Here is a 115,343-nt window from a genome sequence, read left to right as displayed (position 1 = left end):
CGATAGTAGCTCTCAGCCTTATTTTGTACCCTGCAATAGTTAAAGCAGAACCTGTAAGTAAAAACCTCTTTTTCTCTGATTCTCCTTCGCAAATAGATAAGGGTGTTGAAGAAGAGGCAAGGGAGCAGGTGAGACAGCGCGGTCTTGGGGGTTTCCCCCATGAGCGACTGCGAACCCGAAGGGGAGCAGGGAGCAGGGCAGAGGCTTTAAATTCTCTTCTTTCTATACAAGAGAAGGGCGCTAAAGGGTTAAGTTCCGCTTTGGTTTTTCCAGATGATGTGAAAAGTTCCAAGCAGCTTGCATCTCACAAATTTCTTTCCCCACCAACTACCGATATTTCAATTCCAGATGTTCAGCTAAGTGAAACGCAAATACAACCATTTCAACCAGCAAGTTCCGTAGGCTTACCCAGAGGTTTACGCAAAATAGCAGGAGTAGAGAACGGGCAAGGGGTGAATAAAAACATTCCTTTGTCTCCCAGTCCAGCCATTTCCACAGCAATCAAAATTCTGACTCCGACGGCAGACAGCGTTGTAGATGTACAAGCTACCACGGTCACTGTGCAATTTCCCGTTGGAAGTCAAGTGGAATTGCGGGTGAATGGCGTTTTGGTAGATGCTTCTTTGGTGGGACGGACAGAAAGTGATGCCACCACCAACTTATTAACGCAGACATGGTATGGTGTCTCCTTAAAAGAAGGTAAAAACACCATCTCTGCACAAGTAGTTGGAGGAAAAGAATCCCCTGTAACGGTACAAGTCGCAGTCCGGGGAGCGCCACAGCAACTAACTTTAGAAACTGTTGAGTCTCGTATCCCGGCAGATGGACGTTCCACAGCGACAATTAGGGGTCAACTCATCGATGCAAATGGCAATCGCTCTAATCGTAATGCTGTTGTCACTTTGATACCTACTGCTGGAGAGTTTGTCGAGAAAGACTTTAAACCCGATGAACCCGGATTTCAAGTGGAGGCGAAAGGGGGACAATTTACAGCTAAGTTGCGATCGCAACTCAAGGCCGAAACTGTAAGAATTCGGGCGATCACTAATAATTTAGAAGCCTTTACCCAACTACAATTTGAAACGGCACTGCGTCCAAGTTTGGTGACAGGGGTAGTGGATTTACGTTTGGGTGCTAGAGGTACAAATTATTACGGCAGTTTCCGTGATTTCCTCCCTCCTGACAAAAACAACGGAACGCAATTAGATTTCCACTCAGCAGTATTTGCCACTGGTGCGATCGGGGAGTGGTTATTTACAGGCGCATACAACAGTTCTCGTAGCCTCAATGAAGATTGCGACTGTAATAATCGTCTGTTTAGAACTTACCAATCTAGTGAGCAAAACTATCCTGTCTATGGCGATAGCTCGAAAGTTGATGTCGTTGCTCCTTCCATTGACAGCGTATATCTGCGTTTGGAGCGCTCTACTGGTATCCCTGGATCTTCACCTGATTATGCCATGTGGGGTGACTACAATACAGAAGAATTTGCGCGGCGATCGCAGCAATTTACTTCTATCACCCGTCAACTCCACGGTTTTAAGGCTAACTACAATTTAGGAAACTTACAAATAACAGGTTTGTATGGCAACCATTTAGAAGGGTTTCAACGGGATACCATTGCTCCTGATGGCACTAGTGGTTATTACTTTCTCTCTCGCAGAATACTACAACCAGGTAGTGAAAATGTCTTTATTGAGTTAGAAGAACTTAATCGTCCTGGGACTGTATTAGAACGAAAACAGCTTAACCGAGGCCCAGACTACGAAATAGACTACGATCGCGGTACTTTATTATTCCGCGAACCTATCCTCCGCACCGATATAGATCAAGTCGGACAAGTATTGGTACGTCGGATTGTTGTTACCTATCAATACGACAGCCAAGATTCTGATAGCAATATCTATGCTGGTCGTTTGCAGTATAACCTTTCTCGTCAGCTGAACTCCGAAAGTTGGATTGGAGCAACTTACGTTCAAGAAAATCACGGAGTGCGTGACTTTCAACTCTACGGTGCAGATGCTCTGATTTCTTTGGGTAATCAAGGTAATTTAATCGCAGAATATGCCCATTCCAATAATGATTCTGATGTTGTGGGAAAGGTTAGCGGTGACGCTTATCGGCTAGAAGCTGAGGGACAGATTACTAACGGGATTCAAGGTCGTGCTTATTATCGCTTTGCTGATACAGGTTTTGCCAATAATGCCACCATCAGCTTTGTCCCAGGACAAACCCGTTATGGAGCGCAGGTTACAGCTAAACTGGCCTCAACCACTAACGTTAGAGTGCAATATGACCACGAAGACAATTTTGGTATTGCTCCTCAACCGCTAGATACTTTTGAAGAACTGTTTACACCGCGTTCTGAAGCGATACCTGGGAGCAAAGTTGATAATTCGCTAACGACGATTTCCGCCGGGATTCAACAACGTTTGGGTAAAGCTACTATTGATCTCGATTGGATTCATCGTCATCGAGAAGACCGCATTCCTGACAGCGCCCTAAGTAGTACTTCTGATCAATTGCGATCGCGTTTTTCTGTTCCCATTGCTAAAAACCTGACTTTCCAAGCCCAAAATGAACTCAGCTTATCTTCTCAAAAAGATACTGTTTACCCAGACCGTACCATTTTAGGGCTGAATTGGGCAGCAATTCCTGGTGTGAATATCAGTCTGGCCCAACAGTTTTACAGTGGTGGTCAATATTCGGGTAATTCCATCACCAGTTTGAGTGTCAACGGTGAACACAAACTCGGATCAGATACTACTTTGACCGGTCGTTATTCTATTTTGGGTGGTGCGAATGAAATGACTACTCAAGGAGCAATCGGTCTAAATAATCGTTGGACTATTGCTCATGGATTGCGGCTGAACTTAGCTTACGAACACGTATTTGGCAACTTCTTCGGACGGACTGGAGCAGGCCAACAATATGCCCAACCTTTCGCTTTTGGTCAATCAGCATCTGCGATCGGATTTGATGGTGGGGATAGCTACAGCGTGGGGCTAGAATACTCTGATAATCCACAGTTTCAAGCCAGCGCCCGTTATGAACATCGTTCTTCTTCTAGTGGTAGCAATACAGTAATTAGCGCAGGTGTTACGGGTAAAATTTCTCCGGCTCTGACAGCTTTAGTACGTTATCAACAAGCTGGTTCTTCCAATCAAAAGCTTTCAGGATTGGGAGATACTGCTAACTTAAAGCTGGGTTTAGCTTACCGCGACCCCAATAGCGATAAATTTAATGCCTTATTGCGTTATGAATATCGGCAAAATCCATCAACTATTCCTGACACCATCCTCTTAGGAAGTGGTACAGGTTCCCAAGACCATACTTTTGCTTTAGAAGCTATTTATGCTCCTAACTGGCGATGGGAATTCTATGGTAAGTATGCTTTGCGTAACAGTACTTCTTACATAGCCAGTGATTTAGCTGGTACTAGCACAGTAAATCTGGCCCAATTACGAGCTACCTATCGTTTAGGATATAGCTGGGATTTGGTGGGTGAGGCTCGTGTAATTAGTCAGCCTAGCTACAGCGAAACAGGGTTTGTTGTGGAAACGGGTTATTACCTCACGCCTAACCTGCGCGTTTCGGCTGGATATGTGTTTGGTAAAGTTGACGATCGGGATTTTTCTGGCACACGTTCTGCGGGAGGCGCATATTTGGGTATAACAGTCAAGCTCAATGAATTGTTTGAAGGGTTTGGACAACAAAAGATTCCGCCACGCCAGCCACAGGAATCTGCAATAAAAACTTTAGTGAATAAACTCAAAGCCGCAACAACGGCGATGCAAAAGCGTGAAATATAAAACGGTTATTGGTAGAGACGTAGCATTGCAACGTCTCTACCAATGGTCAATTTATAGCCAGGATTAATTAAATTTAAAATCAAATCTTTATTGAACTATTTAAAAGCGATCGCCACAGTAAATCTGAATATAGATGGTAGATTATCGATAATTTTGGGCAAGCTAAAGACTGAAGATTTATTTGAGGTTAATCAGCCCTCATTGATGATTAAGGTTAAGGTGATCAGCATTTTTTAAAGGCTATTTTATGGTGATTTACTAATGAAGAATTTATGGCAAAATATTAATATTTTTAGCTGGGGACTTCTCGGTGCGACATTAGTACTTCAACCTACGTCAGCGCAAGCTCAATATATCCAGCGATCGTTCTTAAACCCCAGTTTTGAGTCACCTGTTTTTGGTTCTGCGGGTCAACAATGTTACGTTCAAGTGTCGCCAAGTCTTATCCCTGGTTGGGAAACAACTCATGGCTCAGTCAAGGCGGGAACAGGTAACTGTACTGGTTATACATCTCCAGGAACAGTACCACTGATTGAAATTTGGACTTCAGGATTTAGTGGTGCTAGCACAGCAACGACACCAACTAGTGCAGGCAATCAATTTGCTGAGTTAAATGCTGAACAATCTTCTGAGTTGTATCAGAATTTATGCCTAATTAAAAATGAAACGATCACATTCTCTCTTTTACACCGTGGGCGATCAAGTGCAACTGTTGCTGATGTAGCGAATTTTTTAATTGGAGCAAATACTGTTTTTGGCAGGTTCTCAACAACTAGCAATGGAACAGTTACGGCACAACCTGTAGCACAGAATGGTGCAACTATTCCCACTGTCACTAACAATAATGCAGGAAATGGCTGGGTACGATACACTGGCACTGTTCCTTACACTGGTACTAGTGGGAATCAACCTGTAGGATTTGCGGCTGTTTCCACGGCAGGTGGGAACAATACTGTAGGCAACTTCCTTGATGAGGTGCAATTTGCTGGTAAACCGGTGGTGGAATTCACAACAAGTTCGGGTGGTGCAGCAGAATCGGAAACTACCCCTACAAGTAACCCACCTAAACTCAGAATCGTTGGTTTAGTGCCAACTGGAGGGATAAGCGTTCCTATCTCCGTGAGTGGTACAGCAGTTTTAGGTACAGACTACGATACAACATCACACACATCCACCTTTAATATCACTATCCCTGCGGGTAACTACGATGGTAGTGATGCTACTAGTGTCTTTACTATTCCTTTTACTGTCATCAATAATAACGTTCCTCAAGGTGTGAGGACAATCGTATTCACCATACAAACTTCAACTAGTTTTTTCGCTAGTTCAACAACAACTTGTGGTGCTTCCCCTATAAACGCTTCCAGCTATACCATATATGATGATGATTTCCTCAGTGGCAGGGTTTGGAATGATGCCGACAATAGTGCTAACGGGACTTTTACTAATATTAATACTGGTTCAGAAACTGGCACTAATGCAGGTGGGTTGTTAAATGCTATTCTTGTGGATTCTAACAATAAAGTATTAAAAACAACAACTGTTGCAGCAGATGGTACTTATACCTTTCTTGATGTTCCCCTGAATCAAAACAACGTTAAAATTCTCTTAAGTACAACTGCTGGCACAGTAGGTAATACTCCCCCTACAGCATCGCTCCCTGCTAACTGGGTCAATACTAGCCCACTAACGACAGCTGCTTTTGATACTGGCACAAGCATCTCTAGTAAAGACTTTGGGATTGAGCAACTCCCCAATACAACCGATTTAACTGCCGTATCTCAAACGAATCCGGGTGGCACAGCGACAGTTCAAGTAACAACTTTGGCGGGAACTGACCCCGAAGATGGTGCATTAGGCAGTGGTAAGAAATTCAAGATTGTCACCTTACCAACCAATGGCACATTGACTTACAACAATGTAGCCGTGACTGCGGGGCAGATAATTAGTAGCTATAACCCAACGTTATTAAAGCTTGACCCTCAAGATGGAGCGATTACCGTTAGTTTTACCTATGCGGCGATCGATGCTGCAAGTAAAGAAGATCCAACTCCTGCCACAGTGACAATGCCCTTTGTTACTCCTGCCAATGTTTTATTAGTCAAACGGATTACAGCAATTAATGGCGATCGCACCAAAAACCCTAATGACAACACACCGCTAAATGCCTTCGTTGACGATACCACCTCGACTCGTCAAGCCGACGATAACAATGCTAACTGGAAGTCTGGTTATCTCCTGGGGGCAATTGATGGCGGTAAAGTCAAGCCAGGGGACGAGATTGAATATACAATCTATTTCCTGAATGCGGGTAGTAGTAATGCCAACACTGTGAGAGTGTGCGATCGCATTAGTGCTAACCAAAGTTTTAAGGGGAGTGCTTATGGTACTAGCAAAGATATCCAATTGCAGCTAGGAACGAGTACAGTACTTGATTTAACCAGTGCTAACGATACAAGCGATCGCGCTCAATTGATTAGCGCTGGTGGTACTGTTCCCACTAATTGTTATCTCAAGGCAACTAATGATAATGGCACTTTAGTTATTGATGTGACTGGTAATACTGGAGTACCGACTTTAACTACTATGCCAGGGTCAACAGCGCAGGGTTCACCTAATAATTCCTATGGTTTCTTGCGCTTTATCACGAAGGTGAAGCCCTAACTTTTACTAATCCCTAAGACGCGAAATGGGACTGGGCTTTGCCCCGCAACGCTTTCGCATCTCTCCAATCCAGGAAAGAATTTCAATTTTTCCACTATTACAAAACTAAAACCACTTATGTTAAAACATCAATTCATCCAGAAAAAGTCTAATAATCAACGCCAAAAAGACCAAAAGGGTAAATCTTACTCCCCTGTAATTATACTGTTATATCTATTTTTAAACAGTACTTTACTACAAGTCTTACCAGCATTAGCGGCTAGTCCGACACCTGGTACTGTAATTGATAACCAAGCAACTGGTAGTTTTATTGATTCTACGGATAATACTGAAAAGCAGATTGAATCTAATACAGTTAAAGTAACTGTGGCAGAAGTTGCAGGTATTACGATAACATCCGCGAATACACCTAGCGCTTCAACGGGTGGTACTAGTAACTTTGACTTTACAGTAACCAACGTCGGTAATGACCCAACCCAGTTCTTTATTCCCGACACCCCATCGGCGATTAGTGGGGGTACAGCAGGGACACTGAGAATTGTTGCTTATGACCCAGACGGTACTGGCCCAGCAGCACCAGTTGACCTGACCTCCAACAACATTACTGTGCCGAGTGGGGGTCAAAATACGGGGACATTGTTAGGTGCGATCGCTTCTGCTAACAACGGTTCGATTCCCGCCGGTGCGTCGATTGTGGTACGGGTTCCAGTAACGGTGACAGCAGCAGATAGCCAGACTGTGAGTGTGACACTAGGTAATACGACTGGACAGCCTAGCAATAGCAACACTCCATATATTTTGGGTGCGAATGGAACTGGAAGCAAGGATTTATATACTGTTGATAACGCTGATAACATTTCCGGTGAATCAGCAGGGGTACCGATAAATGGCGATACGACAAATCATCGCCAAGAGGCCAGTGCGAGTCAGACGGTGACAGTAGTCAATACTGTTGTCACAGTGACTGGAACTGTGTTTAGGGATGCCAATGGTAACATTACTATCGATGGCAGCGATGCGGGAACCAATGCCGGATCAACTAACCTGACTATTTATGCGATCAATACTGCTGGTAATGTAGTCGATAAAGCCACAGTCGCAGCTAATGGAACTTACAGTCTGACGAATGTTCCAGTAAGTTCCAATGTGACGCTACGGCTGTCTAACAACTCCACTGTGGCAATTGGGGCAACTGCTCCCACAACGCCTAGCTTGCCGAGTAACTGGGTGAATACTGGTGAGAACAAAAATGGTACTACTGAAACCATTACGCCCGGTGATATTGCCATCACTACGGCGAAGGCCAACATCACTAATCAAGATTTTGGGATTGAGCAACTCCCGGATACGACCAACTTAAATCCAGCGCCTCAAACCAATCCGGGCGGAACGGCAACAATTCAAGTGCCAACCTTAGCGGGAACTGATCCCGAAGATGGCGCATTGGGCAGTGGTAGTAAATTCAAAATTGTCACCTTACCAACCAATGGCACGCTAACTTATAATAACGTAGCCGTGACTGCGGGGCAGGTAATTAGTAGCTATAACCCAACGTTATTGAAGCTTGACCCTCAAGATGGAGCGATTACCGTTAGTTTTACCTATGCGGCAATCGATGCTGCAAGCAAAGAAGATGCGACTCCTGCAACAGTGACCATACCCTTTGTCACTCCTGCCAATGTTTTATTAGTCAAACGGATTACGGCAATTAATGGCGATCGCACCAAAAACCCCAATGACAACACAGCGTTAAATACCTTCGTTGACGATACCACCTCGACTCGTCAAGCCGATGATAATAATGCTAACTGGAAGTCTGGTTATCTCCTGGGGGCAATTGATGCTGGCAAAGTTAAGCCAGGGGACGAGATTGAATATACAGTCTATTTCCTCAATGCCGGTAGTAGTAATGCCAATACTGTAAGACTGTGCGATCGCATTAGTGACAACCAAGATTTTAAAGTCGATGCTTATGGTACTAGCAAAGATGTGCAATTGCAGCTAGGAACGAGTACAGTACTTGATTTAACCAGGGCTAATGACGCAGGCGATCGCGCTCAATTAATTAGCGCTGGTGGTACTGTTCCCACTAATTGTTATCTCAAGGCAGCTAATAATAACGGCACTTTAGTTATTGATGTGACTGGTAATACTGGAGTACCGAATTTAACTACTATGCCAGGGTCAACAGGGCAGGGTTCACCTAATGATTCCTATGGTTTCTTGCGCTTTGTCACGAAGGTGAAGCCCTAACTTTAACTAACCCTCACGTTGTAGAGACGTAGCAGTGCTACGTCTTTACAATCTAGGGATAATTTAAATTTTTCAGTATTGAAAAAGCAAAACTACTTATGTTAAGACATCAATTCATCCAGAAAAAGTCTAATTATCAATGCCAAAAAGACCGAAAAGGTAAATTCTACTCCTGCGTAATTATACTGTTATATTTATTTTTAAGCGGTACTTTACTACAAGTCTTACCAACATTGGCTGCTAGTCCCACACCTGGTACTGTAATTGATAACCAAGTAACTGGTAGTTTTACTGATTCTACAGATAATACTGAAAAACAGGTTGAATCAAATATAGTTAAAGTAACTGTGGCAGAAGTTGCAGGGATTACAATTACACCAGCCAATACACCCGGCGCGACAACTGGTACTACTGTCAACTTTGATTTTACAGTGACCAACGTTGGTAATGATCCGACGCAGTTCTTTATTCCCGATGCACCTTCGGCGATTAGCGGGGGTACAGCTGGCACTCTGCAAATTGTTGCCTATGATCCAGATGGTAGTGGGCCAGGAGCAGCAGTTGACCTTACTGCCAATAATATTACTGTTCCGAATGGTGGTCAAAATACGGGGACATTGTTAAGTGCGATCGCTTCTGCTAATAATGGTTCGATTCCCGTAGGTGGTTCGATTGTTGTACGGGTTCCAGTAACAGTGACGGCAGCAGGTGGACAAACTGTAAGTGTGACACTAGGTAATACTAGTGGACAACCCAGCAATAGTAACACTCCATATATTCTGGGTGCAAATGGAACTGGAAGCAAGGATTTATACACTGTTGATAACGCCGATAACATTTCTGGTGAATCGGCAGGCGCACCGATTAATGGAGATGCAACAAATCACCGCCAAGAAGCCAGTGCAATCCAGACTGCAACGGCTTTAAACACTGTCAGTGGGACGATATACCGGGATAGCGATCGCAACAGTACGAATAATGGTGAGCCTGGGATTGCGAATGTGCGTGTGATTCTCTACAAAGATACCGACAACAATCGTGAACTTGCTACTAGTGAAATCATCCAGCAAGTAACAACTCTTGCTGACGGGACTTATCAATTTACCAACGTCGCTGCTGGAACTTACAAAATCAAAGTAGACATTGCTGATACAGATGTACCTGTAGGGTATACGCTGGGTACTCCTGATAATTTGACAGTTACGGTTAGCACTACCAATATTACCGGACAAGACTTTGGCTTCTATCCTGTTTCTAGCTGTGAATGGGACGCTCAAATCTACAGTGGACATTTTCCAATTTCTGGAACGCAGGCGATCGATACTGGAGCGGTTGGCCTCTTCGGTACAACTGGACTACCAACGCTGCGTGGCACTGCGAAATTTGGAGCGGGAAGTTCCGGATTTACTTTTAACGATCAATCTATAGCTGCAAATGCCCATCCATTGAGAACAATTATTAACGGTACGTTTCCTTCTTCAGGTTATGTTCCGATTAACGGAGATTACACTTCACCAGGTAATGGTAGCGATCAACCCAATTGGGCAATCGTGTTTAAGCGGCAGGCACTTGCCAAAGGCAGAGTTACCTTGGGGCAAGCAGGAGCTTACATTGATGATTCAATGGAGATTTATCTTAATGGAGTGCGGGTTGGAAATCCAGTTTTAGCTTTTACTAATAACCTACCAGCAAACAAGGTATCTACAGTTTCTGTCAATGCTGGTGATATCATTGAGATTCGCTTATCGAACTATGACAATATTGGTGGCTTTGTAGTGAGTACTGATTTTGTCTCTGACTTCGGCGATGCACCGAGCAGTTATGGTGAGGCCTCACACGCAATTAGTTGTGGCAATCCCTCCCTCGGCGCAACTGTAACTGGAGAATACAGTCAGTCCTACAGTGCTAATGCGGATGGCGATAGTGGCGATGATGGTGTAACTTTACCTTCAGGACTAATTATAGGAAAGTCTGCATCAATTACCGTTAACGCTTCGACAGCAGGGTTTCTTAATGCTTGGATCGATTTTAATAAAAATGGGGTGTTTGATAGTGGTGAACAGCTGAGTTTGACCAACGTCACTAATGCAACATCTGCAACGGTTAATAATGTTCCACTCAATGCCGGAAACAATACTTTAACCTTTACCGTACCCAGCAATGCAACCGTTGGTAGTAGCTTTGCTCGGTTCCGGTTTACGACTAGTACAGTTGCAACACCTAGCCCAACAGGTTCAGGAGGAGCTGGTGAGGTGGAAGATTATGCAGTGAAATTAACAGGCCAACCTAAGCTAGTTTTAGTTAAACGCATCACCCGTATTAATAACCAAGACTTAACTAATATTGTGGATGGTCGCAGCGATGTTTCTACTGACGCTACCAATTACGTAGCATCTCCTAATGACGTTGATGATGATAGCAGTAACCCATGGCCTAGTGGTTACTTGCGCGGATTGATCAACGGTGGGACAGTCAAGCCAGGAGATGAGCTAGAATACACCATCTATTTCCTTTCTAATGGCCAGGGTGATGTAACTAGTGTGCAAATCTGTGACTTAATACCTACCAATACTACTTTTATTCCCACTGCTTTTAATGGTATGACTCCTAATGATGGTGGCTTACCAGGAGCAGATCAAGGTATTGCCCTTGGGCTTGGTTCTAGTACTCCTACAGCTTATCTTACCAATGCACAAGATGGCGATCGCGGACATTTTTATACAGCCAACGAATCAGGCATACCATCATCGTGTGGTAGTAACACTAATGGGGCTGTGGTGGTGAATATCACGCGGAGTCCAGATTTATCAAATCTACCTCCAGCAAATGGATCTGGGACTCCAATTAATTCTTATGGCTTTGTTCGCTTCCGCGTCAAGGTGAAATAGGGGCAAGGGGCAGGAAGAAATCATATAAAAAATAATTGTTTTGACGTAGCACATACCAGGTCAAGACAAGGGTTTTGGATAACGCAAATTAATAGATTGAATTTGCACTTTTCACCATACTTTATTTAAATTCAATTCAAACCCAGGTAAAACATCTTCACCAAATACAGTTGTAGGAGATTTTAATATTTCTCCCTCTTTCTCTAAACGAAAAATTTCTACTGTTTTATTCTTCGGGTTAAGTAACCAACCTAAACGAACGCCATTGTTAATATACTCTTGCATCTTTTCTCTTAGTTTTTTCAGAGAATCACTACTAGAACGTAATTCGACTACAAAATCAGGTGCGAGAGGAGAAAATTCTTCTTCTTGTTGAGTCTGAGTTAAAGCCTCCCATTTTTCATTACTTACCCAAGAAGCATCGGGTGAGTAAACCGCACCATTAGGTAAAGTAAAACCACTGGAGGAATCAAATACAATACCTAAATTTGTGCGATCGTTCCAGTTCCATAGTTGAGCATTCAAACCAGAGTTTTTCTTACCTGTCGATGGATAGGTTGGAGGCATAATTATAACTTCTCCAGTTGCAGTACGTTCTAACTGCAAATTTTGATTAGCTTGACAAAGTTCATAAAATCCCTCGATACCCAGATTGGGGATATTCAAAGTGATGGCGTTCATAAGCTTTAATAGTGAGGTTTTGTGCTTATACCAATTCTAGAGATATGAGTGAAAAACAATTGTTTTGACGTAGCACTACCACGTCAAAACAAGGGTTATGGATAACGCATATTTAATTTCACTCCTATGTCTATTTTCTCAGACAGATAAAGCTTGCTTAACTTCAACTGGTTCACCTGTCAAGCTAAAAGGGCGAACTTCGGTAATTTTTACCTTTACTAACTGCCCTTTTAATTGTTTGATGTCGCCACTGAAGAATGTCAAACGATTACCATCAGTGCGTCCCATCACCTGGGTTTGATCTTTGGGGTTTTGGTCTTCTACTAAGACTTCTTCGATACGCCCAAAGTAACGTTGCGATCGCTCGGCGACTTTCAAGTTTCCTAAATGATTCAGGCGTTGGAGGCGATCGCTTTTAACTTCTTCACTTAGCTGATTGTCCCATAGCGCAGCTGGTGTCCCTGGACGCGGCGAATATGCTGCTGTATTCAACATATCAAAGCCAATATCTTCCACCAGTTTTAGAGTATTTTCAAACTGTGCTTCTGTCTCTCCGGGAAAACCGACAATCGCATCGGCACTAATGGAAGCATCTGGCATATACCGCCGAATGGTATCGATAATCCGACGATATTTTTCATGAGTATAACCCCGCGACATCGCTTTCAATAGTTCATTATCTCCAGATTGAAAGGGAATGTGAAAGTGTTTGCAGACTTTGGGCAACTCAGCACAAGCCTTAATTAATCTCTCTGTAAAATAACGGGGATGGCTAGTAGCAAATCTTAACCTTTCAATTCCTGGTACATCATGAACGTAATAAAGTAAATCTGTGAAGTTGTGCAGATGCCGTCCTTCTGTTGTTGTTCCTGGTAAATCTCTACCGTAAGCGTCAATATTTTGACCGAGTAGAGTAATTTCCTTGTAACCTTGCCGTCCTAATTCTTCCATTTCAGCCCGGATAGCTGACGGTGTGCGCGATTGTTCAATACCGCGCACGTTGGGAACTACACAATAGGTACAGCGTTCGTTACAGCCGTAAATTACATTTACCCAAGCTGTTACTTTACTATCCCGTCGCGGCTGGGTGATATCTTCAATAATATGAACTGACTCGGTGGCGACAACTTGGTTGCCGTCAAAGACTGACTCCAGCAAATCTTTGAGGCGGTTGGCGTGTTGTGGCCCCATTACCAAGTCTAATTCTGGGACTCGCCGCAATAGTGCTTCACCTTCTTGCTGGGCAACACAACCAGCAACAATGAGCGTTAAATCAGGCTGCTCATGTTTGCGCTTCGCTTGTCTGCCGAGGTAGGAATATACTTTTTGCTCGGCATTATCCCGAATTGTGCAAGTATTGTAGAGAATTACATCTGCATTATTCGGATCTTCTGACCATTCAAAGCCCATGTCTTCCAAAACGCCAGCCATGCGCTCTGAGTCAGCTTTATTCATCTGACAACCGAAGGTAGTGATGTGGTAGTGGCGTTTAGAAGTGGTCATGGGCAATTCTACTTAATCAGGGTAATGTATCTAAGGTTTATTTCTATTCTAACCCGCGTAATGTAGTGACCAGTGCGATATGTTTTTTTAACGCACCAGGTAGCTAAGGGAAACGCAGAGGTAACGCAGAGGGTTTATGAGGCTGGGTTCCAGGTGCCGTGGAAGCTGTGGGGGATGACGCTGGGTAATCCTAGTTTGCAAACGGGTTCGGCATCCAGGCGATCGCTATCAAATATCCAAACTTCACTAGTATGAGAATTAGCATCATAGACAACGCTTAGTACCCAACTTTGTGCAGGGTTTTGGCTGTCTTGGGCGGGGATGGGTTCTGAAGGATAACGGTTTTCTCCTAAGTTTGCTTCGGTGAGGGTTTCGGTTTTGTTGTCGAAGCGGGCGATCGCATTTAATATTTCTTGGCTAATATCTGTTCCTGAACGGAATGTTGACATATATGTGTAGCGTGAAGCTTGTCCTACGTTTTGCTGTGGTACATTGGGAAATTCACAATGTTGGTTTAATAGTTGCTGAATTGACGTAACTTTACCAGTTTGGGGATGTAGATGAACTCGCCTTAGTGTACTTTTCGCTGGGGTGTGAGTCTCACCTGTAGCTACTTCCTTGAGATATTGGTTAGTTTTAAAATCTTCATAACGGGCAATATCCACAATTACTGAGCCGCTAGCATCTACATAACCGTTACCAAAATGCCATTGGAACCAAGGTTCGGTTTCTCCACGACTCACTACAGATAGGGTTTCTCGATCAATAACTAAAATCTGAGTTCCTAATCTAGGTTGCCACTCTAACGAATCACTATAGTTATTTATCCCTATTAGCAGGGGTAAGACATTCAAGCGCACTGGCGGAATGAAAAATATTAGATACTGTCCTGCTAAAACAAAATCATGCACTAATGGTACACCATCTAGCTGATATGCGGCTTTTTGGATAATCCGGCCAGTCGAATCGCTTTTGTAAATATTAAGTGTCGCATTTTGTCCAGGGCTGATGCCAAAGTTAAAAATCTCCCCTGTTTGCTTGTCACGCTTATAGTGTGCGGAATAGTTTAATCCTTTAGTTAATCCCCCTAAATCATCTTCGCCCCAAGTTTCTAAAGTTTGTAAATCGAGGGCGTGGGGTTTACCACCTTCCCACAGTGCCAAAAGTTTATCTGGAAGTGCTAGCACCGAAGTGTTAGCAGCATTCTTTATGGGCTTTTGCCATTGATTCCAAATTGGCCCTGGTGCAGTCATGCCATAATTGCCGTAGAGTAATTTACCTGCTGCGGCTTCTTCTTGATAGCCAGAGGTTTGCACGTAGCGATAAACTCCGGTTGCACCTGCATCGGTAAAATTTACAGCCAGAATTCCTCCATCTCCATCAAACCAGTGTCCCATGTGAATGCCACCGCGTTCTAGCCGTGCGGGGCCATTGCGGTAAAGTGTGCCACGCAAGCCATCTGGAATTTTGCCAGAGATAATTGGCAGTTGGGTAGAGGAAAATTCTATAGCTGGTTTAGCGATCGCACCTGCCCAAGCTTTTGTTATTGACTTTTTCTCGATGGTATGCATGTCAAAGTTTTATTTGATAAATTATCGATGTACATAGTTGCATTCTTACATTTTTATCTTTGGTGCAATTTTTTAACAATGCTTCTGGCTGTAGATGTATAGAAGCTTTGACATGATATTAATCGTTATACCAATTTTAAAAATGATTGCGACAGATAGACAGAGAAAACCCAGATACACTAAGCGGTTTCCAATCCAAAATCTAAAATCCAAAAGCCAAAATGGTATTAACTGAGCTAGCTCATAGTAACTGCTAGGAATAACCACTAAATTGAAGTCAATCAACATTCCCAGTGGTTCAAGATACTATGATTAGCCAACAAACAATAGATATCGTTAAATCTACAGCACCTGTTTTGAAAAAGAATGGTCAGCAAATTACAACTCGGATGTATGAGATTATGTTTCACAACCATCCAGAAATCAGAGAGCAATTTGATATGTCTGCTCAAGCAAATGGTTCTCAGCCTGCGAGGTTAGCTACAGCAGTTTATGGTTATGCTGCTCAGATTGATAATTTGCCTGCTTTAAAATCGATGGTGGAAAAGATTGCTCATCGTCATGTGCAGACCCATGTTACACCAGAGCAATATCCTATTGTTGGAGAAAGTTTACTGCAAGCTATGAAAGATGTTTTGGGAGAAGCAGCTACAGAAGAAGTTATGGCTGCTTGGACTGAAGCTTATGAGGCATTGTCTGAGGTTTTCATTCACAGAGAACATGACATATATGATGAAGAGAGAAAACAACTTGTGCATTCTTAAGGACAGAACTTAGTGTCATAACGACGGCTTAAGTATTTTAAGTAGAGCTTTAATTTTTGTAATAACAGTTTTTCGTGTAGTAGCGACTAAAGATTTTCCAGAAATTCCTCAACAGAGACTCCAGATTGGCTCAAAATACTCTTTAGCGTTCCAGTAGCTATAGTTTTGCGATGCAATGGTACAACACAACCCACCTCATTCACTTTCTGTCCTTCACCTTCCTCCACAAATTGTTTTTTCAAAATCACATGACTGCCACGTTGTCGTACCTGAACAAAACCTAAGCGTTCCAAAACACGTATAACTTCAGAAGCTCGAACTCTTGGTAGCTTAGGCACTAGTTACCTCAAATGTAGTTAGCAACCGACGAGGTGCTGTCTCAGAAAGAGGGAACTCTTCTAAATAAAGTTCCGTTGCTTCCCGCAAATTAGCGATCGCTTCTTCTATCGTCTCTCCTTGGCTGGCGGTTCCCACCTCTGGACATTCAGCTACATAAACATCCTCTTCCCAATGCAAGATTGCTGTAAAGGTTCGAGTTTTTGTATCTTTAGCCTGTTGTAATGAACTCATGGAGCGTTTATCTGGCTATCTTTTCATTTTTCTATTGTTGCTTAACTATCTGGAACCAACAACATCCGCGCCTCAATTGCTTCCCAGGTTTGGGGCGACACCCGCACTGCCGCTTGTTTGCATTGGATGATGAGGTAATTGGCGTAGAGATAATCGCCGAGTGCTTTCGCTTCTTCCTCAGATAAGTTGACCATTTCAGGGGTGAGATGGAAAGCATTGAGTAAGGTTTGTTGGAGTCGCTTAGAAAATACCCAACGCACTTCGTTTGGTTGTTTATTATCAGGAATCAGAGCTTTCAGTGTTTCTAGTTGGGCAATCAGCATTGTAAAGTTGATATTATTGAAGATTTTTAATTGTTCAAATTGACGAGTATAGTCGATAGCTTCGGCGTTGGCGTTGACGATAGCATTGGCATAAGCACCAGCAATTACGTCAGCGCTTACGTAAGTTATAGCGATATCTCTGGTGTTCACGTAGGTATAGGCGTAGGCATCAGCGTAGGCATTGGTGTCGCTGATGCTCATGGCGTAGGCTTGGGCGATGCCGATGGCAATGGTATTAGCGTTGATGAGTGCAACTGCACGTTTACCCACAGGTTTAAAATCCCCTGGCGATCCAGCTGTTACCTGTTCTGCCCAGTTTAATAGAGCTTGTAACTTCGCGGTATTAATATATTTTTGGGCTTCCTTTTCCATCAGCAACAGCAAATCATCTGCACCGCCGCGCATTAACCCAGCTATTAACAAAAACACCTCTTTCCAGCGTTCATCTATTAGGTGTTCAGTAACTAATTTCTCAAATTGGCGATGGTCATCAATATATTGTGCTGTTAAATATTCCTGTAGCGTCAGATGAGAGAAGGAAAAGACATCCTCGGCTCGTTCTACCAAAATTCCTTGTTGAACAGCGATCGCATTCAGCACTGATTCCCCATCTAAATGCTGAGGTGCATTCAAATTACTCGCTAAAAATGTTTTAATTTGCTGAACTATATCGCGCTGTGAAAAGAATAGCCTGTCAGACTTAAAACCTGTATAAGCAATCTCTGATAGTAATATCTCTTCTAATTCTGTATGCAGTCCTTGATAAATCTCATCTCTGAGAATTCGCTTTTCTGATGCCCACTCTTCTAGCAATATCCGCAGTGCCTTCCGGTAAAGAACACTGCGATTATCTGAAAAACTTTGGGAACGGTCATAAAATAAACACAGAAATGTCAACAATAAAGGTGTGTGTGCCAACTCTTTTGCAGCTTCATGTTCTGGTTTTTGCAATAACTCCCAGCATTTCTCGCCTGTCTTCGCCTGCTTGTCTGCTTCACAATGAAACCAGTTATAAATAAATTGCTGAATTTGGGTATTATCAAAGTCTGCCATTGCCACATCGCTAAAGCGACGAAACCTACTGCGATAAGCCGCCGTGCGACAAGAGGCAATAAAACGATTTTTATCATACTTGTCAACAAAATCTTGAATTTCACTAATTGCTTCGGTCAAGTTTTTTGTTGGTACTTCATCCAAACCATCCAGCAAAATTAGTAATTTACCTTCTTCTAAGGCTTTGGCTGTAAATTTCTCTGGTGATGGAAAGCCACAAATACGAAACTCTTCAGCAATAAACGTTTCAATATTGATATTGCTGGATGCAAACCTTTTCAATTCAATAAAAACTGGAATACAGCCGTGTTTGAATTCTCCTTTTTTACCTTTGAGCGCTTCTAGTCCTATCTTCCGCACAAATGTAGACTTTCCTGCACCAGGCCCACCAAGGATCATCAAATATTGTTTATCGTTAGTAACTTTTATTCCTTCTTGTTTGCGATCATCTTGAGATTGAAACCTTCGGACTTTAGCTTGGCGATAGAAATTTTCTAAATTCTCAATAGATTCAAAACTCTTAATAGTATCATCATCTAAAAACTGCACTGCTGTATAGAGCGATTCCAGCTTAACAGGTTCACGCATTCCTAATACCTTGAGAATGCCATGCCGTTCTTCGTAGTTTTGGACATATTGTTTTGATGCGGCAAAAATTATATCCCTAGTTTTTTCGTCCAGAGTTTTACCAAATATTCCTAGAACCTTACCGCCGCTGCCCCAAAGGATTTGGAAAATCGGAACTGCTACACCACTAACGACTGATATTGCCCAAGGTTCCATGCCTGTCATAAGATTATCAGTTAATATACTTAAAAATTAAAGCAAAGTTGTATTATCAACTCTAAGTTATATTATGACAACTACACCAAGCTTCAATTCCTGGGTTATCTGTCCCCAACCAAATCCTCAAGTCAACTTGCGTTTATTCTGCTTTCCCTACGCTGGTGGTAGCGCGGCAATTTTTCGCACTTGGCCTAATAATCTACCTAGTAATGTTGAAGTCTGTGCTGTGGAATATCCGGGACGGGGAAGACAGATTAAATTAGCACCCTTAACGCGATTAGAATCTCTTGTTGAAGCGATCGCTCCATTTTTGTTACCATACTTAGACAAACCATTCGCCTTCTTCGGTCACAGTATGGGCGGATTAGTTAGCTTTGAGTTGACCCATCTACTTCGTTCTCAGTATAGTCTTGCTCCCTTTCACCTCTTCATATCTGCTCGTCGCGCCCCGCAAATCCCGCCCACAAAAGCACCCCTCCACATCCTATCAGACCCTGATTTACTCAACGAGTTACGCAGTCTTAACGGTACACCCAAAGCAGTACTAGAAAGTGCGGAACTGATGCAGATGTTCCTACCCATTTTACGGGCAGATTTTGCCGTTCTGGAAACTTATATTTACACTCAAAAACAGCCTCTGGAATGTCCGATTACTGTTATTGGTGGTTTGCAAGACCAAGAAGTTAATCATGAGCAATTGCAAGCATGGCGAGAGCAGACGATCGCTACTTTCTCATTACATGAGTTAAACAGTGACCACTTTTTTATCCATTCACAGCAAGAATTATTATTAAAATTTATATCTCAAGAATTGCAAATGCGTCAGCGCCTTTAGGGAAGTCAAAAATCAAAAGTCAAAAGTCAAAATTAATAATCCCCATAAATAAATTTACTTGTTCTGTCATCACACAAGAAGGAGTTAGGAGTCAGAATAGAGAATTTTTCTGACTCGCTGAACTTCTTATGTACAATATTTCTACTTATTGTTTTTGGGTAGCGATCGCTAACTTTGCTCCTTCAACTTGACGTACCCGATCCATCACCGCTACTACCCGACCATAATCAACTTTTTCATCAGCATTAATAATTACCAACACTTCTGGGTTTGAACCAACTAGAGTACGTACTTGCGCTGTCAAATCATCAATTGCAACTGGGTTACGGTTCAGGCTTACTTGTTCTTTTTCATCTACCGTAATTGTAATTTTAGTGGGAACTTGCTGTTGCTTCGCTGTGGTTGCCTTTGGTAAATTTACTGGTAAACCTTCTGAACGCGTTAAAAACAGAGTTGACATGATGAAAAATGTCAAAATTGCAAAAATCACGTCAATCATCGGCACGATGTTGATCTGTAATGGAAGTTCTGGCTCATCTGGTAGTCGCATAGGTTTTTTCTCCTCGTTCATAACGACGGCGGTAAAGTAATTCTAGCTGTCCCCCATACTCCTGAATTAGTGCAATTTGCCGTTGATACAGTCCCCGGAAGGTATTGGCAAACATGAGTATGAATATAGCAACGATCAATCCTGATGCTGTTGATACTAGGGCTTCACTAATCCCAGCTGTAACACTTGCCGTTTTGCTACCTCCCACATCACCAAGATTTAGGGAGGCAAAGGAAGCTATCAATCCTAATACAGTGCCGAGAAGACCCAGCAGTGGTGCCAGACTAATAATTGTCTCGAAAAGGTTTTGAAAACGTTTCAACACAGGTATCTCAGCCTGCGATTCGCTTTCTAATGCCAAACGAAATTCCTCTGGATTTGGCTCCTCCAATTCTAAAGCCGCTAGAAAAATCCGGGCGAGTGGCAAATCTGCGTTTTTCTGAAGTTTATCCATTGCACCGACAACATTATCGAGACGGTAGAGATTCAAAACATCTCGCACCACCCGGTTTTGGCGCTGATTGATCCGTACCCAAAATCTGATCCGCTCGATGATCAGTGCCACACCTAATACCGAAAACGCCAACAGGGGCCACATGACGATACCACCTGCTGCAAACAAATTCTGAATTCCCATGTAGTGCCTCTATAACGTCGTCCACAATACAAAATCAGACTACCAGAATCTAGAGAAAAGCTGAAACTTTTTCTCAATAAAATATAGAATATAATGATAAATTTTTCAAATGTAATGCTCATGACTTTTATTTACTTATCCGTTTGTTTTACATAAAATAATTTAATTGGATTGCAACAAAAATTAATTTTGTCCAAAAGCCCTGATATTAGTAGTTTGAAAAGATATTTTTGTTATTGCAGGGTTCCGTAAAGCGATCGCAAGTAATTTTAATTTTTTACTTGATATTTGTAACCTTGCATTCTAAGATAGCTAAGTTAGTGAGAATAGGTAGCAATAGCTATGAGCTTTTCTGGCATTACTGTCGAGCAACGTTCCAAAGAAGTTGAGGCTCTCAAGTCTTTTCTGACTTACAGTCTGATAGGTTCACTGGCGCTGCATATCGGCGTACTGTCCTTAGGCATAGGTAATTATTTGACGAGAGTCCCTACGGGAGAAGAAGAACCGATAGAGGTGGCGATGGTTGATTCTCCCACTGCGGAATCAGAAAAACCAATTGCACAGATTCCAGAAGAAATAAAAAAAGAACCAGAAGTTGTCCAAAAAGAACCAGAAGTTGTCCAAAAACAGCCTATAGAAACTCCACCACTAGAAAAAGTTCAGCAACAATTTGAACAGATTACAGCAGTCGCTCAGAAGCCACAGTTGACAAATACACCGTCAAAAGCAATTGCTACCAAGCCAGAAGTTCCTGTGAAATCTGCACCCATTCCACAATCACCTCTATCTGGAGATTCCAAAGCAAGTTCGGCGGGTGGCGGTGGTGGTGGTGGTGGTGGCGGTGGCGGTGGCGGTGGCGGTGGCGGTTCTGGTGTTGGTTTAGGCTCAGGTAGTGGTATTGCTGTAGGTACAAGTAGCGGTACTGGCACTGGCGGAGGAACTGGCACTGGCACTGGAGGTGGCATTGGTAGTGGAACTGGCACTGGCACTGGTAGCGGCACTGGTAGCGGCATTGGCACTGGCACTGGTAGCGGCATTGGTAGCGGTAATGGTAGTGGTAATGGTAGCGGCACTGGTAGTGGTAATGGTAGCGGCATTGGTAGTGGAACAGGAAACCGTCCCGCAGTAGCAACAGCGCCTACACCTCCAAAAATTAACAGTCCAGGTAATGGTCGTGCAGCCTGCCGCGAATGCAATGCCAAGTATCCAGAGGCAGCAAGACGGCGGGGAGTTGAAGGTAGAGTGGAAGTAGCTGTAGATACTGATGCACAAGGTAATGTTACCAATGTGCGGATTGCTCGCTCCAGTGGAAACCGCGACTTAGATCAAGAAACCATGAGACAAGCGCGTGACTGGAAATTAAAACCCGCAGAAGGTGGTAGACAAGGGGTAGCTATAGCCACTGAATTTGCCATCAAAGGTTCAAGGCGATCGCGCCAAGTTCAAGAACGGCAAGCACAAAGACAAGCAGAAGAAAAAACTCGGCAGACAACGGCTGCTAACTCCACACAGGAAACTCCAAGACGTAGGCGCAGAGAGTTAACACCTTCACCTAATGAAGCTACAGTCAGAAAACCAGCAATATCTGGATTTAGTCGGCGACTAGAACCTCAAAGAGCGGAAAGTTCTCCTACAAATTCATCATCTGGAACTAGGACAACTCGTACTCAAGGAAGTGCAAGAGATTCCTTACGCAGTATCCAACGTGAGCGAACGGCTACCGATTCATCACAAAAGCCACAATCAACCACAAATCGGCGGCGGCGAAGAGATAACACTAGCCAGAACAAGTTGCGGGACTCTTTGCGCCGTTTACGCCAACAACCTCAATCACCTCAATCGCAACCTGCTGCTCCCAGTCAAGAGTAGCTACGCTGTACGCCAACTTACTTATCTATTACCTTGCAAAGCCAGCTTGATCTTCTTCTAAAGAAAGAGGTTAGTCGAACTCACGTTAATCTAAATCCCTAGATGGACGCAGATGGACGCAGATAATTTTGATAATTAATTATCTGTGTTCATATATTTTGATTAGTTATGAATGAAGAAGGTGAGTAATGCAGCCTAAAGTTATTTTTGGGAATGCTGCTAGCGAAGGTGCAAATCGCTGGGGTTGGTTTATGGGTTACTTCATTACCCCAGATGATGATCCTCGTTCAACCACAGCACTAGAAATAAAGTGGGGTGTCCATAAAGCAGGAGACTGTAGAACCGAGTGGGGAGTAAATGACACAGCCGCGACTCTTTCCATCTTGATTAATGGCCAATTTTGCCTTCAGTTTGAAGATCGCGAGATGATTCTATCTCGTGAGGGTGATTATGTGCTGTGGTGTGCGGGTGTGCCACATTGTTGGGTTGCTCAGTCTGACTGTACTATTCTGACGGTGAGATGGCCTTCAACACCAGGCGATAGTGTAGCAGTGCGATCGCCACAATAATAATAATAATTTTCAACCCACATTCGGCACTTCTTGGGAATAAAGCAGTAACTATCTACTTTCATATAAGCAACTGAAAGCGGGAGCATCCCAATTTTTTACAAAGAAGGTGAAAATCAGTCAAAACCTTCTAGTCACTTGAGTATCATTTACTCAAATACCACTGTTCTATTACCATATACCAATACACGATTTTGTAAATGCGATCGCACTGCTCTTGCTAATACAACTCTCTCCAAATCTTTGCCTTTTCTCACCAAATCATCAACTTCATCACGGTGGCTAACTCGCACCACATCTTGTTCAATAATTGGGCCTGCATCTAAATCAGCCGTGGCATAATGAGCAGTTGCACCAATAATTTTTACCCCACGTTCAAAAGCTCTGTGATAAGGGTTTGCTCCGATAAAAGCTGGTAAAAACGAATGATGTATATTAATAATTTGTGGAAATTGACTAATAAAATTTGCACTAACAATCTGCATATATTTCGCCAATACAACTAAATCTATTTTGTACTTGCGTAATAATTCTAATTGTTGAGTTTCTTGTTCTGCTTTATTATCTTTATTGATGGAAATGTGCTGGAAGTCAATATTAAATTGCTCTGCAACTACCTTTAAATTAGAATGGTTACTAATAATTAAAGGAATTTCAGCAATAAATTCTTTAGCGCGTTGTCGCCAAATCAAATCAAATAGACAATGGTCTTGCCGACTTACCCAAATAGCAATGCGTGGTACTGTGTCAGAAAAACGTAATTCCCACTTAGCACCTAAAGGTTGTGCGATCGCATTAAAAGCCGGAGCAATAAACTCTCGCGGCAAATTGAACCCATCTAATTGCCATTCAATTCGGGTAAGAAATAACCCAGCAGCGAAATCTGTATGCTGATCTGCATGGATAATATTACCACCATTAGAATAGATGAAATTGGCAAATTTCGCCACCAATCCCCTTCGATCGGGGCAGGAAATCAGCAATGTTGCTGTCGGATTTGTCATAATAATATCACCAGATTTTAAATTAATTATTTGCTTTTTGTCGGAGTCGGTTTAGGAATCGTGAGCGGAGGAAGTTTCTGGCTATTATCTACAGGTTGTTTCCACTCTGATAATTCCCGATTCACGGCATTTGCAAAATCTGTAGATATCAACAGCACATTTATATTCCCATCGGGTTTAGCAGCAGGGTCAGCTTGAGCATACAAGAAACGACCATTAAAGTTAGATTTACCCAAAATCAACTGATGGCTTTTTCGGTTTTTTAGGATGATATTGATGGTAGCTTGGGGTTGATCTAAGGCAAATTCTTTAAGGTCTTTTGCTGGAGTTGATAAAGTCTGCTCACTATTACCTTTAACTAACAAATCCATTAAATAAGAAACAATAGCATCATTTGCTGGCCCCGATACCGGAGATTTAATTAACCACTTGGGGTTATTAGATTCAGGGTTACGTTCCAGATTCAGGGTGAGCTTTCTTGTCGTAACTGTTAAAGACTGCACCTCATCTTCTCCAAAAGAGAAAATTTGCTGCTTTTGCTCCTTTGTTTCATCTCGTACAATCGCACCCCGAATTTCATGGAAGTAAACAAAACTGCCTAAACCTAGCGTTAGCAGTATCAAAATTAAAGTTGTTTTCGACAATTTCATTTTTTAGTCATTTGTCATTTGTCACTTGTCATTGGTAAAGAGTTAATATTTATAACTCCTAACTTACTTCTTAGCGTCGTTTCCACCAAATAATAACTGCGATCGCAAACCCAATTAAAGGTAAAAGTAACAAAGATGACAATATTAAAAGATTGGCTTGTGTGGTTGTCAGAGTTATTCGACGGTTTTTCGGTTCTTTGGGGCGAATAGAAAGGGATTGCTGATCCTGTTGACTTAGCCAAGTAACTGAGTTGAGAAATACATCTCCATTTAATTGTTGTTGAAACAAACCATCAGTGGCGAAATCAGAATTTCCTAAAACTACTAACCGGGACTCGGTGGCTGTTTGAGATGAAGGAGTGGAGGAAGCAGGGGGAGATGGGGGAGATGAAGGAGTGGGGGAAGCCTTGCTTTGAGTGCTTGGTGATGGTAGGGGTGACGCTTGCGGAGTTTTGGCTGAAGGGGAAGGAGTAGGGCTAGTCTTGCTTTGAGTAGTTGGTGATGGTAAGGGTGAAGGTGTGGGTACAGTTTGGGAAGTTGAAGTAGGTTTAGCTGCTTGTTTTCTTGTTAAGGCAACGCCCAAGGTCAAAGGCCCTTTCATATCTTTACCTTCATTAAACTCCAATTTTTCGCTTTGCAGGTCGCTTTCTGCCCAACTGTTGGGGTAGGGTTTGGTTCGTATCAGTGGAGTAGCCTGAACACCAGGCACAGAGGTAATTTCCAGTGGTCGGGCAATCGGATAAAAAGAATTACCGTTACCGAAATCTTTGGTAATCGGATGTTGTCCGTATTCTGTCACTAAGGGCGTAGCAGGGCCAAGTCCCACGCTTCCGCCAGAGACATCGACTGCTAAACGATTATCCAGACGAACACCCCACTCTTGCAGCAAGCTGTTAAGTTTAGGATCGGTATTAGGATCAATCATCAGCAGTAAGTTACCACCGCGATTAAGATATTCTTGCAAAGCTTTGACTTCACCTTCAAACAGTCCTCGCTTGGGGCCAGCTACTATCACTACAGCCGCATCTTCAGGAACTTTGGAAGTTTCTCCTAAATTCAGGGGTGATGTTGTAAAGTTTTTATCACCTAATGCCTGAACTGCTTGTGATATTGCACCTTTACCAGGTGAAAGTTGGCGTTCGCCATGACCTTGGAGTAAGTAAGCTTTGGCTGTGGTTGAATTTGTTAGTTGTTGTAGGCGACTAGTTAATCTGATTTCTGACAATCGCTCATTTTCATTTATCGTCTGTACTAATTGCCGTTTATCGCCAGATTCTAAATAAACTTCCCCGTAATCTTTGACCCCAAACTTTTCTGCAAGTCCTGGTCTAGTTTGGGGGTCGATGTACTCATATTTAAATTTTGAGCTTTGGCGTTGATAATTTTCTAGCAATTCCCGGTCTTGAGGATTTTGGTTAACATCAAACACCCACACTTTAACTAGTTGTGGTAAAACCCTTACTAGTTCGCGTGACTGGGGTGCAAGGGTAAACAATTGCGTTTCTGTTAAGTCTGCCCGCAAGTGGTAGCGAGTTCCCAAAAAGTTAATCAATCCTAAAATTGCCAACACTGCCAGAGTTGCTACTAAAGCATTAGTGCCAGCTTGGGTAGAACGACGCTTCCACCAGTTAGTTTCGTAGCTTTGCCATATTATCCCTAACGCACTAATAACAATTCCTGTAATCAGAAATACTAATGGAATTAATCCCCACTGTTCAGAGACTAACCCAACTGTTAAGCCGACAGCAATGAGGAACGGGCCCAACCAAAACAGATATTTCCACAGTTTCTTTTTTGCAACTATCTTCATAGAATTTGTCATTTGTCATTTGTCATTGGTCATTGGTTATTGGTCATTTGTCATTTGTCTAAAAATAGTGACAAGTAAAAATATATGAACGAAAATTGAGTGATTAAAAAAACTAAGTAGATAACTGAATAAATGGCAACAAGGCGTTTCCAAGATTTACAGGTTTATCAATTATCAGAACAGTTGGCAGATGACATTTGGAAAATTGTTGAGGGATGGAATTTTTTTGCAAAAGATACGATTGGTAAACAGATTGTACGTTCGGCAGATAGTATCGGTGCCAATATAGCAGAAGGTGTAGGAAGAGGTAGTTTTCAAGAAAATAGACGTTTTATAAGGATAGCGAGAGGTTCTTTGAATGTAGACGCCCGAAGGGCGGCTTCCCGTAGGGTAACTCAACATTGGTTAAGACGAGCTTACACTCGTAACCTTTTAACTAGCGAACAGATAAATGCAATTAAAACAATCATTAACGAACTAGCACCCAAATTAAACTCCTACCTAAACTCAATTGGCAATGTACCAGATGACTAAGGACAAATACTTCGGCTACCCTCAGTACAAGTGACAAATGACCAATGACCAAGGACAAATGACAAGTGACTATTGCCTTTGAAAGCGCAGTGCATCAATTGATTGAGCTGTGAGAAAAATACCAAAAAAAATGTAACTAGCGAATAAAATTAAGGCGCTGGTATCAAAAATTCCTTGAATTAAGGTGTTGTAATGTTTTAGCAATGACAGATAACCTAATGCTTCGCCCACGGGGCCAGGGACAATTTTGGCGATTAAATCAATCAATAACAATAATAAAATTACTGCAAATGTGAAAACAGCAGACAAAATTGTACTATCTGTTAATGAAGAAATAAACATTCCTAAAGATAAAATTGCTGCTGCTAGCAAGATTAATCCAAAATGACCTAGTAAGGGAATTGAGAGTGCCATTGGTGGATTTGAGCCACTGATGGCGATCGCTTCAAACACTAGCATAGGTACGACCATCGTGGTAAAAAATGTTAGCACACCCAATAACTTACCTAAAGCTACTGCCCAATTAGTAATTGGTGATGTGGCTAATAATTCTAAAGTGCCGCGCTTACGTTCTTCGGCATAGAGTCCCATCGACAGAATTGGCAGGATAAACAACAATAGCCACCCCATACGATCCAAGAATGCCCGGATAAATTCATAGGGGACATCTATCGGCGGTACTGGCACTCCGAGTTGTTGCCCTTGTGCATCTATCGCTGCAACTCCTACCAAAATGCCATCTGGCCCTAGCAAAATCATCACGAAGAATAACCCCGCAATGAACCAAAATATGCCTGCGATCGCATAAGCCAAAGGTGATACAAAATAACTCTGTAACTCTCGGCGATAAATGGCAATAATATTACTCAGCACTATACCCATTTACGCTGCTTCTCCTTCGTTGTCTGCTGCTAAGTCTACCTCAGTATCGAAATTTTTCTCTTCTGTGGTCAATTGCAAGAATACGTCTTCTAAGGTGGCGTTAACTCGCTTCAGTTCATGTAAACCGAATCCTGCACGTACTAATGTTGTGGCAATATCGCATCCTGGTTCTTTTCCCGGTTGCGATATTACCCGCAGGTAAGCGCGATTTGCCTGCGTTTGATGGCCTCCAGCTGTCGGAATTGATTCTATCAAACTCACACCCGCGACTTTTTGCAATACCTGTTTCGCTAGGGCAGCTTCTCCTTCTATTTCCAACTCATACCCTGAGCCACCTGTCAACTGAGTCATTAAGTTTTCTGGTGTATTAGTTGCCACAACTTTACCGCGATTGATGATGGCGACGCGGCTACAAGTCATGCTTACTTCTGGCAGAATATGCGTGGAAAGAATAATTGTGTGAGTACCAGCGAGACTTTTAATTAAATTCCGTACCTCAATTATTTGTCTGGGATCGAGTCCAACGGTGGGTTCATCTAAAATGATCGCTGGTGGATCGTGGACGATCGCTTGAGCAATTCCTACCCTTTGGCGATATCCTTTAGAGAGTTTGCGAATAATCACCCGCCGCTTATCTTCTAAGTTGCAGCGTTCGATAGCGGCTGTTACCTTGTTGGGGCGATCGCCTGCTGATACTCCCTTAATTCGGGCGACAAAATGCAAAAATCCCTCCACCGTCATGTCTGGATATAACGGCGGTGTTTCCGGTAAATAACCAATGCGTTGGCGTACAGCTAGGGAATTTTCATGGACATCATAGCCAGCTATTCGGGCATTTCCATTAGTTGCCGGTAAATAACCAGCCAGAATCCTCATAGTTGTGGTTTTACCAGCGCCATTGGGGCCCAACAACCCTAAAATTTCCCCAGGCTCGACGCTAAAAGTGACATCAGTAATCGCTGGGGTAGAACCGTATATTTTACTCAGATGCTCAACTTCGATCATCGGTATAGTGGCGATCGTAATTTATAGAATACCCAATAATCTTAGATCACGATGTTGGGTATGGGGGATTGGCACTAAGATTCGCCGACAATGAGTAAAGTTCCTGAAAAATTAACCACCGAGCAAGCTTCCCTACAAGGGTTGGGGGAAAAATTAAAGCCTTTCTCTTTGTAAAGCTTTGTCAGAGTGAAACTGTTGCACTTACCGACATCCCGCCCAGAACTGAAGTTCAGGGCTGATAGCTCAAGTCCACTCAAGTGGACTGAATTAATTATAGGACTTACGCACACTCTACGAATTCTCGGCGCTCTTGGCGTCTTGGCGGTTCGAGAAATTAAGCTTTTTAGCAATTTTTGCGTAAGTCCTAAATTATTTAAGTAGCTCTGAGACTCGGAATTCATTCCGAGGCGGAATAGAAACGCAGTGTGAGATTTATTTAAGCGAAACAATTGCATTGTTAGTCGAAACAATGCAATTGCAACTCTAAAAGGCTTGTGTGTATCTGACTTTTCACTTTATTGAGTTAGGAAAGCCCACAAAAAACCTAACCCCCTTCCCGACGCGGGAAGGGGGAAAATTCAAAGTCTCTCTCCTTTTAAGAGAGAGATTTAGAGAGGTTTTTCAAATACTGTGAAAAGTCAGCTTAATAATAGCTGCCAGATTTACGATGTTCTAAAGCAGTAACACCTTCATTTTCCAACACTTCACCGTGATCGATGACGGCATAAATTAACCATCGATCGCCACATTCAAGTTGATTTTGCACTGTACATTCTAAATAGGCTAATGCCTCATTCAAAATCAAACAACCGTTAAGAGCAGTTTTTGTGTCAATATTTGCAAAGGGATTATCTCCTAAAGTGCTATGACGAGAAAAATAGCGTCGGACATTTCTTCCTTCTTTAAGGATATTCAACACAAATTTATCACCAGGATGATGCATTAACTCTGCATTTTGCTCGTTAGCGATCGCAATCATAATTCCTGGTGGGTTAAAAGTTGCCTGTGATACCCAAGAAGTTAAAACCCCTTTATGAGTTTCTTCATCACGAGTTGTCACAACACACAGAGAACCAATGATCCGCCCCACAGCTTGTTCGGTACGATCTACATGGGCTTCTGTCACAACTTGGCGGGAAGAACGCAGTTTTTTGGTTTTTTTCAAGTTTTGGGCAAAGGAAGCACCTGCTTCTTGACACTGCTGAAGAATCTCAGGAGTAGGACTGAAACGTACCCGAAGTGTTTCAAACCCTAGTTGATAATTAGCATCTTTAAGCTTGCTTTCGATTAAATCTATTGCCTCGCCACTCCAACCGTAAGAACCAAACACCCCTGCTAACTTAGTTTTAGCCGCGACTGAGAGAACTATTCCTAAAGCAGTTTGAATTTGAGTAGGCGCATGTCCCCCTAAAGTGGGTGAGCCGATAATTAAGCCATCGCAAGTTTCTACAATCCGGTTAATCTCGGCAGAATCGGCTAGTTCACAGTTGATTGATTCTACATTAATTCCATTTTGGATCAAACCTTGAGCGATCGCATTCGCCATAATTGCTGTATTTCCATAAGCAGAAGCATAAAGCAAAGCGACACTCAATTCTTGAGATTTTTGCCCTTGACACCATTGACGGTAATCATAGGTAAAACGGCTAAGACTATAACGCACAACTGGGCCGTGTGCTGAGGCATAACATCTAGCTCCCAAAACCGACAACTTATCTAAGGCTGCTTCAACTTGTTTAGCTTGGGGTGCATGGAGACATTCAAAATAGTAACGACGTTCCGCATCTAACCCCTTCCAATCTTCATCAAACAAAGTATCTTCGCAAATATGAGCGCCAAAAAGTTTGTCTGTGTAGAGAATTTTTGTAGCGGCATCATAAGTACAAAGTCCATCCGCCCACCGGGGAGTTGGTACGGTGACAAATGATAGAAGATGTCCTTGTCCTAAATCTAGAGTATCCCCTGATCGCACCGCTTGGATGCGTGATTCCAATTCGGGAAAGGCGGTTTTGAGAGCATTAGCGGCGGGGCGAGAACAAATGAGTATCGCTTGAGGAACCAGAGAGAGCAATACTTGCAAGGTTGCTCTGCGGTTGGGATTGACATGGCTGAGAACAATGTAATCTAGGGTAATGAAGTCTAGACGTTGTGCAAGTTGCTCAAGGTAAATTTCGGTAAAAGATTCGCCAGGAGGGTCAATTAAAGCCTTTTTATCAGCTTGAATTAGATAAGAATTCGCTGTAGTTCCCCGTTGGCGGGAATACTCCACCTCAAATTTTAATCTGTCCCAAGTCCGCGATCGGAGAATCAGAGTATTTTTACCAATTTCAACAACTTGTACATCTCTGCTATGGTTGGACGTTAATGTGGCAGCAGACATAATAACCTCTGTTAATAATGGGGAATTGGGCATTGGGCATGGGAAAGAGGAATTGGAGACAAGGAGAATTGGGGACAAGGGGAAAGACTTGTTGGAAGTTCTAAACTTTTGTCACCTTGTCACCTTGTCACCTTGTCACCTTGTCCCCTTGTCCTCTCTGCTCCCTACTCCCTATTTTTAATGACCATTGTTTTGTATTAATTCAGACTTGGCTCGATTTCTATAGCGTTTAGATACTTCTTGTTCCGGGTCGATACCTTCAAAAGTAGGTGGTAGCCAAACTCGGAGAAATAATAATACTCCCAACACTAATAAAAAGGCACAAGTTGCTAATACTTGACTCCAACTTGTTTCTAGAACACCTTTAACAATGACTTCTCGCAAAGCAGAAACGATGGAAACTTCAACAGCTACCCCAATAGATACTCGATGTTCTTGTAGGTAAATAATCAGCAGTCTGAATAGCTCAACTAAGATAAGTAAAAAGAGAATATCGGCAGTAACAGCATGAAAATCTAAAGGTGGAAGTAAGGAGAGAAACATATCTCTTACCTGAAGCACCATGAAGCTAAATAAACCGATACACAAAGAAATTACAATTACATCTTGGATAAATTCCAAGCTTCGGACAACGCGCCCACGATTGATTTCGTACATGGTAATCGGGGTATTTTCAGCAGATTTATACATAGTTTTTTGGGAGACGCGATGAATCGCGTCTGTACAAGAGTGGGTAGAGACGCGATTCATCGCGTCTGTAGGAAGCAGGAAGAAACAATGACCAATGACCAATGACCAATGACAAATGACAAATTAGTAATGATTGCCAATTTTGCGGTGATGAGCGGCAGTAAGCGCATGTAGATTGGCAACTCTTCCAGTTTGGACTGTGCTATAAATTACCCAATGATCGCCACAATCCATGCGGCTAGTAATTTCACATTCCATGTAAGCCAAAGCTTCAGCTAAAACGGGCGATTCATTTTTCGCTGGATATGTTTTCACTCCAGCAAAACGGTCTGCACCAGGAGCAAAACGCTTCAGGAAATGTTTCATTAATCCTTGATACTTGCCCTCTTCTAAAACATTTAAAACAAAGCGATCGCCAACGTGCATCAAGGATTCAATTGCCCGATCTTTAGATACTGCGATCGCTACTCCTAAAGGCTCAAGACTCGCTTGTGTTACCCAAGAAGCAAACATGGCGCTCTGAATTTCTCCTTTTTTGGCGGTGATAATATACAATCCTGTGCTAATCCGTCCTAAAGCTTTTTCTAGCTCAGTATTGATAGATTTGATTTGTTTAATGGTGCGATCGCGGGTTAACCATTGACCCATATCTGTCCCCGCTTCATCACAAAGTTGTTCCGTTGCTTGTGTAGGAATTTCTTTAACTAAGATAGGAGGAAAAGCTTCAGTTAATCCCAGTTCTTGAAACTTATTACGTAAAGGATAAACAGGTTCATCTTCTCCCCCTCCTGACTCTAATAAACCAATTGCCTGCTTCTTATGAACAGCAGCCAAAATTGTACTTAAAGCAGCTTGAATCATCACCGAAGATTGCGGTGGCATTGCAATTACTAAACCAGAAGCTTGTGCAACTAATTCTCGAACTTCTTGAGGTTCGGCACTATTGAGGTCTACTAATTCTACTGCCACACCTGTTTTCGCGCATCCATGCGCTATGGAACGGACTAAATGCTCGCTATGCCCGTAATCTTCAACATAAAATAGAGCCACTAATGTCTCTGTTTTTGCTTGTTCTAAACTCCAGTTTTGATAGCGTCCAAGCCATTCAGAGATATAGTGTTGTAATAAAGGGCCGTGTCCCGTGGCAACTGTTCTTATATCTAACTTTTCAATCCGCTTTAAAGCTGCCAAGACAGACCGGGCATTTGGGCCCATGAGACAATCATAGTAATAGTGAAAATCTTCCTCTATTAAAGTAATATTTTCATCATAGGTGTGGTCATCACAATAGTGCATTCCAAACACATCACAAGTGTAAAGAGTGCAAGTTTTGTGATCATAAGTCAATATTGTGTCAGGCCAGTGTAAATTAGGTGCAGAGATAAATTCTAATTCGTGTCCGTTACCTAAATCTAATCGCTCTCCACTTTTCACCTGCATTGATTTAAAAGGCTGGTGAACCATATTTTCTAAAAATTGAATAGCCACCTTTGCACCGACAACAGTAATGGAGGGAGCTAACTGCAAAATATCTTTCACTAAGCCACTGTGGTCTGGTTCCGTGTGGCTAATAATCAAATAGTCTATCTTAGCCGGATCAATTAATCCCGCCACTACCTCAAGATATAATTCCTCAAACTTGCGATGAGATGTGTCAACTAAAGCTACTTTTTCTCCCTGAATTAAGAAAGAATTATAGGTTGTACCATTCCTTAAACCAAACTCGATATCAAAACGTTCTCGATCCCAGTCGAGACAACGTATAGCAGTCGTTTGAGGAGCAATTTCAACAGTTTCAATCGTCAAACGTCCTGGATTGGCAATAACTTGAGTAAGCTGTGTCAGTGCAACCATTTCTTTTCTCCAAAAAGAATATTATCTGGAGCGAGTGTTATGTTCTTATATTTACCTGAAACACTCAATTAGTAAAATGCCAATTTCTAAAGCTAATCATCAGAAAGATTTATTCTTTATTTTGATTGACTTACCATTGAATTTCTCAATGTTTATCATTACTTTTATGTTCAACAATGAACATGAGAGAATGTAAATTCTAAGTTAGAATCTTGACACATGTCGTTAGCCTTTATTGCTCCTCCTCTACAGCAAATCAATAGCGGAATTGCCCGTCATGCTGGTGTTGATCTCTATGTGCTGCGCCTCGATCTTATGCACCCGTGGGTTAACGGCAATAAGTGGTTTAAGCTGAAATACAATCTTTTAGAGGCCAAGGAGAAAAATTTTACAACGCTGCTTACTTTTGGCGGCGCTTATTCCAATCACATCTATGCAACTGCGGCGGCTGGTAATCTTTTCGGTTTTCGTACCATCGGCGTAATTCGTGGCGAGGAGAGGCTACCGTTGAATCCGACGCTGAGTTTTGCTGTACAACAGGGTATGCAGCTTGTGTATCTGAACCGCGAGATGTATCGACAGCGCAACACACCAGAGTTAGAAGAATATCTGCAACAACGTTTCGGCGAGGTGTTTATCATTCCCGAAGGCGGGAGTAATTTAAATGGTGTGCGCGGCTGCACAGAGATAATTACTGATATGATCGCATTTGATCATATATGCGTAGCCTGTGGTACAGCTACCACACTAGCAGGTGTTGTGCTTTCGTTGCATGAAGGACAAAGAGCGATCGCTTTTCCCGTTCTAAAAAATGGGGCATTTCTCGCCCAAGAAATCGAAAATCTATTGACAAATTACCTCACTTCTGGTTTACCCGCACCATATAATTCTCCCGCTTCCTGGGAACTGGTATGTGATTATCACTTCGGCGGCTATGCAAAGGTAAACGATGAGTTACTACTGTTCAGCCAACAGTTCACACAGGAACATGGCGTACCCCTCGATTACGTATATACCGCAAAAATGTTTTACGGAGTGATGGATTTACTAAAGCAGGGATTTTTTTGTAAAGACGTTCCCCAAAGGGGTTGCCGCAGGCATCGTTTGTTGCTGGTACACACAGGCGGCTTACAGGGTAACGTTGGCATGGAAGAAAGATTGCAGAGAGTTTCTAAAATCAGAGTTGCCACTTAATTAAATATCAGTTAGCTATCTATCTCAAATAACTAATTTGAAAATTAGCGATATAAATCCATTAGATTATCTCAAAGAATATGACGAGCCTGGTTTGGAGACAGTGCTACGCTCTCATCTTATACCGACAATTATTCTTGAATGGTCAAGAGCCGATGCACTTCCTGAAAATGCCCTAACAATTTTTATTGAACAAAGGATAAACCTTTTATTATAAGCTTTGAGACTAAAGTTAGAAGGGGTTGAATTTAATGTTTTTGATATGGGCGATCGCACAAATAATATATAATATTTCTAAATAAAAGATAAGATATAGCGTTCCCAGTTGCGGAACGCTATATTTTGATGAATTCTATTACGATAATATGAATTTAAATTGAAAATTGTTAGTTCTTAAAATCAGGCATGGAGATTTGCTTGTTCTTGTAACCAAGGATCTACAGGTTGTCCATCTTTGCGGCGTAATTCAATTTCTACCACCATCACTTCTTTGGAACCAGGAGGCGCGGGTTTTTTATGGAAAAGAATGTCATAATCTTCTGGATTGTGTTTGTGTTCTTTCAACCATTCCTGTACCTTGGTTGTGGCAAAAAATGATTGCCCTTGCTCAAACATTCGAGTAATCTGCAATTGCAGTGTGTAAGGATTTATCCGACCCATTTTCTACCGCCTTTGTTAAGTTAATTGTAGGACAAGTAATCTGCTTACCCTAGATAATCTAATGTTAGTGCGAAGTACGCACATCTGACACTTTGCATACTGCTATCTGTAGAAACAAAGTCCGAACTTCGTTCGATGAATGCTCTCAGAAAGCGCCGAATTTGCTGCAATCTGTCTTCCGTAAGTTGATAAATTATTGTTTGTAGTGCTTAGTTTTCACCTTGTAATGTTATAATGCTATCTCTAAAAAATGTTAAAAACTTGACTGCGCTCCACGACTGAAGTTGTACGTACAGTAAGGGCGAAGGAACAGATTAGTTAAGGATTGTTCAGCATTTTCCACTCCCTCTACAACATTTTACTACTTAATTCTGTTATAGATTGGAGAGAGGCACGCCGCTTCAAAAACTGACCAACAGACTGAGATGGTTGTTATGAAGAGCAAAAATCAAGCTGTTTTCGCTTTAATTGTAAAAAGCACTATTGTCTTTTTACCCTTACTGCTGTCCCCTAGAATTGCCAGTGGACAATCTGCACTATCACCTTCGCCAACACTAACTCCTGCTTTAGTGTTATCGAATCAGGAACGGGAAGAATTAGCGCGACTAAGAGCGGAAAAACGAATTCAACAGCAAGTCCAATCTGATTTTAATAGCGCTTTTAGCCGGACAACTATCTTACTCAATGTCTGGCTAGTTATATTAAGTCTATTTCCAGTCGCAATTATTGCTTTATTTTGGCTCCTACGACGGGTGGTAATCCGTGAAATTGTTGATAGAGCCATGCAACAATTACAAGGAATGGAAAAATTGCAAAATCAGCTAGCCACTGTTAAACAAGAGGCTGAAAATCTTATTCAAGAAGCTAAAAAAATAAATTATGAATTAGAAGAGGAAACTACTAGTTTACAACAGCAGATTAAAAACGAACAAAAAAAATATTTATCTAACCTTACATCTGAACTAGATTTAGCTAAATTACAGGTATTAACTAGATTAGAAACTGAACTGAAAAAGTCTCAAGAAAATATACAAACTTTAGAGTCAGAATTTGCTTCGGAGCTATCTAAGTTAGAGTTAGATGCTCAACAACAAAGAGATATAGCGCTAGATAATCTAGAAAAAGTAGCATCTGTCATTGCAGAAGAACTGTCTAATTTAAAGTTAGGTGTGCAACAACAGCAAGAACTAACCGTTGCTGATTTAGAACTATCAAGGTCTGAGTTGACATCTCAACTTTCTGGATGGCAATTTGATGCTCAAAAGCAAAAGGATATAGCTATTGAAAATTTAACAAAATTGCAGTCAGAATTCGCGGAAGAATTATCTAAATTACAGGGAAATGCTCAACAACAAAAAGATATCACACTTGAAAGTTTAGTAATATTAGATAAAGAATTGAAATTTCAATTATCTGAATTACAGGCAGATGCTCAAGAACAAAAGAACAAAATTATTAATAATTTAGCAGCATTGCAGTCAGAATTTACAGAAGAATTATCTAAATTACAAGTAGATGCTCAAAAACGTAAAGAGTTAATCATTGAAAATTTAGAAAAATCTGGTTCTGAGTTTACTTCGCAATTCTCAGATTTACAATGGAATGCTCAACAACAAAAGATTCTCATTTTGGAGAAGTTAGAAAGATTAGAAACAGAGTTTGTCTCTCAACTCTCTGAGTTACAATTGGATGCCCAAGAAAGAAAGGATCTTATCCTTCAGGAATTAACTGAAATTACACCTGAATCTATTCTAGAGGCGGTGAATTCTGAAGTTGACGTTGAGATTAAAGCTGCATCCATCCCAGAGGTTGTAAATTCTGAAGTTGAGGAAGAAATACAAGAACAGCCACAACAACCAGAATTTACTGCTGATGAGTATGTAAAACAAGGAGATGAGCTATTTTCCCAAAGGCGCTATGAAGATGCGATCGCAGCTTACAACCAAGCGATTAAAATCCAAGCTGATGAACCTGTGGCTTGGTTAAAACGAGGTCTAACTCTAGGGAGATTGAAACGCTACAAAGATGCGATCGCATCTTATGATAGAGCTATTGCCATTCAACCAGATTATCATCAAGCCTGGTGCGATCGCGGCGTTGCTTTTGGGAACTTACAACAGCATCAGCAAGCCTTTGACTCATTTGACAAAGCTACACAAATTAAATCTGATGATGCAATTGCTTGGTTGAATCGCGGTCTTTCCTTAGTAGCATTAGAACAATACGAAGAGGCAATAGTATCTTTTGAAAAAGCCCTGAAATTGCAACCTAATTCTCCCAAAATCTGGGACAAACACGGTTATACCTTGGTAAGATTGGGACGCGATGATGAAGCGATCGCTAGTTTTAACAAAGCCTTAGAAATTAACCCAGATTATGCCAGTGCCTATTACAACAAAGCAGCCTGTTACGCATTACAAAGACAAGTTGAACTATCTCTGTTAACTCTACAACAAGCAATTGAACTTAATCCCAGGTATAAAGAAGATGCAGTAACTGACCTAGATTTTGATGATATTGCCGATGATGAGCGCTTTAAAGAGTTAGTTGAACAATAAAAAGTCATTTGTCATTTGTCATTTGTCATTTGTCATTTGTCATTTGTCATTTGTTATTAATCAATAATTCTTCTTCCCCCACTCCCTACTCCCCACTCCCCCTAATGGGCCGATTCTGTTCCCCAGACATCGCTTTGAGTTTAGATGTAAAAGATTCAGAGCGATCGCTTTTTTCTGGAGTAAATTGCCCAATTGGGGCATGAATGGGAGCAGGTGGGAGCAGTTTTGGCTGTCGTTGATGAGGAATTGGTGATGGTGAAGGCGTTGGACTTTCTTGTGAAGCTTGCCTTTGGCTGATAGCAGACGATAACTGAAACGCTGTTGAAGAAACAGATTTTCCCGAAACGGGAGACTTCAGGACAGTTTTATTGTCCTTAGCTTCCTCCTTCGTTTCTTCCTCATCTACAGATATTTTTTGTTCGGAACTTTTCAGTTGTAGAGTTGCAGTATTGCTGTGTTGATAGCCGTTGCGAATCTTAGCAGGTGGTAATTGAGGACTCGTGACTTTCTCTACAGTGGGGTTTTTCTTCGCTGGCGGTAGGGCTGGCGCAGGCGATGAAGTTAAACTTTGGGGAAATTTGCTACAAATCATCCGTTCAAATTCCATGTTGAAATGATATGTAGCCTGATCCCGGCGCTGCCAAAATACTAAAATTTGCTGCACGGAAACAGCTTTATAACGACCTTGATATAGTGCCTCAATCACTGCCAGGTGTAACCAATTGAGCGGGTATTGCGTTTGCCAACGCTCAACTAGCTCATTGGCAGTATAGCCACTGAGATCGAAACTATAGTTAATTAACAAGGCGATCGCTAAGTTGGCAGAGGTGTCTGGAAGTGTTGTTAACATGGGGCTATTAGCTTTAGGCAATAGGTCTAAGATTTGTCACCCATCGCATATTAACCTAACGTGCTTTTAACTACATGGTTTTTTTCCCAAGAGTACAAGCCGATAAGCAGTGTTTCCTATTTTACTTGTGAACTTCCAGAATGCAACCCTACATAGACTGATTTAATCATAGATTTTTGCCCAATGGCTACTAATGCCTGATAAACCATTGCTGCAACTTCGGCGCGTGTTGCCGAATGTGAAGATGCAAACAGATTGGAATCTGGATAATTGACAAATGTCTCCTATTCTAATTTAGAGGCAACAGCTTTTCCGGCATAGTCGAAAATGCTATGAAAATCGTTATAAACTTCTAAAATATCGCTATAAGCCCAAAAATTCTTGTGTAGGTCTGTAAAATCAGGTACTGAGATTTTGGGAAATAGGTTAAAAGCGAGCAATCGCCACCAGAGTTACATACTAGACGCGAATCAGCTCCTTCTCTGAGAGTCGCTACGCAAGCTGGAAAGTCAAAAACAACACATTCACTAATTCAAAATTAAGAATCCCTTGAAGAAGAATTCAGAAGTCAGAATTCAGCAGTCAGAATTAATCAGTTGGGGATTCAGACCGGCGCAGGAATTGAAGACCTCCAAATCGGAGATTTGGAGGGGGTTTTAGACCTGTTTATTCATCCGCTTTTTCGTTCAGAATTCATACTGAATTCTGGCTCCTGACTTCTGAATTCTGTTCGATAAATTTAGGGCTACTGTATCCCTTTTTAAAATACATGAATGCGTAAATTAGAGCTTCGCGTAGCGTCTCATAGAGAAACAGTGGTCATGGGTTTATCTGGCTGGTAGTGTCATACATTCTCATCCAAGATTGTTCCTTCTATATTGGCTCCATCCAAATTTGCTCCGCTTAAATTTGTCTGGTTCAAATCTGCTTGATTGAGATTTGCCTGGGATAAGTCGGCTACAGTTAAGTCTGCACCACTTAAATCGGCTCCATCTAAATTCGCCGCAATCAAACTTGCTTGCTGTAAATCCGCTTCACTCAAGTTAGTGTCAATCAGTTTAGCAACCGTCAAATCAGCCTGACTCAAATTGGCTCCATCCAAAATAGCTTCATCTAAAATTGCTCCATCCAAAATAGCTCCGCTTAAGTTGCTATTACTGAGGTCAGCATTGCTCAAATTTGCTCCATTTAAGTCTGCCTCAATCAAACTGGCTTGGGCTAAATTAGCGTGACTTAGATTAGCTCCATCTAAAATTGCTTTATCCAAAATTATGCCATTGAGATTGGCTTCCCTTAAGTTTGCCTCGCTCAAGTTGATACCAGTAAAGTCTCTGACACCTGCGGCATAGTTTTTCAGGAGTTGATCTGCTTTCATATCTGTCGCTGTGTTAAGGAACGTTTAATTGAAGCTATCCAGCTTACTCAGAGAGCAGTAAATCCCCAGCACGCGCCACGGAGGATTGGTGTAGTGAATCAAACCGGAGTCAATATCAAATTACCTCTGTCTAGATTAGCCATCCTTAATTACTGGCGCTACTACCTAGAGTTATGATTTTTTTTCATACTTAAGAGGGATGTTGAGGGATTTAAAAACTTAAGCATTAATGTAAAGCGATCGCTATACTCAATTGTGGTGTTCATCTAGCAAAGGTTATGGCAAAACCAATTCGTATTCTTTTGCAGACTACGATTCCTACGACTGAAGATGACTGGAGCATTTTTCGTTTCTCGATGTTACAAGATTACTTAGCATCGATTAAAGACGAAACAGGAAACTCCTTATTTGAAGTTACAGGACGCGATTACGAATCAGATGCAGTAGGCAGTGACCCAGTTTTAAGTAGTCTCGACAAGTCAGATTTTGATGAACTTTGGCTATTTGGATTAGAGGTGGATAAGGGTTTAACCGAAAAAGACATTGCCGGAATTAATGCTTTTCGGCAACGCGGTGGCGGTATTTTGACGACACGCGATCATCAGAATATGGGTTGTTCGATGTGTGGTTTAGTTGACATTGGTGATATCCACTATTTCAACACCAAAAATCCCGATCCCGATGAATCTCGCTGGAGCCGAGATGACTCATACACAACTTATATCTCCTGGCCCAACTATCATTCTGGAGCTAATGGTGATTATCAAAAAATTACCATTGTTGAACCCATTCACGAACTGTTAAAAAACCCTAATTCCCCATCGGGAAGTATCGAATTTTTCCCCGCACATCCCCACGAAGGCGGTATTGGCGCACCTTCCGGCAACGCCAATGCGCGAGTAATTGCTTTGGGTAAAAGTTTAGTTACAGATCGTAAATTCAATTTAGTTGTAGCGATCGAGCATCATCAAGATGAACAGGGTAATATACTAGGACGAGCAGTAGCTAACTCCAGCTTTCATCATTTAGTAGATTACAACTGGGATATTAACAAAGGCTGTCCCACTTTTGTAGATGAGCCACCAGGAAATGGTATGAAAAAAGAGCCACGCGCCTTAGAAGATATAAAAACCTATGTGCGTAACGTCGCTTTCTGGTTAGCAAATTAATTTGAATTGAGCCATTCTCCCCTAAAGATTAATAGGGGAGTATCCATTTGCAACTTAAATTTGGCAATGCCAATGCATCAACTAACAATACCAATGCGCCCCCTTGCATTAAAAACGCTACGAATTAATGCAAAGCTTCATCCTGTATCTAGCTTTTCTGTCCTTTATAAGGCTACCGTGTACATACAAGTCTGAAATAGCTGATTAAACAACAAAGTTTTATCTTACCCTAACCCTCTTTGATCAATTGGCTACGGTGTATACACAAATTCAAGTAAAGTAATAAGGGAAAGAGTTGTACAGCAATGCTTATCTACTCTTGTTGCTACGTTGGAACGCAAAACTCGACTGCAACAAAATGCCTATCCTCCTCAAACCCAAGCTTTGGCTACTTGGATTATGCAAGGGCTTGGTGGTTGGTCTGGTTACAAGTCTCAGAAACCTTTTGGTATTACTACTTTGGTTCGCTGTCTTGAGCAATTTAAGTCTACCTTTTTTGGGTGGAAACTCGCTCTAGGTCTACTTGTGTGTACACCGTAGCTACCATAAAGGAGAACAATAATTTTATGATAGTTAATTAGACACACTGTCAATAAATTGATTTAAAAACAGTGGAAGTGAATAATCCCGCACTTCTCATTCCCAATTTCTTTGATAATGGCAATGAAAATTGCTTGCACCTAAAAAATGGTAGTGGTGTTTGCTCATCACCAATTATATGCTGAGAGGATAGTTAATAGCTAACTATCAAGTTCCTCATCTGCACTTTATGGTAGGTGTCAAATTCAATGAATTGAATAAAACTTCTACATAAACACACACTGATGCAGCTTGATTTGCTTGAATAGCTATATTGATAGGACATTGATACGAGAGCAATTCACAATCCTGATTATGGCAAGTAAATTCATTGATGTTAGAGAATATACTGTCAGGGCGCACAAAAGACAGATTCATACTCGTGTTTTTCAGTTTGTCTGTAAAGAATGTAACGATCTGACAAAGCGCGAGACTTTCGGGCCTCGACCCTTATATTGTGAGAGATGTCGCCCTCCCCAAGCGCCCAAGAAATCCCAACCAGCATCTCACAAAGCAAAACCCAGAGCAATGTCTTACAAAAGTGACATCGATTTAAATTAATTGAAGCCTTATGACTCAAAATGGACAATTAGAACCACCACCAGGTACTTTTCTCTCACCATTGTTAGAATTACGAGACTATTATGCTCGCCTCACAGAAGAGTATGAACGCCTCTTTGTGCAGGCGCGAAAGCAGCTGGATCATGTAGAAGCGTTGTTGTCTAACTGGTCTTTTTCTGATAGCAGCAAGCAGATATCAAGTCTGACGGCGGCTGATGAAACCTCAGATGTTTCCCAAGAAGGCTCTTTGCGGTTTTTATCACCTCTTGACGACATCGACGAAGTTAACTTGGTGGAGTCTGTACAGTCAGAACTTGCAGACAAAGACTTAGTTGAGATCGATAATTCCTTTTCTGCTGTTGATACAAAAGAGAGTCAACCTTCAACGACATCGCCAGATCCAAATATCGCCCTAGAGAACAACGATAGTTCAATGAAGGTGGCTGAAATCCCTATGCTACCCCGGTATAATCACGCTGTTTCCCGAATGGAAGCCATAAAACAGCTATTACAAGAGCAGATAGGTACTGTGTGTCATATCGATTTTATCGTGCGATCGCTTTATGGAGAGTTAGATTCCAATCTATTCAAAGTAGTTAAAGGTAGGGTTCAATCTTCCCTCACTCAAGGCAGAGAAAGGAATTACTGGGTAACTATTCCTGATGAGCCAGGTTGTTATACTCTGGATCTCAGTTTGGTAGCTCCAAGTAAGCGCAATGGTACTTCTAGGAGCATCAAAAGCAAAAACAAGAAGCCTTTTGTACCTCCGACAAAAGCAGTACCGATGCTCACAGCCTTTGAGGGTCAATTCTTAATTGATGCCCTCACCTCTCTGTTTGAAGAAAATCCAGGTAAAGTTTTCAGCGTTGCTGAAGTCATCGCCGGAATTTATGGAGAACTAGATTCTCAGCAACTTCGAGAGGTCAAAAATAAGGTACTGAATGAATTATCTAGAGGCTATCGAACAGGCAGATTCTCTAGGGTTCCTAACCAAATTGGCTTCTATACTTGGGACTCCAATATGATATTGGGGAGTAGGGAGTAGGGAGTAGGGAGTAGGGGATTGTTATTCTTCTCCTACTCTCCCTGCTCCTCCTACTCCCCACCTATCCTAAAAACAGCTTGTATGCCGGATTTTTATTCTCATCCCAATAGCGATAGCCCAGGTTGTCGAGAAAAGCTTGCCACTCTCCCATCTCGTGCGGGGGAACCTGGATACCAACAACGATTCGACCGTAGTCTGACCCGTTGTTGCGGTAGTGAAAAAGACTAATATTCCAGTCGGGACTCATGGAAGTAACAAACTTCATCAATGCGCCAGGACGTTCGGGAAACTCAAAACGGTAGAGCAATTCATTATGAGCTAAGGGAGAATGCCCACCTACCATGTGCCGCAGATGTAATTTAGTTAGTTCGTCGTCTGTTAAATCAAGAGTTTCAAATCCTTGAGCTTCAAAGTTTTCTACCATCTTTGCAGCATCAGCACGATTTTGAATTTGCACACCGACAAAAATATGGGCTGTTTTTTCATCAGCAATCCGATAATTAAACTCGGTAAGATTACGATTGCCAATACATTCACAAAACTGGCGAATACTTCCCCGTTCCTCTGGAATCGTGACTGCAAAGATGGCTTCGCGGCGTTCGCCCAACTCTGCCCGTTCTGCAACAAAGCGGAGGCGATCAAAATTCATATTTGCACCACAGGTTACAGCAATTAAGGTTTGTCCCTCAATTTGCTCTCGTTCTGCGTAGGCTTTAGCAGCTGCGATCGCTAATGCACCGGCTGGTTCTAAAATCGAGCGTGTATCCTCAAACACGTCTTTAATCGCAGCACAAGTATCATCTGTATCCACCAAAATAATTTCATCTACATACTGCTGACACAAACGGAAGGTTTCTTCACCTACTTCTCGCACCGCCACACCATCAGCAAATAAGCCGACTTGAGACAAGCGCACCCGATGTCCGGCTTTTAGTGATTGAGACATCGCATCAGCATCTACTGGCTCAACTCCAATAATCTTGATTTCGGGACGCAAGCGTTTTACATAAGCCCCAATCCCAGAAATTAATCCGCCCCCTCCAATTGCGACAAAAATTGCATGGATGGGTTGCTGATATTGTCGTAAAATTTCCATCCCAATTGTTCCCTGTCCAGCAATGACATGAGGATCATCAAAAGGATGAATAAACGTCAAACCTTTTTCTATTTCTAATTCACGGGCATAGCTATAAGCATCGTCGTAAGTATTTCCATGTAAGACAACTGCTCCGCCCCTCATTCTAACCGCGTCCACCTTGACTTGGGGTGTAGTTACTGGCATAACGATAATCGCTTTGGTTCCTAAGCGACTGGCTGCAAGGGCGACACCCTGAGCATGGTTGCCCGCAGAGGCGGCAATTACACCCTGCGCTAATATATCTGGTGGCAGTTGCACCATTTTGTTATAAGCACCCCGTAGTTTAAAAGAAAATACTGACTGCATATCCTCACGTTTCAACAGCAGTTGATTATTCAGCCGCGCAGACAAGTTTGGGGCATACTCCAATGGTGTTTCCTGGGCAACATCGTACACACGGGCAGTCAGGATTTGGATGAGGTAGTCGCAAAACATGGGCGTCAAGGTGTTAGCAAATGCCGGATGGAAACTAATTTTACGTTACAAGCGATCGCACTGGTTTTATTTAATTGCACTCTCTCAAATTGAGTGAATAAAATTTACAAATTACTACTGTTGCTACGTCCACCGTTAACATTAACAAGTCTTCTCCCAAGGAGAGACGCAATCATGCGATAGCGCAGCGTTAGCGAGTCAGACGCTCCTACGTCGCTAACGCTACGCTATCGAGCGTCACGAGCGTCAGCCTCTTGTAGAGTTTGCATCACAAAATTTTTCGGTCTACTGACTATATGCCTGATAATTAATAAGGCAATCTACAGAGAGCAAAGATGCAGACTCTCCAAATCACACTCCCAAGTATGGGCTGCGGGACTTGGGCCTGGGGCAACCAATTGCTTTGGGGATATGACGAAAGTATGGATGACCAGTTGCAAGCGGTGTTTAACCTTTGTGTAAGCAACGGTGTGACTTTATTTGATACAGGTGATTCTTACGGAACTGGGAGATTGAATGGTCGCAGTGAACTACTTTTAGGACGATTCAGCCAAGAATATGTAGGTTTAGGCAAAGAAAATATTTGTATTGCGACTAAGCTTGCTGCTTACCCGTGGAGATGGACACGTAAATCAATGGTAAGGGCTTGTAAGTCATCTGCCCAACGTCTGGGAAGAAACGTAGATTTGGTACAGATGCATTGGTCTACAGCGAATTATGCTCCTTGGCAAGAGGAAGGGCTGTTAGATGGTCTTGCCGATGTGTATGAGCAAGGACTAGTTAAAGGAGTGGGACTATCCAATTATGGGCCTAAACGGCTTAAGCAAGTGCAGAAAAAGTTTGCTGAACGAGGCGTTTCTATTAGTACTTTGCAAGTTCAATACTCTTTGTTGTCTACATATCCTGTCACCCAACTAAAGCTCAAAGACCTTTGTGATGAGTTGGGAATAAAACTTATTGCCTACAGCCCTCTGGCTTTGGGGCTATTGACTGGGAAATATTCTGAGCAAGGCCCTTTGCCCAAAGGTATCCGAGGTCTGCTATTTAGGCAGATATTACCAGGAATGCGATCGCTTTTGGCATGTTTACAAGAGGTGGCACAGTCGAGAAACAAAACCATGTCTCAGGTAGCAATTAATTGGTGCATCTGTAAAGGAACCATCCCTATCCCTGGAGCAAAGAGCGTGGCACAGGCAAAAGAAAATATTGGTGCATTGGGTTGGCAATTAGACGCCAGTGAGATTGCTGAGTTGGATAGGGCAGCAGCAAATGCAGACAAAAAAATGGTACAAAATATCTTTCAAACTAAGTAAAATTTCAAGGTTGCTAAATTTGAATATGAATCATTATTATCGTTAGTTACTGTCTAGCAAAAGCCAAGTCACTTTCAATTAACTTAGCACCTGTGAGGTTAGCCCCACTCAAATTGCATAAGTGAAAATTTGCGCCTCTGAGGTCAGCTAGCGATAGATTAGCTCCTGTTAAATCTGCATTAGTAAGGTTAACTTCACTTAAGTTAGCACTACTTAAATTAGTCCCTTTGATATCTGCTAATTGCAGGTCTGCCCCTTTTAGGTTTGCCCTCATTAAGTATGCCTTACTCAAGTCGGCTGCACTTAAATTAGCTTCACTTAGGTCTGCTGCTGTTAAATCAGCTTTACTTAGATTGGTTTGACTTAGGTTTGCCCAACTCAACTTTGCATAACTTAGATTAATTTCATTCAGTTTCGCTGATGCAAGTACTGCACACCTCAAATTAGCATTAATAAAATTTCTTTCTCCCATTGCATAACGACGTAAAATTTCATCAGATGCTACTCTATCTAAAACAGCTTTTGATGCGCCTTGATAACACCATGCTGCTTCTAAAAGTTTGGTAACAGTATTAACAGCTACCTCATCACATTTGGCTACTATCACACCATTGCAGCCATCCCACTGACCGTTAAGCATAAAGGCAATTTCACTAGCGGCAGCAATTGAGTCAAACAGTAAAATAGATTCTTTATGCCCTTTTAACCAGCTATTCCAACCAATCGAGATAATACTTTTCATTTATATAAGTTCTGGCGCGTTAATTGACAATTACGGCTTTAACTTCAAGATATTCATAAATGCTTACTCTATCTCTGCCTTAAATTATTTATTCAGAGTTAGTTCTACCAGACACACGTACAAAAAACTGGGCTTCATTTTTTAAGATTTCTCTATAGCAGTCCTAAATCATTCGTGAAAATTATATCTCTCTTTATTTCTTTCCTTCCTTGGCGTCCTTGGCGTCCTTGGCGGTTCGTTTCTTAATCTATATTTTTATTATGCGCTAGCTAGTGACAGAACGCTGTACAAAGACTTACAACACTGATGCAGCCCATCTACAGCGCCCAGTCACTAAGGAGTTACAACCGGATTACGTCTAAACTCTGCAAGAACTAAGTTCTAAGCAGCTGAGTCTGAGCGTTCTATTTGCTGGCGAATGGTTTCAATAGAAGCATTAATGCCAGCCAATCTGGACTCTAAATCATCTCGCATCCAAATCAAGAATTTTAATTTCCGCTCTAAGCCAGCTTTGCGCGAAATGGGTTCGCTTCCATAACAGGCATTACCCCAAAAAGGAAACATAGTTTACCTCTGTATTTAGCTTTTGTAACAGCGCGATGTATTGCACTACTACACTACATTATGACTAATCACAATCAGGCTGGTGTGTGTAGCAACCGACCTAAATTTGACGTGCTTAACGAACTTTGCTAAAAGTTATCTATTCAACTGGCATTTACCATACTGCCATCTATCAAATGTGGTGAGGATGCAATGGCGTAGTCATCACATGCCATCAAATGGGAACCCTATTATATAATTGCGTTCCTCACTGTCATGAAATTATTAAATTTTCTCAAATCCAAACTAGCTATTACAGCCTTAGCGATCGCAGTAAGCATTACTGTGATTGTCATTGATGTACATTCTTCCGATTCAAATACCCCTATTATCAAGAGTAGAATTACTCAGCCTCAAATACATATTCAACTTATTCATACACTAACTGGACATAAAAAAGCGATTTTTGGTGTTCCAGCAATTGCCATTAGCCCCGATGGGCAAACCCTGATTAGTGGAGGTAGAGATGATACAATTAAAACCTGGAATCTACGTACTGGAAAATTGCTGCGTAGTTTAGACGCTCACTCAGATGGTGTTACATCAATTGCTATTAGTCCAGATGGCAAGCTGATTGTAAGTGGTGGGATAACTACCCCAACAATGAAGGTTTGGGATTTACACACTCAATTAATGCTTAACATCGGAAGTGAACATACCCAGCCAGTAGAAACCGTTGCTATTAGTTCAGATGGTAGATTGATTGCTAGTGGCAGTGACGATCGCACAATCAAACTTTGGAATTTACACACGCTTAAGCTGCTTGATACTATTGCTGCACACTCAGGCTTTGTGAGTAAGGTTGCAATTAGTCCTGATATGCGAACCCTTGTAAGTGCTGGGGGTGGCGGCGATGATAATACAATTAGACTTATTAATCTGCAAACTAAAAAAACACGCCATATTCTCAAAGGACACAAAACCGGAATAGATGCTATTGCCATTACTCCAGATAGCAAAAAGCTCGTCACTGGGAGTTTTGGTCAACTAGTTTCTCGAAATCGTGCAATTAGCACTCTGAAGTTATGGAATCTTCAAACTGGAAAATTGCTGCATGAGTTTCCTGACAATTTTAGTTCAGTTGAATCTCTTACCATCAGCCCCGATGGAAAAATTTTGATCTGCGGTAATTTTGATGGCAGTATTAAACTGTGGAGTTTACAGACTTTAAAACTCTTGCACACCTTTCAAGATGGTTCCAGTTCCGTTTTAGGGCTTGCTCTTAGCCCAGATGGTAAAACCCTCGCTAGTAGCAATGAGGATGGCACTATCCATATTTGGCAAATTAACTAACTGCATTAGTTATAATTTACATTAGGCGTAAATGGTATTTAAGGCAGAATAGTATGATGAGATAATTTCTGATTTGCCTTTACAATGTTAGTAAATTTTTGCAAAGTTTTTTGATACTTTTCTTCAGCTATCCAGAATAAATTATTATGATTTGCCTCCTCAACCCATAAAGAAAGTTTTGGAGATATTGCAGCATTGAATAATTTTTCTCCATGAGCAAAAGGAATAATCTCATCTGCTTTTCCATGAATCACCAATATTGGACATTTTACTTTTTTTATCTTCTCCAAGTTGGAAAATTTGTCAAAAGGTAAAATCCGAAAAGGTACTATTACTTGGAAAGCGGAAATAAACGAACTTTCAATAATTAAACCAGCTACTGGTTTCTGCATTGCTAAGTTTACCGCAGAACCACCGCCAACCGAACGCCCCAAAACTATAATTCTTTCAGGTGGTATTTTTAGATTTTGCGTCAAATAATTATAAGCGCTATTGATATCTTCATAAGCGTGACTTTCTGTCGGCTTTCCTTGACTCGTACCATAACCACGGTAATCATAAGCAAAGACACTAAAACCCCAGTCATGTAATTTTTCTAGGATCTGTTTGATATCTCCTAAATCTTCAGAATTACCATGAGAATAAAGAATGGTATAATTAGCTTTATTGTTTAATAAATATGTAGCTGAAATATTCGTATTTTCCCCACTTTTTAACTTAATAATTCTTGGATTATCCTCATAGGTAGAAGGTTGAGACAGAAAAATCATGCTATCTGCCCGAAAATATACATATCCGCTAAAAAAGATATAAATAAATATTAAAGATTTAAGCAATCGTAGCCAAGTCAAATCACCAATTAGCAATTTTATAAGTTGCTGTTTTTCCATTAAATTTTATTTCTTGGGTAAAAATATTTTGCTCTACAGCAAATAAAAAGGTTTTTGTATTTGCTGTAGTTGTGATGCACTGAATATCATACTTGTACCAATTCGCAATTAAGAAACTTAGATGCAGTAAGACTTTTGTGATTTGTATCTGTTGGCTCCTTTTGGAGAATTGGTATTAATACTATTTTGATTTTCGTGCCGATTTGGGCGGTGTTCGGTGTGCGCCAAAATACTTCTCACTGCGATAGCGCAACCAGACCCGCAACACTTGCGGAATCTGCTCTTTTTGTTCTTTGCTCAGTGTATTGTAAAGGAAGATTGCGCGATCGCGCTCACCCCGACAGGCAGCGTTATTGTGAGCATCCCAATAGCTGCGGGCTACCCGAATCCGCCGACAGACTTCCTTAATTAGCGCTTCTCCTGTGAGTGGAGCGTCCTGGTTTGCCATACTCAGATGTGATAAATTTCTAATGCGATCGTAGCGAGTCAGACTCATTCTCGCAATTACAACCTAAACAAGTAAAACTCACAAATCGTCACTATACTTTAGACACAGACTGCAAAAGTAACTCAGCAATTAAATCCTGTAAAGACATATATTTCTTCACTCCTAAGTATGGTGATTATTCATATTGTTTCGTCTTTAAAAGAGATTGATGCTCGGTAGAATGATTTATGCGTATTCATCATCTTAATTGCGGTTGTATGTGCCTGATTGGTGGGGCACTATTCGACGGTTTTAGTCGTGGGCTAACAGCCTGTCTTGTCTGTCACTGTTTGCTTATTGAGACAAATCAGGGACTCGTTCTCATAGATACAGGCTTTGGTCAGCGCGATGTCAAAGCGCCATTATCAAGACTCAGCCCTTTCTTTATGAATTTGAATCGTATCAAGTTTGAAGAAAAATACACGGCGGTTGCAGCTATTGAGCAGCTTGGCTTGAACCCGCGCGATGTCCGCCATATAGTGCTTACTCACCTCGATTTTGATCATGCAGGCGGGTTGGAAGATTTTCCTGAAGCAACCGTGCATGTAATGCTCAGTGAGATTGAAGCAGCCAGAGAACGGCAAGGCTTTGTCTCATCTCGACGTTACCGCCCTGGCCAGTGGGATGAAGTAAAAAATTGGAAGTATTATTCGCCTGGTGGTGAACCTTGGTTCAGCTTTGAGGCAGTACGTAACCTCGAAGGACTACCGCCCGAAATTCTCCTGATACCGCTCGTCGGTCACACACGGGGTCATGCAGGTATCGCTATTGATACATCCGAAGGTTGGCTCTTACATGCAGGCGATGCTTATTTTTACCGACACGAAATCGGCTCTCCTAAACGAGTTTGCACACCTGGTCTACGTGCCTACCAGTCGTTCATGGAGGTAGACCGCAAAGCTCGACTTTCTAATCAAGATAAGTTACGGGCGTTATCGCTCGACCACAGTAGTGATGTGCGCCTCTTTTGTAGCCATGATGCGATCGAGTTCAAAACCTTCGCTGACCAAGATAATTCGCAATTGCAGAAAGACAATTTGCGCTCAACAGCTTCTAATTAGCTCAAAAACTCAATGCATCTCAACGGAATTATGGGGTTTTTAAGGTTCTGCTGAGATGCGTCGATGAGTTTTAATTCAAAGTAAAATATCTTGCTTAAGCTTGTCAAGCTTTTAATACCTATAGGACTTACGCAAAAATTGCTAAAAAGCTTAATTTCTCGAACCGCCATCGCGCTTCGCGTCTCGCAGAGAAGACGCCAAGAGCGCCGAGAATTCGTAGAGTGTGCGTAAGTCCTAACCTACTCAAGTGGATTTCAATAAGCATTAAGAGCAAGAAACAGCAGAATTTGTGCTATGGGCGATGCCTGTTATGGGTTACGCCTACGCAAAATTTCAGAAAGCATTTTTACTCTACAACGTGAATCGAAATGAAAAAATGTTGAGCAGATTTTCTTCAGATTTTCTTTATTCACTCAATGTTGCATTTTTTTTAACATCTGTTACATTACTTTACAGACAGTTATAACTGCTACAACACTTGAATTTTGGAGTTTTACTGATGACAGGTTTTAAGAATCCTGCGCCTATTGTTTCAGAAGATCCTAATGCTGTGCGTTTTGGCTTCACTCCTCAGAGTGAAAACTGGAACGGTCGTCTTGCAATGATTGGTTTTTTATCTGCGATTTTAATTGAAGCTTTTTCTGGTCAAGGCTTACTCCATTTCTGGGGCATCCTCTAAATTGATGCTAGGAGGGTAGCACACCCGTGCTACCCTTAGCTGGAAGTTTACGCAAGTCATTCGTTTCTAAGGAACTTCACAGAAAATAAATTATCCAATTTACTCAGATAATATTTTTCTTTTTCCCCTGCTCCCTGCTGCCTACACCGCGATAGGTTGGAAGTCCCTAACCTATGGTATTTGTTGGAATTGGTGCAAAATATTAGATTTTTCCGGTTGAGTCAAAATATAAGTGAATAATTACTTTACATTGAATATGTATAGCTAAAACTCATGGATATACCCCAACGCGTATCAGTCCGCTACAAAGACGCGTCCTTCAACAGTAATGAAATCCGTTTGAGAACTTTTCGGCTTGGGTTACAAATATGGGAAGAACAAACTAAACCCAGAAAAACAGAGCTTTATCAGTTTATATCGTCTTGTTTGAAACAAGTTGACCGCCAAGATCGTTTTATGTTTTCTTTGTTGTTCATAGAATTAACAGACCTCATACGCAATTCATCGTTGGAAAGGGCAACGAAAGAGGTTTTGATTAAAACAGCTTTTAGAGAGTTTGCTTGTGCAATAACAGACTTTGAAGACGCTGGCAAGTAAGGTTGGTTATGAGGGTGCTGGTATTGCGTAAGCGTAGCCTAATCCAGGCATCGTCCTGAAGTCAGCTAATACCATTTCACTAAAATCCTGATACAAATTCTTTCCCCTCTGCTCCCCTGCTCCTCTGCTCCCCTGCTTGCCTAAATGTATCAACCTTAAAGTGAAACGGTATAACCTATAGGATATTTATAAGCAAGCAGCTTTCGCATCAGATTAGTTTTTTCGCTGAATGCGCGGATGGGTAGGTGTTCGGTAAGGAGTGATGCCAAAAATGGCTAAATTGCCCTATATGCAAGAACTTGAGAGCGTAAGCATTTCTAAACCATTCTAGGAAACCATGTTTTGCACAATAATATTTTGATAAGTAATCCACAATCGTATCGGCGGTAGATGTTAAGACTCAGTATTTTCCTCTTTACGAAACACTAAATGAACGTTTGAAAAAATGAGAACTGTTCTCAAACTAAAAAACCCGGTCGTCGTGACTGGGATTTGAATGATGCGATCGCTTCCCTATTTTCAAGCGAGGATGATGAGCGATCGCATTAATAACGCTATATATTAAGTTAACTTATCATCTTATCTAGCAGTGACAAGCTGACCTGTAAAGAAGAATGACCCTCCATTTTGTCCATTACCCTGTAGTGGATTCCCTTGTAGATTATTAAACAGACGAAGCTCAATTGTCCCTTCTACTGTTTGAGTTATCGGATTAAAAGTAGCTCTATAATCATTTCTTGCAATACCGCTACCACCCTTGTTTGAGAGACTAAAGTTGAGTGCCCTACCTGTAATCGCCTTCTTCCCATTACACGCCCAAGTACCCTGAGAAGCGGTAAAAGGATCAAACTGACCCGTAACACCACCTTGGTTTGAGTCACTACTAATCAAGTTCCCTTCTTCAGTAAGAGTGATAAGCGCGCGTGAAGCAAACTTTCCTGCTTTGTCTTTAATTGTCGTGAGGTATGTACCAGCGACAAATTTGCTGCAAACTTTCAGTTCAGGATTGCTATTAATTAAAGACAGTTCAGAATTGCTATTAATTAAAGAGTCAGCTTTCACTTTTTGAATGTTGCAAATATCCAAAATGCTCGCTGTGGAAAGTACACCAATTGTTAATCCAAGCAAAGTTTTACAAATTTTCATGATAAACAGTAGTAAAGAATTTATGAAACTCTACTTAGAATATACAGAAACAAGAAATATTTTTGGTAAATTTTGGTTAATGCTTAATTAAAAAAGGCAATGTCTGCGACGGGCTATGACGCTCGTACCTCGCTAACGCTACGCTATCGGCGTCGCGTGTCTTGGTCAATGAGCGTAGTTTACCGGCTGCAAGCATCGCTCTATTAACAAAAACCCAGTTAAGATAACTGGGCTTTGGATGGCGTTATATTCCCCAAAGGCTATTTATAGAAGTTTTTATCTAATAGCGATTTCTGGAATTGGAATTTGACGCCGTGTATTTACCTCACGAAAAAACCAATTTTATAATCTACCTCTATGAAATCTTCCACCCCAGAAATAATTCGGGCTATAACTCCCATGTTTATGGCAACTATTGGAGCTGTTATTGGTGTTGCTGTTTTAGTCTCGCCAAAAATCACTGATGCCAAATGGTCTGCTGGGCTTGGACTGGCTGGAACGGCGATCGCTGGTGCTGCTGGTCTTGCTCAGAGTAGCAAAAATGAGCCTGACTTTTCAGTGAGGAAGCAAGGAGAGAACTTGCAAGTTCAAACCCCAGGCTCTGAGCCAACTGACAGAAACTAAGTTTGTCCAATGAATGAGAGTTTGGAATGCAACGAGATTTATATTGCAATTACCTAAAATTCCTATTAACGTCAGTTCGGGTTAAGGACTCAAATTTGATTACTTGGACGAAATAATAAGGCTTTCACCCTGTCAAAACTAACGACATAATCAAGGTTTCAGTTTATCCCAAACTCAGGTTATACAAGACCAACTAAGATACTTTCGGTTGTTGCCATAGGATGAGTTTCAATTCAGAGCAGTAGCAACCCCCACTACTAATTTCTCCTTCGTGGTCAGCTAGCCAATCATAAATTAGTGCAGCTTTTGCTAATGCCACTTTTTCTGATCGATAAAGCCGAGGAGTAGGGCAGTAGGCTTGACCATTGATGTGTATAGCTGCAATTTGCCAATAATCGCTCTCTGGTACAATTTCTAAAAACCCGTTACTGTAAGGCTGGATTATTCCTATATTCATCTACAACCATCAAACTTTAAAATGAAGACCATAACAAAGTCGATACCAGCCAATTCTTCAAAGTCAAAGCTGGAATCACCAGGAAATGCAGTAGCAACCCCTGCTAATGATTGTCGGTTCGTAGTCAATGAAAATCTGAATGATTAGTCACTTTTTGGCTTGATTACGTTATTGTAAGCAAGAATGGCAAGATAAATCGGCACAAACTGGGCTAAACTACTAAAAAATTGAGTCTAAAGCCTCATCTTAAAGAATTTAAGCGAGTCAAAATTGCTATTGCAGCGATCGCAATCTCCAACTCCTGCTTTTATCTGATGCGATCGCAAAAATAGGGAAACCATAGTCTGCCGTATAGCCGATAGCACCAAACGAAGGATTTTGAAACCTAAACTTTTAAACTTTCAGTTATCCGGAGTGACTCAAGTGTGGTTACACTACCGACATAGTAATCACTGTTGGTGGAATACCGAGCGATGTATAGAAATGCTAAAAGATTGACTGCTATTTTTCTGTTGGTTTTTCTGTTGATTGTTACTATCAACTTTGCAGTAATTGCTCAAGATAGTTCAGATGGCCCTCCTGTAAATTTTGCGCCTCAGCTATGTTCAGTGCCTGCTGGACTGAAAACTCAACAAGTCATTGCCGACGATGGTCGTAACCAAGTTAAAATGGGCGATCGCATTAGGATAAAAGTTGAAGGATTATCAGCAGCGACCAGAAAAACAACGGTTAATGCCACCAATTCATTTGATCCTCGACAATTAGTGTTGTACCTGGATGGCTATGAGCTAGAGGATGTCCACGGAGAACCAGTCATCGTCAACGTTCCGGGTAAAGATCAAAAGACAGTTCTTGAGGATGATTGGTTAGCCTTTCGACTTGAACGCACTGACTCGTCTCAAGCTGCATGGAATGCGCTTCTTGGTAGAGGAAGCAAATACAGTATTAACGTGATAGCAGGAGTAGGCTGTCCCAAAAAGATTGCAATTCCGGTGAGCGATCGCTTTCCACCTCCTCTATTAACAATAGTTCTGTTTTCGTGGCGATTTTGGCTGTGTCTACTTCTACTTATAGCTGTTGTATTAATGTTCATTAGGTATTGCCGAAACACTCTTCGTAGCTCTGGAATAGAAGGGGTTTACTCTGAAATAGAGGTGATTGGTGGACAGGAACGATTGACCACAGAAAAGGTTGATCTTAAAAAGGTTGCTCTTAAAAACGAATATCGTCAAAGTCGAATTGCTCAATTTTTTCTTGGCAGAAAAAAACTGAATAGAAATCCGTTCAGTTTATCAATCTCTCAACTTGCTTTTTGGACATTTCTAATTTTTGGTTCTTACCTGATTATCTATGGCATAACAGGAGACTATACGAATATTTTGACTCAACAATCACTAATATTATTGGGAATCAATTCTGTAACTACCGTTGGTACTTCGTTAATAGATGGGCAGGGGAATGAGAAGAATAAAAAAGGTAGTCAACGCGTTTCTGAAGGTTTTTTCTACGATATATTATCAGACATTAATGGAGTCAACTTTCATCGGTTCCAAACATTTATTTGGACAGTTGCGCTCGGACTATTCTTTGTTTGGGAAGTCCTTAAAAATCTGGCAATGCCGGAATTCGATGACACACTTCTTACACTACAAGGAATTAGTGCCGCAACATATCTTGGGCTTAGAGGGCAAGAGCAGCATGGTATGATTAAAGAGCCAGAATCTACATCCATAGAAGATAATTCTTCTGCACAACCGCTTCCACCAGAACAAGCTAATCCACCTCAGAGCGATTCATCGATTCCTGCTCCCTAACTTCTAGACGTTGAATTTTTGGTTGCCTACCTGCACTATCTTGTTATCCCTTTCTTTATGAAGCTGCGCCAAATCTCTTAATTTATTATTTCTTGGCGTACTTGGCGCTCTCGTGTTTGCGTCTACGTTCTTTATTTCTTGCACTATCCGCGCATCTTCATACAGAATTGGTATCAGATTTTAATAGCCGAGTTGAATCATCCAGTAGAGTAATTGCAGAAGCGATCGCACTTTACGAAAATCTCCTCGAACAGCAGGAAAAAGCTCACAACGAAACCCTGGAACAACGTGAGGCTGAAAAGATGTGGATTTACCAAAAGCGCCAAGAACTTGAGCAGGTACAGAATGGGCTAGAAGTCATTCTCAGTAAATGCGCCATTGTTTAATCGCCTTGCTTACAGACTTATCTTTGCTTATCGCACTTGCAAAATCGTGTATTAGTCTATGGTAATAGGACAGTAGTATTTGAGTAAATGATGCTTATAGCTGTTTTTAGTTGAGTAGGTTGGCATACTCATTTGTTATTTCGGCATACTCATTTGTTATTTCGGCATACTCATTTGTTATTTCGGCGTACCCATTTGTTATTTCGGCGTACCCATTTGTTATTTCGGCATACTCATTTGTTATTTCGGCATACCCATTTGTTATTTCGGCATACCCATTTGTTATTTCGGCATACCCATTTGTTATTTCGGCATACTCATTTGTTATTTCGGCATACCCATTTGTTATTTCGGCGTGTCCATAACGCACCCTACGAAACTACTAGAATTGAAACCTGTGCTGGTCATACTTGTGTGTACACGGTAGGCAAGCGAGGAGCTTGCTCTGATGTGGGAAAATAAGGCGATTGCTTACTACTGAAACCTCATTCTGCACTTGATAAGTGTTTATCAATCACTTTACATCACCACAGCCACAAAGCCGCCCTTTGTATATAAGGCGCAACTGCTCCTGAGCGATCGCTCTCCTAAATGCGCCTGTTTCGCTATCAACTGCTCTGTATCTGGGTTTAAGCGATAGTCAGTTACTTCGGTAAGTTGCTTTAACTTACTAATAATCTACAAGTATATTAAACGTTGGCTGGAAGCCATTCTCAGTAAATGCGCCATTGTTTAATCGCCTGACTCAATTTTCCGGTAAAACCATCCTCCAGCCAGTTATATCTGGCTAAAATGCTGTAAGAAGCGATCGCGCTTTGTTATAGTCGCCAGTCTCATAATGTCATTTACAGATAAACGTCCTCTGAGTTGGTTGTTGCAGCAATTTCAACTCCAGCCAGGTAAGCCCGCCATTGCCTCTGGATTCCGTAGCCTTTTTATACTGGGTGTGCCGATTGGAATTGGGATCATTACAAATCATGCTGCTGAAAGTGCGATCGCCACTATGGCGGCTTGGTTCGTTGGGATGGTAAATGTTGACGGAGCCTACCGTCAGCGAGCGATCGCTATGATTGCAGCTACGATTGGGGTAACTGTAATGTTCCTAATCGCAAGTTTGGTTAGCAGTCATCTCTGGTTAGCTGTCCCGACCACGTTCTTGGTAATATTTATAGCAGGTTTAGCAAATCTCTATGGCAACGTGGCTGCATCTGTCAGCTTGATTACTTCGATAATGTTTGTGATTGCGCTGGCTAGATTCGCTTCATTTTCTAATTTGTCTACTCTTATTCAACACTGTGGGCTATGTCTAGCTGGTGGAACATGGACAACTGTCTTGTCATTGGGATTGTGGGCAGTGCGTCCTGATGTACCTGCAATACAGACAGTCGCTAACTGTTATCTCTCATTAAGCAATTTTGTAGACTTGGCAAGCCAGAGAGCATTAAATCCAAAAGCTCATCAGCAGTGGGAACAGCGATTTTTGCAAGCTCAGGATACACTTATTCAAAACTTAACATCTGCCCGTAGCGTCTGGACAACTATCTGGACTAGGCAAAGAGGAGCTACCCTGCGGGGAAATCAGTTACTCGTATTAATTGAGGATGTAAATCAAATTGTCAATTCTGTTGTAGCACTGAACGAACTATTAGCGATCGCATCGGAACATCAACTATTTTCTCGGTTACAGCCAGAAATTCAGCAAGTGCTAGAACAGTCGGCAATTGCTCTCGAAATGTTATCACAAGCGATCGCCAAAGGAAAAAACTCACCTCATTTAGGGGATCTAGATCGGAGTCTTGAAGCACTAGAACACCAAAGGCAAGTTCTGCGTTCGCAAGTCCTCAATCAAACTATCAATGCTCAGACAGATGATTATTCTGATCTCCTCAACCTTGGCAAGATTACAGCCAGTCTGACAAAGTTAGTAGAGCAAATTCATACTGATGCAGAGATTGTTACAGATTTAAGCCAAGGAAAACTGCGTAACAGCATTGCCCAGCGAGATATTTCTCCCCCAGCCCAACCAGAACGTTCTACAATTATTGATACGCTGCGAAATAACTTCACTTTTGATTCAGTCCTCTTTCGTCATGCGTTGCGCCTCGCACTAATCACAACCCTTGCTGAATTACTTGCCTCGCTATTCCAACTACCTAGAGGCTACTGGATAACGCTAACAGCTTTAGTTGCACTTAAACCGAACTTTGGCGGAACGTCACAGACAACAGTACAAAGAGTCGTTGGCACTATTTTGGGTGGAATTATCGGTATTGCTCTGGTTTTACTAGTTAAAAATTCATTAGCAAGTGCAGTCTGTTTTCTGCTACTGGTATTTGTTGCGATGTCGGTGCGATCGTTAAGCTACAGCATATTTATCATCCTGCTGACTCCCGCCATCATATTGCTACTCAACATGATTAGTGCAGGTGGCTGGAAGGTTGGAGTATTGCGGATCTTCGATAGCTTCGCTGGGGGTGTCTTAGCACTGCTTGGAAGCTATTTGCTTTTTCCTCGTTGGGAACGACAGCAACTTCCTGCACAACTGGAAAAGACAATTCGAGCTAATCTTGCTTACTTTCAACAGGTAATAGCTAACTATCTTCATCCAGAACAGAATGCGATCGCTGATATCAACATGCTACGCCATCAAGCAGCACTAGAGAACGCCAACGCCAACGCCGCAGCTCAACGATTATTCAGCGAACCTCGTCACATTCAGGGAGAAATCGAACCTGTAATGACGCTGATGATATACATTCGTGGTTTTTTCAGTTCGGTAACAACTTTGGCAGAACATCTGCGGGAATTTAGCGGTGAGTACCAATTTCCTGAAGTAAAGCGACTTGCTGATACCATTGTCCAAGTTTTGGAAAACCTAGCAGATGCCCTTGGGCAGAGACAGCCACCCCAACCATTACCAGCACTGGATAGCTATCTTGAAGCAATTCACAACCAAATTGAACAGTTACATACTGCTCGGTTATCAGAAATTGCTACCAATTCCAACACTTTAACTCCCACATTACAAGCCGTTCGAGAGCAAACTCCACTCTCCACAGAACTGGATCGAATTGTTAATGAAATTAAAGTTCTGCATTGTGTAATTGCTCGTCTGCAAGAATAATTGGCGTTGCAAAGTAGTAAGATGAATTGGGGCAAGCTCTTGAGACAGAGGAAGTGGGGGGAATTTTAAAACTTGCCAAATCATCCCGTAAATATGCAACGCCGAATAATTTTCTTTACGAAGCTGAAACCATTTTATTTAAGATATGCCAAAGTCCGGCGTCCAATTATTCCGTCGGCTCTTAATCCTTTAGATTTCTGAAATTTCATCACGGCTGAACGTGTTTTGTCATCGAAAACACCATTCACACTTGCAGTATAAAATCCTTGCTGTTTTAATAAATTTTGAGCAGTTTTAACTCTCTCTCCTCTGCTACCTACTGTGAGTGCAGTACTACGATTTGCGGTACTATGGTGTGCTGTACTATTCTTATGGGTATTAACCTTTTGGATGGCATTAGCCTTTTTCATAGTGCCACCGGAATTTTGAGCAACCTGGGTAGCAGTAGTGATATTGTGGCTTTTATTATTGCTTAAAGAATAAGCAGGCGCAGCAGTAGCTAAAGCCAAAGCAGGGAGCAATGCAAGTACTTTCCAATTCATCTTTTTGTTCCTTCTAACTATAAGAGTTCTGACAATTTTGATTAGAAGAGTCATCCAAAAAAGGATTAATGCCTTATAGTGATTCTTCTCGGTATACTCTGGTGTGTGGGTTTATTATAGAGGGGGGTCTATTCTTTAACCCAGAGCTATAGCATCACACGTTATATTGACAGAGCTATTGCAAAATTGTGACAAAAGCATGACTAATTTATTTAGAATTGTGTCGCACAAAGTCTCACTCTTGATTTGTCAGAATTTTAGAGAAATTCTGACAAATCACTGCAAAAAAATGGCGTTGGCGCTAGCCTTGTCGTCAGACATCGCACTTGCAAAATCTTGTATTAGTGTATGGTAATAGAACAGTAGTATTTGAATAAAAGATGCTCAAGCGACTATAAGTCGCAGCTATACAAAAAAGTAATATTAAGAGTTATCACTCAGTTTGCGAAAGCAAAGTTAAATAGTTAACAGCCTAGCATTCAGAAGATATTATGACCACTAAGAATTTCGTCGTCCGCCCAATGAACAGATCGGAAATGGATTTGGCGATTAGTTGGGCAGCAATCGAAGGTTGGAATCCAGGAAAGTATGATGCTCAATCTTTTTATCAAACTGACGAGAGCGGTTTTTTCTTGGGTGAGTTTAATGGTGAGCCGGTGGGGTGCATTTCTGCTGTTGCTTACGATCCACACTTTGCCACTATAGGTTTTTACGTTGTCAAACCCCAGTTTCGTGGGCAGGGGTTGGGTATGAAAATTTGGAAGACAGCAATGGACTATCTGGGTGCTGATCGTAACATCGGCTTGGATGGTGCAGTAGCTCAACAAGAAAACTATAAAAAGTCTGGTTTCCAAATCGCTTATAACCATATTCGTTATGAAGGGGTGGGTGGCGGTGTTGTGCCTGCTGGAATCGTGGATCTGAAAACAGTGCCTTTTGAAGATTTGGTGGCTTATGATCGCCAATTTTTTCCTTCTGAGCGATCGCTGTTTCTACAACATTGGATTGAACAGCCAGAAAGTACTGCTTTCGGGTTTCTCAAAAATGGATCTCTTGCTGGTTACGGAGTTATCCGACCTGCCCATACAGGTTTTAGGGTTGGGCCACTATTTGCTAATGATGAACAGATTGCTGAAACATTGTTTCAAGCCTTGCTTGCACAAAATCCTCATGCTCCAGTGTTTTTTGATGTGCCGGATGCAAATCCACAAGCGATTGACCTAGTTCAACGTTACCAATTGCAGCCAGTCTCTCAAACTGCTCGGATGTACACTAAAGAAATTCCTAGTTTACCTATTGATCGCATCTTTGCTGTGACAAGTGTAGAACTAGGTTAGAGACGGACAAACAACGTGTTTACGCCCCTACTATCCAATCCCACTGTAAGCGCATGAGTTCAATTCTTAACAAGGGCTGTGATCGCAGCTACTAGTTTGGCAGGATCGGCTGGTTTAGCGATATGAAGTTGAAATCCGGCTGTAAAAACCTGTTTTTGTGTGGTTTCTGCGGCGTAAGCACTTAAAGCGATCGCCGGAATTTCTCCACCTAAATTCGCGGGCATTGCTCGTAACTTTTTGATCAAAGTGTAACCGTCAACATCTGGCATACCTAAATCGCTTAATAGCAAATCTGGTTTTGACTGCATAATTGCAGTCAGTGCTTCATTGGCAGATGCTGCGATCGTCACGATTGCTCCCTGCTGTTCTAATAGAAAAGCCAGAAACTCACGGGTATCAGCATTATCATCTACAATTAACAAACGTATTCCTTCTAGTGGAGCATAAAGCATACAGGATGGATAAGAATCATCTGATAAATTGTTATTTTCCTTTTCTAATTCCAAATGTTGAAACACAGGTAGGCAAACTGTAAACGTTGCACCTTGTCCTTCTCCTAAGCTTTCTGCCGAAACTATACCGCCATGTAACTCGACAAGTTGGCGCACAATCGCTAAACCAAGTCCAAGTCCACCAAAACTTCGGGTTGTACTACTATCTGCCTGACGAAAATATTCAAATACATAAGGTAGGAAGTCGGGACTAATACCTTTACCCGTGTCACTAACTATCAGTTGTACTTCAGAATTAATCTGTTTTAAGTAGACTTCTACCTGTCCGCCGGATGGTGTGAATTTAACGGCGTTAGAGAGCAGATTCCAAATAATTTGTTGAATACGACTACTATCACCCTTGACCTGTCCAATTCTTGTATCTAAATGAAGATTAATTTGAACGGACTTTGCTTCTGCTGCCAATTGCACTGTCTCTAAGGCAGCTTCAACACTAAAAACAAGATTAACCTTCTCTAAATTAAGTGCTAGCTTGCCCTGGAGAATGCGAGAGATATCTAACAAATCTTCAATCAACTGAGCCTGTAATTCAGCATTTCGTTCGATGGTTTCCAAAGCACGCAAAGTAGTAGCTTCGTTTAATGAGCGATTCTTTAGTAGCTTTGCCCACCCCAAAATTGGATTAAGAGGAGAACGAAGTTCATGAGAAACAATTGCTAAAAATTCATCTTTTATGCGGTTTGCTTTCTCAGCAACTTCTTTAGCTCGTTGGCGTTCTTCAGCTATTGCTAGAGCCTGATCTCGTAGGTTTTTATATTCCTGAACTCGGAATGTTAAATCTGTCAAATCTTCAATTGAAAAAAGAGCATAAAATCCATCTCCATGCAACGCAGATACAGCAGTAACAGTTGTGTGTTGAATGCGGTATTTATCTTGAGATATAGGTACTGGAATAATATATTTATGCAGTTGAGAAGAAAAAATTGTTGGAGGCCCGCCTTGGAAAATTTGGTGTAAACGGCTAGCGTAACGAGGTTGATTCAGATGAGGGAAATATTCCTGAATAGAAATTCCCAAAATTTTACTTTTCGGAATTTTTGTCCATTCCTCTAAACAGGAGTTCCAGAAGATAACAACATAATCTGATTGTAGAACAAAAGCTCCTAAGGGAATTTTATCTAAAAGGCTGAATTTTTCCTGAGCTTGTCCAATTATATTCATTGCATTATCAAAGGGTTTTAATAAATATTAAAACTATTTTTAGTATAATTATATTATTGAATTATTTGGATTGTACTCATTCATTGCATTGATGAGCGCATCAAAAGTGCCAACCAGAAAAATTAAAATAATATCTCCGATAATTTCAAAGCGTTCAATTGTGAAACTAGCTTGTGCCAGTAAGATTTTTGAATCGCTCTCGTATGCAGATAATAATAAATTTTCAAGAGTATCTTCTAAATAAACGGGCAATGTATAGTTTAGATGCTTTTTTAGCACATTACTGAGTGAACCCATTACTCCATTTATGACAATGTTACCAATTTCGCTCAGTGTGCCAATTTTCACCACATCTAGGTCAGCCGATCCTGGCTTTTCACCTGTAAGCACTGCAACCAATGTTGATGCGCTGTCAGTTGGAAAAATTAAACTAGCAGTGCCATAAAAAGAGCCTGTAAAGCGTAGTTTTACAGCTGCCAAAGTATCATCCTGAAATCGTTTTGTTAATTCTTGATATGCATCGTTAGCAGTTAAGACTTTAACAACCGGAATTTTTAGACGAATGTGAGAGTCTACCATTTCATTAAGTAGACTTGCTGCTCGACCAACTCCAATATTAATTAACTCTTGTAGGGCATCTAGTTCTTCTGCTGTCACATTCATGAAAACTTATTCCTTGGTATTAAGAACTTCCTGGACTGCCTTTCGCAATTCACTTTCTTTTGGTGGTTTATTAATAAAGTTGACTGCCCCCAGGTTATAGCTTTGATTACGTGCCCCTTCTTGGATATCGGCGGAAATGATAATGGTCGGAATTTTTAATTGTTTATCTTGCATAGCTTTCAAAAATTCAAACCCATTAATATCTGGCATTAGAAGATCCGCTAACACACAATTTGGCTTATAGTTGTCAACCATTTCTAATCCCTCACGCCCATTAGTGGCTTCGATAATTTCATAACCATCTACTTGTAGAAACTTACGGATCATTCTGCGAGAAAAAGCTGCATCATCGATAATCAAAACCATTGCCATCAGCTTTGTCCTTTTATGCTTTAGCTTAACAATTAATAATATAGACTAGTTAGCCTATATTATTAATTAAAAGGAATGAATTAAAGAAGAAATAAATATAATTTTACAATTATCAATAATAGTTTCGGAAAAATTATCAAACTCGCTGAAACTATAATGCTATGAAGCTAAAATTTTTAATAATAGAAGTTTTTAAAATTTGTTAAGTATTTGAAATCCGATCTAATTCCAGCTTTACTTTGTGAAGCCAATGCAAAATTCTTGTTTGCTGGATATCGGTTAGACGGTTGATTTCTGGCAGGCTCATGCCACTAGGGACTTCCAATAAAAAAAATAATCAATTGCTGTGTAGGCAGGGGAGCAGGGGGCAGGGGGAAAAGAAAAATATCATTTGAATAAATTGGCTAACTTATTCTCTGGAAGTCCCTTAAGATACATTTTGAGGCATACCTGCTTGACATAGTTTAAGTAGTACCAAGGTTGTTATGATTTGAGAAACTGACGTTAGCGTACCCTTACGGGGAAGCAAGCTACGCGCACCGTTTCCAAGAGTTGTGGGGCGGAACGCACATTGCATTGTTTGCACTTGTTAAGATTGTCTGTATTAACAATGACCATTTTTGAAAGTTTGAGTTGAATCGCAACTATAACATTGCGTATCTTTTAACTATATCATTAAGGCAAATATTATGTCTTCAGCCTAAAAAAAGGCAAACATCTCTCTTTAGATAGAGATTGCTGAGGGTTAATATTAAATTAATATTAAAATAACATATATAAATTTATATTTTATTAACCGATGGAGTTAAATGAAATTGACGATGATATAGAAGCATTTCTCGTTGAAAGCTATGAGAATTTGAATCAAATTGAAGGCGATATTATTGAGCTAGAAAAAACATCTGCGAATGGAGAAGCATTAGTTCGCATTTATCGCTCACTCCATACGCTTAAAGGAAATTGCGGCTTTTTACCGTTTCCTAATTTAGAATCACTTGCTCATGCTGGAGAGAATTTGCTCTCGTGTCTGCGCGATCGCCAGCTAGAAATTACCCCTGAAATTATTAGTATTTTACTACAAACAGTTGATAGCATTCGGCAAATCCTGTCTCAAATTCAAGCTACAAGGCATGATGGCGATGTCTACGACGGGCTGCGCCTACGCGATTATTCCGCACTGATCGCAACTTTAACTCGATTGTCACAAGCAAAACAGACTCCAAAACCCTCTCAATCGCCAATTAATACACAAACGCCACAAATACATGCAGAAGCTCCAAAAGATACAGCAGGTAGTGATGTCAATAACGAAATCACAGAAATATCAACGACAACATCAGAATCTGCTTATATCCGAGTCAATGTCAATCTGCTAGATCAAATGATGAACCTAGTGGGTGAACTCGTTTTAGCCCGTAACCAGGTAATCGGATTTAGTACAAAATTTAAGGATAATAGTTTTACCACTACCTGCCAGCATTTGAGCCTACTTACAGCCCAGTTGCAAGAGGGGGTGATGAAAACTCGATTGCAACCAATTAGTTCCATTTGGCAAAAGTTCCCTCGCGTCACCCGTGATTTAGCGATCGCTTCCGGTAAAGAAGTTGAAGTAGAGATGGAGGGAGCAGATACCGAACTAGACAAAAGTATTATTGAAACAATTAAAGACCCCTTAACGCACTTAGTACGCAACTGCATCGATCATGGGATAGAATTACCAGCCGAACGGGTTGCTTGTGGAAAGCCAAGCTTAGGACGGCTATTTCTCAGAGCCTTTCACGAAAGCGGCAAAGTCAATATTGAAATTGGCGATGATGGTCGCGGTCTAAATTTAGAACGGCTCAAAGGGCGAGCGCAGCAACTTGGTTTAGTCAACGCACTGCAAGCTGCAACCATGAGCGAATCAGAAGTGATGAACTTAATTTTTTTATCCGGCTTCTCGACAGCTGAACAGGTAACTCACCTTTCCGGGCGCGGGGTTGGCATGGATATTGTCAAGAGTAATATTGAGAAAATTAACGGAACAGTTGAAATTTACAGCCAACAGGGACAAGGAACAACCTTCAAAATCAAGATTCCCCTGACATTGGCAATTATTCCAGCATTGATTGTCACTAGTGGTAGCAATAGCTATGCTATTTCCCAAGGGAGTCTACTAGAGCTAGTACGCCTAGAAGCACTCAATAGTATTGAGATATTATATGATGTGCCTGTGTATCGCTTGCGGGGTAATCTTGTGCCTTTGGTTTACCTCAATCAAGTATTGCAACACAATAGTGTCAACAACTTAGAAACACTCAGTCTGGTAATTGTGCAAGTTGATAATTATCGCTTTGGACTGGTTGTAGACACAATTGAAGACATCCAAGATATTGTAGTTAAACCTTTGGGAAGACAGTTAAAGACGCTATCCCTATTCACAGGAGCTACCGTTTTAGGAGATGGCACAGTGGCATTAATTATTGATGTTGTCGGTTTGGCAAACCAAACTGGTATAATCGCCAAACAAAAGCAGTTATTGAGCGAGAATACTGCAAATAGCCAAGAGCAAGCAGGCGATCGCCAAACAATTTTACTCTTTGAAGGCCCCCAAGGCGCACGCATGGGCATTCCACTAGCGATCGCATATCGGCTCGAAGAGATTCTTGCTTCTGCTGTCGAAAAAGTAGCTAATCAGGATGTGTATCAGTCTTATGGTCAAATTCTACCGCTAATTGATCTTTATAAAATATTTGGCAATCGCGATCGCTTTAATGATGAGGCTTTGGCAACAGTTGCAGAAACGCTCCAGATAATTATTGTTTCTCCATATACAGAACTTAGTGTTGGGCTAGTAGTTGAGCGCATTCTTGATATTGTGGAAGAACCATTAACCATTAAAGGTATTCCTAGTAGACCTGCTGTGCTTTTCTGTGCTGTAATTCAAGGGCAAATCACAGAAATTATTGATATAGAGACTGTAATTCGGATTGCTAACCCTCATTTGCTGCAACTAGCGACTCATGGCTGAACAAAAAATTTGCACATTTTTCCTCAAAGGAGCTTACTTTGGTATTGACGTGCAACACGTTCAAGAAGTGATTCGTCCACAACCAACGACTCGTGTACCTTTAGCACCACCAGATATTTGTGGGTTGATTAATTTACGTGGACAAATTATTACTGTCATCGATTTGCAGCGTCGATTAGAAATGAGCGAACCGCAGACACAATCAACTACAAAACTTGGAGATGAGCGGCAGGGATTTAATTTCATTGTGTATTCTGATCATGAAGTAGTCAGTCTGCTAGTGGATGATGTGGGAGATGTTTTAGAGTTTAAACAAAACACCTTTCAACCCCCACCCGCAACGTTAAAAGGTAGAATGCGTCAGATGCTAGCAGGAGCTTACCCGCTTCCAGAGGGATTTCTGTTAGTTTTAGACACCGAGAAAATTCTAGATGTTAATTTAACAAATCAGATTATTGAGTAATTAAGGAGCGCTTTGCAATGACTACTAATCGGGCTGGAAAAACAGTCAACTCAAAATCTCCCTCGGTGGATAGTGCAGATTCGCAACCGACCGATGACAGTGTAATAAAAGTGCAATTGCAAGCGTTACTAATAGCACTTAAGGCGGCAAAAAACGGTGATTTTACCGTCCGTTTAGCGGATGAGAATAATGAATTGGGTGAAATTACCTCAGTTTTTAATGAATTGGTGAGTTTAAATCAAAACTTTGCTAACGAAGTTAATCGCTTGGCATCCGAGATTGGTATTGAAGGGAAGCTTGGTTCTCAAACCGTTGTCAAAGGAGCAGGTGGGAGTTGGAAAGAATCGCTCGACAACTTGAATCAGATGTCTACAAATTTAAAAGAGCAGATAAAAGGTATTAATGAGGTCAGCCTTGCCGTTGCTCAAGGAAATTTGTCCAAGCAAATCGAGGTAAGCAATGCAGGAGAGTTTAAGCAGCTTACGGATAATGCAAATCAGATGATTAGCAGCCTCAAGTCTTCAATTAGACAGATGACAGAGGTGGCAACAGCAGTTGCGTCTTCCGCAGAAGAACTAACCGCAGTCAGCAAAGAAATGACTGAGAACGCCGAACAAACAGCCGAACAAGCCACTTCTGCCTCTGCCTCTGCTGAAGAGGTAAGTCGGAATACCAATACAGTTGTGACTGCCGTGGAAGAGATGAATGCTAGTATTCGAGAAATTTCTAAGACCGTTACCCAAGGAGCAAAAGTCACGACTGAGGCAGTTAAAACAGCCGATCGCACGAACGAGACAATTAACAAACTCGGTCAAAGCAGCATCGAAATTGGTAAAGTTATTAAAGTCATTACCTCGATCGCAGGGCAAACAAACCTGCTAGCCCTCAATGCTACCATTGAGGCAGCCAGAGCCGGAGATGCAGGTAGAGGATTTGGCGTAGTCGCAAACGAGGTGAAAGAATTAGCCAAGCAAACGGCAAGTGCTACTGAAGACATAAGCTTGCGAATTGAAGCAATTCAGACAGATACAAAAAGCGCCGTTCAAGCCATCACTCAGATTACTAGCATTATTAATCAAATCAACGACTTTCAAAGCACGATCGCCAGTGCTATTGAGCAACAAACAGCAACAACAAATGAAATTGGTCGAAATATGGCTGAGGCAGCCAAAGGAACATCAGATATTGCTAAAAGTATTGGAATTGTGGCACTTAATACTCAGAGTACGACTACTGGAACCAGTAATACCTTAGAGGCAGCTACAGAACTATCTCGAATGGCAGTAGATTTGCAGAAAGTTGTCAATCAGTTTAAGTATTAAGAGAAGGTAATCTTGAAGAAGTGGCAGAGGAGGCAGGGGGAGCAGAGGAGGCAGGGGAGGCAAGACAATGACTAAAGATAAAGAAGTTATTAAAGACCGTAAAGACTTAGGAATTCATAAAATTGCCTTTGAAACAGCAATGAAAATTTTTGAGCTATCAAAAAAGTTTCCTGTGGAAGAACGATATTCTTTAACTGACCAAATTCGTCGTTCTTCTCGCTCTGTATGTGCGAACATAACAGAAGCTTGGCGGAAACGCCGTTATGAGGCAGCATTTGTAGCTAAGTTGAATGACTGTGTTCGCGGAGCGTGTCGTAGACAAGCTGAGGCAGCTGAAACTCAAACTTGGATTGAATTTGCCGTCAAATGCAACTATATGGATGTGCAAACAGGACGAGAGCTTTACGCAAGTTACAACCAAGTTTTATCTGGTCTAGTAAATATGATTAATCATCCATTACCTTGGTTAATGAATCGTTAATCTCCCCCTGCTCCCCCTGCTCCCCCTGCCCCCCCCTGCCCCTAGTCCCCTTGTCCCCTTGTCCCCATTCCCCAATGCCCAAACTTCGGGTACTAATTGTCGATGACGCCGTAGTAGTACGGAGTCGATTAAGTAAAATTTTGTCTAGCGATCCAGAACTGGAGGTGGTAGGAGTCGCGGCTAACGGTCGTATTGCCCTTGCCAAGATTTCCCATGTTAATCCCGATGTGATCATTTTGGATATCGAGATGCCGGAGATGGACGGTTTGCAAACCTTAGCCGCTATCCGAAAAATATATCCACGCTTACCAGTCATTATGTATAGTACCTTCACCCACAGTGGAGCGATCGCAACGCTGGAAGCTCTTTCTTTAGGTGCTTCAGATTATGCCACAAAACCTAGTAATTTAGGAAGTGTAGAGGCAGCAACCCAACATATTCGGGATAATTTAATTCCTAAAATTAAGGTATTTGGTGCATTTTTCACACCAAGCATCATTACTCATCCAGTTATTTTTCCCCTTCATAGCGATATACAGCAGGTGGAGGTTGTGGCAATTGGGGTTTCTACGGGAGGCCCAAATGCTCTAGCTGTAGTGCTTAAGGAGTTTCCAGCAGATTTATCAGTGCCGATTTTGATTGTGCAACACATGCCGCCAATGTTTACGAAACTACTAGCTAAACAATTAGCTTCCAAGTGTCAAATTCCAGTAGATGAAGCGGTTTCTGGACAGATATTAAAACCGGGACATGCTTGGATTGCACCAGGAGATTTTCATTTAATTGTGCAACGCGACAAAACTGGAGTTCGACTTGTTACCCATCAAGCATCCCCCGAAAATTCTTGTCGTCCTTCAGTCGATGTGCTGTTGCGATCGGTTGCACAGGTTTATGGTGCTGGGGCGATCGCAGTTATCCTCACGGGTATGGGGCAAGATGGGTTGCATGGCTGTCAGTGCATACGCGAGGCGGGTGGACAGGTACTTGCACAAGATAAAGCTACTAGCGTCGTCTGGGGAATGCCTAGTTTTGTCGTTAATGCCGGACTTGCCAATAAAATTCTTCCACTTAACCAAATCGCAGATGAAATTATGCACAGAATTCGTTTAAATCAAGTTCCTCCTACAGACCTGTAATGACAAAGATTATGGGTGTAAATAGCACTGATTTTGAGTATCTTCGGGAGTTAGTTCAGCATCATTCAGCCGTTGTGTTGTTTGGTGATAAAAGCTATCTAGCAGAGTTACATTTGCAGCCAATTATCGAATCGGCAGGATTCGCTTCTATCCCTGATTTGGTTACTTACTTACGAACTCACCCGTTTAATAGTCTTCACATCCAGACAATCGAGGCGCTAGTCACTAACGAAACCTCATTCTTCCGTGATAGCCACCCTTTTGAAGCACTGAAAAAATACGTACTACCAGAGTTAATTAAACAACGAAAAAGTGAGCGATCGCTCAACATTTGGTGTGCTGCCTGCTCTAATGGACAAGAACCTTATAGCATCGCCATACTAATTAATGAACATTTCCCCATGCTTCCCAATTGGTCTGTAAAATTAATTGCAACTGATTTTTCTACTAAGGTTTTAGCGCGGGCCCGCGAGGGACATTATAACCAGCTTGAAATGAATCGTGGACTATCTAAAAATATTCGCGATCGCTACTTTCAAAAGCTAGATACTGACTGGCAAATAAAAGAACAAATCCGTCAGATGGTTGATTTTCGTCAGTTGAATCTTTTACAACCTTGGTCATCTCTGCCACAGTTTGACGTTATCTTTTTACGGAATGTTTTAATCTATTTCGATATTGTTACCAAGAAAGCCTTGCTAAAAAAGATCAAGCAGCAATTAAGGCCAGATGGCTACTTGTTTCTGGGTAGTGGTGAAACGACTATCAGCTTAGATAAATCATTCAAGCGGGTTTTATTTGACAAAGCTATCTGCTATCGATTACACAATCCTGGAGTTAACATTGGCGATTGAGGTCAAAACTAGCAGGCTGCTGTTTGTTTGCAGCCACCTATACGCTTAAACAATCATAATTTCCAAACCAAGACCAGCAAATTAGTATCATTACAAAAAAAATAATTAGCCTTCATTATTTTATTATTGTTCCTTAGTATAAAAAACATTATATATTTATTTTTTTCGGGAAAATAGTGTTTTACCATACACACATAGATAGAAGAAAATACTGAATGCTTGCGATGCGTAAGTATATCTCTAATTTTCAGACTATGTAACCTAAAACACCAATTACCTCGTAAATAAGCATGTCTATTATCACTGGAACCTCTCTAAACGATGTTCTTAACGATACCCTCAACAACGATGTAATCAATGTTGACATAATTGATGCTAGTGCTGGTAATGACACTATTTATGCCGGGGAGGGACAAGACACCGTAGATTACAGCCTTAGTAGTGGTGTCACAGTATCAACAGATACAGTTCAAGAAAGTAATGGTACAGACCAACTTCTTAGTAGTGTAATTATTAGTTCAGCAACTGCGATAGATACAATAAACGCTTCTGCAAGCAATGTACACCTAATTAGCGATTTATGTGTAGAACAAGTCAACATCAGCAATATTTCCGTTTTCGATTCTTTAAATTTCCAAGTTGTGAACTTTGACAACGTTATCGCAAGTAATGGAAATGACTGCTTAACAGGAAATGCTGGAGTCAATACCCTGAACGGTGGTTGGGGAAATGAAAACTTTGATGGTAATGATATCTTAACTAGTGGAGCAGGATCTGATCTGACTTTTAACAGTAAGTTATTAAACAACCAAACTACGTGGCTTTTTCCCCAGACTGATTCTCAATAATCTTGAATTGCTAAAATAAACGGTCTTAACGATCCTTAAAATCTCTAAGTAATCGCCTAATAACGCAAGGCGAAAGTCAAAAGAATTGTATTCCATCCAAGCTTTGTAGACCGTCATTAGTCATTTGTGTTTACCAATTGGACTTTGGACAAATGACAAATGACAACCTCACTAGTGGATGTGCAATGTTTATTTGCGTAACAGCTTATTAGCAGACATCATAAAAAGCTACTCTTCTATTTTTTTCAGAGCATCAGGCTTGTGAGCAGCTTGTTTTCCTGTATGATCGCTTTCAACTAAGTACTCAGGGTTATCTTCACTTGCAGCAATATGGTGTTCTTTAATATCTGTAGGTGAAGTGAGTTTCTTTAATATTTTGCCAGTTGTCTTGCCTTGGGAAGTGTTCCATTCAACGCGATCGCCCTTTTTGAATTGTTCAGCCATATTTATCTCCTATCTGATGTTTTATATCTACTAACGTCACATTATGTCTGCGAGTGGAAAAGTAGCCATCATTCTAGTGATATAGGAATCCTATAGGACTAATACCCGATTTCATGCAATTCGAGTTACTTGCTGATTCACACGGGGACGGCCAAAGCGTTCCCAAGCACTCCCTCCTCGCAGAAATAACTCTAAAAAGCGCAATGGTTCTCCTGAATCGCCTTTTGACCAACCGGAACTACCAGGAGCAAAGGCTAAAGTTCCTTCAGACACCTTGAAGCTGCCATCAGAATAAACTGCATCACTCACCACATCTCCAATTCGGATCACGATCTTGCTTTGAGGCTCCAAATTCAGTGTATGCGCCCCAATAGTTGTTTTAATGTTGCCGTAGCCATCAATCCAGGCGATTCGATCTGGTGGAACATCTGGGATTTGCTCACTCTTGAGGCTATCTCCCAAAAGGCTAAAATCTTCATTCATAATGGCAGCCGCAGCCGGAGGAAAGACATCCCGTGAGCGAAACTGCGAACCGCCACGAGCAACGTTGACCACTCGTAACTCCTTTGTATAGTTTTTGATAAAGGAGAGGGTGTAGCCTGCATTCACACCCACTACTTTTACACCATTGGATAAAAGAGCATAAGTTAGTCCTTCACCTTCATTGTCTCGACGGGCTTCAGGATCATCCTGACGAGGCGCACAGTTATGATAAATTAGGCGATCGCTAGGGCCAGGGTTGAGTCCTAGTTGAGCAATCCAGAATCCCGTTGCCAAGGTACTGAATGCTGGAACCGAAAGCAAATGAATTTGGGCATCAGGAAAAGCCATCAGCAGACGTTGTGTGACTTCTGTAAATGCCGGATCTCCTGTACCGTAGTCTGCAATGACGCAGATAAACATTCTGCTACTCCTTCTAATGGGTGTAATTTGCAATCAATGGTTAGACAATGGTTGGTCTTCAAAAGCTCCAGTCAAAAGAGGTAGGGGAGCAGGGAGCAAGGGGGAGAGACTGGGAAGGAGCTTGTACTCCACCTAAGTCTTGCGCCCTTCATAACGGGGCTTCTTACCCATGCTTCGCTCCGCTTCACGAAAGAAAACGGAAGGGCTTGTTCCCCCTGCTCCCTGCCCCCTTCCCCTCTGCTTCTTTGGTGAACTTGCCTCATCAGCAGTCTACGTGTGATTTCAACTATATGCAAGATTTCTAGATAACATTGAGCGCAATTTTCCAGCCAAAAAATACTGGAACTACACAACTTAGATTAATTACATCAGTCATCATGTGATTACAGGTTTAAATAAGCAGTTGTCTGCTCATTTCACTCCTATTAATAACCTTAAAGTCCTAGTCAACGCAATGAAAACAATTACTTCACTTTTTAGCGAAGAACGCAACCAACTTCAGACAGATATTGATAACACGACTAACATCGAGGAGATAGTTAAGTTGGTTCAGAATCGACTTGATAATCTCGAAAGAATTTACATTGAAAAACTTAATTTAGCTCAAGTTCGTCTTGCTTCCTTTTTCCTAGATACCCTGCGGCAGTCCATTGCTACTCTTGCTGCGGCTAACTATTCTCAAATTACTCCAGCAGAGCAAAAGCAATTTCCTAACTCAGGTACAAACCTTTTTTCCAGCAGATTAATCCTAAAACTGCTAAAAGGGCTAATTTATATAGGCATCTTAGGTTCGTTGTTCTCTTTAACTAAAACTACCCCAGGTGCATGGATGGCTATCTTACTAACCTCTATACTTCTAGGGATAGAAGTTGTGCTTCAACTTGAGTCAAAGAGCCAGCAAAATTCTATATCTTCAGAGCTATTGGAATTACCTAAACCTATGCTCCAGGTTGATAGCAAAGTATTTTTAGATCATCTTGGCGATGCTCTCAACACTATCGACCTAGCAGTAGCTAGAGTAGAAGAATGGAATAAACATGAAGGCGACTTAGCAATAGAAGAACTGCCAGAGCTATTGAATTTTCTGCAAAGGCTAATGGGCGCATCAAAACTTGATAAACCCCAAATGGCTTATGAACTAGCAAAACTTCTGCCACAGATTTTAATGTCTCAAGGAATTAACGCTCAAATTTACCGACCAAATGACCCGCATAGCGATCGCAATTATTTTGACTTTGAGCCAAGTATCGACCCCGATACCAAAGATCACGTAACTCTAACTCCGGCTTTATTGAAAGGCGATCGCTTAATTCGTCGCGGTAGGGTAATTGAGCCAGCATATTCCGCTTCTAAAGAATAATAGACAATAAGGGTATGGAAATTTTAGAAACAATCGGTTTTGATTTGGGGCACGGTGAAACGGCTGTAGCTAAAGCTGTAGTGGAAAGCATCGACCCCCCCCAGATGCTGGAGATTAATAACAGGAAGAACCAAATTACAGCCCTTGGTTGGCATCCTAAACTTGGTTATCTTGTCGGTGAACAAGCATTAATTCAAGCTGGCGTTACCCAACTGACAATTTCTTTCAAGCAAAAACCCAACAACGATCCTAAATATCGAGAAACAATTAGCACTTTTGTAGCAACCTACTACCGACTTTTGAAAGAAAGCAAACAACTCGAAAGCGGGGAAAGTAGCTATTTTTACATAGGTTGCCCTTCAGGATGGTCACTTAGCGATCGCACCGAATACCAAAAGCTACTTCAAGAAGCTGGTATTCCCCAACTAAATGTTGTACCCGAATCGCGGGCTGCTTTCATGCAAGCCAAAGAAGCCGGAAAACTGGAGTATGACAAACTTGTTGCATCGGTGCTAATTGTCGATATTGGTTCTTCAACCACAGATTTTACTCTGGTTAAGAGCTTAGAAGAGATCCCGATAGATTTCGGGAGTAATACTTTAGGTGCATCGCTAATTGACAAAGCTATTTTTGCCCGGACTCTCGCCAACCACGAGCAAAAAGCATTACTCGAAAAAGTATTTAAGGAATATCCGCATCACCAAGCTCGTTGTGAACTTGCTTGTCGCAAAGCTAAAGAAGATTACTTTTCTAATGAACAGCTATACAGCGATCCTGAATCCTTTGCGCGTGGCTTCGAGTCGATTAACGAACAGATTTATTTTATTCCTCAAGTTAATAAATTGATGATGGAGGAAATTTTAAACCAGCCTTTACCTGAACTGGGGCATCATAGTTGGGTGCGATCGTTTAGCGACTCTTTAACTGAGGCGAAAGAAAAGCTAGAAAAACTTGGAATTGTGCCGAAACTTTTGCTAATGACTGGTGGTGCATCTCGCATGAAGTTTACCCACTTGCTTTGTCAGGAAATGTTTCCCGAACCAGGAACGCTACTTCGCCCCGATCCAGAACCAGAACGGTGCATTGCACTGGGATTAGCACGAGTAGGACGATGGGATCTGCGTGCTGCTGCTTTTAAGGAAGAAGTCAACAAATTATTTACCTCGAATACGCTTAAAGGTTTGATTGAAAGGCATATCCCGGAGTTAATCGAATCATTAACTAAGCCTTTGACAGATGGCTTGATTGTCAACGCAGTTAAACCAGCTTTAAAAGATTGGCAAAAAAACAAAATACGGACTTTAGCCGATTTGGAAACAGCTTTAATCAGTCGGGCAGAACAGTGGCTCAAAAGCGAACGCGCTGTGCAGATAATTAATCATCAATGCGCTTCTTGGTTTAGCAATAAAATCCAACCCGATTTAGCCGCACAAACCGATCCAATCTGTCGAAAGTTTCACATACCTAGAAGCAGCTTAAGGTTTCAGGATAGTATTGACCCAAATTTTGTTAACCCAGAGTTACGAATTGGAGATGCTATTCTGGCTGAAACAGTGGGCTTTATTGTCAATGTAGTAATTGGCGGAGGAACTGTAGCTAGCATCATCACTCTTATATTAACTGGACATTTAACCTGGCCTATCGCCCTAGTATATGGGGCTTCGGTTATGGCGGCAGGAATGGAGCTAAATCGCAAGAGTGTTCAAGAAGTAATCAAGACGAATGTGGATGTACCTAGTTGGGTTCGTTCTAGTTTTTTGAGTGACAAAAAAATTGAGGAGATGTGTGAGCAAATAAAGCCTGAGTTAGAGAAAGTTCTTCAAGAACAATTGACAGCAGATAAAGAGGCTTTTGATAAACTGATTAGCAAAGTTGAGCAAGGTCTGCAAAAAACCCTTTCTACCAAAGTTCAATCTTGTATAATTCTGATCCAATAGTGGTGATATGTAACATTAGTAAACTTTAGAAAAGAGAGAAAAGCCCCATTTAAATTTAGTTATTGAGACACAACAATAACAATTATGTTATCTAAATTTTCTGTTTTACAGTGACTTAAATATGTAACCTGTTTAGAAGTTAATGATTCAAACAATAGTTGTTTTTATAATTATTGGGCTGATTCTCACCGGGATTTTAATCAATCCTGTTCTAGTAAAAAGGCGAAGAAACCGTCTCAAATACCGTCCTTTTCCCCCACTGTGGAATGCAATTATTGAGAATAATCTTCCTATTTATCTGTGTCTCTCTCCCAATGAAATCAGACGACTTCAGGGACATATTCAAGTATTCTTAGCAGAAAAGCAATTTATTGGCTGTAGAGGATTACAGGTGACGGAGGAAATGAAACTGACCATTGCTGGTGTTGCCTGTTTACTCCTATTAAATGAACGTGGGCAATACTTCCCTAGACTTCGTTCAATTTTAGTCTATCCTAATGCTTATTTTGTTCAAGAAACGAATTCTATCGGAAATTATGTTGTTGAAGAAAGACGTGTGGCAAGACTGGGTGAATCGTGGGCAAATGACCAAGTAGTAGTGTCTTGGGAACAGGTGAAACAAGACATTAATAACTGGGAAGACGGACGTAACGTTGTGCTTCATGAATTCGCCCATCAGTTAGATCAAGAAGATGGTAAAGCTGAAGGAGTTCCTATACTCCAAAGCAACTCAGACTATACTATATGGGCGAAGGTGATGACAGAAGCATATCAGCAACTTTGTAATGATGTTCTACAAGGCGCAAAGACAGTAATGGATAGCTATGGTGCAACGAATCCCGCAGAATTTTTTGCCGTAGCAACTGAGACATTTTTTGAGAAACCACACCAATTGCTGTCTAAGCATCCGGCACTTTATGAACAATTGCAACGTTACTATCAATTAGATCCTGTGCAATGGGTGTAAAATAAGTAATTAGGCAACAATAAATCACATTATGTCCAGTTAATCAACCTTCCTTCAAAATATTTTATGAATTACGAATTACGCATTACGAATTACGAATTATCTTAACTAAGAGCTTTTCTTCGCTAGAATCTTCAAAGCTACTGCTTCAGGGATGGGCATCACTGATAACCGATTTCCTTGTCTCACCAACATCAACTCTTCGGCGCTAAACTCTTCTTTGAGTATTGATAGCAAGATGGGGTTAGAAAAAGCCTCAACAAATTCCACTACAACTGTTTGCCACCGAGGGGATTCGGAACTTGATTTCGGATCGTAGTATTTACTTTCTGGCTCAAACTGTGTCGGGTCAGCAATATTTTTTTTCACTACACGCATTAACCCAGCAATATTAGGAGGATTAGCATTGGAGTGATAGAAAAAAGCTAAGTCTCCTTCATCCATTTGGCGCAAAAAGTTGCGAGCTTGATAATTGCGAACACCGTCCCAGATAGTCTCGTTCTGCTGTTGAAGATCAGCAATACTATAGGCTTCTGGTTCTGATTTCATTAGCCAATAATTCATCTAGAGAAATTATGTATATACAAAAGCATTTTAATTTTGAGCAAGTCAATAAGTTCGTAGTAAGGACTTTAGTCCTTATTTTTTAGCATTAAAGTGCTTACTACAAACCTTCTTGTACTAGCTTAGACATTGTACTAGTGAATATTTGGCTTAACTGCGGTAAGCTATAACAGCATAAAACGGATCTCCTCCAGATGCACCCAACCACTGCAATAAATTGGGTAATGTTGACTTATGAGCTATAACTTCTGCGGTTGTAAATCCTGGAACTGATGCAAAGTAAGCTTTGACTAATTCTACTCGCTGTGCTTCTGAAGCCTCTCGCCAAGCCTGAATCGCTTTTTCAAAAAACATCCGGTTAGAAAAGCTGATAATTGCGACACCACCGGGTTTCAAGATACGGTAAATTTCAGAAAATACTGCTTCTGGATATTGCACATATTGCACAGATACGCAATTGAGAACAGCATTAAAATCTTCATCTGGTAAAGGTAGCTGCGGATTTTCGTTAAGATTTTGCACAAAGTAATGATTTAAACGGGCATTTCGTGCTAATTCCTCAGCGTTGAGTCCGTGTCCTTCCACATGAGCAAACTGCGTCTCTTCTGGTAGATGAGACACCCAACTGCTCATCATATCAAAGATGCGGGTGTTGGGTTTGAGGCGATCGCGATATAAATCCGTTAGCTGTTGAATAAATCCTTCATCGACATGGGTAACAAAGCGGGGATAGGCATAGAACAGCTTATCGTCTTTGTCGTCTAATTTCTGGCGTTGATTTGGTCTTAATTGCATAAATCTCTGTTTTGGAGTACTTTTCTCAAAAAATGCAGCAATTTCAGGTATTGTTCAAAAAACACTATGTAACATATTTTAATAACAGCAAGACACATAAACGAGTCTAAATAGCAGCATTCAAATTTATCAATTCAATGTTTTATAAATTACATATTTTGCGGTATATTTGGCGACAAACGCGCCTATTGGGATTATTACCATATTTGAGCTTGTTACTTTGGATGCTTCCCTTATTATTATTTACTTCTGGGCACAATAGCCTGATGGCACATGATGAAGCGCTTTACGCTTCGCGTGCGCGTTTGATGTTTGATTCTGGTAATTGGATAACTCCTTGGGAAAAAGCACATCATAAAACTCCTGGCCCTTATTGGATAATTGCCAGTTTCTACAAGCTGTTTGGAATGAGTGATACTAGTGCGCGTCTTCCTAGTATGATTGCTAGCATTTTTAGTTTATGGCTGGTGTATGAAATCGGCAAAATTATGCTAGGCAAAAAATTAGGTTGGCTAGCTGCGGCGATTTTAAGTGTGGAGTTTTTCTGGCTGCAATACTCTCGCTTAAGTACACCTGATATACCGATGGTTTTATTAGTACTTTTAGCCATTTTGTCTTTAATAAAAGCGGAATTATATCTTCAATATCGCTATTTTTGGAGTTTTATAGCTGGTTTAAGTTTAGGTTTAGGCTTCTTAGTCAGAAGCTTTATGATTTTTTTGCCAATTATAGCTTTATTCCCTTATTTAATTTGGGAACATCGCCGTCATCATCATCTTACTAATCCATTTTTTTATTTAGGCTTTTTTGTAGGTTTAATCCCTACCTGTGTTTGGCTGTGGTTAAGTTGGCTGCACTACGGAAATCAAAGTTTTGACGAGTTGCTCAAGTTTGTTGTACAGCTAGGTTCTGAAAATAATTATAGAAATGATCGGCTATTTTATTTATGGAATATTCTTTTAAAAGCATTTCCTTGGCCTTTATTCGGACTTTTAGGTTTATTTTTGACTGTACGTCGTCCTATTAATCGTTATCAGTTAATATTAGTTGGCTTTCCACTTGTCCTATTTTGTGAACTTAGCCTTTTTAGTACTCGTCTTCCTCACTATAGTCTTTGCCTTTATCCGTTTGTAGCTTTGCTTGCATCTGTGGGTTTAAATTGGTTAGGTAGTATTTACGAAACAGGAATTACGCCGCAATTACCTCTTGAAAAAGGTAAAATAAATATATTAAGCCTTTTTGCAAAAAAGAATCTTCCTCGAAATCTCAGCTATGGCTTTGGGGGGTTCGGTGTTCTACTTGTAATAGTCAGTATTGGTATTCTTAATTGGGGTAGTTTTGACATCCGCAAGTATGCATCTATTGGCTTGGCTATGGGTTTGGGTTGGTTAATTTTACCTGTGGTGTGGATTAGTCGTTACCACTTTGGCAAGAAGTTTCTCACAGCGCGTTATTGGATTGCAGGCTGGTTAATTCCTTGTTGGTTAGCTTTGGCGATGACTGGTAGCATAGGGCTTTTAAGTGATTATAACCCTGTTTTAAGAAGTTTTTTACAACAAGGTGCGATCGCTCCAATTCTTCAATCTCATCCTACCTACTATGTGGAAATAGACCCAAAAACCCAAGTATTGCTTAATTTCTATCTTTCTATTCACCCTCAACAAGTAGCCTCTATTTCCCAAATACCAGCTTTGAGCTATGCTTGGATATATGCTGACCAGTCCCCTAAATTATCTCGACCTCACCGCATTCTGGGTACAGTCAAAGAGTACCAGTTAATTCAAGTTCTTCCCTAAGACAGATGGAAAAATCTTTGATTGTAATTGGGTATTTTGTTCAAGTCTTCGTTACTACTTTGATACATTCTGTTTTGAGAAGGACTAAATTATCAGTCTCAAAAACAGCGCAAGAGTTCATTAATGTCGCTAAAACAGGTAAAGACTTCTGTAAATTTGCGTTCGCTTGTTGTGCTGCTGGCTGATATTGTTGTAGCCAAGTGTTTTTAGTTATATATTCTGGAAGGAATGCAGAACGTTCTAATAACCAAAAAGTTACATGATATTTTTGGATAAAGTCTTTAACCTGATTAATATCTTCAGTATATTGAGCATTAATAAGGTCAATCATCCGCTTACGAAATTGAGCGTAATATTTGGTATGGAAAGGTAAAGCATATTCTTTACCCACTAAAATTGTTCTTTGGGCAAATAGAGGTATGTTATCTGCTTCTTCAGAAGTAGAGGCTATGACAATATTTTGCGGTTGCTTTTGCAAAAAATTATATAATGTTGGAACTTGACCTTGTACATAAAGGGTTTTAGGAAAAACTTTTAAGCTGAAGCTGCTAGGGTACAAAATGAGTCCTGCACCAAGGATTATAATAGTTCCCAAGATGAGGATTTGTTTCTCATTTTCTCGTGCCCATCGAAATGTAGCATCTAGAATCAAGATAATAGAAATTGCTGTTGCAATAGCAAGTACCATCCTAAAAGTATGATGGGTGTAGCGGCTAGGCCAGTGCAGTTTAAAAGCTAAGGCATGGGCAGTAAAAAACATTATTGAACTAGCTATTACTGCCTGGAGTAATAGTTTTACTTCATCGTTTACTTCTTTAGTTAGGGGAAAGTGAAGCTTAAATTTTAAGATTATTGGTAATAATAAACCCAATAATAATTGAGGAGGTGCAATTAAAGCAATAAATCCGCTATCTCTACCAAAAAACCAATAATTAATAATATTATGACTAAAATAGCTAACTCTTCCTCCAGGCCAGTAATCCGGCATAGTTCTGGCAGCAGCAGCAGTAATTGGCGGGCCAAATTGTGATGATTGAATGGCATAAGGTAAAATTACAATTCCAGTAACTATAATGGCTGCTGCAAATAAAATAAAATCTTTTCGGTTTTGAGAGATAGTTATCTGCCCATTTTGCCAGCGAAATAATCTTAGGGCTAAAATTAATAAATCCACAAAACCTATTAAAGGGTACATTAAACATTGGAGTGCAAGTACAATTAAGATACCTAACCCAGAAGCTCGTATTGAATAATATAGAAAAGCTAAAAATAGAGGATAAATAAAATCTCTAGGAGTAGCAGAAAATAGGTCATCATGCATACAAAGACTTTGATTTAAAAGTAAGGATGCGATAAACCCCACCATTGGAACTGGTAGTATCTGCATAGAGACTGCAAAGCAATAGCTAGTAGTAATTAGCCCTAGTAGTATTGGAAAAATTTTGCTAAAAAAAGTTAGATTGATGCCTAAAGCTGCAATTATCTTATAAAGAATCCCATATCCAATTGGTGTCACTGACTGAAAATAATCCGCGATTAAATCCCCAGGAAATAAATCTGGATTAAAGTAACGATACATCCAAGAAATATATTCCCGTGCATCGTCGCTGACTATATATTTACTGCTGAAAGCTTTTTGCAGCCCCATAAGAATATAGCCAACAGCAAAAGTTAGACTTAGACTGTACCAAAAGATGATAGTCAATTTAAATTTATTTGGTCTGCTTTTTTGAGTTATAGGCGTTGTGAAAAATTTTTGTAATTGTGGAATTAGCATTATGCACGCCCATGTCTCAATGAATTGTGTTAATTAATAAAATCAAAAGCTTTTTTCAATTTTTATGATTGTACAATATTCAAGTATTGAGGAGTCATTTCTAGTTAATAATTCTAGTAGCACTCTGTTTTCTAAGCACAACAAATGTATTCAGGACTATTCAGGTAATAAAAATTACTAAAAATTTCTCTTTGCTCCCCTGCTCATTTCACGATGATTTCACTTTTTCGCGTTGCTCCCAAATGCCTCTTTTGAGCTATGATTTGGATATAGGGTAAGCAGTCTCCTAAATTATCTCGACCTTACTGCATTATTGGCACTGTCAAAGAGTATCAGTTGAATGGATTTATTCCCTAAGACAGATGTCAAGCACTATTGCTAAAAGAACAAGTTTAGTTATAATAATAGTACGCATACTAAGTATTTTGCTAAATGGTTTCTACATCTAATCACTCCCCACCTTTAGATTCGTGGCAGCAAAATCTGGCACCATACAATTTGGGCTACAGAATCAAATTAGTCTCGCAACTCCTCAGTCGCAAGTTTACAGATAAACTAGAACCTTTTGGACTTACGCCATTTCACTGGCTAGTGTTGTGCTGTTTATGGCAAGAAGATGGTTTACCGACTTCTAGTATTGGGGACAAACTCAAACAAGTAGGAGGGACTTTAACAGGCGTACTCGATCGCATGGAAGAACGCGGCTTGGTGCGTCGAGAACGCGACACTTATGATCGCCGCATCTGGCGAATCTGGCTAACGGATGCAGGTAAGGAACTAGAAACTGTTTTACCCCCAATCGCCGCAGCAGTGCGTGATGAAGCGATGGATGGTATTTCTTTTGCTGACCGAGAACTATTTTCCCAAATATTGAACCGGGCGATCGCTAACCTCTCCTAAAGATGATCCCATAATCACCCGACCGGGGGAGGTGCTGTAAAGATTTGTTTTGAGATAATAATACGCATACTAAGGAAATAAGAATTTTTTTCTGGAAATACTACGCATTCTAAATAAAAGCCTATCAATCAAATTACTGCAAGAAGAAACAAGTTAACAATCATGAAAACTAATACTTTTAACGGACGCAACGGACACAAAACCCCAGTTATCGAAAAACAATTGATTCCTGATTCCGAGACTTTAGAAACTGTCACCATAAAAACATCCACAACAGCAGAAGCACCTGTTGTAACACCTGAGATAGAGAAAGAAAAAGCACCTCCATCGAAGCGGAAAAGACCGAATAATTTAATTTTGGCAGCATTAGGTGTGGGTGCGATCGCCGCAGGTGGTTTTGGTTATCACTATTGGCAATATGCCTCCACCCATCAGGAAACAGACAACGCTACCGTTGCTGGAAACATCCACCAAGTTAGCAGCCGCATTCCGGGAACTGTAAGTGAAGTGCTGGTGGATGATAACCAACTGGTGCAACCAGGACAATTATTGGTGAAGTTAGATCCACGAGACTATCAAAGTCAGGTACAACAAGCACAAGCCGCCCTAGAAAATGCTCGTGGACAGGCGCAAGCTGCCCAAGCAAATATTGCTTTAAGTTCACAAACCACTACGGGTAAGACAACTCAAGCACAGGGTGATGTTAGCAGTGCGGTAGCAGCAATTTCTACAGCACAAGCAGCAGTACAAGAAGCCCAAGCTGGTATTCCTGCCGCCCAAGCAGCAGTACAAGAAGCCCAAGCTGGTATTCCTGCCGCCCAAGCCCAAGTAGCGCAAACAAATGCGAATTTGGAAAAAGCCCAAGCAGATTACAATCGTTACAACGAATTGTATAAAACAGGTGCGATTCCTCGCCAACAGCTAGATACAGCCAAGGCAGCTTATAATGTGGCTACCGCACAGAAAAACGCCGCGATTCAGGGAGTACAACAAGCCCAAGCCAAGTTAGCCTCTGCCAAAGTTGGTGTAGCTCAAGCCCAGTCTCAATTAGCACAGGCGCAAGAGAATGTTACCAACGCCCAAGCTAAATTGGCAGCATCTAAGGGAGGATTGCAACAAGCTACCGCAGGTGGACAAGATACCACAGTGAAACGTAGCCAATATGAAGCGGCAAAAGCGGCGATCGCACAATCGGAAGCATCGCTCAAAAACGCACAATTGCAACTATCTTATGTTAATATTACCGCTCCTAGTGCCGGACGAGTTGGTAGAAAAACTGCGGAAGTTGGCAACCGAGTCCAAGCAGGAACACCATTAATGGCGATCGTGGATAACAACTATTGGGTAGTTGCGAACTTCAAAGAAACTCAATTAGAAAAGATGCGCCCAGGAGAACCAGTAGAAATCAAGCTGGATACTTTTCCTCATCATACCTTTACTGGTCATGTTGACAGTATTTCCCCAGCTTCCGGCGCTCAGTTTGCCTTATTACCACCGGATAACGCTACAGGTAACTTTACCAAAGTTGTGCAGCGCATTCCAGTAAAAGTAGTTTTCGATCAAAAGAGCATTCAAGGGTACGAATCACGGATTACTCCGGGGATGTCTGCGGAAGTTGCTGTGGAAGTCAAGTAATATCATGTCCACTAAATTACCCATAATAGTCGAATTACCCCCCTTAATCCCCCCTTATAAAGGGGGGAAACAAGAAAATAAATCTAGTTCCCTCCCCTTTATAAGGGGAGGGTTAGGGTGGGGTTCTTGGGGTTTAGTAAATAATCAACCGGATATCATTAATACTAAAATTGCCTGTAAACAGATAAAAACCTCTTTCTACCTATGAAATTTTCATACATCTAAAGACAGGCGTATAGAGATGAGGTGAGATGATATTTATAAAAGCAGATTGGTATAAAGTAAGCCTTACATGAAAAAATCGCTACTACCTGCTTTAAGGTCAAGAAACTATCAACTATTTTTTGCCGGACAAGGTATTTCCCTAATTGGGACGTGGATGACGCAACTTGCCACAATTTGGCTAGTTTATGATTTGACAAACTCCCCATTAATGTTAGGAGTTGTAGGATTTTCGAGTCAAATTCCTAGCTTTTTTTTAGCTCCCTTTGGCGGAGTATTTGTAGATCGCTTTTCTCGGTATCGTACTTTAATTAGTACACAAGTCTTGGCGATGATTCAATCGTTAACATTAGCAGCACTGGCGCTGACTGGTGTGATTCAGGTATGGCACATCATTGCCTTGAGTTTATTTCAAGGACTTATTAACGCTTTAGATGCACCAGCCCGCCAAGCATTTGTGCCAGAATTGGTTGAACGTAGAGAAGATTTAGGCAATGCGATCGCTATTAACTCCACGATGATCAACGGTGCTAGATTAATTGGCCCTGCGATCGGGGGTTTGCTAATTGCCAGGGTTGGAACTGCTTATTGTTTTTTATTTGATGGTTTGAGCTACATTGCTGTAATCGCCGCTTTATTGACAATGAAAGTTAAACCTTGGAAAAATGTAGTAACTGACGGTAATCCCTTACAAAAAGTCAAAGAGGGATTTGTATATGCTTTTAGCTTTCCACCGATTCGAGCAATCTTATTGCTATCAGCTTTAGTCAGCCTCATGGGGTTGCAAAACACTATTTTAGTACCAGTTATTGCAGAACAAGTTCTCAAAGGTGGTGCAGAAAGTTTGGGTTTTTTGATGGCGGCTTCTGGAGTTGGAGCCTTAACTGGTGGTATTTATTTGACTACGCGCCAAACAATCTTAGGGATTGGTAAATTGATTGCTTTAGCACCAGCAATTTTAGGAATTGGTCTAATTGCCTTTTCATTGTCTCGATTTTTGCCACTCTCTTTATTTACAATGTTGTTTGTTGGCTTAGGTACAATTCTCCAAATTGCTGCTAGCAACACCTTTTTACAAACAATTGTTGAAGATGACAAACGTGGGCGATTGATGAGCTTATACACAATGTCATTTTTGGGGATGATTCCCGTGGGTAATTTATTGGGAGGCTTTTTAGCCAGTCATATCGGCGCTCCCAACACTTTAATAATTGATGGTATAGTTTGTATTTTAGGGTCGATCATTTTTAGCAGAGAGTTACCTGCTTTAAGGAAAATGATGCGTCCAATTTATGAGGAAAAGGGTATTATCAAAGCTCAGAAAGTTTAAATAGAAATCATATTTTATTCTCGCTGTGCAGAGATAAGGATAAAATGTAATTAAGAGATTTTTTACAACTTAAGTTTGAAACAGGAACAACCCTATGGCTAATACAGGTGTAATTCGTCAGCAAGCACCACCAGAGAGTGTACCGCTAAGAACCTGGATTGGTGTATTAGCCAGTATGCTTGGTGCATTTATGGCGGTATTGGATATTCAAATAACTAATGCTTCGTTGCAAGATATTCAAGCAAGTTTAGGAGCAACCCTAGAAGAAGGTTCTTGGATTTCTACAGCGTATCTTGTAGCAGAAATTGTGGTAATTCCTTTAACAGGATGGTTATCACGAGTATTTTCTTTACGTCGTTATTTGGTAGTAAATACTGCACTATTTATTTTCTTTTCTATATGCTGTGCTTGGTCGTGGAATCTCAATTCCATGATTTTCTTTCGCGCCTTACAAGGTTTGAGCGGAGGAGTATTAATCCCCACCGCTATGACAGTTGTATTAACGACTTTACCTCAATCTAAGCAATCAGTTGGACTAGCTGCATTTGGGTTTAGTGCAGTTTTTGCACCTTCAATTGGCCCAACATTAGGAGGTTGGTTAACAGAAAACTTTGGTTGGGAATACAACTTTTATATAAATGTAATTCCTGGGGCATTAATGCTAGCTGGTGTTTGGTATGGAATTAAGCAAGAAAAACCCCAAATTAATTTACTGAAACAAGGTGATTGGTGGGGAATTATTGCGATGGCTATTGGGTTAGGTTCCCTGCAAGTTGTTTTAGAAGAAGGTAGCCGTAAGGATTGGTTTGGTTCAGCGTTGATTGTCCGCTTAAGTGTGATTGCGGTAATTTTTTTGGCGATATTTTTCTTTATAGAATTAACTCGAAAGCAACCATTTATTGATTTACGGCTTTTGTCTAGACGTAACTTTGGTTTAGCCAGTGTTGTCAATGTCTCGTTAGGAGTAGGGTTATATGGTTCAATTTATGTTTTACCGTTGTATCTTGCCCAAATTCAACAATACAATGCGTTGCAAATTGGTGAAGTGTTAATTTGGGCTGGTATTCCTCAACTGTTTATTATTCCCCTCATCCCCAAATTGATGCAACGCATTGATGTGCGTTTAATGGTAGCTGTTGGTGTGACTTTGTTTTCCATCAGTGCATTTATGAACTCTGGGATGACTAATGAAACAGGATTAGATCAGTTACGGTGGTCGCAAATTGTGCGTGCAATGGGACAACCTTTAATTATGGTACCGCTTAGTTCTATTGCCACTGCTGGATTAAGTCCGAAAGAAGCAGGTTCGGCAAGTGGTTTATTTAATATGATGCGGAATATGGGCGGTTCTATCGGAATTGCATCTTTAGCCACATTGTTAACTAATAGAGAGCAATTTCACTCGAATAGATTGGGTGATGGAATATCTTTATATAACCCAGAAACTCAACAGCGAATTGACCAAATGACGCAGTATTTTGTCAGTAAAGGAGCAGATTTAAGTACAGCACAAAATCAGGCGATCGCAGCCATATCTAATATAGTCCGCCGGGAAGCATTTGTGCTGGCTTTTAACGATTGTTTCTATTTTATTGGTATTGCCTTATTATTCAGTGGACTTGCTATTTTATTCCTTAAAAAGGTTAAACCCACTGGTGGCGCTGTTGCTCATTAAATTTGTTTACTAGGTTACAATGTCTGATAAAACTACTAAGGTACTAAAATGGTCGTTAGCCAAAGTGAGTACTATATCTCCCCAGAAGAATATCTAGAAGGCGAGAAATTTAGTGAAATCAAACACGAGTATATTGATGGGCAAATCTACGCAATGGCAGGGGCAAGTGATGCCCATGTCACAGTAGTAGGAAACTTGTTTATCCTTCTACGAAACCATCTCCGGGGTAGTGGTTGCCGTGTCTACATGTTAGATATGAAAGCACAAATTGATGTCATAAATCGCTATTTCTATCCCGATGTGATGGTGACATGCGATCCACGAGATAGAGAATCTGAATATTTTAAGTCCCATCCTTGCTTAATTGTCGAAGTGCTTTCTGAGTCAACAGAAGCGTATGACAGAGGTAAGAAATTTGCAAGTTATCGGCACTTAGAATCACTACAAGAATATGTGCTAATTTCACCAGACCGAATGAGTATCGAATCCTTCCGTCGCAATGAAGAAGGACATTGGGTACTTTACCCTTATGAAAAAGAACAAGAAGTGCATTTAGCTAGTGTTGATTTTCGGTGTGCGATCGCAGAAATATATGAAGATGTAATATTAGTACCTTAATCTAACATTTCAAGGTCAATTCCTAGTTGTAATTTTACTTAAATTCTACTCAAAATTTTGTTGTGAGCTAGTCTTTAATAGATAAATTACTTTCCAATACAAAATTTGCTAAAAATTTTATCTAAAACTGATTCTGTAACCTCTTCTCCGGTGATTTCTCCTAGTGCTTGAATCGCACCCCGTAAGTCAATTGTCCAGAAATCAAGAGGTAACTGCTGGGCAATTGTTGCTTGTACTTGTTCTAAAGAAATTTTCGCTTGAGTTAAGGCTGCTGCTTGCCTTTGATTGATAGCTAAATCCATATCAGCAGCTTGAACTTTTCCCGATTGAATTATCTCTAAAATTGCTGTTTCTAAAGCATCAATACCTTGATTTTTGGATGCGGCTGTGGCAATTTTAGATTTTAGGCTGTACTTTTGGTGCGCTTCCAGCGCAACTTGGATTTTGGATTGAATATTTTTGCTTTCGTCTTCTTCTAATAAATCGATTTTGTTAATAACTAGAATTAATGGACGGTGTTGCACCTGCTCATAAATTTCTTGATCGCCTTCCGTCCAACCGGCTGAAGCGTCAATGGTAAGCAAGACTAAATCAGCTGCATTGGCAGCCCGACGCGATCGCTCGACACCAATTTTTTCCACTTGGTCTGTTGTTTCCCGAATCCCTGCTGTATCAAGCACTTGTACGGGAATTCCCCCGACAACTAACTGAGATTCCACCACATCGCGGGTTGTACCAGGTAAGTCAGTTACAATGGCGCGATCGCTCTGGCTCCAAGCGTTCAATAAGCTTGACTTACCCACATTCGGACGCCCCACAATTGCCACTTTTAAACCTGTGCGTAGCAACTCACCTTTGTCTTTGGTTGCCAATAATCTAGTGATTTCTGCGGCAATTTTCTCAATTTCTGATATTATGACTTTATCATCCAACGGTGGCAAATCTTCCTCAAAATCAATTCGAGCTTCGATTTCTGCCAAAATATCTAAGCAGTTGGCGCGTAACTGCCGAATCGGATCAGCTAATTTTCCCTGCAAACCAGCTAAGGCAGTTTGGGCAGCTTGAGGTGATTTAGCTCCTACTAAATCAGCAATACCTTCGGCTTGAGTTAGATCCAATCGCCCATTCAAAAAGGCGCGGAGAGTAAATTCTCCAGGTTGGGCTAGTCTAGCACCGTTTTCCAAACACAGTTGTAATACCTGCTGCACTGCCATAATTCCCCCGTGGCAATGGAATTCCACCACATCTTCACGGGTGTAAGAACGGGGTGCTTTCATAATCAACAACAGGGCTTCATCTACCAGTTGTTGCGTCTGGGGATGGCGAATGTAACCGTAAAGAATCCGATGACTTTCCCAAATTTGTCGCCCTGGTGCGTGAAAGAGAGTTTGGGCTAGAGCCATTGCTTGAGAACCGGACACCCGCACAATACCAACACTACCCTGCTGAGGGACAACAGCAGTGGCGATCGCAGCGATAGTTCCAGTAGTAGCAAAAACTTCTGACATGAGCGCCTTTCATAAGAGTGAGGAGAGACGCGATTAATGAGCCAGCGCGTTGCGGTGAATCCAGCGCTGTAGGCGGGTTTCCCGCCGTAGGCGACTGGTGAACCCGAAGGGGGGTTCCCCCCGTTGTAGCGACTGGCGTCGCGTCTGTACTTAAGAGTCAAAATCATAACTCATAACTGATAACTTTCTAAATGGTAAGTATTTAGACTAATGAGATGGCAAGTGCCAAGGTAAAATTTACCTGGAGAGTCATGCCTGATAGTAAAGAGTTAGGGGTAAATATTATAACTCCTGTACAGACGTGATCAATCGCGTCTCTGCTCATAACTTATAGAAAGAGGAATTTACTGTGGAGCAAAAAATTAACTGCGCTGTAGCCTGTGTTAACGGATGTGTTTTAGGGGATAAATGCCCCAATATCGAGTTTAGAGAGGCCGCTACAAAATTTATTGAAGATACTCCGCTAGATCAAATGTTGGAGTTGGCACAAGAACGGCTGCGTAAAAAAATGACGGAACCGCCAAAATGGGTTCTTCCTGAAGATATATAATATTAGCGGCAACAGGCACAAGCAAGATAGCGTAAAGATTAAATAGTATCTGGATCTATATTTAATTCTCGCAGTTTTGCCGCCAAGCGATCGCTGCGTTGCTTTTCTTGTTCAGCCTGTTGTGCGACTTCTTCGGGTGTGGGAACCAGTTTTCCTTCAGGCGTGAAAAAGCGTAGCTTTTCTTGATAAACCCCTAAATATAAACCTAGCTGTTGACTCCACAAGCAGCTTTGGGGATTGGGTTCCAACGATTGATATTTACCATCAAGCAAATGATACCCTGAAAATTCTAAGGTTTCCGGGTCAAACCAGAAGTAATCTGGTGTGCGAAAGATATCTTGGTAAATTTGTTTTTTTAAGCCTTTATCAGTGTCGCCTGTGCTATCCGAGATGATTTCTATAATTAGATTAGGATATTTGCCATCTTCCTCCCAGACAACCCAACTTTTACGGGGTTTGCGTTCAGTCCCCAGTACGACAAAAAAATCTGGCCCCCGGAAGTTTTCTGATTTGCGCTGGCGTGGACTGTAGTAAATAGTGAGATTACCCGATGCATAAAAGTCATTGCGATTTTGCCACAACCACTCTAAGCATTGGATGAGCAGTGTCATTTGTAGCCGATGCAAGTCAGTTTCCAAAGGCGGTTCGTCACTATATAAATCCCCTGGCGGATATATAACATCTTTTGGGACTTCAAAATCTTTGGTGACAGACATGATAAAGTGTCTCAGTGCTATAAGTTTAGCGTAGCAGCGAGGAGCGTAGACGCTATCTATAAAAACCGTTCGATGATAATCTCGTCCACATACGTTCCTTTGATTTTAGCCTGTCTTTGCGCCGTCCCAATTATGTGAAAACCACGTTGGAGATAGCTAGCTAACGCTCCTGCGTTATCGGCGCGAACGTAGGTTAATATCTTTTCGTATCCTTTGGTACGAGCAGTCTCAAAAGTAGCCTCGAATAGACTTTTACCAATACCTTGTCGTCGGTATAAGATATCTACGTATGTTCCGATAATTCCCACATGGTCAAAGGCATGTGTGAAAGTTGCAAATGGTTCCATACTTTGAAACCCAACAACCGCTCGATCTGGTAAGCGCACAGCGACATGAAACACCCCACGTTGAGGAAAATTTAAAATATACTCACGTTCGGCATCGACTGTGAGCGGCGTATCAAACGCGGTGTATACACCAGCTTCTATAATTGGGTTCAGAATGCCAACAATCGCGGCAGCATCATTCAGCTCTGCTTCTCGAACCAGCACATTCATTTTCGGTGTCTCCTAGAGGTGAGTCCTTTTGCTGGCAGTTATATTTAATAATATTTGTTTGCTTAATTTCAGGAACACACTTGAACAATAACGCTAACCTTGACTCTAAATATCTAACCCAACAACCATTAACTCAGGCGGATGTTCAATAATAAATTGGTAATATACTTCTCGTCGCTCTTGGGGTGAAAGAGTTAATTGCCATTCTAAAAGCCCCATTTCACCAAGTTGAATTTGCGGATTACTGCGGCTTAGACGCACTTTGATTTGCTCGTTACGACTAACTGGTAATTGTTCAGTTAGTTTTAGATTTACTTCTTTCTCTAATAAGTTAGTAATGAATAACCGATAACTATAAGTAATCCGGCGCTGGTTGCCAATCAATCTTTTGTCTACCAGACGTTCAACCAAATCGCGCTCAATTTTAAAACCTTCATCAATCCCTAAGTTCAGTTTGAATTCTTGCCCTGGTGCAATATTTTCTAGCTGAGTTGTCCCAATAAAAACATTGTCGCGGAAAATATTCGCTTTGCCTGGTAACAGAGTCGCACCGTTGGGATTATTTTTTACATTAGATTGCAGATAAGCAAAACTTACTAAGCGTGGCATTGCCACATAATCGAAGCTACAAGGATAATCATCATTGAAAATTGTAGTTTTATGAGGTGCGCCATCACTGGGAATGTTCCCGCCACCATTTAATTTAAAGGTAACTACACTCCCTTCTTTGGATACTTCTGCTGTAACGGTTTCTGCTGGAATGAAATTATCCTGTCCAACTTCGTCTTCTTCTTGCCAATCTGTGGCAGCAGGAGCAGGCGGTTCTGCTATAGGAGGTAGCAATGGTGGCTGGGCAGAAAATCGTCGTTGTCGTAACAGTTGTGGACGTGGTGCATCAATATACCAGGGTTCAAGTTTGGGTGGGAGTGTACCTAATCCCGGTTTCGCGGTAGAAAGGGTGAGATTTGCACCAATCCAATCTTCGCCGGTGCTTTGAGTGATTTCTGCAAGGTAGCTCAAATGGACAATATCGTTGGTGGTGCTAAAGCGCAAGTCATATAGCGGAGTCCAACTGGCGCGATTCACCAAATATGATATTTCTAGCTCAAATTCGCCTTCACCTGCAACTTCAACTCCTACAACTAAGCTAAAACTCTCTTTAGGATGGGGTGTTTGGATTTTTTGCAATGAGGTGTGGAGTGCTTGCAGTTGTTTGTCTAATTCCTGCTGTTGAGTTTTGCACTCTCCAGATGCGATCGCATACTCACTATACTGGCTTCCGAGAAAGTTCAAAAAATCTAAAGTTTCACTAAGGCTGAGATTTTTTCGAGACAAACTCTGTGCAAAGGGTTCTTCTGTTTTTTCACGCAATCCGTCGATAAAACTAGACTGCAATGCTAAAGCATCCACTTGGGCTTGCAGGTGGCGTTTTTCTGCTTCTAACTGCTGAATTTGCCTTGTTAAATGTGCAATTTCCGCTACAGGTTCAGTGGTGTAGATGCGATCGCTACTTACTCCAAGCATTCGCACCCCTACCGTACCATTACCACTAACTCTGACAGACTCAGTTTCCATCTCTGGCACTGGAGTAATTACTAGTTCCTGTTCAATTCCTGTTAAATCAACTACACCCCGCCGTGTAACCAATGCTCTGTCAGCATACACGGTAACAGCTACAATCTCGCTTTGTACTGTTTTGCGCCAAGACGGTATTTCCGGGTTAACCACTGCCAGTTTTCCCCCATTTTTAATGATTCTGCTGGTTAATTGTCAATGCTTCCCGGTCTAGCCGTCAACCCCTTGAGGTAATTCGTAATTACAAATTACGAATTATCCGTGAGTTGGTTCAAGCGTACTAGAAGCACTATCAGCGTTTTGCTCTGCAAAATTTTTTGCCGCACCTAGTAGATATTCATAATAGGCACGAGCAACGATCGATAGCTGCTTGCCAGATGGGTAAACCATGTACCAATATCGCTCAATGGGAAAGTGTTGTACATCTAAAATGCTAAACTCTGAAGCGTCTAATAGTAAGGTATGACGAGATAAAACAGAAATTCCTAAACCACCTGCGATCGCTTGTTTAATTGCTTCGTTACTTCCCAATTCTAGCTTGACTTTTACTGTCACCCCTTGTTCTTCAAATAGACTTTGAACGGCGCGACGAGTTCCTGAACCTGGTTCTCGCATAATAAAAGGTTCGTTAGACAGGCGTTGAATTGGAATATTTTTTTCTTTAGATAACGGATGATTAACTGGTGCAAAAACTATCAAAGGGTTTTCTAAAAATGGTTCACAAGTCACATCCATATTGTCTGGAACTTGGCTCATAATATATAAGTCGTCCAGATTACTACTCATCCGTTCCAAGATTTGTTCGTGATTCGTTACTTGCAGCGAGATATCAATCCCTGGATAAAGTTTACAAAACGGCCCTAACAAACGTGGGATAAAATATTTTGCTGTTGTAATCACTGCCAAACGTAATTGTCCTTGTTTTAGCCCTTTTAAATCTGCTACCTTCATCTCATACTGGGCTATATTTTCAAAAATCTGCCGACAAGTAGCAAATAATTCTCGTCCTGCCTCGGTGAGATACAACCGCTTCCCTACTTGCTCAAATAATGGCAACCCTACTGATTTTGTAAGTTGCTTAATTTGCATCGAGACGGTAGGTTGTGTGAGAAACAATTCCTCAGCAGCGCGAGTAAAGCTACTGTGCCGTGCTGCCGCCTCGAATACCTTTAACTGGTGCAGCGTCGCTTGCTTCAAAGCTGGTTCTCCTGTAAATAGCTATTCATCGATATAAAACTAGATTACTAAACACTTGCAAATGCTATAGCAATGCTCATAGAAAATTATGAGTTTTATATATTATAGATAAAACTCTATCACTTCTATTAAAACAAAGGTATTTTATTTATGGATTTAAGAAGCTATTATCAGAACAACAAGAAAAGCGTAAGATTCCTTCCACTTCCCGATGAATGATGATTTTCCCAAATTCATCTATCATCATTCATCATTCCATAATTCTTCGGCAATTTTTGTCGGGAGCTTGGTTAAATCTGGTAATCTTAATACTTCAATTTCGGCAACTTGTTCTTTAATATTCACTGGTAAGTTTAACGGTTCGCGTTCTTCTATCCAGCAGCTTGCTAAGGGCAAGGTTTGCTCCATTTCATCTAGCGGTCGGGGAATTACCATTACTGCATTTAATTCCCCAATGCGTTCTGCCTCAAACATCCCTGCTTCCACTGCTACTGCTACATTTGCTACGGAACCCCGAATAATCGCTGTACACAAACCCCCACCAATTTTTTCATAAGCTGCCAAATGAACATCAGCAGCTTTGAGCATGGCATCACATGCTCCTACCATTGCCGGAAATCCTCGCGTTTCTACCAAACCAATTGCTTGATTACTGAGACGGCTATAATTCCCCTCTTCCATCAATTTAGTAAAACGAGTTGTGATGGGAAGTACTATATCTAGGTTGGGATAAGGTCGGGGAATCACCAAGCTAGAAACCAACTGACCAAACTGTTCAGCTGTTTGGACACCAGATTCTACCGCAAGACGCACGTCAGCAATTCCACCCCGGATGATCGCAGTACAATGCCCGCCACCAATTTTTTCATACCCAACTAGATGAACTCCTGCTGACTTTAGCATCATATCCGCCGTCCCAACTATTGCTGGAAAGCTGCGGGTAGAAACTAAACCCAAAGCAGTATCTTGGAAGGTGTCTCGATTACTCACTCCCTCGATGGCTTTCAAAGACCGTTGATTAGATGTTTCCATTATGAACTTTCCCAGATAATCACAAAGCTGACAACTTACAATTAACACTTACTTGGACTAATCGTCAGAGTTTGGGTTGTTCAGGGATTGTCTATGGGGAAACAATGTAGTCAGCAGTCTGTTTATGCTCCCTTGCCCATAAATCTGAGTCCCGAAACCGTTAGAGGGTTCTGTAGCTAGCTGATTGGGGTCTGAGTCATGTTCTGTAGACTCTTGGACAGATTGTTGCAAGGTGGAGTCAGCATCATTAGCGGATTTTTCTACGGGAGGAGGCTGGCTTTCTGGAGTGGCGGGAGATTTAAAGTAAGAAATCGACTTGTTTTGTTTGAAATCCACAAAAGCCGAAGCTGAGAATTGAGTTGAGGAAACTTCTTTTTCCTTACCTCCACCTAAGCCATTTTCCTTTTCTTTCTCCGGTGCAGCACTTGTAGAAGTTGGGTTATTTATGGCTGATTCTGGTTCTTTTGTTTGGCCTGTTTGGGCAACTTGCCGACTGGTGTCTCCTAAAATCGAACCAGGTGGAATTACTTGTCCAGGTTCAACTGAACAGTTAAAAACTGTTGTCGCTGCCCCAATACAAGCATTTGCTCCAATTTTGCCTTTGCCAACCATCAAAAAACCAGCTCCCAAGTTTGCGCCTGCTTCTACCTCTAAGGTTCCTTCATGGACTTGGAGAATTGCTCCCATGCCAATACAGACTCCTGGCCCAATGATGATCTTGCTGTTTACAGCCGCTTGGAGGATCACCCCAGGTGCAAGTACTGCGCTTGGATGAATAGTCACCTCACCACTAATGTAAGAATCAAAGTTATTGCTGAGGCGCAGTAGCGGCACAGACATGGAAATTTTAACCTCGGAAGCCGGAGTGGGGAATGGAGATGAGGGGGCAAAGGGAGCAGGGGAGGCAGGGGAGGCAGGGGGAGCAGGGGAGGAAGAATTATTTATTGATTAATCTACCAATGACCAATGCCCCATTCCCTACTCCCTACTCCCCAGTCCCCACTCCCTACTATGGTCTTTGAATAATCGTTTCTAATACCCGACGCTTGGCTTTGGGGTCAATACCAATTAGGCGCACATATTCCCCTTGGTATTCACCAAGGTGTCCTTCTACGGCTGCGATCGCTTCTCTTTCTGAGGAGGCTTGAATCTGACCAGTACTAGTCCAAGAACCTGTACGGAAGCGTCGTTGATCTACGTGTTCAAGGCTAATTTTAGAGCCGCTAGCCAATAATTGTCGGAGTTGGTCTACAACTTCACTACTCAAGCGGGTATTGGTAGCTGTTGCTGTTGCTGTTGCAGAAGGCGCACTACTAGTAAATGATTTCTGACTGCCAGAGGATGCTACTTGACCATTTGGACGTTGGATTATGGTCTCTAACACCCGCCGTTTGGCTTTGGGGTCAATACCAATTAAGCGTACATATTCTCCTTGGTATTCGCCAAGGTGTCCTTCTATAGCTGCGATCGCTTCTCTTTCTGAGGAGGCTTGAATTTGACCAGTACTAGTCCAGGAACCTATACGGAATCGTCGTTCGTCTACGTGTTCAAGGCTAATTTTATACCCACCAGCCAATAATTGCCGCAGTTGGTCTATCACTTCTGAATTCAAACGGTTACTGGTAGCTGTTGCCGTAGCATGACCAGAAGTTCCACTGCTAGTAAATGATTTCTGACTACCAGAAGGAGCTACTTGGCCATTCGGACGTTGAATTATGCTCTCTAATACCCGTCGTTTGGCTTTGGTATCAATACCGATTAAACGCACATACTCGCCTTGATGGCTTTCTATACATTCTTCTAAGCCGGAAATTACTTGATTTATAGAAGTTGCTTCAATTGGCTTACAGCTAGTCCAGGAACCAGTACGGAAACGGCGCTCGTCTACATGTTCCATGCCAATTTTGTAACCACCTGCCAAAAGTTGGCGGATTTGCTCTACAGTTTCGCCATTGACTTTGCCACTGCTAGAGCCGTTACCATTTCCATTACTACTATAGCTGCCATTGCTATGACTACTGTTATAACTACTAGCCGGAGCCTTAAAATTGCTGGCTGGTTTCACATCACCATCCGGGCGTTGGATGATGCTTTCTAACACACGTCGTCTATCTTTGTCAATACCAAACAATCGGACATACTCGCCACTATGCTCGCTGACACAGCTTTCTAATGCTGCGATCGCTTCACCGATGGATCTCGGTTCAATTGGTTGGCAACTAGTCCAAGAACCCGTGCGGAACCGTCTCTGGTCTACGTGTTCTGTACCAATCTTATACCCTTGTTCCAATAGATAACGCAACTGCTCTATTGTTTCTCCACCCAAGCTATTGCTCGCCACTTCACTACTCCTTTCTAGCTCTAAAACAGTAACACCATTACCCTTATAAGATTTAGTGTTCTCATCCCGAATTGGTGCAATACATTTGCTATCCGCAGCACAAAGATAACCAGCACGCAACGCCTGATTAATTCCAACCACATGATGAGCAAAGTCTTTATCTTGATCTTGCACATCTGGCAAGCGGTCAGCTTGCTGCTGATTGGTAATGATCGCTCCCGAAGGTACATACTTACCTGCGGGAATTTCTACGTCTTGAATCAAAGTGTGCATCATTACGATGCAACCTGCACCAACCCTGGCATTAAACACCGTAGACCGGAAGCCAATGAAGGAATTATCCCCTACATAAGCTGGCCCATGAATTAGAGCCATGTGGGTAATGCAACTGTTTTTACCTACCCACACCGAGTATTTATTTTGATCATCGCCAATTATTCGACCTTGCTCCAACCCATGAATCACAACACCATCTTGAATATTAGTGTTTTCACCAATATAAAAAGGTGTGCCTTCATCCGCTCTAATCGTAGTCCCCGGAGCAACGATCACATTTGCACCTATCCGTACATCTCCAATTAGATTGGAAAATGAATGTACAAAGGCTGTTTCATGGATTTTGGCTTCAGCTAAATTCCTCGACCACGGGGTTGGAGGTGCCGCCGTGCTGCGGACTGCCATTTCGAGATTCCTCCTGTATTGTCTGTCATTTTTCCTTTGTCCTTTGTCATTTGCCTTTTGTCGAGAGCTAATGACTAATGACTAATGACTAATGACTATCGATATTGATCTTTTTTGCTGTAAATGAGGCGATCTTCAACGTGAATAGTATCTATGATTGCTACTACCACTGCATCTAATGGTCGCTGTTCATTGCCAATAACTTGACGAGCGGCACTGCCACGACTGACAAGTACCCACTCATCCACTCCTGCTCCTACAGTATCTGCTGCTACCTCGTATTTTGGCAGGATGTTTCCGTCTTCATCCACTAATTGTAACAACAGTAGTTTTACACCTCTAAGACTTGGATCTTTTTGGGTGCTAACTACTGTGCCGCGAACTTTGGCGACTTGCATTACAAATTACGGTCTTCTACCGAAAGGACGAATTGCATTCACATTTTCCCGGAATTGTTCTACATCTTCGGTATAACGAATTGGTAGGACGTATTCCAAGTTTTCGTGAGGACGAGCAATGATATGAGTAGATAGCACTTGTCCACCATTGACTCGCTTCACTGACTCAACACCAGCGCCTACGGAAGCTTGCACTTCCGACACATCACCCCGAACAATTACGGTAACTCGACCACTGCCAATTTTTTCATAGCCTACTAGAGTTACACGGGCAGCTTTCACCATTGCATCAGCAGCTTCCACTACTGCTGGAAAGCCTAGCGTTTCAACCATTCCCACTGCAATTGACATTAGATTTTAATCCCTATTTAAAGTTTTTAGCCCTGGACAAGAGAAAGCGATGCTCAAAAAGGTAAAGAGTGTTAATTTCTTTATTTAAACAGCTTTTAGGTACGGAACTGTTCCACAGCTTCTGTGTAACGTATCGGCAAGACGTATTCTAGGTTTTCGTGAGGACGAGCAATGATATGAGTGGATAACACTTCACCACCAAATACTCTTTTCGCCGCTTCAACTCCAGCAGCTACGGAAGCTTGTACTTCCGATACATCTCCCCTAACTATCACGGTGACGCGAGCGCTACCAATTTTTTCATACCCTACTAAAGTCACACGGGCGGCTTTCACCATCGCATCAGCAGCTTCCACTACTGCTGGAAAGCCCTTCGTTTCAATCATCCCAACTGCAATTGGCATCGCAGAACTCCTACAATATTAATCCAATCTGTACTGTCGCTTGAAATTTTTGACGGGGAGAGCTTGATCTTAATAGCTAAGAAAACACTTCCAAATTAAGCATAGGAAAGGTTGGCCTTCCTGGCAATATAAATTACTATAATAGTTTATGATAAGAAAGTTTTAAAAAACTTAACAAAAATTTATCTGTCCTCCTGAGCAATTAAAAGTTCACTGATTCCTAGAGGAGCCACTTATGCTTTATAATTTCTTTATCACATTTACAAAACGATATTCATAACCAAGGGTAATTTTATCTGGGGAGGGAAGACAAGCTGCTATATCTTATGCTGTGTCTAGGTTATGCCAATTTTTGGTATATGTACAAGGACTAAGTAAAAAATATATAATTTTTTCAAATATATCGTATAAATTACTTTGTTCAAAGTAGAAATAAAAATGTAAAAACAAAGGTGAGGTTAAAGGAAGTAAATGCTTTAACCTATGTGAAGTTATATTTTATTAAAGTTTAATAGCGGAAAGTAAAGTAAAAATACTTAATGATATTTTAGTTTAAATTAAGAAATAAATAAAATAATAATATAAAAGCTTTTTTAAAATCAAGGCTGAGTCGTCAAGGTGAATTTAAATGGATCAATATCTATTTTCAACAAGTTGGTTTGTGCCTTTATATAGCTTATTAGGTGCAATTTTGACGTTGCCGTGGGGAATAGGAATAATTCGGCGAACCGGGCCAAGACCTGCGGCATACATAAACTTGTTGATGACAGTTTTGGCTTTTACCCATAGTCTGTTTGTATTTAAGATTATCTGGGATAGAGAGCCAGAAAAGTTACTAGTGACGTGGTTTAAAGCTGCTGATTTAGACTTATCTTTTGCCTTGGAACTTTCGGCAGTCAGTATTGGGGCAACAGTTTTAATTACAGGGTTAAGCTTACTTGCACAAGTTTATGCTCTGGGTTACATGGAAAAAGACTGGTCGTTGGCGCGTTTTTTTGCACTGCTGGGATTTTTTGAAGCAGCGCTGAGTGCTTTAGCAATCAGTGATTCTTTATTTTTCAGCTATTGCCTTTTGGAAGTGCTGACGCTTTCAACTTACTTGCTGGTAGGATTCTGGTATGCTCAACCGCTAGTAGTGACGGCGGCGCGGGATGCGTTTTTAACCAAACGGGTGGGAGACTTGTTGTTGCTGATGGCTGTGGTGACGCTTTCTACCTTAGCCGGGAGCTTGAACTTTTCAGATTTATATGAGTGGGCGCAAACGGCTAATTTAAGCCCAGTGACATCAACATTGCTGGGGTTGGCGTTAATTGCTGGGCCTGCTGGAAAATGCGCCCAATTTCCCTTGCATCTTTGGTTGGATGAGGCAATGGAAGGGCCCAACCCCGCCTCGGTAATGAGAAACTCATTAGTCGTAGCTGGTGGTGCTTATTTACTGTATAAACTACAACCATTGTTAGCACTGTCGCCAGTTGCCTTGGATGTATTAGTAATTATGGGAACGGTGACAGCGATTGGAGCAACATTAGTATCCATAGCTCAAATAGATATTAAGCGATCGCTATCTCATTCAACTAGTGCATACATGGGCTTAGTGTTTTTGGCAGTGGGGTTACAGCAAGGGGGAGTAGCCTTGATGTTGCTGTTAACTCATGCGATCGCTAAAGCATTATTATTTATGAGTTCTGGTTCAGTAATTTTGACCACCCAAAGCCAAGACCTAACAGAAATGGGCGGTCTGTGGTCAAGGATGCCAGCCACAACTACTGCCTTTGTTGTCGGTTCAGCCGGGATGGTAACACTGCTACCATTAGGAAGTTTTTGGGCAATGTTAGCATGGGCTGACGGTTTTGTGAATATTAGCCCTTGGGTAATTGGGGTTTTATTATTAGTCAATGGCTTGACAGCATTGAACTTAACCAGAGTATTTAGATTAGTATTTTGGGGTAAACCACAACAAAAGACCCGTCGCACCCCAGAAGTTGGTTGGCAGATGGCCTTACCAATGGTGATTCTCACAGTCTTGACTCTGCTTGTGCCTTTAATGCTACAGCAATGGTACTTGCTACCGAATTGGGAAAGTATTAATTGGTATGTGGCATTAGCGTTGTTTAGTTCTACCGTCGTGGGGGTAGGTATAGGGTCTACAGTTCATCTACATAAAGCTTGGTCAAGATCCAGAATCTTGGCGTGGAGATTTGTGCAGGACTTGTTAGGTTATGATTTTTATATTGACCGAGTTTATCGGTTAACAGTAGTGGGTGTAGTCGCACTGTTATCTAAAATCTCTGCTTGGAGCGATCGCTATTTAGTCGATGGTCTAGTAAACTTAGTTGGCTTTGCGACAATTCTCGGCGGACAAACTTTAAAGTACAGCATTTCTGGACAATCTCAGGGCTATATGTTGACTATCTTAGCGGTCGTCAGTGTCTTGGGTTTATTCATCAGCTGGTCATCGGGTTTACTAGATAAATTACCTTTTTAAGCGAGTTAGGAGACGCGATTAATCACGTCTGTACAGGAGTTAGGAGTAGAGACGCGATTAATCGCGTCTTTTAGGAGTTAAAAGTTTTTACTCTCCCCCTGCTTCCCCTGCTCCCCCTGTTCCTCATGCTTCCCCTTACCTGAATTCCGTCTATGCTTAGTGTTTTAATTCTGGTGCTGTTAATCGGCGCAGCTTTAATTGGTTTCTCGCCCTCTGGCATCAATGGGAAATTCGCCCGTGGGGTGGCTTTAGTCTTTGCCAGCATCGCTTTTTTGTGGACAATTATACTAGCAATTCAGTTCCATCCAGGGGAAATCACTCAACAGTTTGCCGAGTCTGTACCTTGGATAGATGTTTTAGGCTTGAACTATAATCTGGGAATAGATGGTTTATCTTTGCCACTGCTGGTTTTGAATGGATTGTTAACTTGCATTGCCATCTACAGCAGCGATGAATCTCTTCAGCGTCCTAAATTTTATTATTCTTTAATACTATTATTAAGCGCTGGGGTGACTGGAGCTTTTCTGGCACAGGATTTACTATTATTTTTCTTATTTTACGAATTGGAACTAATCCCCTTATATCTTTTGATAGCCATTTGGGGTGGGGAAAAGCGGGGTTATGCTGCAACAAAATTTCTCATTTATACTGCCGTTTCAGGAATTTTGATTTTGGCAAGTTTCCTCGGCATGGTTTGGCTGAGTGGTTCCTCTAGCTTTGCACTAGCAACCTTGAACCCAACGACTTTACCTCTAGCGACACAGCTTTTACTGCTAGGGGGAATTTTGATAGGTTTCGGGATTAAAATTCCTTTAGTTCCCTTCCATACTTGGTTGCCAGATGCTCACGTTGAAGCTTCCACACCAATTTCTGTGCTGTTGGCTGGAGTGTTGTTGAAGTTGGGAACCTATGGCTTACTGCGGTTTGGCATGAACTTGTTACCAGAAGCTTGGGCTTATGTGGCTCCTTGGTTAGCGACTTGGGCAGTAGTAAGTGTACTGTATGGTGCATCCTGCGCGATCGCCCAGACCGATATGAAAAAAATGGTGGCTTACAGTTCTATTGGACACATGGGCTACGTACTTTTAGCGGCGGCGGCTTCCACACCATTAAGCGTCTTAGGTGCTGTAATGCAGATGATTAGCCACGGCTTGATTTCCGCCATGCTGTTTTTGCTGGTAGGGGTTGTGTATAAAAAAGCCGGAAGCCGGGATTTAGAAATCCTTCAAGGACTGCTGAACCCAGAACGAGGTATGCCCGTAATTGGTAGCTTGATTGTTGTGGGGGTAATGGCCAGTGCAGGTATACCAGGAATGCTTGGCTTTATTTCCGAATTCATCATTTTTCGGGGCAGTTTTCCAGTTTTTCCAGTGCAAACGCTGCTATCAATGATTGGCACAGGCTTAACTGCGGTTTACTTTTTAATACTTCTCAACCGTGCCTTTTTTGGACGCTTGTCTGCACAAGTTACCAACCTACCACGGGTGTATTGGAGCGATCGCGGCCCAGCTGTTATTTTAGCTGTGCTAATTGTTATTTTCGGCATTCAACCTGGTTGGTTAGCACGCTGGACTGAACCAACAATTACAGCAATGGTGAATACTCAAAGCGTTGTAGCAACAGTGTCCTTGGATAAGAAAATGGGGAATGGGAAGTAGAAAGTAGAGAATAGGGAGATGGGAAGGCTCTTAAAGCAGGGGAGCAGGGAGCAAAGGAGCAAAGGAGAAAAAAGTAATTTTTCATTCTCCCCCTTGTCCCCTGTCCTGCCTCTTCCCGTGCCCAATGCCCCATGCCCAATACCCTATACTTTATGGAGAAATCGCAATGGTAACTATTAGAAAGAAATTCACAAACGAACCTTTGCCCGAGTTTATTGAACGCCTGCAAACAGGACAGGCATTACTTTCCGATAGTCCAGAAAATGTGGTGGAAGTAGTTGGTATTCTCAAAAGCTATGGCGTAGTTATAGATGCCTATTCAATAAATCTGAATTATATTGCCGAACATCAGTTTTTAGTATTTTTCCCATTTTTTAAATACTTTAATGGAGAAGTATCTTTTCAGAAATTACTTCGTCACTGGTGGCATGATCGGATTAATTTTGAATATGCCGAGTATTGCATGAAAGGCATGATGTGGCACGGTGGCGGCGGTTTAGATACATATTTAGATACAAAAGAATTTCAAGAAAGAGCACAAGCTGTCATCACAGCTAAATTTAAAAATAATCCTTTAATTTTAGGCATTAACCAACTGTTTCCAGACTTTTTGACCGAACAGTTACGCGTTTCTGCTTACTACACTGGTTTAGGTCAATTTTGGCGAGTCATGGCTGATATTTTCCTCAGCTTATCAGACCGCTACGATAAAGGCGAAATCAAATCAATTCCCCAAATTGTAGACCATATTAAAGCAGGGTTAGTGGAAAATGCATCCAAGCCAATTACCTACACTGTCAAAGTTCGGGAAAAACTCTATGAAATCATTCCCCAAGACGTTGGTTTGACTTTCTTAGCAGACACAGCAATACCTTATGTAGAAGCAGTTTTCTTTAGGGGAACACCTTTCCAGGGCACAGTTTCATACAACGCTCAAGCTTATCAAATCTCCCCAGATCAAAGTCGATTCCAGTATGGCGCATTATACGCCGATCCTTTACCCATCGGCGGTGCAGGTATTCCTCCTACCTTGTTGATGCAAGATATGCGTCATTATCTTCCAGAGTACTTGCATGAAGTTTATCGTCGCAGTCTTCGGGGTGAAGATGATTTGCGAGTGCAAATTTGTATGACTTTCCAAAAATCGATGTTTTGCGTGACCACAGCAGCGATTTTAGGACTAGCGCCTTATCCAATAGATACTAAAGATCCATCCGAGGAAAAAGCGAATCGAGTTTATTTCGCAAAGTGGATGAATCGCTTAGAAACTTCCCGGTTGCTGGATGTGAATAAATAGGTAAAGATTAGATTTCTGGTTCGATGCCTAAAGAGCGCAATTGAGCAGTCAAGCGATCGGCTCTTTCTTCACCAGTCAACAACAAATTACCTTGCAAATCCCACCAGCGTAGCCAAGGTAATTCCATATTATAATATTGTCCCTGCCAAATCCCTAACTCAACTCCTAAAGGATGTATGGGATAATGTCCACGTTCATTTGCGGTTAATAACCGATATTGTCCACCAATTAATTCATAAACTTCTACGTTAGCTTTATTCACTTCATAAATGCCGTAGAAGGGAGGACGAATCACTTGCTCATAAATCCAAAATTTCCCCTTCCACGGAGTTTTATCTCGCTCCTGACTACCATCGCCAGAAACAAATTCCAAGGCAATTAATGGGGCAATAAACTCTCGCCAGAGTACATAAGACCTGCGCGTTTGTCCATCAAGGTTAGGTGGTACATTCCCTACATAGAACCAGTCTGGAGCTTCTGCGCCTTTTTCTGGAGGGTCAGTCATACGCCAGTAGATACCGCTATCTTGACCAATACAGTATTGCCCATCAGGATGACGTTTTTGTAATATCGGTTTAATCGAGTCTGTTAGGAGAATACTTTGGGGATGTTCCTGAAAATTTTTCACGAATGTACCATCAGACTCAGGAAGCTGTGTATGGTCTGGGAACGGTGTGAGGGCGGTGGATGGATCGGTTGCAGAGGTCATAAGGCTACCTTTGCAGGAGTAAGGGTTGTTTTTTAGTTTAGCAGTGGAAGGGGAGATGCCTGCGGTAGTCTACATCAAAGCTCTTTAAATATTCTCCACCCATAAAAGATGACTTGCGTAGCTACTGGTTTTCAGTGCGTTGTAAAATTTTTCGTCTACTGTTACCATCTGGCATTGTTGAGTAATAGCAAGGGGTAAGTATAAACTGTCATACACTGCACGATCGCTCTGAAAGGCAATATCTAAAGCAAGTGGCATTAAAGGTTGAGATAAGTACACCTCTACAGGAACTGCATTTAAATCTGCTAATGTTTGTCTTGCATTTTCAGCCGTGTTTTCACCACGACGGACTCGTTTCCACAAGACATTTCCCACTTCTGAGAAGAAAAAATCTGGAACTAAGAAGGTATGATTACTTGCTACTAAACACCTAGCGGCATCAGAGTAGACTTCAGGAATGAACCACTTTATAGCAATGCTAGCATCTAAAACATACTGACTCACCGTTCTCTGTCCTCGCAAATGAGTTCAGTACTATCACTGAAAATTTTTCCTGTATATCTAACTTGAGCGCGTGCTACAGCTTCTCTGGCTTTGTCCATATCGCTGCCAGTGTGGTAGTATGTCGCTTTTTCAGCCGCTTGTTGTAGGATCTGCTTTAGTTCTTCTTGTAAAGACCTACCGTGTTGTTTGGCAATAGTTTCTAGCTTTTTTAAAATAATGGGATCTAAATTTTCAACTAAGATTTGAGCCATATTTCAGAGTCCTTTTTTAGTTGCTTATATTTGCAATTCTAAGAGGATGTTTGAAAAGTCCTCCAGCGTGTGCTTCGCTACCGTCGCTACCGAGAAATTGCTACGAGAGAATCGGAGTTCTGGGATTTGAGATCGCACCTCTGAGTCGCACTTGAGGCTCAAGCCGATCTTTTTCAAACATCCTCTAGGGTGGTTTAGCAGGCAATGTCACTGAGGTGTATGAGGTAGCGGAAAAATTTATTTTGGCAAATTACTATCAGCCGCTCGTGCCAGGTATCGGATTTATGAAATATTGATTATTGCGTGGGAAAAGAGGCTGTCACAAATGTTTACAAACTTCTTTTTTTATATGTTACATTTTACAAGTCTCGACGCGAGAGAAGATATAAACAAGAAACAAATTTATCGGGTATTTATTCACTGTAAGAAGGAATATTCCCATTATTCCATCTTCCTTCTCACTTACTCTCATTAAAAAAACTTTTAAGGGTAAGTGTCCCGAAGGGGCATCAGATTCATATCTCGTTCTACCATCCCACTCCACGCGCCGGATATAGCTCCCGTATCTGTTATTATCATCCCTAACTCTACGACCAAAACGTGCATATATGCTTATGAAGGGGGCGAAAATCTTCTTGAAAGGTGAACTTGTTCGACTTCCTTCTAAGATTCCACCCACATCGAGATATTTTTTTTTCTGAACACTAAATCCAAAGTGTCCATTGCTGTAATTTATCCACAGTTGATCGATAATACTTAAGTCTTCACAAGGAAATCGCTGAATGCCATTTATATCTAAGTAGCCTTGTTTTTCTTGTCCTGCTACTTCCAGCATCACTTTAAATGTTTCCTCGTCAGCTTCTTTCCACATACCTGCTGCTAGGTAGTAGGCGAGTTGTGCATAACGAGTAAGTACTTGAAACCGCAGAAGTTTAATTGTACCATCAGCATTTTTTTCATCTGCTTGTCTATAACAGATTCCTGGTTCAGCTAATTCTTGGCGACTTCTTAAACTTAACCAAGCACAAAAACGATTACCATCCCAAAAACTAATATTAGTTACAGGCTGTTGAGCTTGTTTTTTATTATCTAAGGTACTTGGCGTACTTGTTTCATTTAAAAATAGCTGATATTCTGCACAAGTTATATAGCTTTCATCAATTTTTTCAGAACTGCTAGAATTACTTTCATTTATTAGTAAGTCATAATTTAATCGATTCAGACGGTCGGCAAGCTTAACCTCTGCTGCTAGAGTAAATTCGTCTAGTTTATCAGATTCTAGACCCTGCTCAAACCTTTCTTTAAGCTTTGTTTGTACCCTTGGATGTAGTTGTGGTCTTTCCTCTCTCCAGCACTGGTATATCAGGGTAAGCACTGCGACTGTTGTATGATTTAGAGCATATTCAATTAATTTAGTTGCATCTGTTTGGGCAACATAAAAACGAATTGTTTCCCGCCACCAAGCCAGCTTTTTCTCATCAGATAATGCCTGTATTAATATATTTTCTTGTTGAGTTTCTTTGATTTCAAGTGCTGCTAAATATTCTTGAAAAGTTTTGTGAGCAAATTCATAAATACCCTCTTGTTGTCTCTGACTTAATATCTCTCGCACCCCCAGATTGTCTTTAGTGATAAATTCTTCTGGAGAAATTGGTTGTGCCGTCCGTGTCAATGTAGCTAACTTTTCTTGAATAAGCGATTGAGCTTTTTTGAAGGTTTCGCCATTATTTAAAGATACGTCTAATGTAAAAGCTTGGGTATTTTCTTGCATCAATTTGAGTGCCAAACAACGCAGAACTATTTGTTTATCTTTAGCATAGAGAATTATAGGTATTTGTTTTGCTTGTTGACGTTTCTCCAATAAAACTTTAAATATTTCTGCATATAAATCTACTTTACTTGTAGACAAAATCCCGCTTGCCTGATAGCTAATAGCAATCATATTTAGCAGCAGAGGATTTCGTGCCATCACTTTTAAAGATGGAGATTTATTAATTTCTTCTATCAGCATCTTCGCTGCTTCAGTCGCCTTTTTCTTAACATCTTTTGAGTTTGATTTTCTATCATTCTCTTCTATGCAACTTTGATACCAATTTTCAATAAAACTATAGCGTTCATCTTTATTAAATGGCTGGACTTCTAACTCTAAGATGTTTTCTTGCAGTCGTGCTTTTCTATAACCTTCAGGGCGTGAAGTGAGAATAAATAGAGTATTGCGGTATTGCTGAATTTGGCTATCAACCCATCCACTTACTGTCTGTCGTTCGGTATCATCAGAAATTTCATCGAGTCCATCCAGCATCATCAAACACTTGTTTTGCTGGAGTTGTTCGGTAAACCAACCTTTGATGGGTGAGAGCTTTTCGACTGTCTTTGTCTTCTCAATTACCTCTGCTAATGTTGGCTGTGGTTGTTGAATGATATGTGAGTACACTTCCCGCAGGATTAGTAAAACTGGAATCAGTTTAGGAGCTTTGCTATGTAACTTACTTTGTTGGCTTGTAGCATACCTCAAAGTAATGTATCTGAGAAGAGTTGATTTTCCAGAACCAGGCGCACCTAAAATAGCAAGTCGTTTACATGCGTTATTACTTGCCATTTTAAATAACAAATCACCAATTTTCTGCTGCTCTAATGGGTTAAATAGATTTTGAGAAATTTCTTTATCGTCTGGCTGTGCTGTCAGAATATTCTGAGACATCTTTTCCACAGCTTTTGGTTCCATTTTGAGTGGAACAAAAACATCTTCTAACTTGAATCCTCCCTTATTTATGCCCCGATTTTCATACTCGGTGCAGTCATCCTTCAATTGCTTCTTATATTTGTGTTTAAAAGGCGAAGTTTGTTTTTCCCACCTATCAACAAACTTTGCCCATAAATCCAAAGCTATTCTATCAACATTACTGAATATCCAGTCTAGTAGTTTCTCTATGCGTTGCTCGATACGTGGACTGAGCTTTTTACCAAACCAGACAACACCAGCCGCTACTATACACAACCCGGCTTTTTTCCATTGCAAGTTGCGGGCAAAATGAATTGCAAGCCAAAGTAAACCCCCAGAAATACCAAAACTAATCAGCTTGGACTTAACGAGTTGCTTAACACTTTCCGGCGTTATGGCTGCGTTCTGGTCTTTTTGGTCTTCTGCCATTGATCGCTTACCAAACCTGTTTATAGGAGTATAAGCGATCGCTACTTACGAAAATATACTTAATAATTGATTTAAGCAAATTTTAATAAGATACTAGGCTTCTGGTTCTATGCCGAGCGATGTCTAACGACAAGCCGCTCCGCGTCTACGCAATTGAGCAGCCAAGCGATCGCTAAAACATTAATCTTAAAGTACACGCAGTAAGCTGGGAATACTTTCGATCGCTGACAAATCCCGAATTTCTGCCAAAGCTTGCCTAAAATTACCTTCTGGCACATCATGCGTAACAACCACAATCTCTGCCAGTTCCCCTTGAAAGCCAGTTTGGACAATTGACTCTAAGCTAACGCCATAGTTACCAAAGCAAGTCCCCAATTTACCGATAACTCCGGGTTGGTCATTGGTGAGGAAACGGGCGTAAAACCGAGTTATCAATTCTGCCATCGGCGCAATTTGACAGTATTCCTGATGTCTACAAGCTAATAAGGGATTTGCAACTGCTGTATTAGTTTTGAGGACAGCAACTAAATTCAAAATATCTGATGTCACAGCACTGGCGGTTGCACCAGCACCAGCACCGGGGCCAAAAAACATTACTTGTCCGATGGGTTCTCCTTCGACAAGAATGGCATTGTAAACGCCGTTGATGCTAGCCAAAGGGTGGGCTTGAGGCACTAAAGTAGGGTGAACTCTCACGGAAAGGGGAGATGAGGGAGTATCACGTTTAGCGATCGCTAACAATTTAATCACAAATCCCAATTTTTCAGCATAAGCAATATCTGTTTTGCTCACTTGCCGAATCCCCTCGGTATAAACATCTTGTAGGTTGATGCGTCCACCAAAGCCTAATGATGCCAAAATGGCAATTTTATCTGCTGCGTCTAAGCCATCGACATCGGCCGTGGGGTCAGCCTCAGCATAACCCAATCGCTGGGCATCAGCTAAGACATCATCAAAGTTGCTGCCTTCTGTTTGCATCCGTGTCAGGATGTAGTTAGTTGTACCGTTAACGATACCAGTTACAGTATGAATACGGTTAACACTTAAAGACTGCTTTAGGGGTTGAATCACGGGAATACCACCACCCACAGCAGCTTCTAGCATGACGTATACGCCAGCTTTATTAGCAGTTGTGAAAATTTCCGCCCCAAAGCGGGCGATCGCTGCTTTATTGGCAGTGACTACATGCTTCCCATTACTTAAAGCTTTGAGGATGAGCGATCGCGCCGGCTCCAGCCCACCCATCACCTCGACAATTATATCTACCGCCGGATCGTTGACAATTGATTCTAAATCTGTAGTTAAAACTTCCGTAGACAATTCTACTGCACGGGGTTTATCTAGCGATCGTACTCCCACCCGATAGATTTCTATCTCTTGCAACAATGGGTGACGCCCAGCGCTATCTTGCAACAACTGCACTGTTCCCGTTCCCACGGTGCCTAATCCCAGTATTCCTAGTTTCACACCCATTTTGCACCCAATTTCACTAATAACAATTGTAGGTAGAGCGTTTGCCCTACCTACTGATTATCCTGCTTCCTTAGTCATTTGTCCTACCCTGCGGGAAGCCCTTCGGGTTCAGCAGTCGCTCATGGGGGAAACCCCCAAGACCGCGCTGCTTCACCGCTAGCGCGTCTATGTCATTTGTCCTTTGTCCTTCGCTAACGACTAATGACTAAATTTAGTAAGTTTCTACGTGCCAGCGACCAGCTTTTTTGAGTTGCTTCTGGTAATCACTCCAGGTTACGCCTTCCTTAGCAGCAGCAGCAGTTAAGGCTGCATCAATACCTTCTTCCATACCGCGCAAACCGCAGATGTAGGTGTGAGTTTTTTCATTTTTAATCAACTGCCACAATTCATCAGCATGTTCTGCTACGCGATCTTGAATATACATTCTACCGCCTTGGGGATTTTTCTGTTCGCGGCTGATAGCAGCAGTGAGACGGAAGTTATCAGGATATTTTTGTTGGATTTCTTCCAGTTCTTCCTTATATAAGAGGTTTGGAGTTGTTGGTACGCCAAATATTAACCAAGAAAATCCTTTAAATTGGTATTCTGGGTTAGCTGCTTTTTCTGCATCTTTAAACTGACGCCACAGATAAGCACGCATTGGCGCAATACCTGTTCCGGTTGCCATCATGATGACATTAGCATCAGGGTCATTGGGTAACAACATTTCCTTACCCACAGGCCCGGTAATTTTTACCTCTTCCCCTGGCTTGAGGAAACACAGGTGTGTAGAGCAAACACCGTAGACTGTTTCGCTAGTTTCTGGATGCTTGTACTCCAATTGGCGGACACATAGTGATACTGTCTTGTCATCCACATCATCGCCATGACGAGTCGAGGCGATGGAATATAGTCTGAGTTTTTCCGGCTTGCCGTTCTTGTCTAATCCGGGCGGAATAATCCCAATACTTTGACCTTCTATATACTTTAAATCACTGCCAGATAGGTCAAATTTAAGGTGTTGAACAATACCAATACCGCCTTCTTTGACTAGCGGTTCATTAGATATTACCTTACCAATAAACGGAGCATTGGGACGGTAAGTGTTAACAGGAACGTCACCGTGGTCTTTTTTGGCTTTCGCTTGAGTCATGGTGTTGCCTTTCTTGTCCTTGTTCTCTTCAGCACTATGAGCATTCACAGGTGTGGCTTTACCATTCCCTTCACTGTTAGCAGTTTGCCCAGATGTAGCTAACTCACTGACAACGCTTGTATCATTCCCAAATGAGGCTTTACCATTAACTGGTTCTAAAACAGTTACAGGCTGGATGCTAACAATTGTGCCGCCTAGACGAGTGATACGTCGCATTTCTTGATTCATGCGGTTGTAAGGCACTCTGATGAACACACTGCCACTTTTCCGAATTGGGTAGTTAGTTTGATCAGTTTCTTCGCTCTGACGCAAACCCACCACTTCATAAAGGAAGATACGGCTACCTAATTCTGTGTTGGCAGCACCCTCAACAGCACCTTGATTGTACATTCGTTCTACCACTCCGATAATTTACTTAACCGTTTTTCAAAAAAAAACTATTCCCCTACCTTGCCAGCTTTAGTTTACCGGATTTTCGTTTCACAAAACTAGCCATGATGGAAAAACGGCATCATTAAATTGATGCCTAGCTAAGTACACTCACCAAAGACATGCAGGCATAGCAAAAAACACACCTGTTCACCTTCTAAGGTAAAGGATAAGTCTTGTGGAGAATGTTAATAATGAGTCAATTTAATCTTTTTTTCGTTAACTACCACCCCCATTAGGGAGATAGTTTTTTACCTGATTATCCAACGAGCATACTGCTCAGTTGACTTCCAAAAATTGTGGTTGCGCTTGCCTACTCCAAGAGTTTAAATCAGAAATGCCAATTCCAGAAGGTTTTCTTGCAATTGGTTTTACTTCTTTAAATCTACTATCTGGGAATGTT

The 115,343-nt window shown here is 41.4% G+C and carries 100 protein-coding genes (1 of these 100 only partly in view); 47 read left to right on the top strand and 53 right to left on the bottom strand.

Translation table 11 applies throughout. From position 1 onward, the window contains the following. The 5 genes from RMZ43_RS07035 to RMZ43_RS07015 form a co-directional block, all read left to right on the top strand. A protein-coding gene (locus tag RMZ43_RS07035; RefSeq protein WP_322655256.1) for a TonB-dependent receptor crosses the window boundary here: on the top strand, window positions 1-3,812 show its 3' portion. Its footprint begins 58 nt before the window's first position; 3,812 of the gene's 3,870 nt are visible here — the last part of the coding sequence; its start codon lies off the left edge, out of view; the stop codon is at window positions 3,810-3,812. 90 nt (window positions 3,813-3,902) lie between these two features. Then, on the top strand, window positions 3,903-4,049 hold the full coding sequence (locus tag RMZ43_RS07030; RefSeq protein WP_322646068.1) for a hypothetical protein: 147 nt from the start codon (window positions 3,903-3,905) through the stop codon (window positions 4,047-4,049). 24 nt (window positions 4,050-4,073) lie between these two features. Then, complete coding sequence (locus RMZ43_RS07025; RefSeq protein ID WP_322655255.1) at window positions 4,074-6,476, top strand: hypothetical protein; 2,403 nt, start codon at window positions 4,074-4,076, stop codon at window positions 6,474-6,476. 117 nt (window positions 6,477-6,593) lie between these two features. After that, a complete protein-coding gene (locus RMZ43_RS07020) occupies window positions 6,594-8,729 on the top strand; it encodes a hypothetical protein (RefSeq protein ID WP_322655254.1) in 2,136 nt (711 codons plus the stop codon). 98 nt (window positions 8,730-8,827) lie between these two features. Next, window positions 8,828-11,617, top strand: coding sequence for a beta strand repeat-containing protein (locus RMZ43_RS07015; RefSeq protein WP_322655253.1), 2,790 nt, complete (start codon window positions 8,828-8,830; stop codon window positions 11,615-11,617). 111 nt (window positions 11,618-11,728) lie between these two features. On the opposite strand, the gene RMZ43_RS07010 is transcribed toward RMZ43_RS07015, so the two are convergent. The 3 genes from RMZ43_RS07010 to RMZ43_RS07000 all read right to left on the bottom strand — a co-directional run bounded on the left by RMZ43_RS07010 (window position 11,729) and on the right by RMZ43_RS07000 (window position 15,372). Beyond that, the gene (locus tag RMZ43_RS07010; protein WP_322655252.1) at window positions 11,729-12,298 is read right to left on the bottom strand and encodes a Uma2 family endonuclease; all 570 of its coding nucleotides are present in this window, start codon (window positions 12,296-12,298) and stop codon (window positions 11,729-11,731) included. A 138-nt stretch (window positions 12,299-12,436) separates the two neighbouring features. Next, window positions 12,437-13,801 carry a tRNA (N6-isopentenyl adenosine(37)-C2)-methylthiotransferase MiaB gene (miaB, locus tag RMZ43_RS07005; protein ID WP_322655251.1) on the bottom strand — a complete coding sequence of 455 codons (1,365 nt, stop codon included), beginning with the start codon at window positions 13,799-13,801 and terminating at the stop codon, window positions 12,437-12,439. A 134-nt stretch (window positions 13,802-13,935) separates the two neighbouring features. Further along, window positions 13,936-15,372, bottom strand: coding sequence for a carotenoid oxygenase family protein (locus RMZ43_RS07000; RefSeq protein ID WP_322655250.1), 1,437 nt, complete (start codon window positions 15,370-15,372; stop codon window positions 13,936-13,938). A 308-nt stretch (window positions 15,373-15,680) separates the two neighbouring features. Between RMZ43_RS07000 and RMZ43_RS06995 the strand changes: the two genes are divergently transcribed. Then, window positions 15,681-16,136 carry a globin domain-containing protein gene (locus RMZ43_RS06995; RefSeq protein WP_322655249.1) on the top strand — a complete coding sequence of 152 codons (456 nt, stop codon included), beginning with the start codon at window positions 15,681-15,683 and terminating at the stop codon, window positions 16,134-16,136. 86 nt (window positions 16,137-16,222) lie between these two features. Here the strand turns inward: RMZ43_RS06995 and RMZ43_RS06990 are convergent, their stop codons facing one another. Genes RMZ43_RS06990 through RMZ43_RS06980 form a run of 3 tightly spaced genes read right to left on the bottom strand, consistent with a single transcriptional unit; the run spans window position 16,223 to window position 18,874 of the window. Then, window positions 16,223-16,474 carry a type II toxin-antitoxin system HicA family toxin gene (locus RMZ43_RS06990; protein WP_322655248.1) on the bottom strand — a complete coding sequence of 84 codons (252 nt, stop codon included), beginning with the start codon at window positions 16,472-16,474 and terminating at the stop codon, window positions 16,223-16,225. Continuing rightward, window positions 16,467-16,706, bottom strand: a complete 240-nt coding sequence (locus tag RMZ43_RS06985; RefSeq protein ID WP_152588851.1) for a type II toxin-antitoxin system HicB family antitoxin — start codon at window positions 16,704-16,706, stop codon at window positions 16,467-16,469. The genes RMZ43_RS06990 and RMZ43_RS06985 overlap by 8 nt, the downstream gene beginning before the upstream one ends. Window positions 16,707-16,747: 41 nt before the next feature. After that, a complete protein-coding gene (locus RMZ43_RS06980; RefSeq protein WP_322655247.1) occupies window positions 16,748-18,874 on the bottom strand; it encodes an NACHT domain-containing protein in 2,127 nt (708 codons plus the stop codon). Window positions 18,875-18,938: 64 nt separating this feature from the next. Between RMZ43_RS06980 and RMZ43_RS06975 the strand changes: the two genes are divergently transcribed. Further along, a complete protein-coding gene (locus RMZ43_RS06975) occupies window positions 18,939-19,703 on the top strand; it encodes a thioesterase II family protein (RefSeq protein ID WP_322655246.1) in 765 nt (254 codons plus the stop codon). A gap of 145 nt (window positions 19,704-19,848) precedes the next feature. Here RMZ43_RS06975 and RMZ43_RS06970 read toward each other — a convergent pair whose 3' ends face one another. Continuing rightward, entirely contained in the window at window positions 19,849-20,253 is a 405-nt protein-coding gene (locus RMZ43_RS06970; protein WP_322646080.1) for an ExbD/TolR family protein, read from the bottom strand. Further along, complete coding sequence (locus tag RMZ43_RS06965; RefSeq protein WP_322646081.1) at window positions 20,237-20,890, bottom strand: MotA/TolQ/ExbB proton channel family protein; 654 nt, start codon at window positions 20,888-20,890, stop codon at window positions 20,237-20,239. Before RMZ43_RS06965 ends, RMZ43_RS06970 begins: the two co-directional genes overlap by 17 nt. Window positions 20,891-21,232: 342 nt before the next feature. Here RMZ43_RS06965 and RMZ43_RS06960 point away from each other — a divergent pair, with 342 nt between their 5' ends. Both RMZ43_RS06960 and RMZ43_RS06955 read left to right on the top strand, forming a co-directional pair. Beyond that, window positions 21,233-22,759 (top strand): energy transducer TonB, encoded by a 1,527-nt coding sequence (locus tag RMZ43_RS06960; protein WP_322655245.1) that lies wholly within the window; start codon window positions 21,233-21,235, stop codon window positions 22,757-22,759. A gap of 188 nt (window positions 22,760-22,947) precedes the next feature. Beyond that, the gene (locus RMZ43_RS06955) at window positions 22,948-23,328 is read left to right on the top strand and encodes a cupin domain-containing protein (protein ID WP_322655244.1); all 381 of its coding nucleotides are present in this window, start codon (window positions 22,948-22,950) and stop codon (window positions 23,326-23,328) included. Between the two features lie 149 nt (window positions 23,329-23,477). Here RMZ43_RS06955 and purU read toward each other — a convergent pair whose 3' ends face one another. The 3 genes from purU to RMZ43_RS06940 form a co-directional block, all read right to left on the bottom strand. Then, window positions 23,478-24,332: a formyltetrahydrofolate deformylase gene (gene purU, locus RMZ43_RS06950; RefSeq protein ID WP_322655243.1), complete on the bottom strand. Its 855-nt coding sequence runs from the start codon at window positions 24,330-24,332 to the stop codon at window positions 23,478-23,480. A gap of 26 nt (window positions 24,333-24,358) precedes the next feature. Further along, window positions 24,359-24,982 (bottom strand): DUF4340 domain-containing protein, encoded by a 624-nt coding sequence (locus tag RMZ43_RS06945; protein WP_322655242.1) that lies wholly within the window; start codon window positions 24,980-24,982, stop codon window positions 24,359-24,361. A 70-nt stretch (window positions 24,983-25,052) separates the two neighbouring features. After that, window positions 25,053-26,792 carry a GldG family protein gene (locus RMZ43_RS06940; protein ID WP_322655241.1) on the bottom strand — a complete coding sequence of 580 codons (1,740 nt, stop codon included), beginning with the start codon at window positions 26,790-26,792 and terminating at the stop codon, window positions 25,053-25,055. A 132-nt stretch (window positions 26,793-26,924) separates the two neighbouring features. On the opposite strand from RMZ43_RS06940, the gene RMZ43_RS06935 reads away from it, so the two are divergent. Further along, on the top strand, window positions 26,925-27,326 hold the full coding sequence (locus RMZ43_RS06935; RefSeq protein ID WP_322655240.1) for a four helix bundle protein: 402 nt from the start codon (window positions 26,925-26,927) through the stop codon (window positions 27,324-27,326). 69 nt (window positions 27,327-27,395) lie between these two features. Here the strand turns inward: RMZ43_RS06935 and RMZ43_RS06930 are convergent, their stop codons facing one another. The 5 genes from RMZ43_RS06930 to RMZ43_RS06910 all read right to left on the bottom strand — a co-directional run bounded on the left by RMZ43_RS06930 (window position 27,396) and on the right by RMZ43_RS06910 (window position 34,137). Beyond that, window positions 27,396-28,208 (bottom strand): ABC transporter permease, encoded by an 813-nt coding sequence (locus RMZ43_RS06930; protein WP_322646086.1) that lies wholly within the window; start codon window positions 28,206-28,208, stop codon window positions 27,396-27,398. Further along, the gene (locus RMZ43_RS06925; RefSeq protein ID WP_322646087.1) at window positions 28,209-29,213 is read right to left on the bottom strand and encodes an ABC transporter ATP-binding protein; all 1,005 of its coding nucleotides are present in this window, start codon (window positions 29,211-29,213) and stop codon (window positions 28,209-28,211) included. 643 nt (window positions 29,214-29,856) lie between these two features. Continuing rightward, a complete protein-coding gene (locus tag RMZ43_RS06920; RefSeq protein ID WP_322655239.1) occupies window positions 29,857-31,593 on the bottom strand; it encodes a diflavin flavoprotein in 1,737 nt (578 codons plus the stop codon). A gap of 177 nt (window positions 31,594-31,770) precedes the next feature. Further along, entirely contained in the window at window positions 31,771-32,283 is a 513-nt protein-coding gene (locus RMZ43_RS06915) for a phosphate-starvation-inducible PsiE family protein (protein ID WP_322646089.1), read from the bottom strand. 123 nt (window positions 32,284-32,406) lie between these two features. Further along, window positions 32,407-34,137, bottom strand: coding sequence for a diflavin flavoprotein (locus tag RMZ43_RS06910; protein WP_322655238.1), 1,731 nt, complete (start codon window positions 34,135-34,137; stop codon window positions 32,407-32,409). 219 nt (window positions 34,138-34,356) lie between these two features. On the opposite strand from RMZ43_RS06910, the gene RMZ43_RS06905 reads away from it, so the two are divergent. Further along, window positions 34,357-35,331: a 1-aminocyclopropane-1-carboxylate deaminase/D-cysteine desulfhydrase gene (locus RMZ43_RS06905; RefSeq protein ID WP_322655237.1), complete on the top strand. Its 975-nt coding sequence runs from the start codon at window positions 34,357-34,359 to the stop codon at window positions 35,329-35,331. 37 nt (window positions 35,332-35,368) lie between these two features. Further along, entirely contained in the window at window positions 35,369-35,548 is a 180-nt protein-coding gene (locus tag RMZ43_RS06900; RefSeq protein ID WP_322655236.1) for a hypothetical protein, read from the top strand. 182 nt (window positions 35,549-35,730) lie between these two features. Here the strand turns inward: RMZ43_RS06900 and RMZ43_RS06895 are convergent, their stop codons facing one another. Then, on the bottom strand, window positions 35,731-35,991 hold the full coding sequence (locus RMZ43_RS06895; protein WP_322646093.1) for a hypothetical protein: 261 nt from the start codon (window positions 35,989-35,991) through the stop codon (window positions 35,731-35,733). Between the two features lie 434 nt (window positions 35,992-36,425). On the opposite strand from RMZ43_RS06895, the gene RMZ43_RS06890 reads away from it, so the two are divergent. After that, window positions 36,426-38,549 (top strand): tetratricopeptide repeat protein, encoded by a 2,124-nt coding sequence (locus tag RMZ43_RS06890; RefSeq protein ID WP_322655235.1) that lies wholly within the window; start codon window positions 36,426-36,428, stop codon window positions 38,547-38,549. Between the two features lie 85 nt (window positions 38,550-38,634). Here RMZ43_RS06890 and RMZ43_RS06885 read toward each other — a convergent pair whose 3' ends face one another. Both RMZ43_RS06885 and RMZ43_RS06880 read right to left on the bottom strand, forming a co-directional pair. After that, entirely contained in the window at window positions 38,635-39,399 is a 765-nt protein-coding gene (locus RMZ43_RS06885; RefSeq protein ID WP_322655234.1) for a hypothetical protein, read from the bottom strand. A gap of 844 nt (window positions 39,400-40,243) precedes the next feature. Beyond that, window positions 40,244-40,774 (bottom strand): pentapeptide repeat-containing protein, encoded by a 531-nt coding sequence (locus tag RMZ43_RS06880; protein WP_322655233.1) that lies wholly within the window; start codon window positions 40,772-40,774, stop codon window positions 40,244-40,246. Between the two features lie 278 nt (window positions 40,775-41,052). Between RMZ43_RS06880 and RMZ43_RS06875 the strand changes: the two genes are divergently transcribed. The 4 genes from RMZ43_RS06875 (at window position 41,053) to RMZ43_RS06860 (ending at window position 44,128) form a co-directional block, all read left to right on the top strand. Next, window positions 41,053-41,943 (top strand): hypothetical protein, encoded by an 891-nt coding sequence (locus RMZ43_RS06875; RefSeq protein WP_322655232.1) that lies wholly within the window; start codon window positions 41,053-41,055, stop codon window positions 41,941-41,943. 330 nt (window positions 41,944-42,273) lie between these two features. Beyond that, window positions 42,274-42,483: a hypothetical protein gene (locus RMZ43_RS06870; protein ID WP_322655231.1), complete on the top strand. Its 210-nt coding sequence runs from the start codon at window positions 42,274-42,276 to the stop codon at window positions 42,481-42,483. Window positions 42,484-42,837: 354 nt separating this feature from the next. Beyond that, the gene (locus tag RMZ43_RS06865; RefSeq protein ID WP_094352238.1) at window positions 42,838-43,083 is read left to right on the top strand and encodes a hypothetical protein; all 246 of its coding nucleotides are present in this window, start codon (window positions 42,838-42,840) and stop codon (window positions 43,081-43,083) included. 10 nt (window positions 43,084-43,093) lie between these two features. Beyond that, complete coding sequence (locus RMZ43_RS06860; protein ID WP_322655230.1) at window positions 43,094-44,128, top strand: hypothetical protein; 1,035 nt, start codon at window positions 43,094-43,096, stop codon at window positions 44,126-44,128. 61 nt (window positions 44,129-44,189) lie between these two features. Here the strand turns inward: RMZ43_RS06860 and ilvA are convergent, their stop codons facing one another. After that, window positions 44,190-45,701 (bottom strand): threonine ammonia-lyase, biosynthetic, encoded by a 1,512-nt coding sequence (gene ilvA / locus RMZ43_RS06855; RefSeq protein WP_322655229.1) that lies wholly within the window; start codon window positions 45,699-45,701, stop codon window positions 44,190-44,192. 335 nt (window positions 45,702-46,036) lie between these two features. Here ilvA and RMZ43_RS06850 point away from each other — a divergent pair, with 335 nt between their 5' ends. Then, the gene (locus RMZ43_RS06850) at window positions 46,037-47,014 is read left to right on the top strand and encodes an aldo/keto reductase (protein ID WP_322646101.1); all 978 of its coding nucleotides are present in this window, start codon (window positions 46,037-46,039) and stop codon (window positions 47,012-47,014) included. Window positions 47,015-47,060: 46 nt separating this feature from the next. Here RMZ43_RS06850 and RMZ43_RS06845 read toward each other — a convergent pair whose 3' ends face one another. Both RMZ43_RS06845 and RMZ43_RS06840 read right to left on the bottom strand, forming a co-directional pair. Then, window positions 47,061-47,756, bottom strand: coding sequence for a pentapeptide repeat-containing protein (locus tag RMZ43_RS06845; RefSeq protein WP_322655228.1), 696 nt, complete (start codon window positions 47,754-47,756; stop codon window positions 47,061-47,063). A gap of 381 nt (window positions 47,757-48,137) precedes the next feature. Continuing rightward, window positions 48,138-48,320: a hypothetical protein gene (locus tag RMZ43_RS06840; protein ID WP_109007232.1), complete on the bottom strand. Its 183-nt coding sequence runs from the start codon at window positions 48,318-48,320 to the stop codon at window positions 48,138-48,140. A gap of 255 nt (window positions 48,321-48,575) precedes the next feature. On the opposite strand from RMZ43_RS06840, the gene RMZ43_RS06835 reads away from it, so the two are divergent. After that, window positions 48,576-49,652 carry a WD40 repeat domain-containing protein gene (locus tag RMZ43_RS06835; protein ID WP_322655227.1) on the top strand — a complete coding sequence of 359 codons (1,077 nt, stop codon included), beginning with the start codon at window positions 48,576-48,578 and terminating at the stop codon, window positions 49,650-49,652. A gap of 38 nt (window positions 49,653-49,690) precedes the next feature. Here RMZ43_RS06835 and RMZ43_RS06830 read toward each other — a convergent pair whose 3' ends face one another. Both RMZ43_RS06830 and RMZ43_RS06825 read right to left on the bottom strand, forming a co-directional pair. Continuing rightward, the gene (locus tag RMZ43_RS06830) at window positions 49,691-50,542 is read right to left on the bottom strand and encodes an alpha/beta hydrolase (RefSeq protein WP_322646104.1); all 852 of its coding nucleotides are present in this window, start codon (window positions 50,540-50,542) and stop codon (window positions 49,691-49,693) included. A gap of 181 nt (window positions 50,543-50,723) precedes the next feature. Beyond that, window positions 50,724-50,990 (bottom strand): Precorrin-3B methylase, encoded by a 267-nt coding sequence (locus tag RMZ43_RS06825; RefSeq protein ID WP_109007230.1) that lies wholly within the window; start codon window positions 50,988-50,990, stop codon window positions 50,724-50,726. A 227-nt stretch (window positions 50,991-51,217) separates the two neighbouring features. Between RMZ43_RS06825 and RMZ43_RS06820 the strand changes: the two genes are divergently transcribed. The 3 genes from RMZ43_RS06820 to RMZ43_RS06810 all read left to right on the top strand — a co-directional run bounded on the left by RMZ43_RS06820 (window position 51,218) and on the right by RMZ43_RS06810 (window position 53,366). After that, window positions 51,218-52,090 carry an MBL fold metallo-hydrolase gene (locus tag RMZ43_RS06820; RefSeq protein WP_322655226.1) on the top strand — a complete coding sequence of 291 codons (873 nt, stop codon included), beginning with the start codon at window positions 51,218-51,220 and terminating at the stop codon, window positions 52,088-52,090. 499 nt (window positions 52,091-52,589) lie between these two features. Further along, window positions 52,590-52,769 (top strand): chlorophyll a/b-binding protein, encoded by a 180-nt coding sequence (locus RMZ43_RS06815; protein ID WP_012407782.1) that lies wholly within the window; start codon window positions 52,590-52,592, stop codon window positions 52,767-52,769. 273 nt (window positions 52,770-53,042) lie between these two features. Next, window positions 53,043-53,366, top strand: a complete 324-nt coding sequence (locus tag RMZ43_RS06810; protein ID WP_322646106.1) for a hypothetical protein — start codon at window positions 53,043-53,045, stop codon at window positions 53,364-53,366. Window positions 53,367-53,945: 579 nt separating this feature from the next. Here RMZ43_RS06810 and RMZ43_RS06805 read toward each other — a convergent pair. Continuing rightward, a complete protein-coding gene (locus RMZ43_RS06805) occupies window positions 53,946-54,512 on the bottom strand; it encodes a hypothetical protein (RefSeq protein ID WP_322655225.1) in 567 nt (188 codons plus the stop codon). Between the two features lie 357 nt (window positions 54,513-54,869). On the opposite strand from RMZ43_RS06805, the gene RMZ43_RS06800 reads away from it, so the two are divergent. Next, the gene (locus RMZ43_RS06800) at window positions 54,870-55,136 is read left to right on the top strand and encodes a hypothetical protein (protein WP_322646109.1); all 267 of its coding nucleotides are present in this window, start codon (window positions 54,870-54,872) and stop codon (window positions 55,134-55,136) included. A 193-nt stretch (window positions 55,137-55,329) separates the two neighbouring features. On the opposite strand, the gene RMZ43_RS06795 is transcribed toward RMZ43_RS06800, so the two are convergent. Next, window positions 55,330-55,593, bottom strand: a complete 264-nt coding sequence (locus RMZ43_RS06795) for a hypothetical protein (protein WP_322646110.1) — start codon at window positions 55,591-55,593, stop codon at window positions 55,330-55,332. A gap of 494 nt (window positions 55,594-56,087) precedes the next feature. Between RMZ43_RS06795 and RMZ43_RS06790 the strand changes: the two genes are divergently transcribed. Then, entirely contained in the window at window positions 56,088-57,407 is a 1,320-nt protein-coding gene (locus RMZ43_RS06790) for a hypothetical protein (protein WP_322655224.1), read from the top strand. Between the two features lie 116 nt (window positions 57,408-57,523). Next, window positions 57,524-57,793, top strand: a complete 270-nt coding sequence (locus RMZ43_RS06785; RefSeq protein WP_322646114.1) for a hypothetical protein — start codon at window positions 57,524-57,526, stop codon at window positions 57,791-57,793. 106 nt (window positions 57,794-57,899) lie between these two features. On the opposite strand, the gene RMZ43_RS06780 is transcribed toward RMZ43_RS06785, so the two are convergent. Continuing rightward, the gene (locus RMZ43_RS06780; protein ID WP_428850702.1) at window positions 57,900-58,163 is read right to left on the bottom strand and encodes a hypothetical protein; all 264 of its coding nucleotides are present in this window, start codon (window positions 58,161-58,163) and stop codon (window positions 57,900-57,902) included. Between the two features lie 468 nt (window positions 58,164-58,631). Here RMZ43_RS06780 and RMZ43_RS06775 point away from each other — a divergent pair, with 468 nt between their 5' ends. After that, window positions 58,632-60,917, top strand: a complete 2,286-nt coding sequence (locus RMZ43_RS06775; protein WP_322655223.1) for an FUSC family protein — start codon at window positions 58,632-58,634, stop codon at window positions 60,915-60,917. A gap of 134 nt (window positions 60,918-61,051) precedes the next feature. Here the strand turns inward: RMZ43_RS06775 and RMZ43_RS06770 are convergent, their stop codons facing one another. Continuing rightward, window positions 61,052-61,459 (bottom strand): peptidoglycan-binding domain-containing protein, encoded by a 408-nt coding sequence (locus RMZ43_RS06770; RefSeq protein WP_322655222.1) that lies wholly within the window; start codon window positions 61,457-61,459, stop codon window positions 61,052-61,054. 491 nt (window positions 61,460-61,950) lie between these two features. Here RMZ43_RS06770 and RMZ43_RS06765 point away from each other — a divergent pair, with 491 nt between their 5' ends. Beyond that, window positions 61,951-62,796 (top strand): GNAT family N-acetyltransferase, encoded by an 846-nt coding sequence (locus tag RMZ43_RS06765; protein ID WP_322646118.1) that lies wholly within the window; start codon window positions 61,951-61,953, stop codon window positions 62,794-62,796. Window positions 62,797-62,855: 59 nt separating this feature from the next. On the opposite strand, the gene RMZ43_RS06760 is transcribed toward RMZ43_RS06765, so the two are convergent. From RMZ43_RS06760 to RMZ43_RS06750, 3 genes are read right to left on the bottom strand one after another with little or no spacing between them, the layout of a single operon-like run. Next, entirely contained in the window at window positions 62,856-64,469 is a 1,614-nt protein-coding gene (locus tag RMZ43_RS06760) for a hybrid sensor histidine kinase/response regulator (RefSeq protein ID WP_322655221.1), read from the bottom strand. A gap of 48 nt (window positions 64,470-64,517) precedes the next feature. After that, entirely contained in the window at window positions 64,518-65,132 is a 615-nt protein-coding gene (locus RMZ43_RS06755; RefSeq protein WP_322646120.1) for a chemotaxis protein CheC, read from the bottom strand. 6 nt (window positions 65,133-65,138) lie between these two features. Beyond that, complete coding sequence (locus RMZ43_RS06750; RefSeq protein WP_322655220.1) at window positions 65,139-65,504, bottom strand: response regulator; 366 nt, start codon at window positions 65,502-65,504, stop codon at window positions 65,139-65,141. Between the two features lie 799 nt (window positions 65,505-66,303). Here RMZ43_RS06750 and RMZ43_RS06745 point away from each other — a divergent pair. The 7 genes from RMZ43_RS06745 (at window position 66,304) to RMZ43_RS06715 (ending at window position 73,618) form a co-directional block, all read left to right on the top strand. Continuing rightward, window positions 66,304-68,514: a chemotaxis protein CheW gene (locus RMZ43_RS06745; protein WP_322655219.1), complete on the top strand. Its 2,211-nt coding sequence runs from the start codon at window positions 66,304-66,306 to the stop codon at window positions 68,512-68,514. Next, window positions 68,507-68,977, top strand: a complete 471-nt coding sequence (locus tag RMZ43_RS06740) for a chemotaxis protein CheW (protein ID WP_322655218.1) — start codon at window positions 68,507-68,509, stop codon at window positions 68,975-68,977. The genes RMZ43_RS06745 and RMZ43_RS06740 overlap by 8 nt, the downstream gene beginning before the upstream one ends. Window positions 68,978-68,994: 17 nt before the next feature. Next, complete coding sequence (locus RMZ43_RS06735; RefSeq protein WP_322646124.1) at window positions 68,995-70,299, top strand: methyl-accepting chemotaxis protein; 1,305 nt, start codon at window positions 68,995-68,997, stop codon at window positions 70,297-70,299. Between the two features lie 67 nt (window positions 70,300-70,366). Then, window positions 70,367-70,780 carry a four helix bundle protein gene (locus tag RMZ43_RS06730; protein ID WP_322646125.1) on the top strand — a complete coding sequence of 138 codons (414 nt, stop codon included), beginning with the start codon at window positions 70,367-70,369 and terminating at the stop codon, window positions 70,778-70,780. A 74-nt stretch (window positions 70,781-70,854) separates the two neighbouring features. Then, window positions 70,855-71,916: a protein-glutamate methylesterase/protein-glutamine glutaminase gene (locus RMZ43_RS06725; RefSeq protein WP_322655217.1), complete on the top strand. Its 1,062-nt coding sequence runs from the start codon at window positions 70,855-70,857 to the stop codon at window positions 71,914-71,916. Then, complete coding sequence (locus RMZ43_RS06720; RefSeq protein WP_322655216.1) at window positions 71,916-72,770, top strand: CheR family methyltransferase; 855 nt, start codon at window positions 71,916-71,918, stop codon at window positions 72,768-72,770. Before RMZ43_RS06725 ends, RMZ43_RS06720 begins: the two co-directional genes overlap by 1 nt. A gap of 290 nt (window positions 72,771-73,060) precedes the next feature. Beyond that, window positions 73,061-73,618: a hypothetical protein gene (locus RMZ43_RS06715; RefSeq protein WP_322655215.1), complete on the top strand. Its 558-nt coding sequence runs from the start codon at window positions 73,061-73,063 to the stop codon at window positions 73,616-73,618. A 228-nt stretch (window positions 73,619-73,846) separates the two neighbouring features. Here the strand turns inward: RMZ43_RS06715 and RMZ43_RS06710 are convergent, their stop codons facing one another. Together RMZ43_RS06710 and RMZ43_RS06705 are read right to left on the bottom strand one after the other, a co-directional pair. Next, on the bottom strand, window positions 73,847-74,062 hold the full coding sequence (locus RMZ43_RS06710; RefSeq protein WP_322655214.1) for a DUF2945 domain-containing protein: 216 nt from the start codon (window positions 74,060-74,062) through the stop codon (window positions 73,847-73,849). Window positions 74,063-74,173: 111 nt separating this feature from the next. Then, window positions 74,174-74,965, bottom strand: coding sequence for an SAM hydrolase/SAM-dependent halogenase family protein (locus RMZ43_RS06705; RefSeq protein WP_322646129.1), 792 nt, complete (start codon window positions 74,963-74,965; stop codon window positions 74,174-74,176). 454 nt (window positions 74,966-75,419) lie between these two features. Here RMZ43_RS06705 and RMZ43_RS06700 point away from each other — a divergent pair, with 454 nt between their 5' ends. The 3 genes from RMZ43_RS06700 to RMZ43_RS06690 all read left to right on the top strand — a co-directional run bounded on the left by RMZ43_RS06700 (window position 75,420) and on the right by RMZ43_RS06690 (window position 79,229). Next, the gene (locus RMZ43_RS06700; RefSeq protein ID WP_322646130.1) at window positions 75,420-76,325 is read left to right on the top strand and encodes a hypothetical protein; all 906 of its coding nucleotides are present in this window, start codon (window positions 75,420-75,422) and stop codon (window positions 76,323-76,325) included. Window positions 76,326-76,339: 14 nt separating this feature from the next. Next, window positions 76,340-78,262 carry an Hsp70 family protein gene (locus RMZ43_RS06695; protein WP_322655213.1) on the top strand — a complete coding sequence of 641 codons (1,923 nt, stop codon included), beginning with the start codon at window positions 76,340-76,342 and terminating at the stop codon, window positions 78,260-78,262. Window positions 78,263-78,404: 142 nt separating this feature from the next. Continuing rightward, the gene (locus tag RMZ43_RS06690) at window positions 78,405-79,229 is read left to right on the top strand and encodes a zinc-dependent peptidase (RefSeq protein WP_322655212.1); all 825 of its coding nucleotides are present in this window, start codon (window positions 78,405-78,407) and stop codon (window positions 79,227-79,229) included. Window positions 79,230-79,337: 108 nt separating this feature from the next. On the opposite strand, the gene RMZ43_RS06685 is transcribed toward RMZ43_RS06690, so the two are convergent. Beyond that, complete coding sequence (locus RMZ43_RS06685) at window positions 79,338-79,793, bottom strand: EVE domain-containing protein (protein WP_322646133.1); 456 nt, start codon at window positions 79,791-79,793, stop codon at window positions 79,338-79,340. Window positions 79,794-79,943: 150 nt separating this feature from the next. After that, on the bottom strand, window positions 79,944-80,588 hold the full coding sequence (locus RMZ43_RS06680; RefSeq protein ID WP_322655211.1) for a class I SAM-dependent methyltransferase: 645 nt from the start codon (window positions 80,586-80,588) through the stop codon (window positions 79,944-79,946). A 137-nt stretch (window positions 80,589-80,725) separates the two neighbouring features. Between RMZ43_RS06680 and RMZ43_RS06675 the strand changes: the two genes are divergently transcribed. After that, window positions 80,726-82,384, top strand: a complete 1,659-nt coding sequence (locus RMZ43_RS06675; protein ID WP_322655210.1) for an ArnT family glycosyltransferase — start codon at window positions 80,726-80,728, stop codon at window positions 82,382-82,384. A gap of 40 nt (window positions 82,385-82,424) precedes the next feature. Here the strand turns inward: RMZ43_RS06675 and RMZ43_RS06670 are convergent, their stop codons facing one another. Then, window positions 82,425-84,089: a hypothetical protein gene (locus tag RMZ43_RS06670; protein WP_322655209.1), complete on the bottom strand. Its 1,665-nt coding sequence runs from the start codon at window positions 84,087-84,089 to the stop codon at window positions 82,425-82,427. A 504-nt stretch (window positions 84,090-84,593) separates the two neighbouring features. On the opposite strand from RMZ43_RS06670, the gene RMZ43_RS06665 reads away from it, so the two are divergent. From RMZ43_RS06665 to RMZ43_RS06645, 5 genes are all read left to right on the top strand, one after another. Further along, window positions 84,594-85,061 carry a MarR family winged helix-turn-helix transcriptional regulator gene (locus RMZ43_RS06665; RefSeq protein ID WP_322655208.1) on the top strand — a complete coding sequence of 156 codons (468 nt, stop codon included), beginning with the start codon at window positions 84,594-84,596 and terminating at the stop codon, window positions 85,059-85,061. Window positions 85,062-85,223: 162 nt separating this feature from the next. Next, the gene (locus tag RMZ43_RS06660) at window positions 85,224-86,696 is read left to right on the top strand and encodes an HlyD family secretion protein (protein WP_322655207.1); all 1,473 of its coding nucleotides are present in this window, start codon (window positions 85,224-85,226) and stop codon (window positions 86,694-86,696) included. Window positions 86,697-86,988: 292 nt separating this feature from the next. Further along, window positions 86,989-88,248: an MFS transporter gene (locus RMZ43_RS06655; RefSeq protein ID WP_322655206.1), complete on the top strand. Its 1,260-nt coding sequence runs from the start codon at window positions 86,989-86,991 to the stop codon at window positions 88,246-88,248. Window positions 88,249-88,342: 94 nt separating this feature from the next. Then, window positions 88,343-89,923, top strand: a complete 1,581-nt coding sequence (locus RMZ43_RS06650; protein WP_322655205.1) for a DHA2 family efflux MFS transporter permease subunit — start codon at window positions 88,343-88,345, stop codon at window positions 89,921-89,923. Window positions 89,924-89,971: 48 nt separating this feature from the next. Further along, on the top strand, window positions 89,972-90,541 hold the full coding sequence (locus RMZ43_RS06645; protein ID WP_322655204.1) for a Uma2 family endonuclease: 570 nt from the start codon (window positions 89,972-89,974) through the stop codon (window positions 90,539-90,541). Window positions 90,542-90,627: 86 nt separating this feature from the next. Here RMZ43_RS06645 and mnmE read toward each other — a convergent pair whose 3' ends face one another. Next, window positions 90,628-92,049, bottom strand: a complete 1,422-nt coding sequence (mnmE, locus tag RMZ43_RS06640; protein ID WP_322655203.1) for a tRNA uridine-5-carboxymethylaminomethyl(34) synthesis GTPase MnmE — start codon at window positions 92,047-92,049, stop codon at window positions 90,628-90,630. A gap of 349 nt (window positions 92,050-92,398) precedes the next feature. On the opposite strand from mnmE, the gene RMZ43_RS06635 reads away from it, so the two are divergent. Further along, window positions 92,399-92,599: a hypothetical protein gene (locus tag RMZ43_RS06635; protein WP_322646143.1), complete on the top strand. Its 201-nt coding sequence runs from the start codon at window positions 92,399-92,401 to the stop codon at window positions 92,597-92,599. A 38-nt stretch (window positions 92,600-92,637) separates the two neighbouring features. Here the strand turns inward: RMZ43_RS06635 and RMZ43_RS06630 are convergent, their stop codons facing one another. The 10 genes from RMZ43_RS06630 to RMZ43_RS06585 all read right to left on the bottom strand — a co-directional run bounded on the left by RMZ43_RS06630 (window position 92,638) and on the right by RMZ43_RS06585 (window position 101,851). Next, entirely contained in the window at window positions 92,638-93,315 is a 678-nt protein-coding gene (locus RMZ43_RS06630) for a Uma2 family endonuclease (RefSeq protein ID WP_322655202.1), read from the bottom strand. Between the two features lie 56 nt (window positions 93,316-93,371). Then, window positions 93,372-93,872: a GNAT family N-acetyltransferase gene (locus RMZ43_RS06625; RefSeq protein WP_322655201.1), complete on the bottom strand. Its 501-nt coding sequence runs from the start codon at window positions 93,870-93,872 to the stop codon at window positions 93,372-93,374. 105 nt (window positions 93,873-93,977) lie between these two features. Beyond that, a complete protein-coding gene (locus RMZ43_RS06620; protein WP_322655200.1) occupies window positions 93,978-95,600 on the bottom strand; it encodes a mucoidy inhibitor MuiA family protein in 1,623 nt (540 codons plus the stop codon). Between the two features lie 102 nt (window positions 95,601-95,702). Next, complete coding sequence (locus tag RMZ43_RS06615) at window positions 95,703-96,644, bottom strand: LysR family transcriptional regulator (RefSeq protein WP_322646147.1); 942 nt, start codon at window positions 96,642-96,644, stop codon at window positions 95,703-95,705. A gap of 243 nt (window positions 96,645-96,887) precedes the next feature. Beyond that, entirely contained in the window at window positions 96,888-97,676 is a 789-nt protein-coding gene (locus RMZ43_RS06610) for a BMC domain-containing protein (protein ID WP_322646148.1), read from the bottom strand. Window positions 97,677-97,733: 57 nt separating this feature from the next. After that, window positions 97,734-98,516 carry a transferase gene (locus tag RMZ43_RS06605; RefSeq protein WP_322655199.1) on the bottom strand — a complete coding sequence of 261 codons (783 nt, stop codon included), beginning with the start codon at window positions 98,514-98,516 and terminating at the stop codon, window positions 97,734-97,736. 169 nt (window positions 98,517-98,685) lie between these two features. Then, a complete protein-coding gene (locus RMZ43_RS06600) occupies window positions 98,686-100,698 on the bottom strand; it encodes a ribulose bisphosphate carboxylase small subunit (RefSeq protein ID WP_428850701.1) in 2,013 nt (670 codons plus the stop codon). Window positions 100,699-100,793: 95 nt separating this feature from the next. Beyond that, on the bottom strand, window positions 100,794-101,096 hold the full coding sequence (locus tag RMZ43_RS06595; protein ID WP_322646150.1) for a EutN/CcmL family microcompartment protein: 303 nt from the start codon (window positions 101,094-101,096) through the stop codon (window positions 100,794-100,796). A 6-nt stretch (window positions 101,097-101,102) separates the two neighbouring features. After that, window positions 101,103-101,447 (bottom strand): carbon dioxide-concentrating mechanism protein CcmK, encoded by a 345-nt coding sequence (locus tag RMZ43_RS06590; RefSeq protein WP_039748664.1) that lies wholly within the window; start codon window positions 101,445-101,447, stop codon window positions 101,103-101,105. 95 nt (window positions 101,448-101,542) lie between these two features. After that, a complete protein-coding gene (locus tag RMZ43_RS06585; protein ID WP_012410633.1) occupies window positions 101,543-101,851 on the bottom strand; it encodes a carbon dioxide-concentrating mechanism protein CcmK in 309 nt (102 codons plus the stop codon). Window positions 101,852-102,479: 628 nt separating this feature from the next. On the opposite strand from RMZ43_RS06585, the gene RMZ43_RS06580 reads away from it, so the two are divergent. The 3 genes from RMZ43_RS06580 (at window position 102,480) to RMZ43_RS06570 (ending at window position 107,291) form a co-directional block, all read left to right on the top strand. Next, on the top strand, window positions 102,480-104,336 hold the full coding sequence (locus tag RMZ43_RS06580; protein WP_322655198.1) for an NAD(P)H-quinone oxidoreductase subunit F: 1,857 nt from the start codon (window positions 102,480-102,482) through the stop codon (window positions 104,334-104,336). Between the two features lie 152 nt (window positions 104,337-104,488). Beyond that, complete coding sequence (locus RMZ43_RS06575) at window positions 104,489-105,994, top strand: NADH-quinone oxidoreductase subunit M (RefSeq protein ID WP_322655197.1); 1,506 nt, start codon at window positions 104,489-104,491, stop codon at window positions 105,992-105,994. A gap of 166 nt (window positions 105,995-106,160) precedes the next feature. Continuing rightward, window positions 106,161-107,291, top strand: a complete 1,131-nt coding sequence (locus RMZ43_RS06570; RefSeq protein WP_322655196.1) for a CO2 hydration protein — start codon at window positions 106,161-106,163, stop codon at window positions 107,289-107,291. A 7-nt stretch (window positions 107,292-107,298) separates the two neighbouring features. On the opposite strand, the gene RMZ43_RS06565 is transcribed toward RMZ43_RS06570, so the two are convergent. The 6 genes from RMZ43_RS06565 to petH all read right to left on the bottom strand — a co-directional run bounded on the left by RMZ43_RS06565 (window position 107,299) and on the right by petH (window position 114,901). Continuing rightward, complete coding sequence (locus RMZ43_RS06565) at window positions 107,299-108,000, bottom strand: Uma2 family endonuclease (RefSeq protein ID WP_322655195.1); 702 nt, start codon at window positions 107,998-108,000, stop codon at window positions 107,299-107,301. Between the two features lie 84 nt (window positions 108,001-108,084). Further along, entirely contained in the window at window positions 108,085-108,504 is a 420-nt protein-coding gene (locus RMZ43_RS06560; RefSeq protein WP_322655194.1) for a type II toxin-antitoxin system VapC family toxin, read from the bottom strand. Next, entirely contained in the window at window positions 108,501-108,755 is a 255-nt protein-coding gene (locus RMZ43_RS06555) for a FitA-like ribbon-helix-helix domain-containing protein (protein WP_322655193.1), read from the bottom strand. Before RMZ43_RS06555 ends, RMZ43_RS06560 begins: the two co-directional genes overlap by 4 nt. Window positions 108,756-109,107: 352 nt before the next feature. Next, entirely contained in the window at window positions 109,108-111,906 is a 2,799-nt protein-coding gene (locus RMZ43_RS06550; protein WP_322655192.1) for a GUN4 domain-containing protein, read from the bottom strand. Between the two features lie 186 nt (window positions 111,907-112,092). After that, complete coding sequence (locus RMZ43_RS06545) at window positions 112,093-113,379, bottom strand: homoserine dehydrogenase (protein ID WP_322655191.1); 1,287 nt, start codon at window positions 113,377-113,379, stop codon at window positions 112,093-112,095. A 211-nt stretch (window positions 113,380-113,590) separates the two neighbouring features. Next, window positions 113,591-114,901 carry a ferredoxin--NADP reductase gene (gene petH / locus RMZ43_RS06540; RefSeq protein ID WP_322646156.1) on the bottom strand — a complete coding sequence of 437 codons (1,311 nt, stop codon included), beginning with the start codon at window positions 114,899-114,901 and terminating at the stop codon, window positions 113,591-113,593. Window positions 114,902-115,343 lie beyond the last annotated feature (442 nt).

Origin of the sequence: Nostoc sp. CmiVER01 (assembly GCF_034531135.2) — a bacterium.
GTDB lineage: Bacteria > Cyanobacteriota > Cyanobacteriia > Cyanobacteriales > Nostocaceae > Nostoc.
Note: the sequence above shows the minus strand (reverse complement) of the source record. Positions and strands in the feature narration are given on the sequence as shown.

Excerpts from the sequence above, each read along its gene's own strand:
- RMZ43_RS06810 (WP_322646106.1), top strand. The coding sequence starts at position 53,043 with ATGGATATACCCCAACGCGTATCAGTCCGCTACAAAGACGCGTCCTTC.
- RMZ43_RS06955 (WP_322655244.1), top strand. The coding sequence starts at position 22,948 with ATGCAGCCTAAAGTTATTTTTGGGAATGCTGCTAGCGAAGGTGCAAAT.
- RMZ43_RS07010 (WP_322655252.1), bottom strand. The coding sequence starts at position 12,298 with ATGAACGCCATCACTTTGAATATCCCCAATCTGGGTATCGAGGGATTT.
- RMZ43_RS06800 (WP_322646109.1), top strand. The coding sequence starts at position 54,870 with ATGAAATCTTCCACCCCAGAAATAATTCGGGCTATAACTCCCATGTTT.
- RMZ43_RS06610 (WP_322646148.1), bottom strand. The coding sequence starts at position 97,676 with ATGGAAACATCTAATCAACGGTCTTTGAAAGCCATCGAGGGAGTGAGT.
- miaB (WP_322655251.1), bottom strand. The coding sequence starts at position 13,801 with ATGACCACTTCTAAACGCCACTACCACATCACTACCTTCGGTTGTCAG.
- RMZ43_RS06920 (WP_322655239.1), bottom strand. The coding sequence starts at position 31,593 with ATGTCTGCTGCCACATTAACGTCCAACCATAGCAGAGATGTACAAGTT.
- RMZ43_RS06840 (WP_109007232.1), bottom strand. The coding sequence starts at position 48,320 with ATGTTTCCTTTTTGGGGTAATGCCTGTTATGGAAGCGAACCCATTTCG.
- purU (WP_322655243.1), bottom strand. The coding sequence starts at position 24,332 with ATGACAAATCCGACAGCAACATTGCTGATTTCCTGCCCCGATCGAAGG.
- RMZ43_RS06890 (WP_322655235.1), top strand. The coding sequence starts at position 36,426 with ATGAAGAGCAAAAATCAAGCTGTTTTCGCTTTAATTGTAAAAAGCACT.
- RMZ43_RS06735 (WP_322646124.1), top strand. The coding sequence starts at position 68,995 with ATGACTACTAATCGGGCTGGAAAAACAGTCAACTCAAAATCTCCCTCG.
- RMZ43_RS06725 (WP_322655217.1), top strand. The coding sequence starts at position 70,855 with ATGCCCAAACTTCGGGTACTAATTGTCGATGACGCCGTAGTAGTACGG.
- RMZ43_RS06905 (WP_322655237.1), top strand. The coding sequence starts at position 34,357 with ATGTCGTTAGCCTTTATTGCTCCTCCTCTACAGCAAATCAATAGCGGA.
- RMZ43_RS06650 (WP_322655205.1), top strand. The coding sequence starts at position 88,343 with ATGGCTAATACAGGTGTAATTCGTCAGCAAGCACCACCAGAGAGTGTA.
- RMZ43_RS06695 (WP_322655213.1), top strand. The coding sequence starts at position 76,340 with ATGGAAATTTTAGAAACAATCGGTTTTGATTTGGGGCACGGTGAAACG.
- RMZ43_RS06935 (WP_322655240.1), top strand. The coding sequence starts at position 26,925 with ATGGCAACAAGGCGTTTCCAAGATTTACAGGTTTATCAATTATCAGAA.
- RMZ43_RS06550 (WP_322655192.1), bottom strand. The coding sequence starts at position 111,906 with ATGGCAGAAGACCAAAAAGACCAGAACGCAGCCATAACGCCGGAAAGT.
- RMZ43_RS07020 (WP_322655254.1), top strand. The coding sequence starts at position 6,594 with ATGTTAAAACATCAATTCATCCAGAAAAAGTCTAATAATCAACGCCAA.
- RMZ43_RS06760 (WP_322655221.1), bottom strand. The coding sequence starts at position 64,469 with ATGAATATAATTGGACAAGCTCAGGAAAAATTCAGCCTTTTAGATAAA.
- RMZ43_RS06715 (WP_322655215.1), top strand. The coding sequence starts at position 73,061 with ATGTCTATTATCACTGGAACCTCTCTAAACGATGTTCTTAACGATACC.
- ilvA (WP_322655229.1), bottom strand. The coding sequence starts at position 45,701 with ATGTTTTGCGACTACCTCATCCAAATCCTGACTGCCCGTGTGTACGAT.
- RMZ43_RS06765 (WP_322646118.1), top strand. The coding sequence starts at position 61,951 with ATGACCACTAAGAATTTCGTCGTCCGCCCAATGAACAGATCGGAAATG.
- RMZ43_RS06625 (WP_322655201.1), bottom strand. The coding sequence starts at position 93,872 with ATGAATGTGCTGGTTCGAGAAGCAGAGCTGAATGATGCTGCCGCGATT.
- RMZ43_RS06600 (WP_428850701.1), bottom strand. The coding sequence starts at position 100,698 with ATGGCAGTCCGCAGCACGGCGGCACCTCCAACCCCGTGGTCGAGGAAT.
- RMZ43_RS06970 (WP_322646080.1), bottom strand. The coding sequence starts at position 20,253 with ATGCGACTACCAGATGAGCCAGAACTTCCATTACAGATCAACATCGTG.
- RMZ43_RS06655 (WP_322655206.1), top strand. The coding sequence starts at position 86,989 with ATGAAAAAATCGCTACTACCTGCTTTAAGGTCAAGAAACTATCAACTA.
- RMZ43_RS06925 (WP_322646087.1), bottom strand. The coding sequence starts at position 29,213 with ATGATCGAAGTTGAGCATCTGAGTAAAATATACGGTTCTACCCCAGCG.
- RMZ43_RS06860 (WP_322655230.1), top strand. The coding sequence starts at position 43,094 with ATGACTCAAAATGGACAATTAGAACCACCACCAGGTACTTTTCTCTCA.
- RMZ43_RS06630 (WP_322655202.1), bottom strand. The coding sequence starts at position 93,315 with ATGTCTGTCACCAAAGATTTTGAAGTCCCAAAAGATGTTATATATCCG.
- RMZ43_RS06815 (WP_012407782.1), top strand. The coding sequence starts at position 52,590 with ATGACAGGTTTTAAGAATCCTGCGCCTATTGTTTCAGAAGATCCTAAT.
- RMZ43_RS06885 (WP_322655234.1), bottom strand. The coding sequence starts at position 39,399 with ATGTTAACAACACTTCCAGACACCTCTGCCAACTTAGCGATCGCCTTG.
- RMZ43_RS07015 (WP_322655253.1), top strand. The coding sequence starts at position 8,828 with ATGTTAAGACATCAATTCATCCAGAAAAAGTCTAATTATCAATGCCAA.
- RMZ43_RS06660 (WP_322655207.1), top strand. The coding sequence starts at position 85,224 with ATGAAAACTAATACTTTTAACGGACGCAACGGACACAAAACCCCAGTT.
- RMZ43_RS06945 (WP_322655242.1), bottom strand. The coding sequence starts at position 24,982 with ATGAAATTGTCGAAAACAACTTTAATTTTGATACTGCTAACGCTAGGT.
- RMZ43_RS06705 (WP_322646129.1), bottom strand. The coding sequence starts at position 74,965 with ATGTTTATCTGCGTCATTGCAGACTACGGTACAGGAGATCCGGCATTT.
- RMZ43_RS06675 (WP_322655210.1), top strand. The coding sequence starts at position 80,726 with ATGTTTTATAAATTACATATTTTGCGGTATATTTGGCGACAAACGCGC.
- RMZ43_RS06585 (WP_012410633.1), bottom strand. The coding sequence starts at position 101,851 with ATGCCAATTGCAGTTGGGATGATTGAAACGAAGGGCTTTCCAGCAGTA.
- RMZ43_RS06555 (WP_322655193.1), bottom strand. The coding sequence starts at position 108,755 with ATGGCTCAAATCTTAGTTGAAAATTTAGATCCCATTATTTTAAAAAAG.
- RMZ43_RS06545 (WP_322655191.1), bottom strand. The coding sequence starts at position 113,379 with ATGGGTGTGAAACTAGGAATACTGGGATTAGGCACCGTGGGAACGGGA.
- RMZ43_RS06730 (WP_322646125.1), top strand. The coding sequence starts at position 70,367 with ATGACTAAAGATAAAGAAGTTATTAAAGACCGTAAAGACTTAGGAATT.
- RMZ43_RS06830 (WP_322646104.1), bottom strand. The coding sequence starts at position 50,542 with ATGGAAAAACAGCAACTTATAAAATTGCTAATTGGTGATTTGACTTGG.
- RMZ43_RS06875 (WP_322655232.1), top strand. The coding sequence starts at position 41,053 with ATGGCAAAACCAATTCGTATTCTTTTGCAGACTACGATTCCTACGACT.
- RMZ43_RS06685 (WP_322646133.1), bottom strand. The coding sequence starts at position 79,793 with ATGAATTATTGGCTAATGAAATCAGAACCAGAAGCCTATAGTATTGCT.
- RMZ43_RS06690 (WP_322655212.1), top strand. The coding sequence starts at position 78,405 with ATGATTCAAACAATAGTTGTTTTTATAATTATTGGGCTGATTCTCACC.
- RMZ43_RS07025 (WP_322655255.1), top strand. The coding sequence starts at position 4,074 with ATGAAGAATTTATGGCAAAATATTAATATTTTTAGCTGGGGACTTCTC.
- RMZ43_RS06915 (WP_322646089.1), bottom strand. The coding sequence starts at position 32,283 with ATGTATAAATCTGCTGAAAATACCCCGATTACCATGTACGAAATCAAT.
- RMZ43_RS06825 (WP_109007230.1), bottom strand. The coding sequence starts at position 50,990 with ATGGCAAACCAGGACGCTCCACTCACAGGAGAAGCGCTAATTAAGGAA.
- RMZ43_RS06750 (WP_322655220.1), bottom strand. The coding sequence starts at position 65,504 with ATGGCAATGGTTTTGATTATCGATGATGCAGCTTTTTCTCGCAGAATG.
- RMZ43_RS06820 (WP_322655226.1), top strand. The coding sequence starts at position 51,218 with ATGCGTATTCATCATCTTAATTGCGGTTGTATGTGCCTGATTGGTGGG.
- RMZ43_RS06680 (WP_322655211.1), bottom strand. The coding sequence starts at position 80,588 with ATGCAATTAAGACCAAATCAACGCCAGAAATTAGACGACAAAGACGAT.
- RMZ43_RS06980 (WP_322655247.1), bottom strand. The coding sequence starts at position 18,874 with ATGACAGGCATGGAACCTTGGGCAATATCAGTCGTTAGTGGTGTAGCA.
- RMZ43_RS06940 (WP_322655241.1), bottom strand. The coding sequence starts at position 26,792 with ATGAAGATAGTTGCAAAAAAGAAACTGTGGAAATATCTGTTTTGGTTG.
- RMZ43_RS06590 (WP_039748664.1), bottom strand. The coding sequence starts at position 101,447 with ATGTCAATTGCAGTGGGAATGGTTGAAACGCTAGGCTTTCCAGCAGTA.
- RMZ43_RS06605 (WP_322655199.1), bottom strand. The coding sequence starts at position 98,516 with ATGTCTGTGCCGCTACTGCGCCTCAGCAATAACTTTGATTCTTACATT.
- RMZ43_RS06895 (WP_322646093.1), bottom strand. The coding sequence starts at position 35,991 with ATGGGTCGGATAAATCCTTACACACTGCAATTGCAGATTACTCGAATG.
- RMZ43_RS06805 (WP_322655225.1), bottom strand. The coding sequence starts at position 54,512 with ATGAAAATTTGTAAAACTTTGCTTGGATTAACAATTGGTGTACTTTCC.
- RMZ43_RS06710 (WP_322655214.1), bottom strand. The coding sequence starts at position 74,062 with ATGGCTGAACAATTCAAAAAGGGCGATCGCGTTGAATGGAACACTTCC.
- petH (WP_322646156.1), bottom strand. The coding sequence starts at position 114,901 with ATGTACAATCAAGGTGCTGTTGAGGGTGCTGCCAACACAGAATTAGGT.
- RMZ43_RS06845 (WP_322655228.1), bottom strand. The coding sequence starts at position 47,756 with ATGAAAAGTATTATCTCGATTGGTTGGAATAGCTGGTTAAAAGGGCAT.
- RMZ43_RS06930 (WP_322646086.1), bottom strand. The coding sequence starts at position 28,208 with ATGGGTATAGTGCTGAGTAATATTATTGCCATTTATCGCCGAGAGTTA.
- RMZ43_RS06910 (WP_322655238.1), bottom strand. The coding sequence starts at position 34,137 with ATGGTTGCACTGACACAGCTTACTCAAGTTATTGCCAATCCAGGACGT.
- RMZ43_RS06575 (WP_322655197.1), top strand. The coding sequence starts at position 104,489 with ATGCTTAGTGTTTTAATTCTGGTGCTGTTAATCGGCGCAGCTTTAATT.
- RMZ43_RS06700 (WP_322646130.1), top strand. The coding sequence starts at position 75,420 with ATGAAAACAATTACTTCACTTTTTAGCGAAGAACGCAACCAACTTCAG.
- RMZ43_RS06965 (WP_322646081.1), bottom strand. The coding sequence starts at position 20,890 with ATGGGAATTCAGAATTTGTTTGCAGCAGGTGGTATCGTCATGTGGCCC.
- RMZ43_RS06775 (WP_322655223.1), top strand. The coding sequence starts at position 58,632 with ATGTCATTTACAGATAAACGTCCTCTGAGTTGGTTGTTGCAGCAATTT.
- RMZ43_RS06740 (WP_322655218.1), top strand. The coding sequence starts at position 68,507 with ATGGCTGAACAAAAAATTTGCACATTTTTCCTCAAAGGAGCTTACTTT.
- RMZ43_RS06985 (WP_152588851.1), bottom strand. The coding sequence starts at position 16,706 with ATGAGTTCATTACAACAGGCTAAAGATACAAAAACTCGAACCTTTACA.
- RMZ43_RS07000 (WP_322655250.1), bottom strand. The coding sequence starts at position 15,372 with ATGCATACCATCGAGAAAAAGTCAATAACAAAAGCTTGGGCAGGTGCG.
- RMZ43_RS06665 (WP_322655208.1), top strand. The coding sequence starts at position 84,594 with ATGGTTTCTACATCTAATCACTCCCCACCTTTAGATTCGTGGCAGCAA.
- RMZ43_RS06850 (WP_322646101.1), top strand. The coding sequence starts at position 46,037 with ATGCAGACTCTCCAAATCACACTCCCAAGTATGGGCTGCGGGACTTGG.
- RMZ43_RS06835 (WP_322655227.1), top strand. The coding sequence starts at position 48,576 with ATGAAATTATTAAATTTTCTCAAATCCAAACTAGCTATTACAGCCTTA.
- RMZ43_RS06645 (WP_322655204.1), top strand. The coding sequence starts at position 89,972 with ATGGTCGTTAGCCAAAGTGAGTACTATATCTCCCCAGAAGAATATCTA.
- RMZ43_RS06995 (WP_322655249.1), top strand. The coding sequence starts at position 15,681 with ATGATTAGCCAACAAACAATAGATATCGTTAAATCTACAGCACCTGTT.
- RMZ43_RS06745 (WP_322655219.1), top strand. The coding sequence starts at position 66,304 with ATGGAGTTAAATGAAATTGACGATGATATAGAAGCATTTCTCGTTGAA.
- RMZ43_RS06580 (WP_322655198.1), top strand. The coding sequence starts at position 102,480 with ATGGATCAATATCTATTTTCAACAAGTTGGTTTGTGCCTTTATATAGC.
- RMZ43_RS06880 (WP_322655233.1), bottom strand. The coding sequence starts at position 40,774 with ATGAAAGCAGATCAACTCCTGAAAAACTATGCCGCAGGTGTCAGAGAC.
- RMZ43_RS06595 (WP_322646150.1), bottom strand. The coding sequence starts at position 101,096 with ATGCAAGTCGCCAAAGTTCGCGGCACAGTAGTTAGCACCCAAAAAGAT.
- RMZ43_RS06795 (WP_322646110.1), bottom strand. The coding sequence starts at position 55,593 with ATGAATATAGGAATAATCCAGCCTTACAGTAACGGGTTTTTAGAAATT.
- RMZ43_RS06865 (WP_094352238.1), top strand. The coding sequence starts at position 42,838 with ATGGCAAGTAAATTCATTGATGTTAGAGAATATACTGTCAGGGCGCAC.
- RMZ43_RS06975 (WP_322655246.1), top strand. The coding sequence starts at position 18,939 with ATGACAACTACACCAAGCTTCAATTCCTGGGTTATCTGTCCCCAACCA.
- RMZ43_RS06570 (WP_322655196.1), top strand. The coding sequence starts at position 106,161 with ATGGTAACTATTAGAAAGAAATTCACAAACGAACCTTTGCCCGAGTTT.
- RMZ43_RS06565 (WP_322655195.1), bottom strand. The coding sequence starts at position 108,000 with ATGACCTCTGCAACCGATCCATCCACCGCCCTCACACCGTTCCCAGAC.
- RMZ43_RS06755 (WP_322646120.1), bottom strand. The coding sequence starts at position 65,132 with ATGAATGTGACAGCAGAAGAACTAGATGCCCTACAAGAGTTAATTAAT.
- RMZ43_RS06960 (WP_322655245.1), top strand. The coding sequence starts at position 21,233 with ATGAGCTTTTCTGGCATTACTGTCGAGCAACGTTCCAAAGAAGTTGAG.
- RMZ43_RS06770 (WP_322655222.1), bottom strand. The coding sequence starts at position 61,459 with ATGAATTGGAAAGTACTTGCATTGCTCCCTGCTTTGGCTTTAGCTACT.
- RMZ43_RS06720 (WP_322655216.1), top strand. The coding sequence starts at position 71,916 with ATGACAAAGATTATGGGTGTAAATAGCACTGATTTTGAGTATCTTCGG.
- mnmE (WP_322655203.1), bottom strand. The coding sequence starts at position 92,049 with ATGTCAGAAGTTTTTGCTACTACTGGAACTATCGCTGCGATCGCCACT.